Annotated in this window: 98 protein-coding genes, 3 tRNA genes and 1 pseudogene (2 of these 102 running past the window's edge); 46 read left to right on the top strand and 56 right to left on the bottom strand. The window is 69.3% G+C overall.

What is annotated here, in order from left to right; translation table 11 throughout:
• The 7 genes from H343_RS29220 to dnaK form a co-directional block, all read right to left on the bottom strand.
• Window positions 1–723, bottom strand: partial view of a cyclic nucleotide-binding domain-containing thioredoxin-disulfide reductase gene (locus H343_RS29220; protein ID WP_051264655.1) — the start only. Its footprint begins 966 nt before the window's first position; 723 of the gene's 1,689 nt are visible here — the first part of the coding sequence; it begins with the start codon at window positions 721–723; its stop codon lies beyond the left edge, outside the window.
• Window positions 724–818: 95 nt separating this feature from the next.
• On the bottom strand, window positions 819–1,295 hold the full coding sequence (trxA, locus tag H343_RS29215) for a thioredoxin (protein WP_051264653.1): 477 nt from the start codon (window positions 1,293–1,295) through the stop codon (window positions 819–821).
• Between the two features lie 5 nt (window positions 1,296–1,300).
• Window positions 1,301–3,955, bottom strand: coding sequence for an ATP-dependent chaperone ClpB (gene clpB / locus H343_RS0106685; RefSeq protein ID WP_028430515.1), 2,655 nt, complete (start codon window positions 3,953–3,955; stop codon window positions 1,301–1,303).
• Window positions 3,946–4,311: a chaperone modulator CbpM gene (locus tag H343_RS33965; RefSeq protein WP_078505100.1), complete on the bottom strand. Its 366-nt coding sequence runs from the start codon at window positions 4,309–4,311 to the stop codon at window positions 3,946–3,948. The genes clpB and H343_RS33965 overlap by 10 nt, the downstream gene beginning before the upstream one ends.
• Window positions 4,308–5,258, bottom strand: a complete 951-nt coding sequence (locus H343_RS0106675; protein ID WP_028430513.1) for a J domain-containing protein — start codon at window positions 5,256–5,258, stop codon at window positions 4,308–4,310. Before H343_RS0106675 ends, H343_RS33965 begins: the two co-directional genes overlap by 4 nt.
• 6 nt (window positions 5,259–5,264) lie before the next feature.
• Window positions 5,265–5,801, bottom strand: coding sequence for a nucleotide exchange factor GrpE (locus H343_RS0106670; RefSeq protein ID WP_486586827.1), 537 nt, complete (start codon window positions 5,799–5,801; stop codon window positions 5,265–5,267).
• A 35-nt stretch (window positions 5,802–5,836) separates the two neighbouring features.
• On the bottom strand, window positions 5,837–7,738 hold the full coding sequence (gene dnaK / locus H343_RS0106665; RefSeq protein WP_028430511.1) for a molecular chaperone DnaK: 1,902 nt from the start codon (window positions 7,736–7,738) through the stop codon (window positions 5,837–5,839).
• A 235-nt stretch (window positions 7,739–7,973) separates the two neighbouring features.
• Here dnaK and H343_RS29210 point away from each other — a divergent pair, with 235 nt between their 5' ends.
• Window positions 7,974–9,680: a helix-turn-helix domain-containing protein gene (locus H343_RS29210; protein WP_051264650.1), complete on the top strand. Its 1,707-nt coding sequence runs from the start codon at window positions 7,974–7,976 to the stop codon at window positions 9,678–9,680.
• Window positions 9,681–9,892: 212 nt separating this feature from the next.
• A complete protein-coding gene (locus H343_RS0106655; protein ID WP_028430510.1) occupies window positions 9,893–10,342 on the top strand; it encodes a DUF1931 family protein in 450 nt (149 codons plus the stop codon).
• A gap of 58 nt (window positions 10,343–10,400) precedes the next feature.
• Here the strand turns inward: H343_RS0106655 and dnaB are convergent, their stop codons facing one another.
• Window positions 10,401–13,769, bottom strand: a complete 3,369-nt coding sequence (gene dnaB / locus H343_RS33960) for a replicative DNA helicase (RefSeq protein WP_078505097.1) — start codon at window positions 13,767–13,769, stop codon at window positions 10,401–10,403.
• Between the two features lie 397 nt (window positions 13,770–14,166).
• Between dnaB and H343_RS0106645 the strand changes: the two genes are divergently transcribed.
• Window positions 14,167–15,540 (top strand): MATE family efflux transporter, encoded by a 1,374-nt coding sequence (locus H343_RS0106645; protein WP_028430509.1) that lies wholly within the window; start codon window positions 14,167–14,169, stop codon window positions 15,538–15,540.
• Window positions 15,541–15,662: 122 nt separating this feature from the next.
• Here H343_RS0106645 and rplI read toward each other — a convergent pair whose 3' ends face one another.
• The 4 genes from rplI to rpsF form a co-directional block, all read right to left on the bottom strand.
• A complete protein-coding gene (gene rplI, locus H343_RS0106640) occupies window positions 15,663–16,109 on the bottom strand; it encodes a 50S ribosomal protein L9 (RefSeq protein ID WP_028430508.1) in 447 nt (148 codons plus the stop codon).
• Between the two features lie 18 nt (window positions 16,110–16,127).
• Window positions 16,128–16,364 (bottom strand): 30S ribosomal protein S18, encoded by a 237-nt coding sequence (rpsR, locus tag H343_RS0106635; RefSeq protein WP_003978893.1) that lies wholly within the window; start codon window positions 16,362–16,364, stop codon window positions 16,128–16,130.
• 74 nt (window positions 16,365–16,438) lie between these two features.
• Window positions 16,439–17,014, bottom strand: coding sequence for a single-stranded DNA-binding protein (locus H343_RS0106630; protein ID WP_028430507.1), 576 nt, complete (start codon window positions 17,012–17,014; stop codon window positions 16,439–16,441).
• Window positions 17,015–17,113: 99 nt separating this feature from the next.
• The gene (gene rpsF / locus H343_RS0106625; protein WP_028430506.1) at window positions 17,114–17,404 is read right to left on the bottom strand and encodes a 30S ribosomal protein S6; all 291 of its coding nucleotides are present in this window, start codon (window positions 17,402–17,404) and stop codon (window positions 17,114–17,116) included.
• Window positions 17,405–17,629: 225 nt separating this feature from the next.
• Here rpsF and H343_RS0106620 point away from each other — a divergent pair, with 225 nt between their 5' ends.
• Together H343_RS0106620 and H343_RS0106615 are read left to right on the top strand one after the other, a co-directional pair.
• Window positions 17,630–17,929, top strand: coding sequence for a hypothetical protein (locus tag H343_RS0106620; RefSeq protein ID WP_028430505.1), 300 nt, complete (start codon window positions 17,630–17,632; stop codon window positions 17,927–17,929).
• Window positions 17,930–18,185: 256 nt separating this feature from the next.
• Window positions 18,186–18,545, top strand: a complete 360-nt coding sequence (locus H343_RS0106615; RefSeq protein ID WP_028430504.1) for a UBP-type zinc finger domain-containing protein — start codon at window positions 18,186–18,188, stop codon at window positions 18,543–18,545.
• 102 nt (window positions 18,546–18,647) lie between these two features.
• Here H343_RS0106615 and H343_RS0106610 read toward each other — a convergent pair whose 3' ends face one another.
• Entirely contained in the window at window positions 18,648–19,592 is a 945-nt protein-coding gene (locus tag H343_RS0106610) for a DUF5996 family protein (RefSeq protein WP_028430503.1), read from the bottom strand.
• Window positions 19,593–19,863: 271 nt separating this feature from the next.
• On the opposite strand from H343_RS0106610, the gene H343_RS0106605 reads away from it, so the two are divergent.
• The 3 genes from H343_RS0106605 to H343_RS0106595 all read left to right on the top strand — a co-directional run bounded on the left by H343_RS0106605 (window position 19,864) and on the right by H343_RS0106595 (window position 23,793).
• Window positions 19,864–21,357 (top strand): MFS transporter, encoded by a 1,494-nt coding sequence (locus H343_RS0106605; protein ID WP_037902692.1) that lies wholly within the window; start codon window positions 19,864–19,866, stop codon window positions 21,355–21,357.
• Between the two features lie 196 nt (window positions 21,358–21,553).
• Window positions 21,554–22,672 (top strand): peptidoglycan bridge formation glycyltransferase FemA/FemB family protein, encoded by a 1,119-nt coding sequence (locus tag H343_RS0106600; RefSeq protein ID WP_028430501.1) that lies wholly within the window; start codon window positions 21,554–21,556, stop codon window positions 22,670–22,672.
• A gap of 89 nt (window positions 22,673–22,761) precedes the next feature.
• Complete coding sequence (locus tag H343_RS0106595; RefSeq protein ID WP_028430500.1) at window positions 22,762–23,793, top strand: alanine racemase; 1,032 nt, start codon at window positions 22,762–22,764, stop codon at window positions 23,791–23,793.
• 214 nt (window positions 23,794–24,007) lie between these two features.
• Here H343_RS0106595 and H343_RS0106590 read toward each other — a convergent pair whose 3' ends face one another.
• A complete protein-coding gene (locus H343_RS0106590) occupies window positions 24,008–25,090 on the bottom strand; it encodes an inositol-3-phosphate synthase (protein ID WP_028430499.1) in 1,083 nt (360 codons plus the stop codon).
• A gap of 49 nt (window positions 25,091–25,139) precedes the next feature.
• On the bottom strand, window positions 25,140–25,841 hold the full coding sequence (locus tag H343_RS0106585) for a helix-turn-helix transcriptional regulator (protein WP_028430498.1): 702 nt from the start codon (window positions 25,839–25,841) through the stop codon (window positions 25,140–25,142).
• A 383-nt stretch (window positions 25,842–26,224) separates the two neighbouring features.
• Between H343_RS0106585 and H343_RS0106580 the strand changes: the two genes are divergently transcribed.
• The 3 genes from H343_RS0106580 (at window position 26,225) to H343_RS0106570 (ending at window position 32,101) form a co-directional block, all read left to right on the top strand.
• On the top strand, window positions 26,225–28,921 hold the full coding sequence (locus tag H343_RS0106580) for a transglycosylase domain-containing protein (RefSeq protein ID WP_028430497.1): 2,697 nt from the start codon (window positions 26,225–26,227) through the stop codon (window positions 28,919–28,921).
• A gap of 121 nt (window positions 28,922–29,042) precedes the next feature.
• Window positions 29,043–30,539, top strand: coding sequence for a glycosyltransferase 87 family protein (locus H343_RS29195; RefSeq protein WP_051264648.1), 1,497 nt, complete (start codon window positions 29,043–29,045; stop codon window positions 30,537–30,539).
• A gap of 200 nt (window positions 30,540–30,739) precedes the next feature.
• Window positions 30,740–32,101: an MFS transporter gene (locus H343_RS0106570; protein WP_028430496.1), complete on the top strand. Its 1,362-nt coding sequence runs from the start codon at window positions 30,740–30,742 to the stop codon at window positions 32,099–32,101.
• Here H343_RS0106570 and H343_RS29190 read toward each other — a convergent pair.
• Window positions 32,101–33,594 (bottom strand): annotated as a pseudogene (locus H343_RS29190) (CCA tRNA nucleotidyltransferase); the annotation flags it as partial. The gene H343_RS0106570 and the pseudogene H343_RS29190 sit on opposite strands and share 1 nt — an antisense overlap.
• Window positions 33,595–33,794: 200 nt before the next feature.
• Between H343_RS29190 and H343_RS0106560 the strand changes: the two are divergent.
• The 7 genes from H343_RS0106560 (at window position 33,795) to trxA (H343_RS0106530) (ending at window position 44,309) form a co-directional block, all read left to right on the top strand.
• Window positions 33,795–36,386 (top strand): DUF6049 family protein, encoded by a 2,592-nt coding sequence (locus H343_RS0106560; protein WP_028430495.1) that lies wholly within the window; start codon window positions 33,795–33,797, stop codon window positions 36,384–36,386.
• A 32-nt stretch (window positions 36,387–36,418) separates the two neighbouring features.
• Window positions 36,419–38,920 (top strand): murein biosynthesis integral membrane protein MurJ, encoded by a 2,502-nt coding sequence (gene murJ / locus H343_RS0106555; protein ID WP_028430494.1) that lies wholly within the window; start codon window positions 36,419–36,421, stop codon window positions 38,918–38,920.
• Between the two features lie 111 nt (window positions 38,921–39,031).
• Window positions 39,032–40,939 (top strand): hypothetical protein, encoded by a 1,908-nt coding sequence (locus H343_RS0106550; protein WP_028430493.1) that lies wholly within the window; start codon window positions 39,032–39,034, stop codon window positions 40,937–40,939.
• Window positions 40,940–41,085: 146 nt separating this feature from the next.
• Entirely contained in the window at window positions 41,086–41,793 is a 708-nt protein-coding gene (sigM, locus tag H343_RS0106545; RefSeq protein ID WP_486586826.1) for an RNA polymerase sigma factor SigM, read from the top strand.
• Window positions 41,790–42,803, top strand: a complete 1,014-nt coding sequence (locus tag H343_RS0106540) for a zf-HC2 domain-containing protein (RefSeq protein WP_028430491.1) — start codon at window positions 41,790–41,792, stop codon at window positions 42,801–42,803. Before sigM ends, H343_RS0106540 begins: the two co-directional genes overlap by 4 nt.
• A 121-nt stretch (window positions 42,804–42,924) precedes the next feature.
• Window positions 42,925–43,911 carry a thioredoxin-disulfide reductase gene (gene trxB, locus H343_RS0106535; protein WP_028430490.1) on the top strand — a complete coding sequence of 329 codons (987 nt, stop codon included), beginning with the start codon at window positions 42,925–42,927 and terminating at the stop codon, window positions 43,909–43,911.
• Window positions 43,912–43,943: 32 nt separating this feature from the next.
• The gene (trxA, locus tag H343_RS0106530) at window positions 43,944–44,309 is read left to right on the top strand and encodes a thioredoxin (RefSeq protein WP_486586806.1); all 366 of its coding nucleotides are present in this window, start codon (window positions 43,944–43,946) and stop codon (window positions 44,307–44,309) included.
• A 138-nt stretch (window positions 44,310–44,447) separates the two neighbouring features.
• Here trxA (H343_RS0106530) and H343_RS0106525 read toward each other — a convergent pair whose 3' ends face one another.
• The 9 genes from H343_RS0106525 to rpmH all read right to left on the bottom strand — a co-directional run bounded on the left by H343_RS0106525 (window position 44,448) and on the right by rpmH (window position 50,994).
• On the bottom strand, window positions 44,448–45,065 hold the full coding sequence (locus tag H343_RS0106525) for a GNAT family N-acetyltransferase (protein ID WP_028430488.1): 618 nt from the start codon (window positions 45,063–45,065) through the stop codon (window positions 44,448–44,450).
• A gap of 91 nt (window positions 45,066–45,156) precedes the next feature.
• Window positions 45,157–46,296 carry a ParB/RepB/Spo0J family partition protein gene (locus H343_RS29185; protein WP_078505095.1) on the bottom strand — a complete coding sequence of 380 codons (1,140 nt, stop codon included), beginning with the start codon at window positions 46,294–46,296 and terminating at the stop codon, window positions 45,157–45,159.
• A complete protein-coding gene (locus tag H343_RS0106515; protein WP_078505093.1) occupies window positions 46,293–47,369 on the bottom strand; it encodes an AAA family ATPase in 1,077 nt (358 codons plus the stop codon). Before H343_RS0106515 ends, H343_RS29185 begins: the two co-directional genes overlap by 4 nt.
• Window positions 47,370–47,661: 292 nt before the next feature.
• Window positions 47,662–48,387, bottom strand: a complete 726-nt coding sequence (gene rsmG, locus H343_RS0106510) for a 16S rRNA (guanine(527)-N(7))-methyltransferase RsmG (RefSeq protein ID WP_028430486.1) — start codon at window positions 48,385–48,387, stop codon at window positions 47,662–47,664.
• Window positions 48,388–48,446: 59 nt separating this feature from the next.
• Entirely contained in the window at window positions 48,447–48,965 is a 519-nt protein-coding gene (locus tag H343_RS0106505) for a R3H domain-containing nucleic acid-binding protein (RefSeq protein WP_028430485.1), read from the bottom strand.
• 18 nt (window positions 48,966–48,983) lie between these two features.
• A complete protein-coding gene (gene yidC / locus H343_RS0106500) occupies window positions 48,984–50,159 on the bottom strand; it encodes a membrane protein insertase YidC (RefSeq protein WP_028430484.1) in 1,176 nt (391 codons plus the stop codon).
• 8 nt (window positions 50,160–50,167) lie between these two features.
• Window positions 50,168–50,458: a membrane protein insertion efficiency factor YidD gene (gene yidD / locus H343_RS0106495; protein WP_028430483.1), complete on the bottom strand. Its 291-nt coding sequence runs from the start codon at window positions 50,456–50,458 to the stop codon at window positions 50,168–50,170.
• Window positions 50,455–50,832 carry a ribonuclease P protein component gene (gene rnpA / locus H343_RS0106490; RefSeq protein ID WP_028430482.1) on the bottom strand — a complete coding sequence of 126 codons (378 nt, stop codon included), beginning with the start codon at window positions 50,830–50,832 and terminating at the stop codon, window positions 50,455–50,457. Before rnpA ends, yidD begins: the two co-directional genes overlap by 4 nt.
• A gap of 24 nt (window positions 50,833–50,856) precedes the next feature.
• Window positions 50,857–50,994 carry a 50S ribosomal protein L34 gene (rpmH, locus tag H343_RS0106485; protein WP_027748981.1) on the bottom strand — a complete coding sequence of 46 codons (138 nt, stop codon included), beginning with the start codon at window positions 50,992–50,994 and terminating at the stop codon, window positions 50,857–50,859.
• Between the two features lie 434 nt (window positions 50,995–51,428).
• Between rpmH and dnaA the strand changes: the two genes are divergently transcribed.
• From dnaA to H343_RS0106440, 9 genes are all read left to right on the top strand, one after another.
• Window positions 51,429–53,351, top strand: a complete 1,923-nt coding sequence (gene dnaA, locus H343_RS0106480) for a chromosomal replication initiator protein DnaA (RefSeq protein WP_037902687.1) — start codon at window positions 51,429–51,431, stop codon at window positions 53,349–53,351.
• Window positions 53,352–54,150: 799 nt separating this feature from the next.
• Window positions 54,151–55,281 carry a DNA polymerase III subunit beta gene (gene dnaN / locus H343_RS0106475; RefSeq protein ID WP_028430480.1) on the top strand — a complete coding sequence of 377 codons (1,131 nt, stop codon included), beginning with the start codon at window positions 54,151–54,153 and terminating at the stop codon, window positions 55,279–55,281.
• A gap of 126 nt (window positions 55,282–55,407) precedes the next feature.
• On the top strand, window positions 55,408–56,340 hold the full coding sequence (gnd, locus tag H343_RS0106470; RefSeq protein ID WP_028430479.1) for a phosphogluconate dehydrogenase (NAD(+)-dependent, decarboxylating): 933 nt from the start codon (window positions 55,408–55,410) through the stop codon (window positions 56,338–56,340).
• Window positions 56,341–56,348: 8 nt separating this feature from the next.
• The gene (gene recF, locus H343_RS0106465) at window positions 56,349–57,479 is read left to right on the top strand and encodes a DNA replication/repair protein RecF (protein WP_028430478.1); all 1,131 of its coding nucleotides are present in this window, start codon (window positions 56,349–56,351) and stop codon (window positions 57,477–57,479) included.
• Between the two features lie 122 nt (window positions 57,480–57,601).
• Complete coding sequence (locus H343_RS0106460) at window positions 57,602–58,090, top strand: DciA family protein (protein ID WP_486586825.1); 489 nt, start codon at window positions 57,602–57,604, stop codon at window positions 58,088–58,090.
• A 245-nt stretch (window positions 58,091–58,335) separates the two neighbouring features.
• Window positions 58,336–60,438: a DNA topoisomerase (ATP-hydrolyzing) subunit B gene (gene gyrB, locus H343_RS0106455; RefSeq protein ID WP_028430476.1), complete on the top strand. Its 2,103-nt coding sequence runs from the start codon at window positions 58,336–58,338 to the stop codon at window positions 60,436–60,438.
• Window positions 60,439–60,505: 67 nt separating this feature from the next.
• Complete coding sequence (gene gyrA, locus H343_RS0106450) at window positions 60,506–63,157, top strand: DNA gyrase subunit A (RefSeq protein ID WP_028430475.1); 2,652 nt, start codon at window positions 60,506–60,508, stop codon at window positions 63,155–63,157.
• 93 nt (window positions 63,158–63,250) lie between these two features.
• Window positions 63,251–63,895 (top strand): DUF3566 domain-containing protein, encoded by a 645-nt coding sequence (locus H343_RS33955; RefSeq protein ID WP_028430474.1) that lies wholly within the window; start codon window positions 63,251–63,253, stop codon window positions 63,893–63,895.
• A gap of 69 nt (window positions 63,896–63,964) precedes the next feature.
• Window positions 63,965–64,041: transfer RNA gene (locus H343_RS0106440), tRNA-Ile, on the top strand.
• Window positions 64,042–64,109: 68 nt separating this feature from the next.
• Here H343_RS0106440 and H343_RS0106435 read toward each other — a convergent pair.
• The 11 genes from H343_RS0106435 to H343_RS0106385 all read right to left on the bottom strand — a co-directional run bounded on the left by H343_RS0106435 (window position 64,110) and on the right by H343_RS0106385 (window position 72,197).
• Window positions 64,110–65,267, bottom strand: a complete 1,158-nt coding sequence (locus tag H343_RS0106435) for a tyrosine-type recombinase/integrase (RefSeq protein ID WP_028430473.1) — start codon at window positions 65,265–65,267, stop codon at window positions 64,110–64,112.
• Window positions 65,267–65,455: a helix-turn-helix domain-containing protein gene (locus tag H343_RS0106430; RefSeq protein ID WP_028430472.1), complete on the bottom strand. Its 189-nt coding sequence runs from the start codon at window positions 65,453–65,455 to the stop codon at window positions 65,267–65,269. Before H343_RS0106430 ends, H343_RS0106435 begins: the two co-directional genes overlap by 1 nt.
• Window positions 65,452–66,843: a replication initiator protein RepSA gene (repSA, locus tag H343_RS0106425; protein ID WP_028430471.1), complete on the bottom strand. Its 1,392-nt coding sequence runs from the start codon at window positions 66,841–66,843 to the stop codon at window positions 65,452–65,454. The genes H343_RS0106430 and repSA overlap by 4 nt, the downstream gene beginning before the upstream one ends.
• Window positions 66,844–67,126: 283 nt before the next feature.
• Window positions 67,127–67,441, bottom strand: coding sequence for a hypothetical protein (locus tag H343_RS0106420; RefSeq protein ID WP_028430470.1), 315 nt, complete (start codon window positions 67,439–67,441; stop codon window positions 67,127–67,129).
• Window positions 67,442–67,458: 17 nt separating this feature from the next.
• Complete coding sequence (locus H343_RS0106415) at window positions 67,459–67,653, bottom strand: hypothetical protein (RefSeq protein WP_028430469.1); 195 nt, start codon at window positions 67,651–67,653, stop codon at window positions 67,459–67,461.
• A gap of 14 nt (window positions 67,654–67,667) precedes the next feature.
• Complete coding sequence (locus H343_RS0106410) at window positions 67,668–67,862, bottom strand: mobile element transfer protein (RefSeq protein WP_028430468.1); 195 nt, start codon at window positions 67,860–67,862, stop codon at window positions 67,668–67,670.
• A 14-nt stretch (window positions 67,863–67,876) separates the two neighbouring features.
• Window positions 67,877–68,557 carry a DUF2637 domain-containing protein gene (locus H343_RS0106405; protein ID WP_028430467.1) on the bottom strand — a complete coding sequence of 227 codons (681 nt, stop codon included), beginning with the start codon at window positions 68,555–68,557 and terminating at the stop codon, window positions 67,877–67,879.
• 82 nt (window positions 68,558–68,639) lie between these two features.
• Window positions 68,640–69,998, bottom strand: coding sequence for an FtsK/SpoIIIE domain-containing protein (locus tag H343_RS0106400; protein ID WP_037902685.1), 1,359 nt, complete (start codon window positions 69,996–69,998; stop codon window positions 68,640–68,642).
• 2 nt (window positions 69,999–70,000) lie between these two features.
• Window positions 70,001–70,354, bottom strand: a complete 354-nt coding sequence (locus H343_RS0106395) for an SCO3933 family regulatory protein (RefSeq protein WP_028430752.1) — start codon at window positions 70,352–70,354, stop codon at window positions 70,001–70,003.
• Window positions 70,355–70,668: 314 nt separating this feature from the next.
• Window positions 70,669–71,892: a helix-turn-helix domain-containing protein gene (locus H343_RS0106390; RefSeq protein WP_028430465.1), complete on the bottom strand. Its 1,224-nt coding sequence runs from the start codon at window positions 71,890–71,892 to the stop codon at window positions 70,669–70,671.
• Window positions 71,889–72,197, bottom strand: coding sequence for an antibiotic biosynthesis monooxygenase (locus H343_RS0106385; protein ID WP_028430464.1), 309 nt, complete (start codon window positions 72,195–72,197; stop codon window positions 71,889–71,891). Before H343_RS0106385 ends, H343_RS0106390 begins: the two co-directional genes overlap by 4 nt.
• Before the next feature lie 213 nt (window positions 72,198–72,410).
• On the opposite strand from H343_RS0106385, the gene H343_RS35815 reads away from it, so the two are divergent.
• From H343_RS35815 to H343_RS29165, 5 genes are all read left to right on the top strand, one after another.
• On the top strand, window positions 72,411–73,193 hold the full coding sequence (locus H343_RS35815) for an ATP-binding protein (RefSeq protein ID WP_078505086.1): 783 nt from the start codon (window positions 72,411–72,413) through the stop codon (window positions 73,191–73,193).
• 735 nt (window positions 73,194–73,928) lie between these two features.
• The gene (locus H343_RS35495; protein WP_028430463.1) at window positions 73,929–74,693 is read left to right on the top strand and encodes a hypothetical protein; all 765 of its coding nucleotides are present in this window, start codon (window positions 73,929–73,931) and stop codon (window positions 74,691–74,693) included.
• 272 nt (window positions 74,694–74,965) lie between these two features.
• The gene (locus H343_RS29170; protein ID WP_486586805.1) at window positions 74,966–76,804 is read left to right on the top strand and encodes a DNA methyltransferase; all 1,839 of its coding nucleotides are present in this window, start codon (window positions 74,966–74,968) and stop codon (window positions 76,802–76,804) included.
• A 595-nt stretch (window positions 76,805–77,399) separates the two neighbouring features.
• The gene (locus H343_RS33935; RefSeq protein ID WP_078505084.1) at window positions 77,400–78,002 is read left to right on the top strand and encodes an HNH endonuclease; all 603 of its coding nucleotides are present in this window, start codon (window positions 77,400–77,402) and stop codon (window positions 78,000–78,002) included.
• A gap of 1,639 nt (window positions 78,003–79,641) precedes the next feature.
• Window positions 79,642–79,884, top strand: a complete 243-nt coding sequence (locus tag H343_RS29165; RefSeq protein WP_037902681.1) for a DUF6332 family protein — start codon at window positions 79,642–79,644, stop codon at window positions 79,882–79,884.
• 149 nt (window positions 79,885–80,033) lie between these two features.
• On the opposite strand, the gene hemC is transcribed toward H343_RS29165, so the two are convergent.
• Entirely contained in the window at window positions 80,034–81,005 is a 972-nt protein-coding gene (gene hemC / locus H343_RS0106355) for a hydroxymethylbilane synthase (RefSeq protein WP_486586804.1), read from the bottom strand.
• Between the two features lie 189 nt (window positions 81,006–81,194).
• Here hemC and H343_RS0106350 point away from each other — a divergent pair, with 189 nt between their 5' ends.
• From H343_RS0106350 to H343_RS29160, 4 genes are all read left to right on the top strand, one after another.
• Window positions 81,195–81,407: a hypothetical protein gene (locus H343_RS0106350; RefSeq protein ID WP_028430460.1), complete on the top strand. Its 213-nt coding sequence runs from the start codon at window positions 81,195–81,197 to the stop codon at window positions 81,405–81,407.
• A gap of 168 nt (window positions 81,408–81,575) precedes the next feature.
• The gene (locus tag H343_RS33925) at window positions 81,576–81,710 is read left to right on the top strand and encodes a DLW-39 family protein (protein ID WP_209446510.1); all 135 of its coding nucleotides are present in this window, start codon (window positions 81,576–81,578) and stop codon (window positions 81,708–81,710) included.
• A 552-nt stretch (window positions 81,711–82,262) separates the two neighbouring features.
• Entirely contained in the window at window positions 82,263–82,613 is a 351-nt protein-coding gene (locus H343_RS35810) for a hypothetical protein (RefSeq protein ID WP_028430459.1), read from the top strand.
• Between the two features lie 8 nt (window positions 82,614–82,621).
• Window positions 82,622–84,124, top strand: coding sequence for a hypothetical protein (locus H343_RS29160; protein ID WP_158679515.1), 1,503 nt, complete (start codon window positions 82,622–82,624; stop codon window positions 84,122–84,124).
• A gap of 71 nt (window positions 84,125–84,195) precedes the next feature.
• On the opposite strand, the gene H343_RS0106330 is transcribed toward H343_RS29160, so the two are convergent.
• Both H343_RS0106330 and H343_RS0106325 read right to left on the bottom strand, forming a co-directional pair.
• The gene (locus H343_RS0106330) at window positions 84,196–85,467 is read right to left on the bottom strand and encodes a serine/threonine-protein kinase (protein WP_028430458.1); all 1,272 of its coding nucleotides are present in this window, start codon (window positions 85,465–85,467) and stop codon (window positions 84,196–84,198) included.
• Between the two features lie 160 nt (window positions 85,468–85,627).
• On the bottom strand, window positions 85,628–86,182 hold the full coding sequence (locus tag H343_RS0106325) for a DNA-binding protein (protein WP_028430457.1): 555 nt from the start codon (window positions 86,180–86,182) through the stop codon (window positions 85,628–85,630).
• 128 nt (window positions 86,183–86,310) lie between these two features.
• Between H343_RS0106325 and H343_RS0106320 the strand changes: the two genes are divergently transcribed.
• A tRNA-Ala gene (locus H343_RS0106320) sits at window positions 86,311–86,383 on the top strand.
• Between the two features lie 461 nt (window positions 86,384–86,844).
• Here the strand turns inward: H343_RS0106320 and H343_RS0106315 are convergent.
• The 5 genes from H343_RS0106315 to H343_RS0106295 form a co-directional block, all read right to left on the bottom strand.
• Window positions 86,845–88,224, bottom strand: coding sequence for a cryptochrome/photolyase family protein (locus H343_RS0106315; RefSeq protein WP_028430456.1), 1,380 nt, complete (start codon window positions 88,222–88,224; stop codon window positions 86,845–86,847).
• A 101-nt stretch (window positions 88,225–88,325) separates the two neighbouring features.
• On the bottom strand, window positions 88,326–90,503 hold the full coding sequence (locus tag H343_RS0106310) for an MMPL family transporter (RefSeq protein WP_028430455.1): 2,178 nt from the start codon (window positions 90,501–90,503) through the stop codon (window positions 88,326–88,328).
• 192 nt (window positions 90,504–90,695) lie between these two features.
• A complete protein-coding gene (locus tag H343_RS29155) occupies window positions 90,696–92,318 on the bottom strand; it encodes an SDR family oxidoreductase (RefSeq protein ID WP_078505078.1) in 1,623 nt (540 codons plus the stop codon).
• 130 nt (window positions 92,319–92,448) lie between these two features.
• Window positions 92,449–92,838: a hypothetical protein gene (locus H343_RS0106300; protein ID WP_028430454.1), complete on the bottom strand. Its 390-nt coding sequence runs from the start codon at window positions 92,836–92,838 to the stop codon at window positions 92,449–92,451.
• Window positions 92,839–93,198: 360 nt separating this feature from the next.
• Window positions 93,199–93,957 carry a DUF5324 family protein gene (locus H343_RS0106295; RefSeq protein WP_028430453.1) on the bottom strand — a complete coding sequence of 253 codons (759 nt, stop codon included), beginning with the start codon at window positions 93,955–93,957 and terminating at the stop codon, window positions 93,199–93,201.
• Between the two features lie 206 nt (window positions 93,958–94,163).
• On the opposite strand from H343_RS0106295, the gene H343_RS0106290 reads away from it, so the two are divergent.
• Together H343_RS0106290 and H343_RS29150 are read left to right on the top strand one after the other, a co-directional pair.
• Window positions 94,164–94,691, top strand: a complete 528-nt coding sequence (locus H343_RS0106290) for a peptidylprolyl isomerase (RefSeq protein ID WP_028430452.1) — start codon at window positions 94,164–94,166, stop codon at window positions 94,689–94,691.
• 92 nt (window positions 94,692–94,783) lie between these two features.
• Window positions 94,784–95,665, top strand: a complete 882-nt coding sequence (locus tag H343_RS29150) for a rhomboid family protein (RefSeq protein ID WP_037902677.1) — start codon at window positions 94,784–94,786, stop codon at window positions 95,663–95,665.
• 317 nt (window positions 95,666–95,982) lie between these two features.
• Here the strand turns inward: H343_RS29150 and crgA are convergent, their stop codons facing one another.
• Window positions 95,983–96,243, bottom strand: coding sequence for a cell division protein CrgA (gene crgA / locus H343_RS0106280; RefSeq protein WP_028430451.1), 261 nt, complete (start codon window positions 96,241–96,243; stop codon window positions 95,983–95,985).
• 106 nt (window positions 96,244–96,349) lie between these two features.
• On the opposite strand from crgA, the gene H343_RS0106275 reads away from it, so the two are divergent.
• The 5 genes from H343_RS0106275 to H343_RS0106255 all read left to right on the top strand — a co-directional run bounded on the left by H343_RS0106275 (window position 96,350) and on the right by H343_RS0106255 (window position 100,713).
• The gene (locus H343_RS0106275; RefSeq protein WP_037902674.1) at window positions 96,350–97,108 is read left to right on the top strand and encodes a DUF881 domain-containing protein; all 759 of its coding nucleotides are present in this window, start codon (window positions 96,350–96,352) and stop codon (window positions 97,106–97,108) included.
• A 130-nt stretch (window positions 97,109–97,238) separates the two neighbouring features.
• Window positions 97,239–97,406 (top strand): hypothetical protein, encoded by a 168-nt coding sequence (locus H343_RS35490; RefSeq protein ID WP_028430449.1) that lies wholly within the window; start codon window positions 97,239–97,241, stop codon window positions 97,404–97,406.
• Window positions 97,406–98,065, top strand: coding sequence for an aminodeoxychorismate/anthranilate synthase component II (locus H343_RS29145; RefSeq protein ID WP_051264641.1), 660 nt, complete (start codon window positions 97,406–97,408; stop codon window positions 98,063–98,065). Before H343_RS35490 ends, H343_RS29145 begins: the two co-directional genes overlap by 1 nt.
• A gap of 5 nt (window positions 98,066–98,070) precedes the next feature.
• Entirely contained in the window at window positions 98,071–99,891 is a 1,821-nt protein-coding gene (locus tag H343_RS29140; protein ID WP_051264640.1) for a class E sortase, read from the top strand.
• 30 nt (window positions 99,892–99,921) lie between these two features.
• Window positions 99,922–100,713, top strand: a complete 792-nt coding sequence (locus tag H343_RS0106255) for a class E sortase (RefSeq protein WP_028430448.1) — start codon at window positions 99,922–99,924, stop codon at window positions 100,711–100,713.
• A 237-nt stretch (window positions 100,714–100,950) separates the two neighbouring features.
• Here the strand turns inward: H343_RS0106255 and pknB are convergent, their stop codons facing one another.
• From pknB to H343_RS0106225, 6 genes are all read right to left on the bottom strand, one after another.
• Window positions 100,951–102,933 (bottom strand): Stk1 family PASTA domain-containing Ser/Thr kinase, encoded by a 1,983-nt coding sequence (pknB, locus tag H343_RS0106250; RefSeq protein WP_028430447.1) that lies wholly within the window; start codon window positions 102,931–102,933, stop codon window positions 100,951–100,953.
• A 198-nt stretch (window positions 102,934–103,131) separates the two neighbouring features.
• On the bottom strand, window positions 103,132–104,595 hold the full coding sequence (locus tag H343_RS0106245; RefSeq protein ID WP_028430446.1) for a peptidoglycan D,D-transpeptidase FtsI family protein: 1,464 nt from the start codon (window positions 104,593–104,595) through the stop codon (window positions 103,132–103,134).
• A gap of 130 nt (window positions 104,596–104,725) precedes the next feature.
• Window positions 104,726–106,120 (bottom strand): FtsW/RodA/SpoVE family cell cycle protein, encoded by a 1,395-nt coding sequence (locus tag H343_RS0106240; protein WP_028430445.1) that lies wholly within the window; start codon window positions 106,118–106,120, stop codon window positions 104,726–104,728.
• A 16-nt stretch (window positions 106,121–106,136) separates the two neighbouring features.
• A complete protein-coding gene (locus tag H343_RS0106235; protein WP_051264767.1) occupies window positions 106,137–107,699 on the bottom strand; it encodes a Stp1/IreP family PP2C-type Ser/Thr phosphatase in 1,563 nt (520 codons plus the stop codon).
• Window positions 107,700–107,766: 67 nt separating this feature from the next.
• Window positions 107,767–108,279 carry an FHA domain-containing protein FhaB/FipA gene (locus H343_RS0106230; RefSeq protein ID WP_028430443.1) on the bottom strand — a complete coding sequence of 171 codons (513 nt, stop codon included), beginning with the start codon at window positions 108,277–108,279 and terminating at the stop codon, window positions 107,767–107,769.
• 10 nt (window positions 108,280–108,289) lie between these two features.
• On the bottom strand, window positions 108,290–109,111 hold the full coding sequence (locus H343_RS0106225; protein WP_028430442.1) for an FHA domain-containing protein: 822 nt from the start codon (window positions 109,109–109,111) through the stop codon (window positions 108,290–108,292).
• 354 nt (window positions 109,112–109,465) lie between these two features.
• Between H343_RS0106225 and H343_RS0106220 the strand changes: the two genes are divergently transcribed.
• Window positions 109,466–109,549: transfer RNA gene (locus H343_RS0106220), tRNA-Leu, on the top strand.
• Between the two features lie 235 nt (window positions 109,550–109,784).
• Here H343_RS0106220 and cysD read toward each other — a convergent pair.
• The 5 genes from cysD to H343_RS0106195 all read right to left on the bottom strand — a co-directional run bounded on the left by cysD (window position 109,785) and on the right by H343_RS0106195 (window position 114,948).
• Entirely contained in the window at window positions 109,785–110,714 is a 930-nt protein-coding gene (gene cysD, locus H343_RS0106215) for a sulfate adenylyltransferase subunit CysD (protein WP_028430441.1), read from the bottom strand.
• Window positions 110,715–110,721: 7 nt separating this feature from the next.
• On the bottom strand, window positions 110,722–111,942 hold the full coding sequence (locus H343_RS0106210; protein ID WP_028430440.1) for a glycosyltransferase family 4 protein: 1,221 nt from the start codon (window positions 111,940–111,942) through the stop codon (window positions 110,722–110,724).
• Window positions 111,939–113,345, bottom strand: a complete 1,407-nt coding sequence (locus H343_RS0106205; RefSeq protein ID WP_028430439.1) for a sulfotransferase family protein — start codon at window positions 113,343–113,345, stop codon at window positions 111,939–111,941. The genes H343_RS0106210 and H343_RS0106205 overlap by 4 nt, the downstream gene beginning before the upstream one ends.
• Window positions 113,346–113,509: 164 nt before the next feature.
• The gene (gene arsB / locus H343_RS0106200; RefSeq protein WP_028430438.1) at window positions 113,510–114,637 is read right to left on the bottom strand and encodes an ACR3 family arsenite efflux transporter; all 1,128 of its coding nucleotides are present in this window, start codon (window positions 114,635–114,637) and stop codon (window positions 113,510–113,512) included.
• Window positions 114,634–114,948, bottom strand: coding sequence for a metalloregulator ArsR/SmtB family transcription factor (locus H343_RS0106195; protein ID WP_028430437.1), 315 nt, complete (start codon window positions 114,946–114,948; stop codon window positions 114,634–114,636). Before H343_RS0106195 ends, arsB begins: the two co-directional genes overlap by 4 nt.
• Window positions 114,949–115,036: 88 nt before the next feature.
• Here H343_RS0106195 and H343_RS0106190 point away from each other — a divergent pair, with 88 nt between their 5' ends.
• A protein-coding gene (locus tag H343_RS0106190) for an arsenate reductase ArsC (protein ID WP_028430436.1) crosses the window boundary here: on the top strand, window positions 115,037–115,343 show its 5' portion. It continues 107 nt past the right edge of the window; the window shows 307 of its 414 coding nt (coding positions 1–307); its start codon is at window positions 115,037–115,039; its stop codon lies beyond the right edge, outside the window.

The following is a 115,343-nucleotide window of genomic DNA, read 5'->3' as shown; positions in this document are numbered from 1 at the left end:
GGCGGCAAGTCCGGCAGGACCCGCACCCACAACGAGCAGATCATGGACGGGCCCGTCTCCGGACGGCGCCGGCAGGCCCACCAGACGCGCGAGGTCGGCCGCGTCGGGATTCCGCAGCACCCGGCGGCCATTCCAGATGACGACCGGTGTCTCCTGAGGGGTGATGGCGAAACGGCGCAGAAGTGCCTCGGCCTCGTCGTCACTGTCCAGGTCGACCAGGCGGTGCGGCAGACGGTTGCGGGCGGCGAACTCGCGCAGCCGGCGAGTCTGTGGCGAGCGGCACGATCCGATGATCCGGAAGCCGGCGCCGGCACCGATGAGTCGGGCACGGCGTCCGAGGTAGGCACGGAGTATCTGGTCCCCCAGCACGGCATCGTTCGCGACCACCTCACGGAGTCGGTCCACGGGAAGGGCGAGCACTTCGCCGGCCTCCCGGACGACGGCGGTGTAGAAGGCCCGCTGCCCCTCCAGCAGACCGATTTCACCCAGGAAGCGACCCGGACCGTGGGTGGCGACAAGCCCTTCCTCCGGCAGGCCGAAGTCGTGCACGACGTCGACCAGACCACTGAGGACCACCAGGAACTCCTGGTTCGGCTCGCCCTCGCTGAACAGCACCTCGCTCGACACGGTCGGGCGCCGATCACCGCAGGCGGCAAGCAACTCGATCTGTTCGTCCGTCAGCCGCGGATAGGCACCGTGGATGTCCGGGGTCTCGGTGGACATCGGATCAGCTCCTCTCCCCTGCCGGGGGCAGCCTGTGAGTGCGCGGCTCCGAGCAGCGCACGTGGGACTGGATGCCGATGCGGACGGTCACCGGATCACACCTCCCGGCCGTGGGATGCAGAGGCGGCCTGGTCATGACGGGCGAGCGTCTCCTCCACCCAGGAGCGCAGGCTCGCCGCGGGCAGGGCACCGGCACGGCGTCCGAGCACTTCGCCCCGGTCGAGGATGAGCAGCGTCGGAACTGCCTGCACCTCGAATCTCCGGGCCAGCTGGGGGCATTGATCCACGTCGGCCTTCACCAGTTTGATGCGGCCCGCAAGGTCGGCTGCGACCTGTTCCAGCGCCGGACTGACCGTGCGGCAGGGCCCGCACCACTGGGCCCACAGGTCGACGAGCACCGGCAGATCGGCGCGCTCCACGGTGTCGGGGAAGGAGCCGTCCGTGGTGGAGACGATCCAGGGCAGGAGAGAGCGGCAGTTGCCGCACCGGGGAACTCCGGACGCGGAAGCCGGGAGCCGGTTCCTCTTCCCACAGGAAGGGCAGGAGACCATGGCGTCGCGCTGTGCATCCATGGCTCTCACGCTGCCGGTGCGAGGTGGTCGTCGGCGGCCTTCTCCTCGGCCGCCCCGTAGTCGACGGTCAGTTCCCCGTTCCGGACGTCGACGCGTACCACGGCTCCGTCCGGGACGTCGCCTCGCAGGAGAGCGCGTCCGACGATCGTCTCGACCTCGTGCGAGATGTAGCGGCGCAGCGGGCGGGCGCCATAGACCGGATCGTAGCCTTGGCGGGCGACCAGTCGACGGGCTTCCTCGGTGAGTTCGACGGTGATCCTGCGTTCCGCAAGGCGCGAGCGCAGGTCGTTGAACTGCAGCTCGACGATCTGCTCGATCTGTTCCTGGCCGAGCGGGCTGAAGAGGACGATGTCGTCGACGCGGTTGAGGAATTCGGGCCGGAAGTGGCCGCGCAGCTCGTCCATGACCCGGCTGCGGGCGTCCGCCTTGATCTGCCCGTCGGCTGTCACACCGTCGAGCAGGTGCACCGAACCGATGTTGGACGTCAGGATGACGACCGTGTTGCGGAAGTTGACAGTACGTCCCTGGGCGTCGGTGATCCTTCCGTCGTCGAGCACCTGAAGCAGAGTGTTGAACACGTCGGCGTGTGCCTTCTCGATCTCGTCGAAGAGCACCACCGAGTACGGCTTGCGGCGCACCGCCTCCGTCAGCTGCCCGCCTTCCTCGTAGCCGATGTATCCGGGCGGTGCGCCGACCAGACGGCTGACCGTGTGCCGCTCCTGGTACTCGCTCATGTCCAGCCGCACGATGCTCTCCTCGGAGTCGAACAGAGCCTCCGCGAGGGCCTTGGCCAGCTCCGTCTTTCCGACGCCTGTCGGCCCGAGGAAGACGAACGACCCGATGGGCCGCCGCGGATCGCGGATGCCCGACCGGGACCGGATGACCGCGTCGGCGACCAGGCTCACGGCCTCGTCCTGTCCGACGACCCGCTCACGCAGGATGTCGTCGAGCCGCAGCAGCTTCTCCCGCTCGCCCTCCTGGAGCCGTGTCACGGGAATCCCGGTCCACGCGGCGACGATCTCGGCGACCTCGTCCTCGGTGACCACCTCGCGGAGCAGCCGCGACTCGCCCTGCTTGTCGGTCAGCTGATCCTCGTCCGCGGCGAGCTTGCGTTCGAGTTCGGTGATCTTTCCGTAACGCAGTTCCGCCGCCCGGTTCAGGTCGTAGGAGCGCTCGGCCTCCTCGGCCTCCTGGCGCGCCTGCTCCAGCTCCTGGCGTATCTGCTGCACCCGTCGGATCGCCTGACGCTCGGCCTCCCACTGGGCCTGTTTGGCGTCCGCCTCGGCCCGCAGGTCGGCCAGTTCCCGGCGAAGCTCCTCCAGGCGCGCGGCGCTCGCCGCGTCCGTCTCCTTCGAGAGGGCCGCCTCCTCGATCTCCAGCCGCGTGACGCGACGCGTCAACTCGTCCAGCTCCGCAGGCATCGAGTCCATCTCGGTGCGCATACGGGCGCACGCCTCGTCGACGAGGTCGATGGCCTTGTCGGGGAGGAACCGGTCGGAGATGTAGCGGTGGCTGAGTGTGGCAGCGGCGACGAGCGCGGTGTCCTGGATGCTGACGCCGTGGAAGATCTCCAGCCGCTCCCGCAGACCGCGCAGGATCGACACGGCGTCCTCAACCGAGGGCTCGTCCACCATCACCTGCTGGAACCTGCGTTCCAGTGCGGCGTCCGACTCGACGTGCTTGCGGTACTCCGTCAGCGTCGTGGCACCGATCATGTGCAGTTCACCGCGGGCGAGCATCGGTTTGAGCATGTTTCCCGCGTCCATGGCGCCCTCGGCACCGCCGCCTGCCCCGACGACGTTGTGCAGTTCGTCGACGAAGAGAAGGATGCTGCCCTCGGCGGCCTTGACCTCGCTGAGTACGGCTTGGAGGCGTTCCTCGAACTCGCCGCGGTACTTGGCTCCGGCGACGAGCGAGCTGATGTCGAGTGAGAAGACGGTCTTCTCCCTCAGCCCTTCGGGGACGTCCCCGCTGACGATGCGCTGCGCCAGACCCTCGACGATGGCGGTCTTACCGACGCCGGGGTCGCCGATCAGCACGGGGTTGTTCTTCGTCTTGCGGCTGAGGATCTGGATCACCCGGCGTATCTCGGCGTCCCGGCCGATGACCGGGTCGAGCATCCCGCTGCGTGCCTCGGCGACCAGGTCACGGCCGTACTTCTCCAGCGCCTCGTAGGCACCCTCCGGTGTGGCGGAGGTGACGCGCTGGTTGCCGCGGACGCGGGTGAGGCTCTTCAGGAAGGCGTCACGGGTGACGCCGTGCTCCTTCAGGAGGCGGCCCGCTCCGGTCGCGGAGCCTTCCTCCGTCATCGCGAGGAGCAGATGCTCCACGGAGACGTACTCGTCCTTGAGCCTGCGGGCCTCCTGATCCGCGGACTCGAGCAGCTTCGCCAGACGCTGCGTCACCCGGACCTCGCCCGAAGGTGCCCCGGCGCCGGTCTGCTTGGGCTTGCGTCCCAACTCACCCTCCACCGCCTCGCGCAGCGCCGAGGGGTCGGCTCCGGCCTGTTCGACAAGGCGCGGGATCAGGCCCTCGCTCTGGCCGAGGAGTGCGGACAGCAGGTGTTCGCCGTCCACTTCGGTGTGCCCCAGCCGCGTTGCAGTGGACTGGGCTTCCTGGAGCGCTTCCTGCGACTTCTGGGTCAGACGGTTCATGTCCATGACGAATCATCACTCCTCACGCCGCTGCGGCGCAGCGCGGCTTCGAGCACGGCGATGCGGTCGAGCAGGTCCATAACGAGTCCCAGCGACGCGTAGTTGAGGCAGAACCCGGCTCGCAGGCGCTGGATGCGGGCAAGGGTCAGGGGCGCGGAGGAGGGGAACCACAGCCTTCCCTCGGCATCGCGATGCACGTCGAGCAGGCCGAGTGTCACCAACCGCCGCACCATGTCCGGATGAAGCCCCGAACGGTCCGCGACAGCCTCCAGGCTGAGCCGGTGTACCGGTGCCAGCACGTAGGACGGGCGCACCGCACCCCTGTCTGCGATGTGGGAGGCGGGCTTCGATCGCGGGATCATCGTGGCCTCCTCGGGTCGAAGTCGGAGCTGGCCGCGAGCTCTTCGAACAGTTCGCGTTCACGGCGCGTGGGCTCGGGCGGCACCTCGATGCGCAGCCTGGCGTAGAGGTCTCCCGGGGCACCGCTGGGGTTGGGCATGCCTTGCCCGCGCAGCCTCAGCCGCCTGCCGCTGGATGAACCGGCGGGCACGGTCACCTTCGCCTGCCCATCGGGAGTCGGCACCGGAACAGTCGCCCCGAGAGCCGCCTCCCAGGGGGTGACCGGCAGTTCGACGTGGATGTCGCGGCCGTCGAGCCGGAACTGCGGATGGGGTGTGATCCGCACCCGCAGGAACAAGTCACCGGCAGGGGCGTCCTGGCTGCCCCTGCCGCCCTCACCCGCCAGCCGGATGCGCTGTCCTTCGACGACACCGCGGGGGATGTCGACCTGATAGGTGCGGGCTCCCTCCGCACCGCCGAGAGTGACGCTGCGCCGACCGCCGCGGTATGCCTCCTCGACGCTGAGCGGGATCTCCGCCTCCTGGTCCGCGCCACGGACCGGTCCGCCGGGGCCTCCGGCCCCGAACATTGAACCGAAGAGGTCCTCGAAGTTGATCCCGGCGTCCTGGAAGTCTCCGTAGCCCCCTCCGACGTCCTGCGAGACGCGCACACGCGGGCCGCCGCCCTGCCATGCCCCGGCTCGCCCGGCGCCGACGCCGGCTGCCACACGTTCGTCGTAGTCCTCCGGGATCTGCCGGAAGGCGGGACCGTAACGGTCGTAGCGCGCACGGGTCTTGGGGTCGGACAGGACGCTGTAGGCCTCGTTGAGTTCCTTGAACCGCTCCTCCGCCGCGGGTTCCGTGTTCACATCGGGGTGATACTTCCGGGCCAGCGTGCGGTAGGCCTGCTGGATCTCGTCGGCACTCGCACCCCGGTGCACTCCGAGGACCTCGTAGTAGTCCTGTGCCATGACAGGTCACTCCCGCTGAGCTGTGACGGTGACCGCCGCAGGACGCAGCTGATTTACGCCGTCGCCATAGCCCGGGCGCAGAACCTCGTGGACCATGCCGGGCCCGGCTCCCTCGTCCTCCACCGTGCCCACCGCCTCGTGACGAGTGGGGTCGAAAGGCACCCCGGTCTCCTCGTGCCGGGGGAAGCCGAGCTTCTCGAAGGTGCTCACCGCCTCGTCCCGCACCGCCCTGACGCCTTCGATGACGGAGGACTCACCGGCCTCCGCATGTTCCAGAGCCATCTCCAGGTGGTCTATGAGAGGCAGCAGGGCAGCCGCCGTACGGGCACGCTCCAGGGAACGCTCCCGTTCGAGTTCGCGGGCATGACGCTTGCGCAGGTTGTCCAGGTCGGCCAGTGCGCGCTGCCAGCGCTCCCGCAGCTCCTCCACGGCCTGCGACTGCTCCTCGGACTCGGCCACGGCGGCCTGCTGCGGGCCACCGTCGCCCTCCGTGGGGACGTCGGGCTCGTGAGCCGCGTCCCCCTCGTTCAACGGAAACTCCATCTCCGTGGGCTCGTGTCCGCTCGACATGCCGCACCTCAGCCCTTGTCGAACTCGGCGTCGACGACATCGTCGTCACCCGGACCGCCTTCTCCGGAGGTCCCGCTCGCAGAAGTCCCGTCGGCCGAGGCACCCTGCCCCGGCTCTGCTCCCCGGGCTCCCAAGGAGTGGAACAGCTGCTGCAGCTCCGAGGTGAGCGAGCGGACCCGCTCCACGCTCTCCTGTTCCTGCACGGCCTTCCGGGCATCGGCGACGAGCATCTCGGCGCGGGACTTCTCGTGCTGCGGGGCGTCCTCGCCCAGTTCTGACAGACGGCGTTCGACCTGATAGGCGACGCTGTCCAGCTCGTTCCGGGCGTCGACTGCCTGGCGCAGCGCCTGGTCCTCGGAGCGGTTGCGCTCCGCCTCGGCCACCATCTGGTCGACCTCGCCGCGGTCGAGGTTGGAGCTCTCACTGATCGTGATGCCCTGCTCCGCGCCGGTGTCCCTGTCACGGGCCGTGACGTTGAGGATGCCGTTGGCGTCGACGTCGAAGGTGACCTCGATCTGCGGTTCACCGCGGGGCGCCGGCCGGATGTCGGTGAGCTGGAACCTGCCGAGCACCCGGTTGTCGGCCGCGTTCTCCCGCTCGCCCTGGAGCACCACCACGTCCACGGCCGGCTGGTTGTCCTCCGCCGTCGAGAAGGTCTCCGAGCGGCGGACCGGAATGGTGGTGTTCCGTTCGATGATCTTCGTCATGACGCCGCCGCGGGTCTCCACGCCCAGCGAGAGCGGGGTGACGTCGAGCAGCAGGACGTCCTTGACCTCACCCTTCAGCACTCCCGCCTGGATGCCGGCGCCCACCGCGACGACCTCGTCGGGGTTGACACTCATGTTCGGGTCCATGCCGCCTGTGAGCCGGCGGACCAGGGCCTGCACCGCGGGCATCCGGGTGGAGCCACCGACGAGGATGACCTCGTCGATGTCGCTGTCGGTGATCTTCGCGTCGGCCATGGCTTGCTTGACGGGCTCCAGGCAGCGCTCCACGAGGTCGGAGGTGATCTGCTCGAACGTTGAGCGCATCACCGTCTCCGTCAGGTGTTTGGGACCGTTGGCGTCCGCGGTGATGAAGGGCAGGCTGACCTGCGTCTGGGTGACGGAACTCAGCTCCGTCTTGGCCTTCTCGGCCGATTCGAAGAGGCGCTGCAGTGCCTGCGGGTCGTTGCGCAGGTCGATGCCGTTCTCCTGCTGGAAGCTGTCCGCGAGGTGGTCGACGAGTCGGCGGTCGAAGTCGTCGCCGCCGAGGTGCCCGTCACCGGCTGTCGAGCGCACCTCCACGACGCCGTCCCCAACGTCCAGGATGCTGACGTCGAAGGTGCCGCCGCCGAGGTCGAAGACGAGCACGCTCTCGTGCTCCTTCTTGTCCATGCCGTAGGCGAGGGCCGCGGCGGTCGGTTCGTTGATGATGCGCAGAACTTCCAGCCCGGCGATGCGTCCGGCGTCCTTCGTGGCGGTGCGCTGCGAGTCGTTGAAGTACGCGGGAACAGTGATCACAGCTTCGGTCACCTTCTCGCCGAACGCCTTCCCCGCATCTTCCGCGAGCTTGCGCAGCACCTGCGCGCTGATCTCCTCCGGCGCATACTGCTTCCCCCGGACCTCGAAGCGTGCGACGCCCCCTTCTCCCTCGACCACGTCGAAGGCGACCGCCTTGGCCTCGTCCGAGATCTCGTCGTAGTTGCGGCCGATGAAACGCTTGGCGGAGTAGATCGTGCCCTTGGGGTTGAGAATCGCCTGGCGCCGGGCCAACTGGCCCACCAGGCGCTCTCCGGTATCGGTGTAGGCCACGACGGACGGCGTCGTACGGGTCCCTTCGGCGTTCGGGACGACCGTCGCTTCCCCGCCTTCCCAGAAGGCGATCACCGAATTCGTCGTCCCCAGGTCTATGCCCACTGCCCTGGCCATGAGATGCCTCCTCGTCCCTCGGTCCCTTCCCGACCGGAAGCACGCGGTGCTCGCGCGCGGTCTCCAACGGTCCTGGACGTGGAGGAGGGGTTCATGCGCCCCAGAGGTCCAAGAGAGCCCACTGCTCTCGTACCGGCGGGGCACACAGGACGGGGCCGCTGCGCGAACAGGCGGGCGGCCCCGCCCGTGACTAGCCTGAGAGAGGGGAGTGCCGTACCGAGCACGGGATCACCGCATGGGAGTCAAGCCGACAGCACAGCAGCAGGGACCCTCCGCCCTCGACGTATGGGACCAGGAAGACCCGACCGGTCTGCGGAACCTGTTCCTTCTGTCAGTCGAGATGTTCGACGGGCACGACGAGGACGACGTGCTGCGCATGGCCATGGCAGCCGTCCCCACGCTCGGCCCGTGCACGACGGAGGCCGGCTACCTCCGGGCCGACGACGCATGGGTGCGCGCGCCTGACAACCGGGACGGGGCACCCGGCCCGGATCTCGACGATCAGATCGAATCGCTCGGCGCCAAGGACGGAACCGTCAAGATCCACGGACGGCACTGGTGCCAGGCGATCGCCCTGCGCTCACCGCGCGGCGTCATCGGATACCTGGTGGTCAGCGCCGCTGCGTGCATCTCCGACGACGAGCAGTTCCGGCTCAACGCCCTCACCCATCAGACCTCGGCCGCGTTGAGCAACGCCGCGGGGCGGAGAGCGGAGCGGGAGCACGCTTCGGCGCTGCGACGTGCCCACAGTGAGCGGGGCAAGGCGATCTCTGAGCTGAAGGAGTCGGTGGCCGAACTCGAATTCCAGAGATCCGTGCATGAAGCTCTCAGCCAGGCCTCGGCGGAGAGCGAGGACGGCATCGCGGACATGGTCTGCGCCTTCACTGGTCTCCCGGTCGCCATCGAGGACCCGTTCGGGAACCTCCGGGTCTGGGCGGGTCCCGGCCGCCCCGACCCCTACCCGCGCTACGGGCTGGTGCGCCGAGAGCAGGAGTTGCAGAGCACCATGCGACGCCCCGGTGCGATGCGTGCCGGCAACCGCCTCACCCGCATCGCTCAGCATCGCGGCAAGGTGTTCGGGACCATCTCGCTGATCGACCCCGGCAGAACCGCAGGAACGCACGAGGCGTTCGTACTCCGGCACGCCTGTGTGGCACTCGCCCTGGAGATGTCTCACCAGCGCCGTCTGGCGGAAGTCGAGCTACGGCTACGCCGCGAACTCCTCGACGACCTCATCACCGGAACCGACGACGCAGGCGCCTACGCCCGGTCGGAGGCGGTCGGTCACGACCTGCACGGAGTCCACCGCGTCGTGGCGGTCCAGTGGGAGGGCAAGCCTGCCGAGACCGTCGCCGAGACTGTCAGCCGCGCGGCCACCGGCCTCGGCCTCAGGTTCTTGCTGGGCCGCCGCTCGGGAGCCACGATCCTCGCGGTATGTGGTGATGCTCCTCCCCACGCCCTGCACCGGGCCGTGTCGGATGCACTGGACTCGACCTCAGGCACGATCGGGATCGGCGGACAGGCCGACGCACCCGCGGCGTTCCCCCGCTCGTATCAGGAAGCAACGCGCGCACTGGAATTCCGGCGTCATTCACGCACCCCCACGGGTGTCACCGCATACGACGAACTGGGCTTCTACCGCATCGTCGCCGACGGAGACTCACAGCGGAAGGCCGCGACGTTCGTACAGGAGTGGCTCGGCGCGCTGCGGGACTACGACGCGACGCACCACACCGACCTCGTGAGGACGCTCGCCCTGTACTTCGACTCCGGCGGCAGGTACGACGACGCCGCCGCCGCACTCACCATCCACCGCAGCACTCTTCGCTACCGGCTCGGCCGTATCCGAGAAGTCGGCGGCCACGACCTGACGGAGGCGGACACCCGTCTCAACCTGCACATCGCGACGAGGATCTGGCAGGTCCTCGACGGATCGCTCTGACGGCCCCTGCCTCCCTGGAGGGACCGGACATCCGGGCGGTCCGGCCGTCGCCGTCGTCGCCCGGATCGACCCGGCAGGTGGAACGTACTCCCGGTTTTTGACCCCGCGTGCACAAGCCTCTCTCCTCCACCGTCTGGGACTCTGCATGTAGCTGCCCAGGCATTACTGCTGCGGGCGCGGCTGAGGTCACATTCGGCGAGGAGGTGTGCGGCATGGCCGTCATGGGCGTGTCGAGGTTCGAGAGATTCTTCCGTGCCGCAGCGAATCTCGACGTGGACAAGAACGACCTGAAGCGCTACAGCGACTTCGTCGACCACAAGCTCTACGAACTGCTGATCGTCGCCCAGGCTACGGCCGGGGCGAACGGCCGGGACACTGTCGAACCCTGGGATCTGCCGATCACCAAGGGGCTGCAGGAGAGCATCCACCGGTTCCGGAAGCTGGACGAGAGCATCGAACTCAAGCCGATCCTTGAGCAGTTGGCAACACACCCGCCGCTTGATCGGGCCGTCACCGAGGAGACCGAGGCGAGATATCCCGAGATCACCGGTGGACTGAGCGTGGCCCTGGCTGAAACCTTCAAGATCATGTATCCCGGGATCAAGAACCCCCAGACAAAGCACTGGGAGGGCGTGATCGGCATCTTCACGCTGCTTCTCTGACCCGGTCCTTCCGAGTGCGAGAAAGTGACACGGGGCCGGAGAGCTTACTGCCGCTCCGTCAGGTCTGGGCCATGTCCACGAAGCGTGAGTAGTGCCCCTGGAAGGCGACCGTGATCGTCGCCGTGGGGCCGTTGCGGTGCTTGGCCACGATCAGGTCGGCCTCTCCCGCCCGCGGCGACTCCTTCTCGTAGGCGTCCTCCCGGTGCAGCAGCACGACCATGTCGGCGTCCTGCTCGATGCTGTTGTGCGCGAGGATGCCGTCCGCGACGAAGTTGTGGGTGCCCTTGACCGTGGCGTCGAAGACCGGCTGCTCCCCGAGCGGTTCGATCTCCACCACCCGGTCCCAGAAGACATCGTCCTCGGCGACGGCTCGCGCCGTCTCCGCGTTGAGGGTGCCGGTGTGTGCTGCCCGCCCGTCGAGGCGGGTGAGGAGCCGGGGGATCTCCTCTCCGCGTCGTCCGTGAACTCCGATCTTCCGGCAGAACGTACGCAGCCCCGCTCCGTCGCCGATGGTGACGCGGTAACCGGGCTGATGACCCGGCTCGGTCACCTTCCCGATCCGCGCCACGATTCCGAACCTGGAGAGCAGGACCGCCACCCCGTCGGCCAGTGCGCGGCTGGATGCCGGGCAGGAGGCACCCGGGGCGCTCCCGCCGCCCGGTTCCGGAGACGAGACCGAACCGCCGGCGGCCCACAGGTGCCGGAGGAAGACGGCTGCCTCGTCGTCAGTGGCGCAGTACAGGGCCTCCGGGAGGTGCTTCTCCTGGGGACGCAGGTCCTCGACGCCCAACTCCCGTAGCCAGACGTGCAGAGGGTTGTGGCGGCCGTCAGTGCCTCGGTCAGGGCCCGGAAGAGGGCCGTGCCACGACAGCCCTTGTTCGAAGCGTCGTGGTTCGGCGCCGAACTCGGCGGCTGCCGCCGCTTCTACGAACGCGAGGTGCTCCTCGTCGTCCGAGATGTAGTGGACGGGCTGCCCTACCGGGCCGCAGCCGCGTGCGATGAGGTGCGCGAGCAGGGCGAGGCGCTGTTCCGGCCAGTCGAGCCCTGAGGTGACGGCCTCGGGGGTGTGCCGAGGTACGGCGATCGGGCTGCCGGCCTCGAGGTCACCCAGCGCCGTCCATCCGTCGAGGGTGAGGAACGGGTGGTTGGCGGTCGCTTTGACTTCCCGTCCCGAGGCGAGCCGGAGCCGGTGGACGGGCTTGGTGCCGGACGAGAACACGTTCGTGACCGGGGCCGGGACCAGGCGGCGCTGTTCGTCCAGGGACCACACGAGTACGCCTTCGTGCCCGTCCTCCATCAGTTCGGCGAAGGTGACGGGTGCCCCGGTGTCCGCGCGGAGGAGGGTGGTGTCTGCGGTCAGGCAGCCACTCTCGCGCAGGTCGGAGACCATCGGTTTCTTGTCCGTACGCTGCTCCGGACCACGGTTGAGCTGGGAGAGCGCGATCACCGGAACCTCGAGTTCCTTCGCGAGGAGCTTGAGATTGCGGGACATCTCCGAGACCTCCTGCTGGCGGCTCTCGGGACGGCGTGAACTGCCCGTCTGCATCAGCTGGAGATAGTCGATCACCACGAGCTTGAGGTCGTTGCGCTGTTTCAGGCGGCGGCACTTGGCCCGGATCTCCATCATCGACAGGTTGGGCGAGTCGTCGATGTACAGCGGCGCCTCCGTCACTCCCGGCATCTGCCGCGCCAGCCGCGTCCAGTCCTCGTCCGTCATCGAACCCGAACGCATGTGGTGCAACGCCACGCGGGCCTCCGCCGAGAGCAGACGCATCGCGATCTCGTTGCGTCCCATCTCCAGCGAGAAGATCACGCTCGGCATGTTGTGCCGCACGGAGCACGCCCGCGCGAAGTCCAGGGCGAGCGTGGAGTTGTGGACGACGATGTCCTCGGCGACGAAGTTGTGCGTCCCGTCCACCGTCAGGTCGTACACCTCGGTGTCGCCGTCCGGCACGACCGAATCGACTCCGTCCCACCGCACGTCCGACTCGGCGATGTCGGTGAGCCGCCGCGAGTCCAGGGCCTTGCCCAGCTCCAGCAGCCGGTGCCTGCTGACCGGCCGCCCCACGTGCCAGTCGTGACCGGCCGGCAGGCCGGCACGGGCGCCGGCTTCCGCCCAACTCAGGCCGCCTTTCTCCTTCTCGGCCAACTCCCATACCTCGCCGGGGATCAGGTCCTGCTCCGGCCCTCCCGGCGCAGCCGCCGGGCCGGACGCACCGGACACCCCGGCCACGGCGATGCTGTCGCCCGCCCGCAGTTCTTCGAGCGGCACCCAGCCCCGCAGCGTGCGGAACGGATGCCGCGGCGTCGCGGAGACCGTGCGGCCGTGCCGTGTCGTCAGCCGCAGGACCGAACGCCGCCCGTTGTGCAGGAAGTCCGACGGGCGGACGCCGCGCAGCCTCCAGTCCTCGGTGAGGGTGTGGACCTCCACGGGCTCACCCGCCCGACCCCGCCGGACGAAGTCCTCCACGCTCATGCGCTCGCCCGTACGCGCCTCGACCAGCATGGTCGTCGCCGCGATGCACTTGCCCATCGCCGGTCTCGCGGCGATGACGATCATCTGGCCCGGGTGCAGACCGTTCGTGAGCGAATCCAGATCGGTGAATCCCGTCGGCACACCCGTCATCTGGCCGCTTCGCGAGCCGATCGCCTCGATCTCGTCGAGGGCGCCTTCCATGATGTCGCCGAGCGGGAGGTAGTCCTCCGAGGTGCGCTGCTCGGTCACGGCGTAGATCTCGGCCTGCGCGGAGTTGACGATGTCGTCGACGTCGCCGTCGGCCGCGTATCCCATCTGGGTGATGCGGGTGCCCGCCTCCACGAGGCGGCGCAGCACGGCGCGTTCGTGGACGATCTCCGCGTAGTACTCGGCGTTGGCGGCGGTGGGGACCGTCTGCACGAGGGAGTGGACGTAACCGGGGCCGCCGACGCGGCCGATCTCGCCGCGCCGGGTGAGTTCGGCGGTGACCGTGATGGGGTCGGCGGGCTCGCCCTTGGCGTAGAGGTCGAGGATCGCCTGATACACGGTCTCGTGCGCCGGGCGGTAGAAGTCGTGGCCCTTGAGGACTTCGACGACGTCGGCGATGGCGTCCTTGGAGAGCAACATGCCGCCGAGGACGGACTGTTCGGCTTCGAGATCCTGCGGCGGCACCCTTTCGAAGGAGGGGACGGCTCCGGGCGGGGCGTCCGTGCCGCGATCGTGCCGCTCGGTGTGGCCGCCCTCGCCGTGGCCCGCACCACGGCGGCGGGCAGCGGGGAACCGGTCGCCGGCGCCCGGCCGTTGACCGCTGTGCGAGTCGGCGTCCGCGGCCCAGACGTCCTCGACGTGCTCGGGTTGCTGGGTCACCCCGGACACCTCCTCCCGTCCGGTGGTCGAACGCGACCGGACCTCGCCGCAGTGCCCCTCTTTCTTACGGCACGGCTCTGACATTGGGCCGCCCGTCCCGGCCATCGGCGCGTCGGTGCCCCGTTGTTGATGAGGGGTGGGCAGGGGCAGGCGCCGCTCTACGGTATGGCGAGCGGCCACACCCGCCAATCCTGTTATCCACAGGGTGATGTGGACGACGCGCAAGTTCCTGTGGAGAAGACCGCGAAAGCTGTGTACGCGTCGGGGGACAGCCCTGTGGAGAAGTCTCGGTTCCCAACGCCCAACCCGGCCTGACCTGTTGTGATGACGTCCACCGCCTGTGCGGGGAAAAAACTTCGGCACCAATGCGAGATCGTGACGCGGACGTGTGCACGGCTGCCGCGCACCTACACCCACCCTCGCTCAAGTAATAGACACTAAGCACTTGCAGCCATTACCTGTGGATGCTTGGATCGAACCCATGCCCGATCGCTCCGCCCCGTCCTCCTCCCCCTCCGGGACGCCTCCCGCCGCCCGCTCCACCGCGCGGCGCCACGACCGCGAGATCGTCGCCCTCGCACTGCCCGCCTTCGGGGCGCTCGTCGCCGAACCCCTCTTCGTCATGGTCGACAGCGCCGTCATAGGTCATCTGGGCACACCGCAGCTCGCCGGCCTCGGCGTGGCCGCCGCCCTGCTGCAGACCGGCGTGAACATCTTCGTCTTCCTCGCCTACGCCACCACCGCCGCCGTCGCCCGCCGCGTCGGCGCCGGCGATCTCCCCTCCGCCATCCGGCAGGGCATGGACGGCATCTGGCTCGCGCTGATCCTGGGCGCCGCCGTGATCGCGGTGGTGCTGCCCGGCGCTCCCGCACTGGTCGAGCTGTTCGGGGCGTCCCCCACCGCGGCCCCGCACGCCGTGACGTATCTGCGCATCAGCGCGCTCGGCATCCCCGCGATGCTCGCCGTGCTCGCCGCGACCGGCGTGCTGCGCGGGCTGCAGGACACCAGGACCCCGCTGTACGTGGCCGTGGGCGGCTTCTCCGCGAACGCCGTCCTCAGCGTGGTGCTCGTCCACGGAGTGGGTCTGGGCGTCGCGGGTTCCGCCTGGGGCACGGTGCTCGCGCAGTGCGCGATGGCCGCCGTCTATCTGTACGTCGTGGTGCGGGGTGCGCGGCGGCACGGCGCCTCGCTGCGCCCGGACCTGGCCGGTGTGCGGGCGTGCGCGCAGGCGGGCGCGCCGCTGCTGGTCCGCACGCTGTCGCTGCGGGCGGTGCTGATGATCGCGACAGCGGTCGCGGCCCGGCTCGGTGACGCCGACATCGCGGCGCACCAGATCGCGCTGACGCTCTGGTCGTTGCTGGCGTTCGCCCTGGACGCCATCGCGATCGCGGGTCAGGCGATCATCGGGCGCCTGCTGGGGGCGGGGGACGAGGCGGGTGCGCGGGCCGCGTGCCGGCGGATGGTGCAGTGGGGCGTCGTCTCCGGAGTGGTGCTGGGGATGCTGGTCGTGGCGGCGCGGCCGGTGTTCATGCCGCTGTTCACATCCGACGGCGCGGTGATCGACCGGTTGGCGGGGGCGCTGCTGGTGGTGGCGCTGACACAGCCGGTCGCGGGAGCCGTCTTCGTACTGGACGGTGTGCTGATGGGCGCGGGGGACGGCCCCTACCTCGCGTGGGCGATGCTGCTGACGCTCGCGCTGTTCGCTCCGGCGGCGCTGCTGGTACCGCGGCTGGGGGGCGGCCTGACCGAGCTGTGGTGGACCGTCGCGGGACTGATGATGGGACTCCGGCTGGTGACGCTGTGGCTGCGGGCCCGCTCCGGCCGGTGGGTGGTGACGGGGGCGGTACGGGCCTGACCCGGTGACCGCCCCGAACGCATGGAGGGCCGCACCCCGTCCTCCGGGATGCGGCCCTCCATGATGCCGTTCAGCCGCGGGCCGACCCTGCACAGGGGCCCGGCCGGCGGATCATGCTCCGGTCACGCGGCGGCGACCTCGACGTCCACCTTGGCGAGCACCTCGGCGTGCAGACGCACCGAGATCTGGTGCGAGCCAAGGGTCTTGATGGGCGAACCCACCTCGATGCGGCGCTTGTCGATCTCCGGTCCGCCCGCTTCCTTGACGGCGCCGGCGATGTCGGCCGGGGTGACGGAACCGAACAGGCGGCCCTGGTGGCCGGCCCGGACCTTCAGGCGCACCTTGACGCCCTCCAGCCGGGTCTTGACCTCGTTGGCCTGCTCGATCGTTGCGATCTCGTGGATCTTGCGCGCGCGGCGGATCTGCTCGACGTCCTTCTCGCCGCCCTTGGTCCAGCGGATGGCGACACCGCGCGGAACCAGGTAGTTGCGGGCGTAGCCGTCACGAACCTCGACGACGTCGCCCGCGGCACCGAGACCGGAGACCTCGTTGGTCAGGATGATCTTCATCTGTCGGTCACCCTTCCCTTATCGAGCGGTCGAGGTGTAGGGGAGCAGCGCCATCTCACGGCTGTTCTTCACAGCCGTGGCGACATCGCGCTGGTGCTGGGTGCAGTTGCCGGTGACCCGGCGGGCACGGATCTTGCCGCGGTCGGAGATGAACTTCCGCAGCAGGTTCGTGTCCTTGTAGTCGACGTAGGAGATCTTCTCCTTGCAGAACACGCAAACCTTCTTCTTCGGCTTGCGAGCAGGCGGCTTCGCCATGTCTCTCTCCGTTAAGTATCAAGAAGTGTGTAGCTGTCGGGCCCTTCCCCGGCCGGTACGCACGCGCGTACCGGTCAGAAGGGGGGCTCGTCCGAGTAGCCGCCACCGGAGCCGCCGCCCCAGCCTCCGCCGGAGCCGCCCTGACCGCCCTGGCCGCCACCGGCCGGAGCGCTGGTGGCCCACGGGTCGCCCGCGGGTGCGCCTCCGCCCTGCTGACCGCCCTGGCCGCCACCCCAGCCGCCGCCACCCTGACCACCGCCGAAGCCGCCGCCCTGGGCGCCTCGTCCGGTCGTCTTGGTGATCTTGGCGGTGGCGTTGCGCAGGCTGGCGCCGACCTCGTCGACGTCCAGCTCGTAGACCGTGCGCTTGATGCCCTCGCGGTCCTCGTACGAGCGCTGCTTGAGGCGCCCCTGCACGACGACACGCGTTCCCTTGGTGAGGGACTCGGCGACGTTCTCCGCCGCCTGCCGCCAGACCGAGCAGGTCAGGAACAGGCTCTCGCCGTCCTTCCACTCGTTGGTCTGCCGGTCGAAGGTGCGGGGGGTGGACGCGACACGGAACTTCGCGACCGCCGCACCGGAGGGGGTGAAGCGCAGCTCGGGGTCGTCGACCAGATTGCCGACGACCGTGATGACGGTCTCGCCTGCCATGGGGAACCTCTCGGCGGGGTGCTGCTGGCTGCTTGTGGCTTCGAATGTGGCTTGCTGCTGCCCGGTTGTCCGGTCCCTGTGCCCCTGTGGGGCGGGTGCTCAGTGAGCGGCGGGACGGAGGACCTTGGTCCGCAGGACCGACTCGTTCAGATTCATCTGACGGTCGAGTTCCTTGACGGTCGCAGGCTCGGCCTGCAGGTCGATGACCGAGTAGATACCCTCGGGCTTCTTGTTGATCTCGTAGGAGAGCCGGCGACGGCCCCAGGTGTCGACCTTCTCGACCTTGCCCTGGCCGTCGCGCACGACGGACAGGAAGTTCTCGATCAGCGGCGAGATCGCGCGCTCCTCGAGATCGGGGTCGAGGATCACCATCACCTCGTAGTGACGCATGTGGAACCCACCTCCTCTGGACTCGCGGCCACGGTCGTTCCGTGGCAGGAGGGTCGTGATGCGTACGCACCGGACGCACACAGGCGCCGGTGCAGACCGTTCAGACTACCCGGCTTGGGCCTTCCGGTTGAAATCCGGGGGCAAGTCACCGCAACCTGGACACAGCGGTGTGAGCGGCGTCACTCGGAGACGCCGCGGCCGCCCTCTGTCAGGAGGAGGTGCCGCATGGCACAGGCAGTACGGCACAACCCGCTGTCGATGCTTCTCGCCGACCGCCGCGCCCATCCCATGGAGAACAGCCTCGCGGCGGTCACGATCGTGCTGGGCGTCATCGCGTTCGCGACGGCGCTGTGGCCGGGTCTGCACGTGCTCAGCGCGTGGACGGGCCTGGCGGGCATCCTCACCGGCGCCTGGGGGCAGTTCATATCGGCGACGACGGGCGAACGCTTCGCGCTGATCATCGGTCTGGGCGGGGCGGCCTTCGGCTTCTACCTGGGCATGGCGCACGGCGGGCTGCTCGGCTAGTGCTGTGACCGGGAAGGTTTGCCGGTGAACCTGCCCGGCCACAGCAACAAGCGCTGTGACCGCGTACGTCCGGCGCACTCCGAAATGCCGCGGAACGGGATGCTTCATACGCTGACAGTTGTCCGGCGCCGGAGCGCCGGGCCGGCGATCAGCCGAACGTGTGACGTCGTCACCGCCCCGCCCGGCACCGTACTCACGCGGAGCGCGCAGTCGCGTCCCCTACGGACCGGCGGAGCCGAGGAGAGGAAGCCGGCGCATGGCACAGGAGATGAACTCGGACATCGACCCCACCGCCCCTCCGAGCGGCACAGGATGCGTGGAGTGCTCCGCGGGCGACGGCCCCGGATGGTGGTTCCATCTGCGGCGCTGCGCCGCGTGCGGCCACATCGGCTGCTGCGACTCCTCCCCCGGCCGGCACGCCACGGCGCATGCGCAGCAGAAGAGGCATCCCGTCCTGGCCAGCTTCGAGCCGGGTGAGGACTGGTTCTGGAACGCGGAGACCGAGCAGGTCCAGTCGGGGCCCGCGCTGGCACCCCCCGTCGCGCACCCGCTCTCGCAGCCGACCCCGGGTCCGGAGGGCAAGGTGCCCGCGGACTGGCAGCGGCAGCTGCGCTGACGCCGCTCCGGGCGCCCCTCGCCGCCGGCCCGCACCGCCGCTGCCCAGACCCGCCTTCGCCGCTCCGCCGCAGCGCACGACCGCCGCGCCGCCCCCTGCGTGTCAGCCGTGCGGGACCGGCAGTTGCGGATCGGTGATCCCGTCGGGGCTGGCGAACCCCTGGACGTCCCAGTCGGCACGCTTGGCCGCGCCCCTGTAGGCGCTCTCGTAGAAGTCGAGAACCGCCGTACGGGGGTCGGCCGCGGCGCGGGCGTCGTCGTAGCGCAGCACGGCGAGGTGGCTGCCGTTGTGCGCTGCCCAGCTCGCGGCCGCCGGGCTGAGGGGCTCCGCGTCGAGTCCGTCGGGTTCGGGAGCGGCGTACGCGTAGAAGGCGGGCTCGGCGAACGCGCTGTCGCCGAACCAGAAGCCGAAGCTGGTCACCTCGCGTGAGTAGGCCTCCCGGGTGACCGGGTCGGTCCGGGGCGGCTGCTCGATGTGCCGTCCGGAGAAGCGGGTGTGGGCGATGTCGAAGGTGTGCCAGAAGTGGTGGACCGCGCTGCTCTTGCCGGAGAAGCGCGCCGCGAACTCCTCCAGGACGAGCCCGACCTGGCTGAGGACCTGCCAGTAGCGGTTGGCGTGTTCGGGGTCGTACGTCGCGTGTTCGTCGTCCTCGGCGAAGGGCCTGGGGGAGTCGGGCAGGTCGAAGGGCTCGGGGTGGGGGATGTCCGCGTGGATGCCGAGTGCCTCCAGCGTCTCCATGGTGCTGTGCCGGAAGGAGGCCACGGACTGTCCGAGGAGGGGGAACGAGACGGACGTGCCGTCCAGTGTCGCGACGACGAGCTGGTGGTCGACGAAGTCGAAGTCGATGGTGAAGACCGGGTTGCCGTCGACGAGGCCCATGGGGCGGGTGGTGATGCCCCGCCCGGTCAGATGGAAGGGCACGTTCCACCAGTGGTTGCGGCGGGGGCTCGCGGCCAGCCGGATCTTGCCGGCGATCTGCTCGAAGCGGTGCAGCGTCTCCTTGGTGTCCTGCCACTCGGAGAGCGGCAGGGGCGGGAAGAGCTCCATGGCCTCTCCCTTCCTGCTCACTGTCGGTCGCTGGTCCCGGACGGGCACCAGACGGGCCGGGTACCACGCGGGAGGTCCTGCACCCGCCTGTCTTCCGCCCGCCACGTGCGCGGAGCATGTGCGGGCACGCACGGGCAGGGACGGGACGGCCGCAGAGCCCGGTGTCGCGGGCGCGGACGCGGGCAGTTCCATGATGACGAGTTCGGCGGGGTCCGGCATGTCCGCGTGTTCCCCGCACGCCGGGAGAGGGCCCGGGGCCGAGGATGGAGCCATGAACGCTGCTGGAGCGGGTCGCGCGGGTGAGGTGTCCCTGGACGGCGCCACCGGACGCTGGGTTCTGCTGACCACCGTCCTCGGCTCCAGCATGGTCCTGCTGGACGGCACCGCGGTGAACGTCGCCCTGCCGCGCATCGGCGAGGACCTGGGCGCCAGCCTGGCGGGTCTCCAGTGGGCGGTGAACGCCTATCTGCTGACGCTGGCCGGACTGATCCTGCTCGGCGGCTCCCTCGGTGACCGGTACGGGCGGCGGAGGCTCTTCGTCGTGGGTGTCGCGTGGTTCGCCGTCGCGTCCGCCCTGTGCGGGTTCGCGCCGAGCGCGGGGTTCCTCGTCTCGGCGCGTGCGCTGCAGGGCGTCGGCGGGGCTCTGCTCACACCCGGCTCGCTGGCGATCATCCAGGCGGTCTTCCGTCCTCAGGACCGTGCGGCGGCCGTCGGGGTGTGGGCCGGTCTGGGCGGGGTGGCGGGCGCGGTGGGCCCGCTGCTCGGGGGATGGCTGGTGGGCGGTCCGGGCTGGCGCTGGGTGTTCCTGATCAATCTGCCGCTGGCGGTGCTGACGGTCGCGGTCGCCCTGCGGCATGTACCGGAGAACCGTGACGAGCAGGCGAGCGGGCGCTTCGACGTCCCCGGCGCGGTGCTGGCGGCGCTGTTCCTGGGCTCGCTCACCTACGCCCTGACCGCGGCCTCCACACAGCCCGTCGTCGCTGTGGTGACGGGGGTGTCGTCGGTGGCGTTCGGTGCGGCCTTCATCAGGGCGGAGCGGCGCTCGCCCCGCCCGATGATGCCGCTGGGTCTGTTCTCCTCCCGGCTGTTCTCGTTCACGAACGTGGTGACGGTGCTCATCTACGGGGCGCTCGCGGCCGTGTCGTTCTTCCTCGTCCTCCAGTTGCAGGTCACCTCGGGCTTCTCGCCGCTGCTGGCCGGTCTCGCGCTGCTGCCGCTGACCCTGCTGATGCTGGCCTTCTCCAGCCGGGCGGCCCGGCTGGGCAGCCGCATCGGACCGCACATCCCCCTCACGGCGGGGCCTCTGGTGGCCGCCGCCGGGGTTCTGCTGATGCTCAGGATCGGTCCCGGCGCCTCGTACTTCTACGACGTGCTGCCCGCCGGCATCGCGCTCGGTGCGGGCATGACCCTGCTGGTGGCGCCGCTGACGGCCACGGTGCTGGACTCCGTGGACGTGGCACGGGCCGGCACCGCGAGCGGCGTCAACAACGCCGCGGCACGCACCGGCGGGCTGCTCTCCGTCGCCGCCGTTCCGGCCGTCGTCGGTCTCTCCGGGGACGAGTACCGCTCACCCGCCGATGTCGACGCGGCCTTCCAGGGGGCCATGGTGGCGTGCGCCGGGCTGCTCGCGGTGGCGGCCGTGACGGCGTGGACCGCGGTACGGGCCGCCGCCCCGGCGCCGGAGTCGGTGGAGGCCGTCTGCACCTCGTGCTCGCTGTCGGCTCCGCCTCCGGCGGCGGAGCCGGAGAAGCACCGGGAAGAGTGAAGCCGTGTGAAGCGGAACCGGCGGGGGCACGCGTACCGCGTCGGCGGGCGGCCCACGGACCGCCGCCAACACCCGTCGCGGAGCCGGGTGTTCCGCTGGTGCGCGCGTATCCGCGGGGGCACGGACCGTGGGGTTCCGCCGGGCGCACAGTAGGCTTCGCGGCGAGTTACTTACCTGCGCCGGAGGAGCGTCCCGCATGAGCCTGACCCTGAGGACCATCAGCCGTGAGCAACATCTGGCGTACATCCGGAGCCTGTCTTCGGCGAGTCACTGCCAGGTGCCCGCCTGGGCGGATGTGAAGGGCGAGTGGCGGTCGGAGAATCTCGGCTGGTTCGACGGCGAGGGCGAGCTGGTGGGTGCGGGTCTGGTGCTCTACCGGCAGCTCCCCAAGGTCAAGCGGTATCTCGCGTATCTGCCGGAGGGGCCGGTCATCGACTGGTACTCCCCGAACCTGGAGGAGTGGCTGCGCCCGATGCTCGCGCATCTCAAGCAGCAGGGCGCGTTCTCGGTGAAGATGGGCCCGCCGGTGGTGATCCGCCGCTGGGACGCTCCGGCGATCAAGCGCGGCATCCAGGACCCGGACGTCAAGCGGCTGCGGGACGTGCAGGCGACGCACATCGAGCCCCGTGCCTTCGAAGTCGCGGACAGGCTGCGGCGGACGGGCTGGCAGCAGGGCGAGGACGGCGGCGCCGGCTTCGGTGACGTGCAGCCGCGCTACGTCTTCCAGGTACCGCTGGAGGGGCGCTCGCTGGAGGAGGTCCACAAGGGCTTCAACCAGCTGTGGCGGCGCAACATCAAGAAGGCCGACAAGGCGGGCGTCGAGGTGGTCCAGGGTGGCCTGGAGGATCTGGACGAGTGGCAGCGGCTGTACGAGATCACGGCGGAGCGGGACAGGTTCCGGCCGCGCCCCAAGGCGTACTTCGAGCGCATGTGGCGGGTCCTGAACGCCGAGGACCCCAACCGGATGCGGCTGTACTTCGCCGAGCACGAGGGCGAGAGGATCGCCGCGGCGACGATGCTGATCGTCGGCGGTCACGTGTGGTATTCGTACGGCGCCTCGGCCAACCACAAGCGCGAGGTGCGTCCGTCGAACGCGATGCAGTGGAGAATGCTCCAGGATGCGTACGCGCTGGGGGCGAGCGTTTACGACCTGCGCGGCATCAGTGACTCCCTGGACGAGAACGATCACCTCTTCGGGCTGATCCAGTTCAAAGTGGGCACCGGGGGAGAGGCTGCCGAGTATCTCGGTGAGTGGGACTTCCCGCTCAACAAGCTGCTGCACAAGGCTCTGGACATGTACATGTCGAGGCGCTGAGGGCGCGGCCCGCAGCGCGGACGAGAAGTTTCAAGAGCGAGAGGTCTCAAGAGACCGAGACGACACTGAAGAAAGGTGCCTTACCGGCCATGGCGCTCACCCTCTACGTCGATACCGGTCGCTGGCGGGCGCACCAGCAGTCGGTCATCCAGCAGTACCCGGGCCTCGTCCCGGTCTGCAAGGGCAACGGCTACGGCTTCGGCCACGAGCGGCTGGCCGACGAGGCCACCCGTTTCGGCAGCGAGATCCTCGCCGTCGGCACGACCTACGAAGCCGCCCGCGTCAAGGACTTCTTCGGCGGCGACCTGCTGGTGCTCACCCCGTTCCGCAAGGACGAGGAACCGGTGCCGCTCCCCGACCGTGCCATCCGTTCGGTCTCCTCCGTGGAGGGCGTCGGGCTGATGCGCGGAGCGCGGGTCGTCATCGAGGTGATGAGCAGCATGAAGCGCCACGGTGTCACCGAGCAGGACCTGCCGAACCTGCACGCCGCGATCGACGAGGTGCGGCTGGAGGGCTTCGCGATCCACCTGCCCCTGGACCGTACGGACGGATCGGACGCGGTGGAGGAGGTCATCGGCTGGATGGACCGGCTGCGTGCCGCGCGGCTGCCGCTGGAGACGATGTTCGTCAGCCACCTGGGCCCGGAGGAGTTCGCCCGGCTCCAGCAGCAGTTCCCGCGTACGAACTTCAGGGCACGGATCGGGACGCGGCTGTGGCTGGGCGATCACACGGCGACGGAGTACCGGGGCTCGATCCTCGACGTGACGCGGGTGGTCAAGGGCGACCGTTTCGGCTACCGGCAGCAGAAGTCCCCCGGTGACGGATGGCTGGTGGTCGTCGCCGGCGGCACCTCGCACGGGGTGGGCCTGGAGTCGCCGAAGGCGCTGCAGGGGATGACCTCGCGCGCGAAGGGCGTGGCCCGTGCCGGGCTGGCGACCGTGAACCGGAACCTCTCGCCGTTCCTGTGGGACGACAAGCAGCGGTGGTTCGCGGAACCGCCGCACATGCAGATGTCGATCCTGTTCGTGCCGGCCGAGGCCGGGGAGCCGAAGGTCGGCGAGGAACTGACGGCGCAGCTGCGGCACACGACGACGATGGTGGACCGTACGGTCGACCGCTGAGGCGTTCGCGCGCGCGGACACCCATGCGCCCGGCCCCGTGCACCGGGCCGGGCGCCGGGCTGTGCACCGGACTGTGCACCGGGCTGTGCACCGAGCCACGGACGTGCCCGTGCAAGCGGCGAGCCCGGCGCGGTGGCACGGAGGCCACCGCGCCGGGCGTCACAGGCGAGGTTACGGACGCTCAGGGCACGCGGCCCTCAGCGGATGCGCGTCCTCAGCGCTCCACGTCGCCGTCGATGAAGGACTGGACCATCTCGCGCGCCTCGTCGTCGTAGTACTGCACGGGCGGCGACTTCATGAAGTAGGAGGAGGCCGAGAGGACCGGCCCGCCGATGCCCCGGTCCTTGGCGATCTTCGCGGCGCGCAGCGCGTCGATGATGACCCCGGCCGAGTTGGGCGAGTCCCACACCTCCAGCTTGTACTCCAGGTTCAGCGGTACGTCGCCGAAGGCGCGCCCCTCGAGCCGTACGTACGCCCACTTCCGGTCGTCGAGCCAGGCGACGTAGTCGGACGGGCCGATGTGCACGTTGTCCGCGCCCATGTCACGGTCGCGGATCTGGGAGGTCACGGCCTGCGTCTTGGAGATCTTCTTCGACTCGAGCCGGTCGCGCTCCAGCATGTTCTTGAAGTCCATGTTGCCGCCGACGTTCAGCTGCATGGTGCGGTCGAGGACGACACCGCGGTCCTCGAAGAGCTTGGCCATGACGCGGTGCGTGATCGTCGCACCCACCTGGGACTTGATGTCGTCACCCACGACGGGCACGCCGGCCTCGGTGAACTTGTCGGCCCACTCCTTGGTTCCGGCGATGAAGACCGGCAGGGCGTTGACGAAGGCGACGCCGGCGTCGATCGCGCACTGGGCGTAGAACTCCACGGCCTCCTGGGAGCCGACCGGCAGGTAGCACACCAGCACGTCCGCCTCGGCGTCCTTCAGGGCGCGTACGACGTCGACGGGGGCGGCGTCGGACTCCTCGATGGTCTCGCGGTAGTACCTGCCCAGCCCGTCGAGGGTGTGACCGCGCTGCACGGACACGCCCGAGGGCGGAACGTCGCAGAGCTTGACGGTGTTGTTCTCGCTCGCCCCGATGGCGTCGGAGAGATCGAGGCCGACCTTCTTGCCGTCCACGTCGAAAGCGGCGACGAACTCCACGTCGCGCACGTGGTATTCGCCGAACTGGACGTGCATCAGCCCCGGCACCTTGCTGCCCGCCTCGGCGTCCTTGTAGTACTCGACACCCTGCACCAGTGAGGCAGCGCAGTTGCCCACGCCAGCGATGGCTACACGAACCGAACCCATTCCGGTTGCTCCCTGTGTGTGATCGGTGAGATCCCGTTCGTACGGGACCTCATGCGGGTTCCTCGGGCGGGCTGTCCGGCGGGGGGTTCCCCCCGGCCCGCAGCCGTCCTCCCGCTTCTCCAGGACGGCGCGGCGGGATCTGGGAACCGGAGCTGTCCTCCGGGCCCTCTCCCCGGCCGCGCCCGGTCCGCTCGCTCTCTATGAGCTCGTTCAGCCAGCGGACTTCGCGCTCCACGGATTCCATGCCGTGTCGCTGCAGTTCGAGGGTGTAGTCGTCGAGCCGCTCGCGGGTACGGGCCAGGGAGGCGCGCATCTTCGCCAGCCGCTCCTCCAGCCGGCTGCGCCGGCCTTCCAGCACCCGCATCCGCACGTCGCGCGAGGTCTGCCCGAAAAAGGCAAAACGCACACCGAAGTGTTCGTCCTCCCACGCGTCCGGCCCGGTCTGTGAAAGAAGTTCCTCGAAGTGTTCTTTTCCTTCGGCCGTCAGCCGGTAGACGATTTTCGCCCGGCGTCCGGCGAGTGAGGCGGGCAGCGCCTCACGCTCTCCGCCCTCAGGCGGAGGGCTCGGTTCCTCGGTCAACCACCCGCGCTGCACAAGGGTCTTGAGGCACGGATAGAGCGAGCCGTAGCTGAACGCGCGGAAGACACCCAGCGACGTGTTGAGCCGCTTCCGCAGCTCATAGCCGTGCATGGGCGACTCACGGAGCAGTCCGAGCACGGCGAACTCGAGGATGCCGGAGCGTCTGCTCACACCGCACCACCCCCTCCGTACGTCTTCGGACCGACCACCCCGGTCACCGGCCGCCTATCGTTCTGATGTATCGAGCCGATACATCAGAACGATAGACCGAGGGGGCTCGAAGCAACAAGTGAGGGCAGGGTGAAGGGACTCACATCTGCGAATCGCCCGTGGAAACTTGCGCCGATTGATACGAATGCTGGCTAAGAGGCGTTTTGGAGCTGCGTAGTCTGTGCGCGTGCAGACCACCACCGGGAACCAGAAGACGCCCGAACGCGTCATCGTCCTGGGTGCAGTGCGGCCGGCCGACCCAGCGTCGGCAGGCTGTGCTCGGGGGGACCAGACGTCAACTGCCACCTTCAGGCGAGAGCGCCTGCCCGAGGAGTAGCTGTTCCATGAGCGAGCACCGTCGAAAGCCGCCACAGGGGCGCGGCCGGCGCGCCGCGCAGCCGCCGCCGTCCGGCAACGGCCGCCGTGCCGCGCCACCGCCGCAGGACGCCGCCTCCGGCAACTCGTACGGCGGCCGCGCCGACGCGCGCAGGGCGGCACCACGCGGAGGGCCCGGCGGTCGCAGGAGGGCACCCAACTCCGGTGCGGGGCCGGGCGCCGCCGCAGGCGCCGGAATGGGCGCCGCCGGAGTCGGCGCGGGAGGACGCGGCCGGGGTGCCGGAGCCGGCGGCGGTGTGCCGCCCGGCAGAGGCGGCCGTGGGCGCTACCAGCCACCGCCCAGCAAGCGGTTCATCGACTATCCGCGCTGGAACAAGACCGGCCTGCGCCGCTGGATCCCCTCCTGGAAGCTGATGCTGGGCTCGGCCGCGGGCTTCCTCGGGATCATCATCGGCCTCTCGGGTGTCGCGCTGGCCATGGTGGAGGTGCCCGACGCCAACAAGGCCACCAAGCAGCAGAAGAACGTCTACTACTGGGCCAGCGGCAAGCAGATGGTGGTCGCGGGAGGCGGCGACCAGAACCGGCAGATCGTGCCGCTCGCCGAGATCCCCAAGGCGATGCAGAACGCGGTGATCGCGGCCGAGAACGAGTCCTTCTACGAGGACCCCGGCGTCGACCCGGTGGGCATCGTCCGCGCGGTCGGACGGATGGCCATGGGCGGTGAGACGCAGTCGGGTTCGACGATCACCCAGCAGTACGTGAAGAACACCTACCTCGACCAGTCGCAGACTCTGACGCGCAAGGCCAAGGAGCTGTTCATCTCCATCAAGGTCGGCGCGACGGAGAAGAAGCCGGACATCCTCGAGGGGTACCTCAACACCGGCTACTACGGGCGGGGCGCGTACGGCATCCAGGCCGCCGCGCAGGCGTACTACGGCAAGGACTCCAAGGAGCTGAACCCGAGCGAGTGCGCCTTCCTCTCCTCGACGCTCAACGGACCCAACCTCTACGACCCCGCGGGCGGTATCGGTTCGGCGGCGACGCAGGAGAAGAACCTCGCACGTGCGGAGAACCGCTGGGCGTGGACGCTGGACCGCGAGGTGCAGACGGACAGGATGTCCGCGGCGCAGCGGGACAAGTGGCGGGAGCAGGAGTTCCCGATGCCCAAGAAGCCGAAGAAGTCGACCGAACTCAAGGGCCAGAAGGGCTACATGGTCGACGTCGCCAACAACTACGTCACCGCGAACAGCGACATCTCCGACCGGCAGCTCAAGCAGGGTGGTCTGCGCATCTACACCACCTTCGACGAGCGGAAGATGAAGGAGATGTCCGACGCGGTCGCCGAGGTGCGCAAGGCCAACATCGACCCGGAGAAGCGCGAGGTCGACAAGTACGTCCAGTTCGGCGGGGCTTCGGTGAAGCCCAACGACGGGGCGATCCTGGCCATGTACGGCGGCGACGACGCCACCACGCACTTCACGAACAACGCCGACTACACCGGTGTGCAGGTCGGTTCCACCTTCAAGCCGTTCGTCCTCGCCGCCGGCATGCGCGACGGGGTCCGCGACCCGGATGGCCCGGAGGTGCAGGGCGCCGACGCCCGCACTCCCGTCTCGCCCAAGAGCGTCTACGACGGCGACAACAAGATCAAGCTGCGCAACTACGACGGCACCATCTGGCGTGACAAGGAAGGCCAGGAGTGGCGCCAGCGCAACGACGGCAACGAGAGCCGCGGCAAGATCGATCTGCGTGAGGCCATGCAGTTCTCGACCAACACCCCCTTCATCCAGCTCGGCATGGACGTCGGTGTCGACAAGGTGAAGTCGGCGGCGCTCGACGCCGGCCTGAACGAGGACAGCCTGGCGCGTACGACCCCGACGTTCTCCCTGGGCACCTCGGCGCCCAGCGCCATCCGCATGGCCACCGCCTACGGCACGTTCGCCGCCAGTGGCCAGGCGTCCGAGCCGTACTCGGTCAAGCGCGTCGAGGACGACGGCGAGCCGATCTACACCCACCAGAAGCAGGTCAAGAGCGCCTTCGAGGCCAATGTGGCCGACAACGTCACCAACATGCTGGAGACGGTGGTGCAGAAGGGCACCGGCACGGCAGCCAAGGCGCTCGGACGTCCGGCCGCCGGCAAGACGGGCACGACGGACGACAACAAGTCGGCCTGGTTCGCCGGTTACACGCCGCAGCTGTCGACGTCGATCGGTATGTGGAGGGTCAACGACAAGGCCAAGGTGCAGAAGTTCCAGAAGATGTACGGGGTGGGCGGACAGGAGTCCATCCACGGTGCGTCCTTCCCCGCGGAGATCTGGACCAAGTACATGACGGGCGCGCTGAAGGGCAAGCAGGTCGCGACGTTCCCGACCCCCGAGCCCATCGGTGAGCGGGTCTTCGGCACCGGTGCGAGCCCGAGTCCGGAGCCCACGCCCAGCGAGACTCCTTCCGAGGACCCCTCGGAGCAGCCGTCGCAGTCGCCGACTCCGACGCCGTCGCTGCCGTCCCCGTCCGAGTCCTGTGACAACCCGTTCAACTGTGACGACCAGGGGCAGGTCAACGGCGGCAACGACCAGGGCCAGGACAACGGAGGAACCGACCAGGGCCAGGACAACGGAGGCGCCACGGGCGGAGACACCGGCGGAGACAGCGGAGGGAACGACGGAGGACTCTTCGGCGGACCGAGCGGGAGCCGCAGGGAGTAGCCGCACGGTCCACCGGGCCCCCGCGCCCCCCGCGCCGCCGCGGCAGGCGCACAGCAGCCCCGTCACGGGTCGTTCCGTGACGGGGCTGCTGCCGTCCGGGGGCGTACGGCAGGATGTGCCCATGACGCACGCCCAGCTGCCGGACCGGAGCGCCGCTCCCGTCCACCCGACCGAGCAGGACGAAGTCGCCGCCGCCGGCAGTGAGTTGATCGGGGGGCCCGCAGGCCGCCGGATGGATACGGGGGCGGGCGGCTGGTGGTCGCCGGTGCGGGTGGTGGTGCTGCTCGGGCTGGGGATGTTCGTACTGGGGATGGTGCAGAAGGCTCCCTGTTTCAACGGGGCCTGGTTCTCGGGGCAGACCAGCCAATACGTACATGCGTGCTATTCCGATATCCCGCACCTCTTCGCCGGACGAGGCTTCGCCGACGGGCTCGTGCCGTACTTCGACCGCATCCCCGACCGGGTCTCCGGCGGCATGGCCTACCTCGAATACCCGGTGCTCACAGGCGCGTTCATGCAGATCGCCGCATGGCTGACGCCCGGTGGCGGCATCCAGCACCGCGAGCAGCTCTACTGGATGGTCAACGCGGGCATGCTGATGGCCTGCACCGCCGTCCTCCTCGTCTGCGCCACCCACGCCCACCGGCGCCGCCCCTGGGACGGCCTCTTCGTCGCCCTCGCGCCCGCTCTCGCCCTCACGGCCACCATCAACTGGGACCTGCTGGCCGTCGCCCTGACGTCCGTCGCGATGCTGATGTGGTCCCGCAGCCGCCCACTCGCGGCGGGAGTACTGATCGGACTGGCCACAGCCGCCAAGCTCTACCCAGTGCTGCTTCTGGGTCCGCTGCTGGTGCTGTGCTGGCGGGCCGGACGCTGGCGCGAGTACGGTGCCGCCCTGGGCGGCGCGGCCCTGTCATGGCTGGTCGTCAATCTGCCGGTGATGCTGCTGGCGCCCCAGGGATGGTCGAAGTTCTACAGCTTCAGCCAGGAACGGGCCGTCGACTTCGGCTCGATCTGGCTCGTGATCTCCCAGCGGTCCGGCAACCCGCTGGACGACGCCAACCTCTACGGGACGGCGCTGATGGCGCTCGGCTGTGCCGGCATCGCCGTCCTCGCGCTGTGGGCGCCCCGGCGCCCACGCCTGGCACAGCTGGCGCTGCTGGTCATCGCGCTCTTCGTGCTGACCAACAAGGTCTACTCCCCGCAGTACGTGCTGTGGCTGATCCCCCTGGCCGCGCTGGCCCGGCCCAGGTGGCGGGACTTCCTGATCTGGCAGGCGTGCGAGGTCGTCTACTTCCTCGGCATCTGGCTCTACCTCGCCTACACCAGCAGTGGGGACAAGCACCAGGGGCTGCCCACCGAGGGCTACCAGCTGGTGATCCTCGTCCACCTGCTCGGCACGCTCTACCTGTGCGCCGTCGTGGTGCGCGACATCCTGCTGCCGGAACGGGACATCGTGCGCAGGGACGGCTCCGACGACCCCTCCGGCGGCGTACTGGACCGGGCACCGGACGTCTTCGTCAGGGGACGGCGCCGGCCGCAGCACGACCACGCCGTCGCCTTCACCCAGGCACCGGTGCGCTGGGGCACCCGAGCCACAGGCATGCGTACGAGCTGAGGGGCGCCCGGAAGCACGGCCGCCCCCGGCGGAGGCGGGCTGTTTCACGTGAAACACAAGCCGGTCCGCGAGCGGTCCGCGTCCGGACAGGCCCTCTCGTCGCGCCCCGCGCACAGGCCTGAGACCCGCCCGACTCCCCTATGGGCGCTGCCCCTTGGCAAGCGGACGCGTGTGCCGGGCCGGTGTGTGAAGCTGGGGCCATGAGCGTCGTCGGTGATCTCCGCACCCTGCTGCACTTCCCCGACTTCCGTCGACTGCTCACGGTGCGGCTGCTCTCCCAACTCGCAGACGGCGTCTATCAGGTCGCCCTCGCGGCCTACGTCGTCTTCTCCCCGGAGAGGGAGACCTCTCCGGCCGCGATCGCCTCCGCGATGGCCGTACTCCTGCTCCCGTACTCGCTGCTCGGCCCGTTCGCGGGCGTCCTGCTGGACCGGTGGCGCAGACGCCAAGTACTGCTCTACGGGAACCTGCTGCGGGCCGTCCTGGCCACCGGAACGGCCGCGCTCATCCTGGCGGCCGTCCCGTCCTGGCTGTTCTACCTCTCCGCCCTCTCCGTCACCGCCGTCAACCGCTTCATCCTCGCCGGGCTCTCCGCCGCACTCCCCCGGGTCGTCGACGACGAACGGCTCGTGATGGCCAACTCGCTCTCCCCGACTGCCGGAACGCTCGCCGCCACCGCCGGCGGCGGCATCGCCTTCGCCGTACGCCTCACCGTCCCCGACGGCGGCCGGGGAGCGGACGCGCTGGTGGTCGGCGTCGGCGCCGTGCTGTATCTGCTCGCCGGCTTCGCCGCGATGCGCATGGGCAAGAACCTGCTGGGACCCGGTGCCGCGTACGTACAGATGCGACTGCGCGAGGCACTGGCGAGCACCGCGCGCGGCCTCGTCGCCGGACTGCGCCACCTCGGCGAGCGGCGCACCGCCGCCTACGCGCTCATGGGCATGACGCTGATGCGCTTCTGCTACGGCGCCCTGACCGTGATGGTGCTGATGCTGTGCCGCTACGCATGGGGCGAGGACGGCGAGGTGGGCGAAGCCGTGGAGGCGGTGGACCGCGGCGCGGGACTGAAGCTGCTCGGTCTCGCCGTGGCCGCCTCGGGGCTCGGATACTTCACCGCCGCCGTCATCACACCGTGGGGGGTGGGGCGGACGGGCCGCTTCGGCTGGCTGGCGCTGTGCGCGGCGACCGCGGCCGTACTGGAACCGGCGCTCGGACTGACCTTCGCACCGCTCCCGATCCTCATAGCGGCCTTCGTTCTCGGTCTCGTCACGCAGGCCGCGAAGATCACCGCCGACACCGCCGTACAGTCCACGGTCGACGACGCCTACAGGGGGCGGGTCTTCTCCCTCTACGACATGCTCTTCAACGTCGCGTTCGTGGGCGCCGCCGGAGTGGCGGCTCTGATACTGCCGCTCGACGGACGCTCAGCCGTGCTGGTGGTGACCGTGGCGGTCCTGTACGCGGGCGTCGCCGTGCTCATGTTTCACGTGAAACGCTCACTGCCCCCGGGCGCCGCCGAGCCGTCCACGGCGCCGCCGCCCTCCTCGCCGGCGTCCGGCTGACTCTGCCCGGCCCACCACTCCTTGAGAGCGGCGACGGCATCGTCCCGCTCCATGGGGCCGTTCTCCAGCCGGAGTTCCAGCAGGTACTTGTACGCCTTGCCCACCACCGGACCGGGCTTCACACCGAGCACCGACATGATGCCGTTGCCGTCCAGGTCCGGGCGGATGGCGTCCAGCTCCTCCTGCTCCTGAAGCCGCGCGATCCGCTCCTCCAGACCGTCGTACGCACGCGAGAGCGCCGCCGCCTTCCGCTTGTTGCGCGTGGTGCAGTCGGAACGCGTCAGCTTGTGCAACCTGGGCAGCAGCGGACCCGCGTCCCGCACGTAGCGGCGCACCGCGGAATCGGTCCATTCGCCGGTGCCGTAGCCGTGGAAGCGCAGGTGCAGCTCCACGAGCCGGGAGACGTCCTTGACCATCTCGTTGGAGTACTTGAGAGCGGTCATCCTCTTCTTGGTCATCTTCGCCCCGACGACCTCGTGGTGGTGGAAGGAGACCCGTCCGTCCGGTTCGAACCGCCGCGTCCTCGGCTTGCCGATGTCGTGCAGCAGCGCTGCCAGCCGCAGCGTCAGATCGGGTCCGTCCTCCTCCAGGGCGACGGCCTGCTCCAGAACGGTCAAGGAGTGCTCGTAGACATCCTTGTGACGGTGGTGCTCGTCCCGCTCCAGCCGCATCGCGGGGATCTCCGGGAGCACCCGCTCCGCCAGGCCCGTCTCGACCAGCAGCCTGATGCCCTTCACGGGGTGGGCCGAGACCAGCAGCTTGTTCAGCTCGTCCCGCACGCGCTCGGCGGAGACGATGGCGATGCGGTCCGCCATGGCCCTCATCGCACCGAGGACGTCGCCGGCGACCGTGAAGTCCAGCTGTGCGGCGAACCGTGCCGCCCGCATCATCCGCAGCGGGTCGTCGGAGAAGGACGTCTCGGGCGCGGCCGGCGTACGCAGCACGTGCCGGGCCAGATCCTCGAGGCCACCGTGCGGGTCGATGAAGGTCTTCTCCGGCAGTGCCACCGCCATGGCGTTCACCGTGAAGTCACGGCGGATCAGGTCCTCCTCGACGGAGTCGCCGTAGGAGACCTCGGGCTTGCGTGAGGTGCTGTCGCCGTACGCCTCGGAGCGGTAGGTGGTGACCTCCACCTGGAAGGTGCGCGTCTCCCCGCCCTCGCGCGTCTTCTTCTGGCAGCCCACGGTCCCGAAGGCGATCCCGACCTCCCACACGGCGTCGGCCCAGGGGCGGACGATGCGCAGCACGTCCTCGGGGCGGGCGTCGGTGGTGAAGTCCAGGTCATTGCCGAGCCGTCCGAGGAGTGCGTCCCGTACGGAGCCGCCCACCAGCGCCAGGCGGAACCCGGCCTCCTGAAAGCGGCGGGCGAGGTCGTCGGCTACCGGCGAGACCCGTAGCAGTTCGCTCACCGCTCGGCGCTGCGCAGCGCTGAGCTGTTCGTGAGCCGGGGGTGCGGGCGGGGTCTGCTGGATGTCATCGTTGGCGTTCGGCACGACAGCACAGGGTACGTTGCCGCCCACACGTCCCGCCCCGCGCCTGGTCACAACCGGCGGGGGATCATGAGGGCCACACCGTGGCACTTCCGGCGCCGGGACATCGTTACCATCAGGGGTTCAGGAACCACGATCGCGGTGGCACACCGCGATCCAGCAGCGAGACGCATCCACGATGACACGACGGGACGGACGAGCGCGTGGCCGAGGCGGCTGAGAACCAGGGCACCCCGACCGCTTCCGTCCGCCGGTTGGTGCGAGGTACCGCAGTCGTGCTGCTCATCACCGGGCCCCTCGTCGGCGGGCTGCTGCCGGCCAGTGCCACGGCGGCAACGGCGGCCAAGGCGGCGGGCGCGGCAGGGGCAGACGCGGCGGGCGTGAACGCGACCGGCGGGACGGCGGCCACCACCGCCCCGGCCGGCACCCGCGGGGCCCGTACTGCCGCCTCCCACACGTCTGCCAAGTCCGCGGCCCAGGCCCCCGCACGTACCGGGACCGGCTCGCGCACCGCGGGCATCACCATCAGCACCCTCTCGCCCGCCACCCCCGAGAAGGACGACACCCTCAGCGTCACCGGCACCGTCACCAACGAAGGCCGCACAGCCATCACGGACGGCGCCATCGGCCTGCGGATCGGACCCAACGCCAAAAGCCGCAGCGCCCTCGATCAGAACGCCCGCCGCAAGGAGTACCTGCCCGGCGCCGACGGCAGCGAGGTGAAGGACAAGGACGCCACGGCGAAGGTCGGCACCATGCGCCCCGGCATCCGCCGCACCTTCAAACTGAAGCTCCCCGTCAGCGCGCTGAAGATGCGATCCTCCGGCGTGTACCAGCTCGGGGTCACACTCACCGGGCAGACACGGCAGCGCCCCTACGACCAGATCCTGGGAATCGAGCGCAGCTTCCTGCCCTGGCAGTCCTCGGAAGCGAAGAACAAGACGTCCCTCACCTACCTCTGGCCGCTGATCTCCTCCGCCCACATGACCGCGGAGACCCAGTCCGACGAAGAGCAGACGCCCGTCTTCCGCAACGACGACCTCGCCGAGGAACTCGCTCCCGGAGGACGCCTCCAGCAGCTCGTCAGGCTCGGCCGGGACCTGCCGATCACCTGGGTCGTCGACCCCGACCTGCTCGCCAGCGTCAACGCGATGACCGAGAAGTACCGCGTACGTAAGAAGGGCGGCGGTACGGTCGCGGGCAAGGGCCAGACGTACGCGAAGCAGTGGCTCATGGATCTGCAGGGGGCCGTGAAGGGTGAGGAGGTCGCCGCACTCCCCTTCGCCGACCCGGACCTTGCTTCCCTCGCGCACCGGGGGAGGAACGTGCCGGGTGCGCTCTCCGGTCTGGGCTCGGCCACGAAGCGGGCCGTCGTCACCGTCGAGTCGATCCTCCACACCACGCCCAGCACCGACTACGCCTGGCCCGTCGACGGCGCTCTGGACTCCAGGATCGTCGACGTGGCCACCTCGGCCGGCGCCCGCAACGTCATCGCACGCAGCGACAGCCTCCGCGACACCGCGCTCTCCTACACGCCGACCGCCGCACGTCCCATCGGCGGCGGCAACACCGCCCTCGTCGCGGACACCCGGCTCTCCCGGGCCTTCGAGGGGGATCTGACCAGGCCGGGAGCCACGTCCGAGGCCGTGCAGCGCTTCCTCGGCGAGACCCAGGCACTCACCGCCCAGGTGCCGAGCAAGGAACGCAGCGTCCTGGTCGCGCCGCAGCGCATGCCGACAACCGACCAGGCACAGGCGATGGCGCTGGCCCTCAGCTCCCTCCAGGACGACGGGCGCTGGATGGAGGGCAGCGACCTGTCGGAGGCGGCGAAGGCCAAGCCCGACCCCGGAGCGAACCGGCGCGTTCCCCGCGGCCGCGACTACCCGGACTCACTGCGCAAGCAGGAACTGCCCACCGAGGCGTACGAGCAGGCGCAGAGCACCAACCGCGTCGTCGACGACTTCAAACAGATCCTCACCCGCGACGATCGTCTCGTGACGCCGTTCAGCAGCGCCGTGGAGCGCGGCGAGTCGACCTCCTGGCGCGGGGACGCCGAGGGCGGGGAGAAGTACCGCGACAGGGTCCGCAGTTATCTGGTGGGGCTCACCAAGAAGGTCAGCCTGATCCAGAAGTCCCCCATCACCCTCTCCGGCCGCAGCGCGACGATCCCCGTCACGGTGCAGAACAACCTCGTCCAGGGGGTCGACGGTCTGGAGCTGCGGCTGAAGTCGAGGCGCCGCATCGGACTGGACGTCGGCGAGGCGCAGGCCGTCAGGATCGACGGCGGGCACAGCCAGTCGGTGAAGTTCTCCACGTCGGCGAAGGCCAACGGCCGCTCCTATGTGGAGGCCCAGCTCTACACGGAGGACGGCAAGGCGTACGGAAGGCCGATGGTCTTCCAGGTGAACGTCACCTCCATCACCTCGACCGTGCTGCTCGTCATCGCGGGCGGCGTGCTGCTCGTGGTCCTCGCCGGCGTGCGGATGTACACGACGCGCAAGCGGAACGGCTCGGGCACCGCTTCCGGCGGCGACGGTGACGGTGACACCAAGGACGACGCCGAAGGCCCCTCGGACACAGACGGGCCGGGGGAGGCGGAAGGCTCCCCGCAGCCGGAGGAGACTCCGGACGGGCCCGGGGAACGCGGCGGCCCCCCGGCCTCCGCAGACCCCCCGGACTCCGACGCGGTCTCCGGACGCCCCGCGAAGGGCGCAGATCCCGAAGAGCCCGGCGAGCACGACACCGGCCACGGAAGTGACAGCGCCTCCGGCACGGGTGAGAAAGTGGACCGTTGAGTCAGCTTGCGAGCAGGGGCAGGGGTTAGCAGATGAACGCGCCGCACGACGGTGACCAGGGGCGCCAGGCCCCCGGTGACGGCTCGCAGCCACCGGAGGACCCGTACGTACGGGACGCCTACGCACGCGACCCGTACCAGGACCGCGACCCGGCCGGCCAGGACCCGGTCAGTGAGGCCATCCGCGACCGGGCTGCCGACCCGCCCCCTCCGCCCGGCAGTCTCCCCGACCCGCAGGCGCTCTACGAAGCGCCGGACCCCGGCCCGCACGCGCCCGACGCACGGCGCTGGGCGCCCCCTCCGGCCCCCGAACCGGAGGGCCCCTCCCGCAGGCTCCCCCACGGTGACGACCCGGCGACCGTCCAGTACACGGGCGTGGACGGACTGCTCAGCTCTCCCGACGACGGGCGGCACGCGGAACACGCGGAACACGCGGACGGGTCGGGCCCCGCCGACCGCAAGGACCTCCCGGGCCGCCAGGACCACCGGGACCACCGGGACCACCTCGCCGGCACGGACCGGCGCCAGGACCAGCCGGATCAGGCGCGGCGGGACTCCGGGGACGCCTTCGCCCACCTCTTCCGCGACCAGGCCCGGCAGCCCTCCGCCGCCCAGCCGCACGCGGCCCGGTCGCACGCGGCCCGGTCGCACGCGGCCCCGCCGCAGCCCCGCTCCGAAAGCGCCCCGGGGCAGAGCCCCGCCTCTTCCACCTCCCCGCCGGAAGAGACCCCCCGGCGGCACCTCCCCGCGGAGGAGCCGGCTGTCGGCCCGGGGCCCGGCCCCGGTTTCGAGGCGGCGCATGCCGCACCCGCCGAAGCCACCCCGCCCCCGCCCGAGCCGGACACTCCCGAGCCCCCCGAGCCGCCTGCCGAGAAGCCCGCCCCCGCGTCGGGCGACGGCAAGTCCGGCGGGCTGCTGCGCTCCAGCGCCATCATGGCCGCCGGCACGATGGTCTCCCGCCTGACCGGCTTCATCCGTTCCGCGCTCATCGTCGCCGCGCTCGGTGCCGCCGTGCTCGGCGACACCTACCAGCTCGCCATCACCCTGCCGACGATGCTCTACGTGCTCACCGTCGGCGGCGGCCTGAACTCCGTCTTCGTCCCGCAGCTCGTCCGCGCCATGAAGGAGGACGAGGACGGAGGCGAGGCGTACGCGAACCGGCTGCTGACCCTGGTCTCCGTCATCCTCGGCGCGCTGACGGTCCTGGCCATCCTCGCGGCACCGCTGCTGGTGCGGATGATGTCCGTGAAACTCGCCGAGAACCCCGCGGCGAACGAGGTCACCGTCACCTTCGTCCGCTACTGCCTGCCCTCGATCTTCTTCATGGGCATCCACATGGTGATGGGTCAGATCCTCAACGCCCGCGGGCGGTTCGGCGCCCTGATGTGGACCCCGGTCCTCAACAACATCGTCATCATGGCCACCGTCGGCGCCTTCCTGTGGATCTACGGCACCTCCGGCGCCTCCGGCCTGTCCGTGGGCAGCATCTCGCCCGAGGCCATCCGTCTGCTGGGCGTCGGAACCCTGCTGGGTCTCGTCGTGCAGGCGCTGGCGATGATCCCCTACCTGCGGGCCTCCGGATTCCGCGTACGGCCGCGCTTCGACTGGCGCGGGCACGGCCTTGGCAAGGCCGCGAAGCTCGCCAAGTGGACGATCCTCTTCGTGCTGGCCAACCAGGCCGGCGTGCTCGTCGTCTCGCAGCTCTCGACCTGGGCGGGCGAGGCCGCCTCCGACCAGGGCAACCCGGGCACCGGCTATACCGCCTACTCCCAGGCGCAGCTGATCTGGAACATGCCGCAGGCGATCATCACCGTCTCCGTGATGGCGGCGCTTCTGCCGCGGCTCTCCCGCGCCGCCAGCGACGGTGACCCCGGCGCCGTGCGTGACGACATCTCGCAGGGGCTGCGCAACTCGGCCGTCGCCATCGTGCCCATCGCGTTCGGCTTCCTCGCCCTCGGCGTCCCGATGTGCACCCTGATCTACGGCTCCTCGGGTATCGACGCCTCCCGCTCCATGGGCTTCGCGCTGATGGCCTTCGGTGTCGGTCTGATCCCGTTCTCGGTCCAGTACGTCGTGCTGCGCGCCTTCTACGCCTACGAGGACACCCGCACACCGTTCTTCAACACCGTCATCGTCGCCGTCGTCAACGCCGCCGCATCCACCGCGTGCTTCCTGCTGCTGCCCGCACGCTGGGCCGTCGTCGGCATGGCTGCCTCCTACGGCCTCGCATACGTCGTGGGCGTGGGCATCGCCTGGCGCCGGCTGCGTCTGCGGCTGGGCGGCGATCTGGACACCGCACACGTGCTGCGTACGTACACGCGGCTCGCGGGCGCGGCAGTACCGGCCACTGTGGTCGCGGGCACCGTCGTCTACGTCCTCACGCGCGCCCTGGGAAGCGGGACTCTCGGCTCGATGGCATCTCTGGCAGCAGGAGGGATCGCATTGGGCGCGGTTTTCGTCCTAGCGGCGAAGCGGATGCGGATCGAGGAGATGACCGCCATGGTCGGTATGGTGCGTGCCCGACTGGGGCGCTGACGGTACAACCATCCGCGGCCACTGCGTGTCGTGCATATCGGTGGACTGTGGGCACAATTGTTGAGCTGTTTCACAGAGTGGCTGCACTGAATTGGGGAGGCAGGAACGACGGTGGCGGAACGGAGCACAGCTGCCGTCGGCGTGGCTGAGAGCAGCGGTGAGCCTGAGACGCTCACCGCGCGGGCGGACGAAGCCGGCGTCGACAGCGCGACGAACCGAAGCAGCGGCAGCAGCGACCGGCCCCCGGAGGAGACCAGACAGGACGCCGGAGCCCCCGGCGGCAGCCAGGACAGCGCCCACGACAGTGCCAACGGCAGCAGCAGCGAGAGCATCAGCGAGGCCGACGTGTCCTCACATGCAGCGCCCGGCGAAAGCGGAGGCGCGGACAGCACCGCGGCACAGACAGAGCCCCCCGAGCCCGCAGGAGCCGAGGCAGCCCCCGACGGCGATGCCGCGGCCTTCGCCCCGACACCCGCACCACCGGAGCTGCACAGCGGCCACAAGCTGGCCCGGCGGTACCGTCTGGAGGAGTGCGTCACCCGTCTGGACGGATTCAGCAGCTGGCGTGCTGTCGACGAGAAGCTGCGCCGTGCCGTCGGTGTGCACGTCCTCTCGTCGAGCCATCCCCGCGCCCGTTCGGTGCTCTCCGCCGCACGCTCCTCCGCCCTGCTCGGCGACCCCCGCTTCGTCCAGGTCCTCGACGCCGTCGAGGACCACGACCTCGTCTACGTCGTGCACGAGTGGCTCCCGGACGCCACCCCGCTCAGCGACCTCCTTGCGGCCGGCCCCTTCGAGCCGCACGACGCCCACCAGCTCGTCGGCCAGCTCTCCCAGGCGATGACCGCGGCGCACCGGGAGGGCCTGGCCCATCTCCAGCTGACGCCGGGCACTGTGCTGCGCACCGGCTCCGGGCAGTACCGCATCCGAGGTCTGGCCGTGAGCGCCGCCCTGCGCGGCGTGCACAGCGAGACTCCTCAGCGCGCCGACACCGAAGGCATCGGCGCCCTGCTGTACGCGGCGCTCACCCAGCGCTGGCCCTACGAGGAGGACGCCTACGGCCTCACCGGCGTCGGCTCCCTCGCCATGAACGGCCTCCTCGCGCCCGATCAGGTCCGCGCGGGGGTGCACCGCGGTCTCTCACAGCTCGCGATGCGTGCGCTCGTCAACGACGGCGCCACCGCCTCGAGCCAGGAGCGTCCCTGCGCCACTCCCGAGGAGCTGGCCAAGGCCGTTTCGGCGATGCCGCGTATCCGCCCCCCGGAGTCCTCGTTCAGCGCCCCGGGGCCCTACCAGCCCTCGTACCGGCAGCAGGGCGCGTACGGGCCCGGCACGGCGAACCGTCCCGGGCCCGGTGCCGGCCCTCCCGGTGCGGCCACCGAGCCTCCCGCGCCGCCGGCCCTTCCGGGCCGTACCGGCAAGGCGCTCAAGTGGGGCGTCTCCGCGCTCCTCATCGCAGCGCTGGGGCTGGGCAGCTGGCAGGTCGCCGACACCCTCCTCAAGAGCGACAACTCCGCGAGCGACAAGGCCGGCCAGACCAGCGGCCCCGGGGGCGAGGACGATGTCGGCAAGCCGGTGAAGATCGCCGGAGCCAAGGACTTCGACCCTCCGCCCGCCGGCAACGGCAGCGAGAATCCCGAGGGCGTCCCTGACGCCGTCGACGGCAACCCCGGTACGTACTGGCTCACGCAGAAGTACTACGGCCGGCCCGACTTCGGGAACCTCAAGCCGGGTGTCGGACTGGTCCTCGACCTCGGCGAGGCGCAACAGGTCAGCTCGGTCAAGGTCGACTTCCTCGGTGCCACGTCCGCCGACTTCCTCGCCGCTCCGAGGAGCACGAGCGCGATGCCCGGGGCGCTCGACGGTTTCAGCAAGGTGAGTGGCGGCACCGGCGAGCACCTCACGCTGAAGGCGAAGAAGCCGATCAAGACTCAGTACGTACTGGTATGGCTCACCAAGCTCCCGCGCTCGGACGACGGCAACTACCGTGGCCGGATCACGGAGATCCAGGTTCAGAGCTGACACCTCGACACTGACGCACGGCACAGCCGGCGGGCGAGGATGACAGGAGGCGTCCGACGGTGAGCGACGAGCGTGGCGGCAAGGGGATACGCCGCCCCAGGCGAGGGCGAGGCGGCCGCGCGGCCGGCAGACCGGCCAGGTCCCCTGTGCCCGCACAGGAGCGCGGTGCGGTGGCCGCGCTCGACGACCGCGAACTCCTCGCCCGGCACGTCGACGGCGACAGGGAAGCCTTCGCTGAGATCGTGCGCCGCCACAGGGACCGTCTGTGGGCCGTGGCCGTACGCACCCTGGGCGATCGGGAGGAGGCCGCCGACGCCGTGCAGGACGCGCTCATCTCCGCCTACCGAGCGGCGCACACCTTCCGCGGCCAGTCTGCGGTGACCACCTGGCTGCACCGGATCACGGTCAACGCCTGTCTGGACCGGGCCCGCAAAGCTGCCTCGCGCCGGACCTCGCTCACGGACGACACCGAGCGCCTGGACCATCTCCTGGAGCCGCACGAGTCCGCGGAGGTGCCCGCGGAGCGCCAGGACCTCCACCGGCAGGTCGTCGCAGCTCTCTCCCAGCTGCCGCCAGAGCAGCGTGCCGCCCTCGTACTCGTGGACATGCAGGGATACCCGGTGGCCGAAGCCGCCGAGATGCTCGGTGTCGCCGTCGGCACGGTGAAGAGTCGCTGTGCCCGTGGTCGTGCCCGGCTGCTGCCGCTCGTCGATCATCTGCGCCCGAACGGGGAGCAGAGGGGTGGACCAGGGCAGGACGCGGGAAGGAACCGGACCCACGGGGCATCCGTCCCACGGGCGGAAGGCATGACAGGACCACCTGGCTCCGTGAAGGGAGGAGGAGAACAGGCATGACATCCACCCCTTTCACGTCCGACGTGTACGGCGCCGACGACCATCCGGACGTCACAGAGATCTCCGCACTCATCGAAGACGCAGTGAGCCCGGAACGCTCATCGGTGCTCCGGGCTCATCTCTCCGGGTGTGAGCCGTGCACGGACGTGAGGGCATCGCTGGAGGAGATCCGCGACATGCTCGGCACGCTGCCCGGCCCGGTGCGGATGCCCGCCGACATCGCGGGCCGTATCGACGCCGCACTGGCCGCCGAGGCGCTTCTCGACGCATCGCCCGCGGACCCCGCCGCCGTTTCACGTGAAACCGGTCCCGGTGATGCCCAGCGCGGTCGGCACACGAGGGCCGGCGGTCGCGAGGGGACGGCACGCAAGCACGGTGCGCATGTTTCACGTGAAACCGCCGCCTCCCGCTCCGGTGGACCCGGTCGCCCGGCCGACCGTCCCGCCGACCGTCCTGCCGGGCATCCCGGAGGCAGCAGCGGCCCAGGGCGGCACAGGCCCGCCAAGCGCACCCGTCGCTGGCGCTCGGCGGTTCTCGCCGGCGCCGGAGCTGTCGTCGCGCTCGGCATCGGCGGGCTCGTCATGCAGTCCATGTATTCCCCGTCCTCTCCCACGAAGGCCGGCGGAGCCGAACAGGGAAAGCGGGAGACCGCCGACGGGGCCCTGGAGAAGCACGTCCAGAGCCTGCTCGCCGAGGAAGACTCCACGGGGGAGCCGACAGCTCCGCGCACACCGGACCTCAAGAGCAAGCAGAGCCCCGGCAACAGTCCCCTCGCGGGCAGCGCGTCCTCCATCCCCTCCTGCATCCGCGAGGGCATCGACCGTGCGGAGACCCCGCTCGCCGTCGATGAGAACGCCCCGTACAAGGGCAGCACCGGTTATCTCGTCGTCCTGCCGAACCGTGGTGACTCCCAGCGCGTCGACGCCTACGTCGTGGACCGCTCCTGCACCACCGGTGAAACCTCCGGTCCGGGTGAGGTACTGACCACTCGCACCTACTCGCGCCACTGACACACTCCCTCCCTGACGCCCGCCGGACTGCACCACTGGGAATGTCTGCCCCCTAGGATCCGTTGGGTGGGGTGAGAACCTCACAGACCCGGAAAGCAGTCGGCAGACAAGGAAGACTCCCGTGAGCGACGTCCGTAACGTGATCATTGTTGGTTCGGGGCCGGCCGGGTACACGGCCGCGCTCTACACGGCGCGGGCATCGCTCAAGCCGCTGGTCTTCGAGGGGTCGGTGACAGCGGGTGGCGCACTGATGAACACCACCGAGGTGGAGAACTACCCGGGCTTCACCGACGGCATCATGGGCCCGGAGCTGATGGACCAGATGCGCGGCCAGGCCGAGCGGTTCGGCGCGGAACTGATCCCCGACGACGTGACCGCCGTTGACTTCTCCGGGGAGATCAAGACCGTCACCGACTCCGTCGGCACCGTGCACCGTGCCCGCACAGTGATCGTCTCGACCGGGTCCGCCTACCGCTCACTGGGCCTGCCGCGTGAGGAGGAGCTGTCCGGACGGGGCGTGTCCTACTGCGCGACCTGTGACGGGTTCTTCTTCCGCAACCAGGACATCGTCGTCGTCGGCGGCGGCGACACCGCGATGGAAGAGGCCACCTTCCTCTCCCGCTTCGCCGACTCCGTCACCGTCGTCCACCGGCGGGACACCCTGCGCGCCTCCAAGGCCATGCAGGAACGCGCCTTCGCCGACCCCAAGATCAGTTTCGCGTGGAACAGCGAGGTGGAGTCCATCCACGAGAAGGACGGGAAGCTCGCGGGACTGACCCTGCGCGACACCAAGACCGGCGAGTCGCGCGAGCTGCCCGTCACCGGACTCTTCGTCGCCATCGGCCACGACCCCCGCGTCGAACTCTTCCGTGACGTCCTCGCCATGGACGACGAGGGCTACCTCAAGGTCGAGGCACCTTCCACCCGCACCAACATCCCCGGCGTCTTCGCCGCCGGTGACGTCGTCGACCACACCTACCGCCAAGCCATCACCGCCGCCGGCACCGGCTGCTCCGCGGCCCTGGACGCCGAGCGCTACCTCGCCGCCCAGCTCGACGGCACCCACAGCGAACACGCCCCCGAACCCGAGAAGACCGCTGCCGTCTGACGGACTGCCGCAGCGACTTCCTCGCGAAGTTCTTGCCCCACCATCACGAGAATCAGAGGAGAGCCACCATGGCCGGTGCCACCGTGACCGCTACCGACGCAGACTTCGACGAGGTCGTGCTCAAGAGCGACAAGCCCGTGCTCGTCGACTTCTGGGCTGCCTGGTGCGGTCCGTGCCGCCAGATCGCCCCCTCCCTCGAGGCGATCGCCGAGGAGAACAGCGACAAGCTCACCATCGTCAAGCTCAACATCGACGAGAACCCCGGTGTCGCCGCGAAGTACGGCATCATGTCGATCCCGACGATGAACGTCTACAAGGGCGGAGAGGTCGTCAAGACAATCGTCGGCGCCAAGCCGCGTGCCGCCATCGAGAAGGACCTCGCCGAGTTCATCGGCTGAGTGACCGGGCACCGCTTACGAAAGGTGCCACAGGAACGGCCCGGCGTGTGCGCATCGCACGCCGGGCCGTTTCACGTGAAACCAGGCACTGTCTTCCCGGCTTCGCCCAGTACTCTCGCGCGGACTCTCCAGCACCGCTCACAGCGGCCGCAGCGCCGGCTCCTTCTGTACCGCCCCCAGCAGCTGGTCCAGCGCGCGCTCCACATCCTCACGCCACGAGACCGTCGACCGCAGCTCCAGGCGCATCCGGGGATAGGTGTGATGCGGACGGACGGTCTTGAACCCGACGGAGAGCAGATGGTCCGCCGGGATCACGCACGCGGGTTCTGTCCATTCGGCAGCCCCGAATGCCTCGATCGCCTTGAAGCCCCTCCGCAGCAGATCCTTCGCCACCGACTGCACGATGACCCGGCCCAGCCCCTGGCCCTGGTATCCCGGATTGAGCCAGGCGGTCATCAGCTGCACCGCGTCCGGCGACACCGGGCTCGTCGGAAACGCGACAGAACGAGGAACGTATGCCGGGGGCGCGTAGAGGACGAACCCCACCGGCTTGTCGTCCACGTGGACGACGCGCCCACACGATCCCCACTCCAGCAGGACAGCGGAGATCCACGCTTCCTTCTCCATCTCAGGCCGCCCGGCTCGCACCGCGGCCTCACCGCTGACCGGATCGAGCTCCCAGAACACACAGGCACGGCAACGCCTCGGCAGGTCCGGAAGATTGTCCAGCGTGAGCGGAACGAGCTGTCGCCCCATGGATCCATCGTATCCATGGGGCGACATCTGCTCCCGCTGTGGCGGGCCTGAGCATTCTGCGAGCCCGGCTCCCCGGGTCTGACGGCAGGGGTCAGTCCTCGCTGTCATCCGCTTCGGACTCGGCGGCCTCGGCCGACAGCTGCTTCCCCAGTACGCGCCCCTCGCCCGGCGCGAACTGACCGAGGATGCGTTCCAGATCGTCGACCGAGGCGAACTCGACCACGATCTTGCCCTTCTTCTGCCCGAGGTCCACCTTCACCCGAGTCTCGAAGCGATCCGAGAGCCGACCGGCCAGCTCGTCCAGGGCGGGGGAGACCCGCTTTCCCGCTCTCGGCCCCTTGGACTTGGTTGTGCTCTTCGGCGACGACCCCATCATGGTGACGATCTCTTCGACCGCACGCACAGACAGCCCCTCCGCCACGATCCGGTGAGCGAGCCGGTCCTGCTCCTCCCCGTCCTCAACGGAGAGCAGCGCACGTGCATGCCCGGCGGAGAGCACCCCGGCCGCGACACGACGCTGCACCGAGGGTGAGAGCCGAAGCAACCGCAGCGTGTTGGACACCTGCGGCCGCGAGCGGCCGATCCGGTCGGCCAACTGGTCATGCGTGCAGTTGAAGTCCTTCAGCAGCTGGTCGTACGCCGCTGCCTCCTCCAGAGGGTTGAGCTGTGCCCGGTGCAGGTTCTCAAGCAGTGCGTCCAGGAGCAGCTTCTCGTCATCGGTGGCGCGTACGATCGCGGGGATGCGCTCCAGACCCGCCTCACGGCAGGCCCGCCAGCGGCGCTCACCCATGATGAGCTCATAGCGCTCCAGGCCCAGCTGCCGTACGACCACCGGCTGAAGCAGACCCACCTCCTTGATGGAGGTGACCAGTTCGGCCAGGGCGTCCTCGTCGAACACCTCACGCGGCTGACGAGGGTTGGGCGTGATCGCTTCGAGGGGCACCTCCGCGAAGTGCGCACCGACCGGCTCACCCTCAACCGTTGTGTCGTCCGCGCCCACTCCGTCGGAGGAGGCCGGCGTTTCACGTGGAACGTCCTCGCGTGCTTCGCTCTGCGGCAGTGACGTGACCTTGGCCGCCGCCACTCCACGCTCCGACATCACGGGTACGGCACTGGGAGAGGTCGCCCCGTTGTTGCCGACGGACGGGCTCGCGCTCTCCTCCCCGGACGCTGGTGCTGCCGGGATCAGCGCACCGAGACCCCGGCCCAGTCCCCTACGTCGATCGCTCACTGCGTGCCCTCCGCCATGGTGCTGTTGTGCTGTTGCTGGTGCAGTTGCTGGACCGACTGTTCGTGCTGCTGCTGCACGTTCGGATCGCGCAGGGCGATCTCACGCGCGGCCTCCAGATAGGACAGTGAGCCGCTGGATCCAGGATCGTAGGTCAGCACCGTCTGGCCGTAACTGGGAGCCTCCGAGATACGAACGGAGCGGGGAATGTTCGTCCGGAGGACCTCGGCTTGGAAGTGGCTGCGTACCTCGTCCGCCACCTGTGACGCGAGCCGGGTGCGGCCGTCGTACATGGTGAGGATGATCGTCGAGACATGGAGCTGGGTGTTGAGATGTCCCTTGACCAGATCGACGTTGCGAAGCAGCTGACCCAGCCCCTCCAGCGCGTAGTACTCACACTGGATGGGGATGAGGACCTCGGCTCCGGCCACCAACGCGTTGACGGTCAGCAGACCGAGCGACGGCGGGCAGTCGATCAGCACATAGTCCAGCGGCTGTTCGTACGCGCTCAGCGCACGCTGCAGTCGGCTCTCCCGCGCCACCAGTGACACCAACTCGATCTCCGCACCGGCGAGATCGATGGTGGCGGGCGCGCAGAAGAGTCCTTCCACATCCGGCACCGGTTTGACGACGTCGGACAGAGGCATGCTCTCGACCAACACGTCGTAGATGGACGGTACTTCGGAGTGGTGGTCGACACCCAGCGCCGTGGAGGCGTTCCCCTGCGGGTCAAGGTCGATGACCAGCACGCGTGCACCGTGCAAGGCCAGGGAGGCGGCCAGGTTCACGGTGGTGGTGGTCTTCCCGACCCCGCCCTTCTGATTGGCGACGACCATCACCCGGGTCTGCTCGGGCCTGGGAAGACCCTCGCCGGCGCGGTTCATCGCCTCAACCGCCTGCTGGGCGGCACGACCGATCGGCGTATCGTCCATCGGAGGCGGAGTTTCACGTGAAACGTCCACCGTTTCTGAACGGGGGCCGGGGACCGGATCGGCCATCGGTCCCGCGGTATTGGCGTCGGACCGCAAGGGTTCACTCTCCTCGACATCAGGCTCGTGCTGAGGAGAGCCTGCCATGCTTTCGGTGTTGTGAACCAGCGAGCCCCGCTCAGTTGTGGATGAATCCACTGCGGGACGGTGCTTCTGCGAAGGCTTCTGGCCACGCTCGTGAGCCTGAGCGCGGCCACGGCTGATGATTCCATGCAAAAGAGAGCGGCGTTTCACGTGAAACACGATGCACACTCAACGCCCGCACACACGGACGACACACCGCAGCGCATAGCTTTAAGAGCATTTATGGAGTAGTCGGACATCCCCGTTGAGGGATAGCCGCACCGCGTGTGAACCCGCAGCACACACGCGGCACGTCTCAACGCCGTCGCCGGCCGCCTCGCGCCGCCCGTCCCGAGCGGGCCTTCTGGGCCTTCGCCCTGCGGGCGGCAAAACGAACACCGCCAGGAGACTCCCCGACCTCCGCCCGTACAACGGTCGAGAGCGGGTCCACCACTCCGGTACCCACCTGCACCACGGACGTCGCCACGACCCCGAGCTTGTGCAGCGCGTCCCGTGCGCCGCGCAGCTCTTCCTCGGCGGTGTCCCCCTTGAGCGCGAGCATTTCGCCGTACGGGCGCAGCAGCGGGACGCCCCAGCCCGCCAGCCTGTCGAGTGGTGCCACGGCCCGCGCCGTCACCACATGGACCGGCTGCAGAGCGCCCAGCATCTCCTCGGCCCGGCCCCGCGCCACCGACACATGATCAAGTCCGAGCAGTTCCACGACCTCCTCCAGGAAGGTCGTCCGTCGCAGCAACGGCTCCAGCAGTGTGATCTCGAGATCCGGGCGCACCAGAGCCAGCGGAATGCCCGGCAGGCCCGCTCCGGAACCGACGTCACAGACCGTCACGCCCTCGGGCACGATCTCCGACAGCACGGCGCAGTTCAGCAGATGCCGCTCCCACAGCCGCGGCACCTCACGGGGCCCGATCAGTCCACGCCGTACTCCCGCGTCCGCGAGCAGCTCGGCGTAGCGGACGACGTCAGGCAGCCGCTCGCCGAAGAGCTTCCGTGCCGCCTCCGTCGGCGGCGCGAGCTCCGCCAGTTCACTCGAATCCGCCGGGCCTCCCTCCGGGGGCCCGGCCCTGCCCACCGACCCGTCGGTCACGGCAGCACAACCACGCAGCGCTGCGGCTCCTCGCCCTCGGACTCACTGCGCAGCCCGGCGGCCTTGACGGCGTCGTGCACGACCTTGCGCTCGAACGGCGTCATCGGCCGCAGCTTCACCGGCTCGCCGTTGCCCTTCGCTTCCTGCGCCGCTTTCGCGCCCAGCTCCGCGAGCTCCTCGCGCTTACGGGCGCGGAAGCCGGAGATGTCCAACATCAGCCTGCTGCGGTCGCCGGTCTCCCGGTGAACCGCGAGGCGGGTCAGCTCCTGAAGTGCCTCCAGGACCTCACCGTCCCTGCCGACCAGTTTCTGCAGGTCACGGGTGGACCCGTCACTGATGATCGACACGGCGGCACGATCGGCCTCGACGTCCATGTCGATGTCACCGTCGAGATCGGCGATGTCGAGGAGCCCTTCGAGGTAGTCGGCCGCGATCTCGCCCTCCTGCTCCAGGTGAGACAGCGAATCTGTCTCCTCCGCGGCGGTCTCTTCCGCGGTGTCCGTCGTCTCCGTCACGGCGTGGGCTCCTTCTGCTTACTTCTTGGAGGGGTGCTTGGGACGCTGCGGGCCGCCCTTGCGCTGCTGCCCTGACTTCTTCTGACCGGACTTGCCGCCCGACTTCTGGCCGCCCGACTTCTGGCCGCCGGACTTCTGACCGTTGGACTTCCCGCCCTGGGCTCCGGCCGGCTTGGGCTTCTGCTGCTGCCCGTCCTGGTCCGGTTCCTGAGTGCCGGCGTCCTTCTCAAGCGAAGGGGACTCATCCTGACCGGTGCCGGTACGCGCCTGCTGGCGCTGCGACTTCGACTGCCGCTTGGGCTGCTGACGGCGGGCCCGCGCTGCCTCGACGGCCTCCCGCGTCTCGACCTCCTTGGGGTCCTCCTTCAGCTTGCCCGCGGCCCGCAGCTTCTGCTGCCGCTGCTCGTACGCGATGGAGCCCGGCGTCGGGTTGCGCTTGATCACGAACATCTGCTGGCCGAGCGTCCAGACGTTGGTGGTCAGCCAGTAGACGAGGACACCCACGGGGAAGTTGATGCCGAAGACGGCGAACATGATCGGGAAGATGTACATCAGCATCTTCTGCTGCTGCATGAACGGCGTCTTCACCGTCAGGTCGACGTTCTTCGTCATCAGCTGGCGCTGCGTGTAGAACTGCGACGCCGACATCATCAGGATCATGATGACCGTGACGACGCGGACGTCCGTGAGCGAGGCGCTCAGCTCGCCGACCTTCTCCGCGCTGTCCAGGAACTTCGCGGCGATCGGTGCGCCGAAGACCGAGGCGTTACGCGCGCTGTCGACCTGGTCCGCGGTGAGTACGCCCACGGGCTGGTTGTTGGCGATGTGGTTCAGGACCTGGAAGAGCGCGATGAAGAACGGCGACTGCGCCAGGATCGGCAGACAGCTGGAGAGCGGGTTCGTGCCCGTCTCCTTGTACAGCTTCATCATCTCTTCGGACTGGCGCTGCTTGTCGCTCTTGTAGCGCTCCTGGATCGCTTTCATCCTCGGCTGGAGCGCTTGCATGTTCCGGGTCGACTTGATCTGCTTCACGAAGAGCGGGATCAAGGCGATCCGGATCACGACCACCAGGAAGAAGATGGACAGACCCCAGGCCCATCCGCTGTCCTCGTCGACGACCAGGCTGAACAGCGAGTGGAACTGGACAATGATCCAGGAGACAGCGGTATAGAGAGGACTCAGGATCGTGTCCAGGAAGTTCATCAGGCTCCTTGGGCGTTGGACTGGGTCCGGTGCTGCTGCCAGCGGTAACGCAGCCGCTGGTGCCAAACCGGATACTTCCGGGCGGGGACGTGGTCGACGCCACCGGGCGACCACGGATTGCAGCGCAGGATGCGCCAGGCCGTCAGTGCCGTCCCTTTCACCGCACCGTGCCGTCCGATGGCCGTGTAGCCATAGTGCGAGCACGACGGGTAGTAGCGGCACACCGGTCCGAGCATCGGACTGATGGTCCACTGATACAGCTTGATCAACCACAGCAGCGGGTACTTCATGAGGAAGGCCCTCCAAGCAGCCGCCGCATGGCGGCCTCCAGGTCGCGTACCAGCTCCTCGTGGCTCGCCTCGCCCGCGCCCGGCAGCGCCCGTACGACAACCAGGCTACCTGTGGGCAACTCGCTCAAGCGCTCCCGTACCAGATGCCGGAGCCGCCGCTTGACGCGGTTGCGCACAACCGCGTTGCCGACGGCCTTGCTGACAACGAAACCCGCACGCGCGGGGGGAGCCTCTCCCCCCGCGCCGTGCGGGTCCGATGAGCTGCTGTTGCTGCGGAGGTGCACGACCAGAAGCGGGCGTCCAGCCCGGCGTCCTCGGCGTACCGCGACCGCGAAGTCCTGGCGCCGCCTCAGCCGGTTCTCGGTAGGCAGCACGTCATGGACCGGTGATCAGGCCACTCAGGCCGACAGGCGGCTGCGACCCTTGCTGCGGCGATTCGCGACGATGGCGCGGCCGGCACGGGTCCGCATGCGCAGCCGGAAGCCGTGGGTCTTCGCGCGGCGGCGGTTGTTCGGCTGGAAGGTGCGCTTGCTCACTCGGGGGCTCCAGGAGTGCTTCGTGTTCCGCTGCTTCCGCGGAACGTGGGCGTGTGGGGCGTCGACAAGCTGTCACCGTGCGCCCACGAGCAGCTCGCAACGCCCGAGTGTGCACCGCTTCGTGATCCGCAGAAGAACTGCTTGGATCTTGCCCATCGGAGGCAGGCGGCAGCAGCCGTCGACAACTCGACCTCGTTACGGTACGCGCGGCCGCGCCGTTCGGTCAAACCGCCGGAGCACCCGCCGAAGGCACTGGCGGCGCACCCTGCGGCACTCGTACACAGCCTGTGGACAACGACTTGAATGCTGCACGTCGGCCTGACTACCGTGACTGAACCTCCCATCCCTCCCGACCGCCCGCAGAACCCCACATTCGTGGGTTCCGGCCGGATTCACCGAAGCATCACATCCAGCGAGTGAGAGAAGCGTGACCCGTGGCTGACCTGCCTGCCGATCTTGCCGCGGTGTGGCCGCGAGTGCTCGAGCAGCTCCTCTCGGACGGCCAGGGGGTCGAGGCCAAGGACCAGCGCTGGCTGCGCGACTGCCAGCCTCTCGTGCTCGTCTCGGGCACCGCGCTCCTCGGCGTGCCGAACGAATATGCGAAAGGTGTCCTCGAGGGACGCCTGTCGCCGATGATCAGCGATGCTCTCAGCCGCGAGTGCCAGCAGCCCATCCGGCTCGCGATCACTGTGACGGGGCCCGCATCGGAGTCGTCCGGCACGGCCTCCGCGCCCCCTCCGGCGGCGTCCGCGGGCCCCGAGCCGCAGCCGTCGGCCCCGTCGCTGCCCGCGCAGCACACCCCGGGACCGCACGACGGCGGCGGAGCCGGCACCCCGCCGGGCTATGAAGGCGCAGGCTACGACCGCCAGGGCGGATACGAGACCGGCAGGTACGACCACTACGAGGGCCGCGACGCATATGAGAGCCGCGATCTGCCCAGCCCCCGCCCGGCCTACCCCGACTATCCGCAGGCGCCCCGGCAGACCGGCGCCTGGCCGCAGCCCGGCCGGGAGCAGTACGCGCCACAGCACCAGCAGCCGCAGCATCCCCAGCGATCGCAGCAGCCGCACCAGCAGCAGACGTACGAGCAGCACTACGACCAGCGCCAGCACTCGCACCAGCAGCAGTACGAGCGCCCTCCGCACCACTACGAGCAGTACGAGCACCAGCGGCACCCGCAGCAGCAGATGCCCCAGCCGCAGGTGCCCCCGCAGGGCCAGCCTCCCGCTCCCCGCTACGACGGCCCTTCCCAGCTGCCCGCCTCCAGCGGCGCCCCCGGGCCACTCGCGGCCCAGCCCGCACCGGCGACGGGCCCGGGCGAACCGACAGCACGGCTGAACCCCAAGTACCTGTTCGACACCTTCGTCATCGGCGCTTCGAACCGCTTCGCGCACGCGGCCGCCGTCGCCGTCGCCGAGGCGCCGGCGAAGGCGTACAACCCGCTGTTCATCTACGGGGAGTCCGGGCTCGGCAAGACGCACCTGCTGCACGCGATCGGGCACTACGCCCGCAGCCTCTACCCGGGCACGCGTGTGCGGTACGTGAGCTCCGAGGAGTTCACCAACGAGTTCATCAACTCCATCCGCGACGGCAAGGCGGACGCGTTCCGCAAGCGCTACCGCGACATGGACATCCTGCTCGTGGACGACATCCAGTTCCTGGCCGACAAGGAGTCGACGCAGGAGGAGTTCTTCCACACCTTCAACACGCTGCACAACGCGAACAAGCAGATCGTGCTCTCCAGCGACCGTCCGCCCAAGGCCCTGGTCACGCTGGAGGACCGGCTCCGCAACCGCTTCGAGTGGGGCCTGATCACCGACGTCCAGCCGCCGGAGCTGGAGACGCGCATCGCGATCCTTCGCAAGAAGGCGGTGCAGGAGCAGCTCAACGCACCGCCCGAGGTGCTGGAGTTCATCGCCTCCCGGATCTCGCGCAACATCCGCGAACTGGAGGGCGCGCTCATCCGCGTCACGGCATTTGCCTCGCTCAACCGGCAGCCCGTCGACCTCGGCCTCACCGAGATCGTCCTCAAGGACCTCATCCCGGGCGGTGAGGACGCCACCCCGGAGATCACGGCGCCGGCCATCATGGCCGCCACCGCCGACTACTTCGGGCTGACGGTGGACGATCTGTGCGGCTCCTCCCGCAGCCGCGTCCTGGTGACGGCGCGGCAGATCGCCATGTACCTGTGCCGGGAGCTGACCGACCTCTCGCTGCCGAAGATCGGCGGCCAGTTCGGCGGCCGTGACCATACGACCGTGATGCACGCGGACCGCAAGATCCGCGCCCTCATGGCCGAGCGGCGCTCGATCTACAACCAGGTCACCGAACTCACCAACCGCATCAAGAACGGCTGAGCACACGGCTGAGCACACCACGGCCCTCCGGGATCAACTCCCGGAGGGCTTTTCGCTGTTCGATTCGAAGGGACCGGGAGGGCAGGGTCCACAAGGAACGGGCGAATGAGGCGTCCACACCCTGTGGGCCCCCGGAGTTGTCCCGAAAGCGTCCACAGAGGAACCCGCTGATGATCTGTTCCAGGAGGTCACGTGGCTGTGTACTTGTGCGCAACCGGCTTCCACAGCATGTGGAGGTTCGGCGGGGCCCGGTCGGGCCGGGGCGTTCTGTCCACCGCCCGCCCACAGCCGAGGTCGTCTTGTCCCCAGCTTCTCCACAGCTCTGTCCACTGTTCGGCAACTCAACGCGCCCGCTCACTGGTCCGAGTGAAAGGCGTCACACTGGGGCCCCGGTTTCGGCTGTGGGAAACATGGGGAAACCTGCCGCCACCGCTGTGGGCAAGTCGCCTGAGGCTGTGCACCGTGTGTGCAGAACTTTTCCCCGTCCACAGAAAGCCCCTCGCGCTCCACCGCTGCGCCCACAGGGGCGGTGGACAAAATCTCCGCTCCGACCTGCGAAAACGGTCTTATCCACGGTTTCCACAAGCCCTACTACTACGACCACCTCTATTAAGCGGGGAATCCGTTTCGAAGTGGGGGCTGTGCACAACTCGGAGCGAGCGACTCCTACCCGCCCCGCAACGACTTGACCCACAGCTGCGCCGACTGTCAGCGCAGTGCGTCAGACTGGTCCCCGGCAACGAGCCGACCACGACAGGCAGCACGGCGAGCAGCCAGCAACAGCAGGAGGCGGCTGAAGGTGAAGATCCGGGTAGAGCGCGACGTTCTCGCGGAGGCGGTGGCCTGGGCGGCGAAGAGCCTCCCCGCACGTCCGCCCCAACCTGTCCTTGCCGGCCTGCTGCTGAAGGCGGAGGAGGGCACTCTGAGCCTCTCCGGCTTCGACTACGAGGTCTCGGCGCGCGTCTCCGTCGAGGGCGAGGTCGAGGAGGAGGGCACGGTCCTCGTCTCCGGCCGGCTGCTCGCCGACATCTGCCGCTCGCTCCCCAACCGCCCCGTGGAGATCTCGACGGACGGCGTACGCGCCACGGTGGTCTGCGGCTCCTCCCGCTTCACCCTGCACACACTGCCTGTGGAGGAATACCCCGCACTGCCCGAGATGCCGACCGCCACCGGGGCCGTGCCCGGTGAGGTCTTCGCCTCCGCCGTCTCGCAGGTGGCCATCGCCGCCGGCCGTGACGACACCCTCCCCGTGCTGACCGGTGTGCGCATCGAGATCGAGGGCGACACCGTCACGCTGGCCTCCACCGACCGTTACCGCTTCGCGGTGCGTGAGTTCCTGTGGAAGCCGGAGACGCCTGACGCGTCGTCGGTTGCCCTGGTGCCGGCGAAGACGCTGCTGGAGACTGCCAAGTCGCTCAGTGGCGGGGACAGCGTCTCCCTGGCGCTGTCGGGTTCTGGTTCGGGCGAGGGGCTGATCGGCTTCGAGGGTGCGGGCCGGCGTACGACCACACGGCTTCTGGAAGGGGACCTGCCGAAGTACCGCACGCTGTTCCCGACCGAGTTCAACTCCGTCGCCGTGATCGAGACCGCGCCGTTCGTCGAGGCGGTGAAGCGCGTCGCCCTGGTCGCCGAGCGCAACACCCCGGTCCGGCTTAGCTTCGAGCAGGGTGTGCTGACCCTGGAGGCGGGCTCCAGCGACGACGCACAGGCTGTGGAACGTGTGGACGCGGAACTCGAGGGCGACGACGTCTCGATCGCCTTCAACCCGGGCTTCCTGCTGGAGGGCCTGAGCGCGATCGACTCCCCCGTCGCGCAGCTCTCCTTCACCACCTCGACCAAGCCGGCGCTGCTGAGCGGCAGGCCCGCCAAGGACGTCGAGGCGGACGACGCCTACAAGTACCTGATCATGCCTGTGCGGTTGTCGGGCTGAGCGTCCGGCCGTAACCGGGACGTCGTCCCTGGTCGGCAACGTCTGAGCGGTGGGAGTCCACAGGTGTGCACGAACCTGTGGGCGTAGGGTCGGGCGCAGGTACGAATCGTGAGAGAAGGGGCACTGATGGAGCTCGGCCTCATCGGTCTCGGCAAGATGGGCGGGAACATGCGCGAGCGCATCCGCCGCGCAGGCCACACCGTCGTCGGCTACGACCGTGATCCCGGCATCGCGGATGTGCACAGCGTCCAGGAGCTGGTGACGTCGCTGGAGAGCCCGCGGGTGGTGTGGGTGATGGTCCCCGCCGGCGACGCCACCCAGTCGACCGTCGACCAGCTCGCCGAACTGCTCGCCCCCGGCGACGTCGTCGTGGACGGCGGCAACTCGCGCTGGACCGAGGACGAGCGGCACGCCGGGGAACTGGCGGCCAAGGGCGTCGGTTTCGTCGACTGCGGTGTCTCCGGCGGAGTGTGGGGCCTGGAGAACGGCTACGCGCTGATGTACGGCGGCGCCGCCGAGCACGTGGCCCGCGTCCAGCCCGTCTTCGACGCGCTCAAGCCCGAGGGCGAGTTCGGGGCGGTGCACGCGGGCAGGGTCGGTGCCGGCCACTTCGCCAAGATGGTCCACAACGGCATCGAGTACGCGATGATGCAGGCCTTCGCCGAGGGCTGGGAGCTGCTGGAGGCAGCCGACGCGGTCACCGACGTGCGTGAGGTCTTCCGCTCCTGGCAGGAGGGCACCGTCATCCGTTCCTGGCTGCTGGATCTCGCGGTCAAGGCTCTCGACTCCGACGAGCACCTGGCCGAACTGCAGGGCTACGCCGCCGATTCCGGCGAGGGCCGCTGGACGGTGGACGCGGCGATCGACAACGCCGTGCCGCTGCCCGCCATCACGGCGTCGCTCTTCGCCCGTTTCTCCTCCCGGCAGAAGGACTCTCCGCAGATGAAGATGGTGGCCGCTCTGCGCAACCAGTTCGGGGGACACGCGGTGACCGCCTCGGGCGACCATGTGGACGGTGACACCCCGGGCGCGGACGTGCTTCCGCCGGTGCGTGGCTGACGGGTTCGATGCACGTCACGCATCTCTCGCTCGCCGACTTCCGTTCGTACGCCCGTGCCGAGGTCTCCCTCGAACCGGGAGTCACGACCTTCGTCGGGCCGAACGGGCAGGGCAAGACGAACCTGGTCGAGGCCGTCGGCTATCTCGCGTCGCTGGGCAGTCACCGGGTCTCCTCGGACGCTCCGTTGGTGCGGATGGGCGCCCAGCGGGCCGTCGTACGGGCGGCGGTGCGGCAGGACGACCGGCAGCAGCTGGTCGAGCTGGAGCTGAATCCGGGGCGGGCCAACAGGGCGCGGATCAACCGGTCTTCGCAGGTCAAGCCGCGTGATGTGCTGGGCATTCTGCGGACTGTGCTGTTCGCGCCGGAGGATCTGGCCCTGGTGAAGGGCGACCCGGGCGAACGCCGCCGTTTCCTGGACGAGCTGGTCACCGCCCGTTCCCCGCGGATGGCGGGAGTCCGCTCCGACTACGAGCGCGTGCTCAAGCAGCGCAACACGCTGCTGAAGTCCGCCGCGATGGCGCGGCGGCACGGCGGCCGTGAGCCGGGAATGTCCACGCTGGACGTGTGGGACGAGCATCTGGCCCGGGTGGGCGCCGAGTTGCTGGCGCAGCGGCTGGAGCTGACAGCGGCGCTGCGGCCGCTGGCGGACAAGGCCTACGAGCAGCTTGCGCCGGGCGGTGGTCCGGTGGGTCTGGAGTACAGGGGGCAGGCGGACGCGCCGGACGGCGGCGGTGTCTCCCGTGAGGAGCTGTACGGGTCGTTGCTGGAGGCGTTGCGGGGTTCGCGCCGCTCGGAGATCGAGCGGGGGGTGACGCTGGTGGGGCCGCACCGGGACGATCTGGTGCTGAAGTTGGGGGAGCTGCCGGCCAAGGGGTACGCGAGTCACGGTGAGGCGTGGTCGTTCGCGCTGTCGCTGAGGCTCGCTTCGTACGAGCTGCTCAAGAGCGAGGGCAACGAGCCCGTGCTGGTGCTGGACGACGTGTTCGCGGAGCTGGACGCGCGGCGCCGGGCGCGGCTCGCGGAGCTGGTGGCACCGGGCGAGCAGGTGCTGGTGACGGCGGCGGTGCCGGAGGACGTGCCGGAGGTGCTGGCGGGGGCGCGCTTCTCGGTCTCGGACGGGGAGGTCGTACGGGTGTGAGCGAGGAGCCGCACGAGCCGGCGCAGAGGCTGCCGGAGGGTTCAGAGGGACCGTCGGAGCCGGGCGCGGGGCCGGTCGCCGGGGACGGGGCGGAGCGTCCCCAGCCCGCGGAGCCGACGGGTGTGGACCTGGCGCGGGTCGCGCTTCGCGCTGCCAAGGAGCAGGCGCGGGCGCGTGGCGCGGCGGCGCAGCAGAAGCGCGATGTGCGCCGGGGCAGTGGTCCGCGCTCCGGCGCGGGGAGGGACGGGCGTGACCCGTTGCCGCTGGGTGCCGCGGTGCGGGGGCTGATCACCGAGCGGGGCTGGGAGGTTCCGGCCGCGGTGGGCGGTGTGATGGGTCGGTGGCCTCAGCTCGTGGGGCCGGAGGTGGCGCAGCACTGTGAGCCGGCGCGGTACGACGAGCAGGAGCGCGTACTGACGGTGCAGTGCGATTCGACGGCGTGGGCGACGCAGCTGCGGCTGCTGGCGCCGCGGCTGGTGGCGCGGCTGAACGAGGATCTGGGGCAGGGGACGGTCGCCTTGCTGAAGGTGCTGGGGCCGCAGCCGCCGGGCACGCGCGGTGGTCGTCTGCGTGCTCCGGGTAGCAAGGGTCCGGGTGACACCTACGGGTGACAGGTGACGGCGCTCACGGTGATGGAGCGTTGACAGCCCGAAGCGCTGAGCGCCCCCGTGAGCGTTCTGGCCCCCCGGTGTGCATATGGGGAGTCGGTGGACGCCAGTTCAGCTCGGCACATGCGGACTCAGGTACCGGCAAACCCCCATTCACGGTTCAGCCCCCGGTACACTGGTGGCGAACCCGCCCCGTTGCGGAACATGTCGAACGACGCAGCCGCTCCACCTTGCCCCGGAGTCGGCCTGTGCTGTGCCAGAAAGGGCGCTTCGTGGCCGATTCCGGCGATCTCAACGAGTACGAGAACAACTCCCCCGAGACGGATGCCGCGCTTGCGGACGGTGCCGGCGCCGGCGCCGAGGTGCCTCCCGTGGGTCCCGAGGTCTCCCCTTTGACGGCGGAGGCCGAGCCGTCGTACGACGCGAGCGCGATCACCGTTCTCGAGGGCCTCGAGGCGGTACGGAAGCGGCCCGGGATGTACATCGGGTCGACGGGTGAACGCGGTCTGCACCACCTGGTGTACGAGGTCGTGGACAACTCCGTCGACGAGGCGCTCGCCGGTCACGCCGACACGATCACGGTGACGCTGCTGGCCGACGGCGGTGTGCGGGTCGTGGACAACGGCCGTGGCATCCCCGTGGGCATCGTTCCCTCGGAGGGCAAGCCGGCCGTCGAGGTCGTCCTCACGGTGCTGCACGCGGGCGGCAAGTTCGGCGGCGGCGGTTACGCCGTCTCCGGTGGTCTGCACGGTGTCGGTGTCTCGGTCGTCAACGCGCTCTCCCAGCGGGTGGCGGTGGAGATCCGGACGGACGGCCACCGCTGGACGCAGGACTACAAGCTGGGTGTGCCCACGGCGCCGCTGAAGCGCAACGAGTCGGTGGACGAGACCGGCACCATGGTGACGTTCTGGGCCGACCCGGAGATCTTCGAGAGCACGGACTACTCGTTCGAGACGCTGGCCCGCCGTTTCCAGGAGATGGCCTTCCTGAACAAGGGCCTGACGATCGAGCTCACGGACGAGCGTCCCGAGCATGTGGACGAGGAGGGCAAGCAGCTCTCAGTCCGCTACCACTACGAGGGCGGCATCTCCGACTTCGTGCGCTACCTCAACTCCCGCAAGGGCGAGCTGGTACATCCCACGGTGATCGACATCGAGGCCGAGGACAAGGAGCGGATGCTCTCGGTCGAGATCGCGATGCAGTGGAACAACCAGTACAGCGAGGGTGTGTACTCCTTCGCGAACACGATCCACACGCATGAGGGCGGTGCGCACGAGGAGGGTTTCCGTGCGGCGCTGACGGGCCTGATCAACCGGTACGCGCGGGACAAGCGGCTGCTGCGGGACAAGGACGACAACCTCACCGGTGAGGACATCCGGGAGGGGCTGACGGCCATCATCTCGGTGAAGCTGGGCGAGCCGCAGTTCGAGGGCCAGACGAAGACGAAGCTGGGCAACACGGAGGCCAAGACCTTCGTGCAGAAGGTCGCCCACGAGCATCTGACCGACTGGCTGGACCGTAACCCCAACGAGGCCGCCGACATCATCCGTAAGGGTATTCAGGCGGCCACGGCGCGGGTCGCAGCCCGTAAGGCCCGTGATCTCACGCGCCGCAAGGGGCTGTTGGAGACGGCCTCGCTGCCGGGCAAGCTGAGCGACTGCCAGTCCAACGACCCGGCCAAGTGCGAGATCTTCATCGTGGAGGGCGACTCCGCCGGCGGTTCGGCCAAGTCCGGCCGCAACCCGGAGTTCCAGGCGATCCTCCCGATCCGCGGCAAGATCCTCAACGTGGAGAAGGCGCGCATCGACAAGGTGCTGCAGAACGCCGAAGTACAGGCTCTGATCTCGGCTTTCGGTACGGGCATCCACGAGGACTTCGACATCGCCAAGCTCCGCTACCAGAAGATCATTCTGATGGCCGACGCCGATGTCGACGGTCAGCACATCAACACCCTGCTGCTGACGCTGCTGTTCCGCTTCATGCGTCCGCTGGTGGAGGCGGGGCACGTCTTCCTGTCGCAGCCGCCGCTGTACAAGGTCAAGTGGGGCCGCGACGAGCATCAGTACGCCTACTCCGACCGGGAGCGTGACAGCCTCATCCAGCTCGGCCGCGAGCAGGGCAAGCGGATCAAGGACGACTCGATCCAGCGCTTCAAGGGTCTGGGCGAGATGAACGCCGAAGAGCTGCGAATCACCACCATGGACTCCGACCACCGGGTCCTGCGCCAGGTGACGCTGGACGACGCGGCAGCCGCGGACGACCTGTTCTCGATCCTCATGGGTGAGGACGTGGAGGCACGGCGCTCGTTCATCCAGCGCAACGCCAAGGACGTCCGTTTCCTCGACATCTGAGCACGTCGGCCCGTACGTGCTGATGGAGTTCGGCGCGCCGCACACACAGAAGGACTTGAGCTGAGCAATGGCCGACGAGATTTCCCCCACCCCGGACAGCCCTGAGAGCGCTCAGGGCCCCGAACCGATCGTTGCCGGTGACCCGGCGCCGGTGCAGATCGAGGGCGCGGCTTCGCGCGTCGATCCGGTGAGCCTCGAGACCGAGATGCAGCGTTCGTATCTCGACTACGCGATGAGCGTGATCGTCTCCCGTGCGCTGCCGGACATCCGTGACGGGCTGAAGCCGGTGCACCGGCGGGTGCTGTACGCGATGTACGACGGCGGTTACCGCCCGGAGAAGGGCTTCTACAAGTGCGCCCGCGTCGTCGGCGACGTGATGGGCACCTACCACCCGCACGGTGACTCCTCGATCTACGACGCGCTGGTGCGCCTCGCCCAGCACTGGTCGATGCGGATGCCGCTGGTCGACTCCAACGGCAACTTCGGTTCGCCGGGCAACGACCCTGCTGCGGCCATGCGTTACACCGAGTGCAAGATGACGCAGCTGTCGATGGAGATGCTGCGGGACATCGACGAGGGCACCGTCGACTTCCAGGACAACTACGACGGCCGCAACCAGGAACCGACGGTGCTGCCCGCGCGGTTCCCGAACCTGCTGATCAACGGCAGCGCGGGCATCGCGGTCGGCATGGCCACCAACATCCCGCCGCACAACCTGCGCGAGGTGGCGGCCGGCGCGCAGTGGTACCTGGAGCACCCCGACGCGTCCAGCGAGGAGCTGCTGGACGCGCTGCTCGAGCGGATCAAGGGGCCCGACTTCCCGACGGGCGCGCTGATCGTCGGACGCAAGGGCATCGAGGAGGCGTACCGCACCGGGCGCGGCTCGATCCCGATGCGTGCGGTGGTGGAGGTCGAGGAGCTCCAGGGCCGGCAGTGCCTGGTGGTGACCGAGCTGCCGTACCAGGTCAACCCGGACAACCTGGCGCTGAAGATCGCCGAGTTGGTGAAGGACGGCCGGGTCGGCGGCATCGCCGACGTGCGGGACGAGACCTCCTCGCGTACGGGCCAGCGCCTGGTGATCGTCCTCAAGCGGGACGCGGTGGCCAAGGTCGTCCTCAACAACCTCTACAAGCACACCGACCTGCAGACGAACTTCGGCGCGAACATGCTGGCGCTCGTCGAGGGCGTGCCCCGGACCCTGTCGCTGGACGCCTTCATCCGGCACTGGGTCAAGCACCAGGTCGACGTCGTCGTCCGCCGTACGCAGTTCCGGCTGCGCAAGGCCGAGGAGCGGGCGCACATCCTGCGCGGTCTGCTCAAGGCGCTGGACGCGATCGACGAGGTCATCGCGCTGATCCGGCGCAGCCAGACCGTCGAGGAGGCGCGCGGCGGCCTGATGAGCCTCCTCGAGATCGACGAGATCCAGGCCAACGCGATCCTGGAGATGCAGCTGCGGCGGCTGGCGGCGCTGGAGCGGCAGAAGATCACCTCCGAGCACGACGATCTTCAGGCGAAGATCGACGAGTACAAGGCGATCCTGGCCTCGCCGGCCCGGCAGCGGCAGATCATCAGCGAGGAACTGACCACGCTGGTGGAGAAGTTCGGCGACGACAGGCGCACCAAGATCGTCCCCTTCGAGGGTGACATGTCCATCGAGGACCTGATCGCCGAGGAGGACATCGTCGTCACCATCACGCGTGGCGGCTATGTGAAGCGGACGAAGACGGTCGACTACCGGGCGCAGAAGCGCGGCGGGAAGGGCGTACGCGGGACGAAGCTCAAAGAGGACGACATCGTCGACCACTTCTTCGTCTCCACCACCCACCACTGGCTGCTGTTCTTCACCAACAAGGGCCGTGTGTACCGCGCGAAGGCGTACGAACTGCCCGACGCGTCCCGCGAGGCGCGCGGGCAGCACGTGGCGAATCTGCTCGCCTTCCAGCCGGACGAGAAGATCGCCGAGATGATCGCCATCCGGGACTACGACGCGGTGCCGTACCTGGTGCTCGCCACCAAGTCCGGCCTGGTGAAGAAGACTCCGCTCAAGGACTACGACTCACCGCGCTCCGGCGGCGTCATCGCGATCAACCTCCGGCAGATGGAGGACGGACGGGACGACGAGCTGATCGGCGCGGAACTGGTCTCCTCCGAGGACGATCTGCTGCTGGTGAGCAGGAAGGCCCAGTCGATCCGGTTCACGGCGACGGACGAGGCGCTGCGGCCGATGGGTCGTGCGACCTCCGGGGTGAAGGGGATGAGTTTCCGTGAAGGTGACGAACTTCTCTCGATGAACGTCGTGCGGGCCGGTACGTTCGTGTTCACCGCCACCGACGGCGGGTATGCGAAGCGGACCGATGTCGACGACTACCGCGTGCAGGGCCGGGGCGGTCTGGGCATCAAGGCCGCCAAGATCGTGGAGGACCGCGGTTCGCTGGTCGGAGCGCTGGTGGTTGAGGAGAGCGACGAGATCCTCGCCATCACGCTCGGTGGTGGCGTGATCCGTACACGTGTGAGTGGGGTCAGGGAGACGGGCCGTGACACGATGGGCGTCCAACTGATCAACCTGGGCAAGCGTGACGCGGTCGTCGGTGTTGCCCGCAACGCCGAGGCCGGCCGTGAGGCCGAGGAAGTGGAAGCGGCTGTGGAGCCCGGCGAGGAGCCGGACCAGGAGCCTCTGGCCACGTCGAACGAGCCGGCAGACGCGGACGACGAGGAGTAAGGCGTGAGTGGTGCCCAGCCACAGCCACGTGCCCAGCAGGAGGCCGACCCACAGTCTCAGCAGCACGGGCAGGCACAGCCGCAACCCCAGCCCATGCCCCAGCCTCAGCCGCACCGTCCGCCGCAGGCGTATCCGGCTCCGCCGGTGAGCCCGCCGCCGGTGAACCGTTCCATGCAAGGGAACGCCGGCGGTGGAGCACCGGGTTCGGGTGGGCCCGCGACTGCCGCGGGTGCCGGCGGTGCCGCTTCCGGGTCTGCCGGTACGGCGGGTGTGGCCGGCAGCGGGACCGCCAGCTCCGACTGGGGCACGGACGCCGGGGCCGCCGACGCCGTGCGGCGGCCGCGCACCGGTGCCCGTACGGTCCCGCGCACGCGCAAGGCGCGGCTGCGGGTGGCCAAGGCAGACCCGTGGTCGGTGATGAAGGTCAGCTTCCTGCTGTCGATAGCGCTGGGTGTGTGCACGGTCGTGGCCGTGGCGGTGCTGTGGATGGTCATGAACGCGATGGGCGTCTTCTCCGCCATCAGCGGCACCGTCAGCCAGGCGACGCAGTCGGGCGAGTCCGGCGGCTTCGACCTGGAGGCGTTCCTGTCGCTGCCCAGGGTGCTGCTGTTCACGTCCGTCATCGCGGTGATCGACGTGGTGCTGGCGACGGCGCTGGCGACGCTCGGCGCCTTCATCTACAACCTCTCCGCGGGCTTCGTCGGCGGCGTCGAGGTCACGCTGGCCGAGGACGAGTAACGCCCGGGTGAGGCCGCCGGAACCGATTTGGGACACGCATGGAAGTGCGCTAATCTTTCGGTGCGGCACGGGGCTATAGCTCAGATGGTTAGAGCGCATCCCTGATAAGGATGAGGCCGGAGGTTCAAGTCCTCCTAGCCCCACCAGCGCGAAGGCCCCCGTTGGAATCCAACGGGGGCTTTTTGACACCCACGACTGACACCAACGGCGCCGGTCAGCCGATGAGTGGATCTTCCAGCAGCTCGGCGAGCATCGAGACGGCTTCCCGCTCGCCGTCACCGACCACGTGCGTGTAGATGTCCATGGTCATGCTGATCTGGCTGTGCCGCAGGATCGCCTGAGCGACCTTGGGGTGCACCTTCAAGAAGGCGAGCAGGGAGCCGCACGTGTGCCGGGCGAGCCGGACCGTGATGCGCCGGACGCCGGCCCGCTTCACCAAGCGGTCGAAGGTGCGGGAGAAGCCGACCGGATCGGTCAGCCCTCCGTGCTCCGACGAGAAGATCACGTCGTGGTCCGGCGGTTGGGACCAGTGATCACCGGCGATCTTGCGTTCCAGCTCTTGCAGCTCGCGCCGTTCTTCCAGGGCACGAGCACAGAACTCCGGCAGCGGCAGGGCGGCTTGCGAGGACTCCGTCTTGAGGTCCTTGAGGACCAGGCCGACGCCCTTCCTCCGGTGCACCTGCATGACCGGCGTGAACTGGCGGTTCTCGAAGTCGATGTCTTGCCAGCGCAGGCCGAGCAGTTCGCTCCGGCGGAGACCGAGGACGAGCACCAGGACGCACGCCGCATAGAAGCGGTGAGCGCGGACGGCGCGGAGGAACGTGATTGCCTCGGGCGCACTCCATGCCGAGCCCTTGTCCTTGCTGATCTTGGGCATGTCCACCAGCAGCGCGACGTTCCGCGTAAGGATCTCTTCCTTGATCGCCCTGTTCAGCGCGTTCCGCAGGGTACGAAGTACCTCGAACCGTGTCGGAGCGGGTACTTCCTCTCGCGTGAGCGCCGCCATGAAGGCCCGAACCTGCGCGGCGGACAGGCGAGCGAGCGGCTTTTTCCCCAGGTGTGGACGAAGGTAGAGCCGCACCTTGGACTCGTACTTGGCGTAGGTGTTGTCGTCCCGGTTCGGCTTCACGATTTGGTCGATCCAGTAGTCGAGCCACTCCCCGAGCGACCAGGCACGGGAAGGCACCGGGATGCCGTTGCGCTCCTGGTCCTGGAGCTTGCCGAGCTTCTCGTTGGCTTCGTCCCAGGTGGCGCCGTAGACGTACTTGCGGATCCGGTTGCCGTCCGTGTCGGTGACGTACGCGCGTCCCTGGTAACGGCCGTCCTGCCGCCGTGAAATCGAGCCCCCGCCGTTGGGCCGCCTCTTTGCCATCAGGCACCCCTCTCGATTCGGCTGCGGATGAAGGCACCGAGGGAGTCAGCAGGGATACGGCGGCATCCGTCGACCTTGATCGAGACGAGCCGGTGTGTGCGGATCAGGTCGTAGACCTTGGTCCGGCCGACCTTCAGCCGTGCCATGACCTCCGGCACGGTGAGCAGTTCAGATGTGGCGGTGGTCATGCGGCGGCTCCTTCCTGTGTGCGTAGGTCTTGCAGGGCCTCGCGCGCGGTCTCGCGGTTGAGTTGGAGGTCGCGGGCGATGGTTGCGGCGAGTACGGATTCGCCGGGGCTGTGGCCGAGGCCGGCGAACTGCCAGTCGGTGAGGACGAGCACGGTGTCCGGCTCGATGTCGTCCAGGCCGAGGGCGGCGGACTGTTCGGCGGCTCGGAAGTCGGCTCGTGTCTGACGGAGCGAGCCGAGGGTGACGGAGTAGCGGCGGGACTTGCTGGAGAAGTGGCCGCGGAAGCCGAGCATGTGGGCCCAGGCCCACAGCCGTCGGTCGGGATAGACGCGGTCGAGGTCGCGGCAGGCCCGGATGAGCCGTCGTGTGTGGTCTGGGACCTCGTGGCGGTCGAGTTCGGCGAGTTCGCCGATGCGGCGGTCCAGGGTTCCGGTGTTCTCGGCTGCCTTGGTGGCGTACTTGGCGACGTAGGAGGCGACGGCCTGTTCGGTCAGCTCGGAGCCGTCGTCGAAGGCCCGCACGGGCCGGACGTCGAGCTGGGCGCCCCAGCGCAGGGTGCGGGCCGGCTGGTCATCGGCGGCCGGGACCGTGACCGTGGTGTAGGCGTGCTCGGCTGCTTTGCGGATGGCGTCTTCCAGTAGCCCGACCCGTGCCCAGGACGGCGGGGAGTCCTCCGGGCCATCGGCGCCGTCGAGGCGCACGACAGCATGGAAGTGGATGGCGCCGCGACGCTGGAACTCGGCGACCTTGCCGTAGGAGATGCGGCAGACCTCGCGCAGTTCGCGTTGCGTGAGTCCGGCGCGGGCGGCGATCTCGCGGCGCAGGCGAACGGTGAAGCGCTGCCAGAGCTGCCCGGCGTAGTTGTTGAAGAGCACGGCCCCGGCGTAGTCGTACGAGTCGGGATCGAGCGGAGTGCCCAGAGACGGGTCATCGTCGCCGTGGCGAGCACCGCATCGGCAGCGGCCGGAGTCGGGTCGGTTGTGCACTGGGCCGAAGCTCGGTGCGGTGAGGGTGGCGAAGACGCGGGGGTGTTCGCGCACGGTGGCGGGGATGTCGCGTCGGTCGTCTCCGGCGAGTCCGGCGCGGATGAGGTGGTAGGTGTCTCCCGCGTACGTACGGGCGCAAGAGGGGCAGCGGGAGGCGCGGCGGTTGCCGCAGGCGACGCGGAGTCGGCCGCCCGGCTCCCGCTCGGTGGTGTAGTGGTGCAGCGTCTCGCCGGTCGTGCGGTCCTTCGTCAGGGTCCAGCCGGTGAGGTGGACGGGGTTGGAGCAGCCGCCGGTACGGCGGATCTGGTCTTCCCAGCGGGCGAAGTCGGCGGACCCGGCCACCCTCAGCGCGTCGCCAAGGGTGATCGGGTCCAGGCCCGCGACGGTTGCGGGCTGGGTCATGCGCGTCCCCCAGCAGCAGCGGGGACGGTTCGCCGCAGCGCGGTCTTGCCGGTGCCTCGGCAGGCAGGGCAGGCAACGCGGAGGATGGCGCGGCTGCCGTCCCGGAGTCGGGCGCCGGTGGTGACGGCGACGCGGGCGAAGCCGTAGCAGCAGCGGCAGAGCCGACCCGGTGCATTGGCCCGGTGAGTCATGATGGACGTCTCCTTTTCGATCTCGGTCGGGAAGGGGTACGGCTCTCGGGGCGGCAGATGCTTGGCGGTATCGGCGCCGCCCCGAGGGCTGGTCAGTAGCGCTTGTGCTGTGAGTCCAGAAGCGAGCGGAGCACCACGGCGCACACGGCCACGGAAGCCGCGGTGACGGCGACGGCCAGGAGCAGCGAGACGAGGACCGCGCCGACGACGAGCGCGACAGCGGCGCCTCCGCCGACGGCCGCAGCCAGTCCGCCGGGCGTGCGCTGCACGGTGCGACGGTCAGGGGCCGGCGGCGCGGGCACAGCCGAAGCAGGCTCAGAGCTTCGGTGGACAGCGGTCGGAACGAGGGCGGTCGGAGTCAGGACGCCTGTCGGCACAGGTGTTCGCGGGTACTTGGGACGGAGCACGACGGTTCTCCTTTCGATCAGTCGTTGTTGCCGTCGACGACTTCGGTCCCTGTGCGGGTGCCGGAGTCGATGGCGGGGGCGAGGAAGGTGTCTGCCAGCAGGAAGCCGCCCAGGAGCAGGGCGACGACGAGCCAGATGGGCGGCCTGAAGAGGCGTATGCCGAAGTAGCCGACGAGGGCGAGCACCAGGACGAGCGGCAGTTCGACGGTCATGGCGTGATCTCCTTTCAGCGGACGCGGCAGCGGTGCGTGCGGGCGGCGAGTTGTGCGGCGGATCGGGTGCCGTAGTCGGCGGACCAGCCGCAGCGTTCGGCGGTGCATACGGCCGCGTGCCGGTTCTGGCCGGTGCGGCGGTCGCGGTGGGTGCCGATCTGGACCGGGCCGATGCGTTGGACGGAGTGGAAGAAGTCGCGGGCGGGCATGGGTCGTTCTCCTCTCAGGTCAGGTGAGCGGCGATTGCGTCGGCCATCGGTGCGGGGACGCCGAGCTGGGCACGGAGCGCGTCTGCGTCGATGGGCGTGCCGGTACGGGCGTGGTGGGCGTCGGCGACCTTGCGCGCGTGGTCGACCAGTGCGGGAGGGACGGACGGAAGCGGAGCCGACGTCGCAGGGGCCGGCCCGCTCGATTCAGGGGCGGATTCCGGCAGCTCGGGAACGTCTCGCTCCACCGTCGTCACCGCTTCCGGTGCGTCCGCCTCGCCGGGAGCCGGGGCAGTCTCAGGGGCCTCCTCTGCTCGGGGCTCCCCGGTTGGGGAGTGCGCCAGCAGCGTCCCGCCGAAGAAGGCAAGTGCCGGCCACCCGGCGACGAGGATGCGCAGCCAGGCGGGCACCGCCTCCAGGTCGAGGAGTCCCGCGGTGGCGATGTTGGCGCCGAGCGAGGCCGCCAGTGCGATGACGAACCAGCACCAGGGCAGCCGTGCCGAATCTCCGGTCTCCTGGAGTGCGCGGATACGGCGCCAGGCGGCGACGAGGAGCAGGTCCACGCTGACGGGGTAGGCCCAGGCTTTCCATCCGTCCTGTCCGGCTGCACGCGCGATGTCATGCAGGTGTGCGAAGGACAGGGCGCCTGCGATCACAGCCTGGATCAGTACGGCGTCCACGCGCGGCAGCCGGGTCATGATCGATTCACCTCCTGTTTCGGGCATGGAAGGGGTAGGGAAGTGGCGCGGTGTCGTCACGCCGACCGATGTGGAGAGGGAGTCAGGCTGCCTTGTGAACCGGCTCAGAGCCCGGCGCGTCAGCCTTGATCAGTGTCAGGTCGGTGACCGGACGGTAAGCGGCCAGTTCGGGCAGGTCCGGGGTGCGTTCGGCTTCCGCGTTGCAGGTGTTCACGGCGTGCCGCAGCGACGTGTACGGAGTGCGGGTGAGGACCCAGCCGCCGGACGAGTCCCCGACAACGGCCGTGCCCGGCCGCTCGGTTGGGATCTGCACGGTGGCCAGCACGGCGTCCGGTGAGATATCGGCGAAGGCCATGTTCGCGGACGCTTCGTCATTGACCCGGTGCGCGACCCGGCCCGTGAGCTGGGCACGGAGCAGGGTGATGCCCTTGCCCAGCTCGGAGCCGAAGCGCTGACCGCAGACCTCCACGTAGATGCCGGCGGCCCGGCCCAACTGCACCAGCCGGACGAGAGCGGTCACGATGGCATCCCGGCGCTTCTCTTCCGCCTTGGTGGCGTACAGGGCGAGTTCGGCGACCTCGTCGACCAGCAGCACCACCGGGGTCGGCCGCAGGTGATCCGGGAGTCCCCAGATATCAGCGGTGATCTCCGCATCCGGCACGTCCGAGCTGATGCGCTGCTCACGCCGAATCACCTCGTACGTGGCGTCCATACGCTCGACCAGGGCATCAAGCAGTCCCAGGGCATCATCCGGGTTGTCCGCCAGGGCGGAGAACCGCCGTGCCAGCGGCCCGAGTTCCACCCCGTTCTTGCAGTCGATCCCTGCGAGAGCGACCGGCTGAGGAGCGAGCGCGGTGACGAGGCGGCGCTGGTAGACGGACTTGCCCGACTGCGTCGCGCCGATGTTCAGCGCGTGCGGCACCTGACGGTAGTCGCGGTAGCGGACGCTGCCGTCCTCACACAGCGACACCGGAACCCGCAGCAGGCCGGCATCCGTACGGGCGGGCATCTGCACCCGCTTGAGCACGTCGTAGCCGGTCATCCGCAGTTCGACCACGCCGGCCTTGACCTCCCGGCAGGAGACTCCCTGCATCGAGAAGGAGTGCCGCAGCCGGTCGGTCGAGGCGATGAAGTCGTATGCGTCCTGTCCGGGCCGGAGTTTGACCCGCAGCACCAGGCCGGTGCGCGTCGGCCGTATCCGCAAGATGTGCGGTATGCGGGACGACGGCGCCTCGGTCCGGGTCGCCCGAGCCAGCGCCAGCCGCATGCGGGACGGAGGAACGGTGAGCCCGCAAGCGTCCATCACCGAGCCGTAGCGGACGAGGACCCGGAAGCCGGCGACGAAGACTCCTACGCCGAGCCAGTACCAGGCGGGGCGGCGCCACCGGAGCAGCAGCGCCAGCCCACCGGCGATCAGCGAAGTGATCAGTGTGGCCGTCATGTTCAGGCCGCCTGGTTCTGTCCGGCCTCGGCGAGGGAGGTGACGGCCACGGCGCGGAAGGCGATCCCGTGCCGCTTCTGGCCGTTGAACTCGTTCTCCCAGGTACGGGCCCGGAGGTTGGTCACCGCCACGGGCGTTCCAGGGGTCAGCCCCTCGGGGATGCCGGTCTCGGGCACCGAGACGTTGTAGACCTCCGCTTCTCCCTCGTCGGTGACCATCAGGCCGACGGTCATCATCTGGGCACCGGTCTCCCGGTCCACGGCGATCTCGCCGGTCTGCCTGTTCACCAGCTTCTTGGCGGGCGGTACGGCGACGAAGACGACGGCGGTGTTTGTGTCGATCTTGAAGGACGGCACAGTGAAGCAACTCCCTTGCGCAGCGCACCACGAAGGCACGCAAAGCTGACAAATGACTACGCAACGGGAGGTTGACCGCATACGGACTGGGCGCGATACGCTGCCTGAGCGTTGACTCCAACAACGCACCCGGCCTGAGTGGGCTGCCTCCCGCTCAGGCCACATCTATGTCTGTGGCCTTGTTGCTCACGCGTCGGTGCAGGTCTGCCTACCTGTCCAGCGCGTTCGCCTGTCCGCTCAGCAACTCCGTTGGCAACGAAGGGCGTTGCGAACAGTCACCACAGTAACCCGTACTCTAAGTATTGTCTAGTACTTCAAGTACCAGTCCGTACTCCAGGTACGCCTAGCTCCGTGACCAGCGACCGAAGCTCGTCAGACGGCGGCTGACTCATCGTCGCGAGGTCCGCGACGAGCTGCTTGACGGCAGGCATGGCCCCCACGATCTCGGGCGACAGACGCTGTGCTGCCCGGATCGACGCGACCGACTCCGCGACCTGCCGCCGCTGCGCGTGAGCCCTGGCGACATCGAGATGGAACCGCGTCTGCCGCTCGGACGAGAGCCCGGACGCGTCCACACGGTCAGCGGCACGAAGCGCGACCCCGGCGTCCCCCAACTCCACGGCAACGGCGACTTCGTACAGGTCGACGTTCGCAGGCCCGAACTCGGTGTTGTAGTCGTTGCGTCCGGGCCCGACCGTGTCGGCCATCCCGCGTGCCGCCCGGATGAACTCGTACGCGTCGTCCGCCTGGTTGGCCTTGCCGGCTGCCACAGCCCTTTGCAGGGTGAGCGCACCCCGCAGCGCGATCGCTTCGACATCTCCGGTTGCCGCCAGCGACTCCATGGCATCGGCGGCACTGCCGGACGCCTGCGCGGCCTGGTCGTAGTGCCGGGCCCCGAGGAAGACGATCGACAGCCGGAACTCACCGGCCGCCATCAGCAAGGGGTCATCCGCCCGCTCAGCGGCCACGACGGAGCGGTCCACGGCGATCCACGCAGCCTCGGGCTCCCCCATGTTCGCCAGCGCCGCACTGCACGTGTGGTAGACGGTCGCCAGCAGACGGAACAGCTCAGGACGTTCCGCCTCGGGTGCGGATCGAGCCGCGGCTTCGGCCCGGGGCACGAGGTCTTCCAACAGCTCAGCCAGATCGGCGTAGTTGCCTTCATGCGTCAGCGCCCAAGCCCGTTCCACGTCATCGCGGAGCGCCGACACGTCCGGTGGCTCGTGCTTGCCGAGGATCGCCTTCAGTGAGTGGGCCGCGCTCAGCGCCAGCCGCAGTCGACTGGCCCCAGGCGGCTCAGCAACCGTCGAGGCGACAACGGGTGCCTCGGCCGCCAGCTCGGCGACGGGAAGGTCCAGAACCTCGGCGACCTTCTCCAGGACCGTCATGCGGTCGATGCGGCGAACACCCCGCTCCACCTGGGAGACCCACGCCTCGGAGCGGTCCAGGAGCGCGGCGAACTCCTTCTGAGAGAGTCCGCGCCGCTTGCGGTTGAACGCGATCTTCCGGCCCAGCGTCTTCTCGTAGTCGGGGCTCAACTTTCCACGCCCTTGCCGGACATGAAGTCCAGTCGGTCGACTTCCGTCGCGGACAGGTACTGCTCACGGGCGGCCAGGAACTCCACGACGTAGCCCTGTGACTCGTGCACGTCGAAGGCGTCCCTGTCCGCGTACAGCTCGTAGAAGATCCGCTCCAGGGGACGCCCCTCCACCCGGTGCACGGTGTAGATCAGCGTTCCTGGCTCGTTCGCCTTGATCTGTTCGCCGGTTCGCGAGACCAGCTCGTCGAATCCGGCTGCCGCTTCCTCGTCCTTGCAGGTGAAGCGGACCATCAATCCGAACATGCAGTGATCTCCTTCCTGATCGTCTCGGGCACCCCCTCCCACGTGTGAACACCTGTCCATGGATGACCCGCACCAAAAGTACGGTCTCGCATTCAAAGTACTCACACACCGAGTACGGTGCTAGTACTTATTGTACGGCTCTCCGAGGTCCCTGGTAAGCCACTTGGGACAACAGGATCGGAAAGCCGCTGGTCAGTGCCATGGAGGAAGACCATGCCCACCTACTGCCGCACCTTTCCCGGTCACATGGAACAGGTCGGCCACGCCCGCCGATGGACACGCGACATCCTCAGCGAGGGCCCTCACGCCGACGACGCCGCCTTGATCGTCACCGAGCTGGGCACCAACGCCCTCCTCCACAGCGCCAGCGGCAACCAGGGCGAAGCCTTCTACCTCACGATCACGCACACGCCGGAGACAGTATGGATCTCCGTCACCGACGCCGGCGGCACACGCACCACCCCTCACGTCGAGCACCCCGACGAGGACGACACCCACGGCCGCGGCCTCGCCCTGGTCTCGGCTCTCACCCAGGACCTCCACGTCCACGGCAACGACGAGTACGGCCACACCGTCACCGCCGAACTCCACACGGCCACAGCCACCAGTCCACTGACGCGCGGCTACTGGTGCGAATGCCTCGTCAACGGCGGCAAGCTCGGCTCGTTCGACGCCACCGATGCGGCACAGGCCCTGCGTTGGGTCCGCATCAGCCTCATGATGATCGCCACGTCACTTGACGAGGAGCCGTACCGGCAAGCCCGGCGCTGGGCCACACACGAGCAGCCGCAGGCCGTTCAGGCGCTGCGTGGCGGGAAGCCCCAGGGACTCACGCTCAAGCACCGGACCACCGAGATCACTTGGACTGCCCGACCAGTCACATTCCTGCCCCTGGCGAACCGTCAGGGAGCCAACCTCTCGGCATGCGCCGAGCAGCACCCGACGGCCCAACTCAACGGGCTCAGCCGTCAAACATCAGGTGAAGCCGACCTGTAAGCGCCTACCCACAGCGGACAAAACCCCTGGTCATCAATGCGATAAGACTTTCCCTACTTCATCAAGGGCTCGCTCCGCTCGCCGCGCGGCCCGGCTCGCCGCCGGGCCGACGCTCATGTCTCCGCCCCGCTCCGGCCCGACCGCCGGCCCGCGCGCAAAGCGATCAGCCATCAGACCTCAGAGATGGATGCCTCCGGCGGGGGCGCTCAGATTCCGGGATGGACGGGGCACCGTTCGCGGGTGCCGGACGGCGGTGGTGTACGTGAGGGCTTCCCATCCCGTCTGCCATCGACCCAGGCAGAGCCGAGCAGACGCGGGCCCTGGCGTCCAGGTCGTTCGTACAGTGGCGCGCTCCACCTGGACGCCAGGGCCCCCGCCCGCTCCATGGCGTGTGGGTCGACGGCAGACGGGATGGGTGCGGGGGTTGGGTAGTGGGTTGAGTTGAGCGGTCACGTGCGGGGCCGTCTGCGGGCCGTGGAAGGGCGCAAGAGATGACCAACTATGACAACTACTCACGGCTCAACAACAGGTCAGAGCCTTGATGGTCTTAGCTCCCGAAGTCATGAGTACGAGCTTTCCCCGGATGGAGGTCGATCCCGGCCTTTCAAGGTCATCGGCCTGCGGGCGTCGGCGAGCCGTATCCGCCGTACTCCGTCGATAGGGTGAGACCCGGAGGTGCGACCCACTCGCAACGGTGCGGCGCAGCCAAACGAATCGATCGAGCAGAGGGCGACCGTGGGTGCAGTCGAACAGGTGTTCTTGGAGTGCGAGCGGGCTCGTGCGAATGGCGATCTGATACGGAGAGTTTCTGCCAGCGACAAGGAGTACCACTTTCAGAACTGGGTTGGCGAGCGGATTTCGGCATGCCAACTGGCCTACGACGAACCAGGACGCAATACCTATCCGGACTTCCGCTTGGTCAACTACCCAGAGGGTTACGAGGTCAAAGGGCTCGAATTCCCTGGACGCGAAGCCGACTACGACTCCAACTCACAGGTGCCCACAGGCGATCACAATGGTCGCGAAGTCTTCTACGTCTTCGGGCGCTACCCGAAGGCTGAGCGAGGCGTAAGCGAGTACCCCGTCGTCGACTTGGTCGTCTGCCACGGGAGCTTTCTCAATGCGGACACCGATTACGTCCACAAGAACAGGTCGTTCCGCGGCTTCGGCTCCTACGGTGACATCCTGGTTCGGGATCGTAAGATGTACGTAGTGCCGACCCCGTTCGCACTGGCATCGGGCACCGCGGGACTGGCCACTCTCATCCTCCCGGCCACCTACCAAGTCCAGTGGTCCGACGCCCTTATCCAGGTCGGCGAAATTGACCGTGTCGAAGTGGATGAAGTACTTGTCTCGTACGAATTCAACATGCAGACCAACGAGATGATCACACACAAGGAACCGAACCCGGACGCAGGTAAGGTTCACCGTTTCCGGGCGTACCGATCGCGCGGTGCTGGCGACGCTAAGACCGTCACACTGAATGGACCACGCTCTTGAGCCCTGTCCCCTCACGCACCAGCCTTGAGTCTGCCTTCCCTTCTGGGATGCTCAGCGCCGTCGGCACCAAGGAATCTTGGCGCAAGGAAGTCCATCGCCCGGCCACCAGCACGCACAAGTGGTGGGCGAAGCGCTTGGGCACGGTATTCCGCGGAATCATTGCGTCTGCGGTTACTCCGGCCGACGGCGACGCCTCGGGGACATACAAATCTCGTTTGGACCTCGCTGGCGCCATCGTCCTGGACCCGTTCTCCGGTTCTGGAGTAACAGGCGTGGAGGTACTCAAGCTAGGTGGTCGCCCTGTCTGCTTCGACATCAATCCTGTTGCGACCCTCGTCGAGCGACAGGCAATGCAGCCCTGGGGCATGGCCGACCTGGCGAAAGCCTATGAATCCGTCGAGGCAGCGTGCCGTGAGGGGGTGGATCGCCTCCATAGGACAGAAGACGGACGAACCGTCTTGTACTACTTCTGGGTTGCCGTAGTTAACTGCCCACAGTGTTCAGACCGGGTGCCACTTTTCGACTCGCCGGTGTTCTCAAAGAACGCCTACCCAAAGCGCGTCCCCAAGGCCCAGATCGTTTGCCCGGAGTGCCTGGCAGTCAAAGAAGGTCGGTACAACTTCGAATCCGAAGAGTGTCCAAATGGGCATCCGATCGCTCAGCGTGGCGCCGTGCGGGGTCAGACGGCCACTTGTCGTAACGGGCATGTATTCAAGATCCTTTCGGCTCTGAACGGCAGCGTGCCTCAGTGCGAGATGTACGCCAAGATGGTCGCCAACCGAGGCGGCGAGAAGGTCTACGAGAGCATCACCGACTGGGATCGCGCCCTATATGCGGAGTGCGTCGAGCTTCTCGCTGATCTTCCCTCAGATGCTGTACTCCCGACCGGCGAACTTTCCCCTGGGAACAACACGAACCAGGCGCTGAAATGGAACTTCCGTCAGTGGCGGGACTTCTTCAATGCGCGCCAGTTGGTATCGCTATCGTTGATCGCTACGGCGATTCGCGATCTGTCTGCTCCCGCACCCGAACGGGAAGCCCTCGCAGCGCTCTTCTCAGGCACTCTGGAGTTCAACAACCTCTTCACATCCTTCAAGGGCGAGGGGACTGGGGCCGTTCGACACATGTTCAGCCATCACATCCTCAAGCCCGAGCGCACGCCTCTAGAGGCCCATCCATGGGGGACTCCACAGTCATCCGGATCTTTCTCGACTCTGTACAAGAGCCGCCTGCGCCGCGCCCATGAGTACAAGACGAGTCCCGCCGACCTTGTTGTCGACAGGGCTGGCGTCGAGCGTGTCAACAACCTGTCTCAACCTCTGGCTGCGACCATCGTCGACTCCTGGGCTGAGTTCGCCAACGCAGAGGGACAGGCCGCCTATGTCGCCACAAAGAACTCCGCTGACACCGACCTGCCCAACGGCTCGGTTGATCTGGTGGTCACAGATCCGCCGTATATGGACAACGTTTACTACGCTGAGCTAGCAGACTTCTTCCACGCCTGGCTCCAGGGCATCCGTCCGTACGAGGGGTACTCAGGAATGCCCACGACTCGTGCTGCTGGCGAGGTGCAGAATGCTGACCCCGCGGAGTTCGGCAAGGCGATCGAATCGGTGTGGGCTGAGTGTGCACGTGTCCTGAAGCCGGGGGGTCTCCTAGCGTTTACGTTCCACCAGGCCCGCATGAGTGGATGGATTCAGGTGATCGAGTCGTTGCGTCATGCAGGCTTCGTGGTCACGGCCGTCCAGCCCGTCAAAGGTGAGATGACGACGAGCGTCGTTAAGGCCGGTGCTCGGGAGCCCTCGAACCTCGACAGCATCGTGATTTGCCGTCGAGTGGTGGACGGGGCGATCAACCCGAACCGCTCGCTCGAAGAAGCCTTGGCAACTGCCCGCGACGAGCTCATCGGTCTCCAAGATGCGGCTGTCGATGTCGGAGCCGGGGACATCCGGTCGGTCGTCCGGGGCTCACTCTTGGCCAACCTCGCATCAGCGGGGCGTGATCTCGACGACTCGGCAGCAGCCATGATCGACGAACTGGCAACCGAGACGATCCGCCAGCTTGATGCCCGTCAGACACCTGCACCACTGGAGGAGCCTGCACTGTTCTGAGTCGGGATGAATGGCGCCGTACCGTACCGCAGCGAAGTACAGCAACCTCAGCAACCGACCCCATCCGGCAGCGACCGCGGAGGGTCGCCGCGCAACCGATACGACCGTCATCGCCCGATCCATCTAGAGCTTGTAAACAGAAGGTCCACCTCCACGCCCTGCCGTCTGTGCCTCTGGATGCTCCCAGGCGCCTGGCCCTGCGGCCTCCCTGACTATGTCGTGGTCTTAGAGCCTGGACGGGGCGAGTCACGGACGTCAGAGGCGGGAGGGACTGTGGGTGCTCAGTCGAGGTGCGGAGCGCTGACCGACAAAGGCAGACGGTGTCAGAACCTGGCCATGGTTGGTGCCTCGCGATGTCACCTTCATCGCGGGGACTGGTCGAAGTACACGATCGAGAAGCGCAAGGCGAAAGCTCGGAAGCGCCAGAAGAAGTGAGCAGCCTCGGCGTGACGCCGGCACCAGGGCGCAACTGATTCGCTGGGCCGTCTGTGGGCCGTGCGGGAACGCTCAACGGTGACAGGTGACGACAGAGGCCAACAGTCAACCCGCAGGTCAGGCTAGTGACCCTTCGTTCGTCACCGAAGCACAGGCTCCGATGTCACAGGCGGCTGACATGCTGCTGGCAGCAGCCAAAGGGGGCGCCATGTCCGTACCGAGCAAGTGGAAAATTGCGGAATATTGGAATACGAGTCCGAGAAGGACACATTTCGCACCGCACCTGCTGCTTGACGAGCCGTGTTGCTTCACCTGCGGATGGTTCTCTGAGCGGTGGAGCCAGACCACTCCCCAAGCCTCATGGCAACGCGCCAACCTCGAACGAGCTCACATCATCCCCAGGAGTCTCGGTGGACCGGGCGACGCGAGCAACCTGCTCCTACTCTGTCGGCCTTGCCATCAGGAATCACCAGATTGGATAGACCCAGAGCAGATGGCTCGCTGGGTCGCGACCAGGGAAGAGCGCCCCAGCAGAGAAGTTGAGACCTTCGTGGCCTGGCTTGCCGCCGCCGAGAAGGCTCCGGATTTCAGGGACGCTCTGGCCTCGGTCGCCGCGGAGGAGGGTGCAACCGAGCGAGTATTCGAGGTCCTCCAGGACCTCCTAGGTCGAGCAGGAACGCACTTCGGCATTGGATTCAGCCAAGGCACCCGTGTGGCCGTGCTTCAGACGGCTGCAGATGAGATCACCAAGCGTGTTCAGTAAACGGGCTGCGTGGCTGATGAACGTTGATGGTTGACAACCAAGGCCGACATCAACGACTGCGTATGGCAGGGGCCGTATGCGATCTCGCTCAGCCAAGGCGTCCACGCAGTCCTACTGCCGAGCTCAGCCTCGATCGAGCTCCTAGAACGGTACTCATTGCCGTGGGTGCAGCGCTGGCACCAGGCATCTATTGCGACTTGGGCCAGCCACCGCCGCTCACAGTTCCGAACCGAGGTGGCTTCGCTGAGTGCAAGCCCCGGGGGTACAAACACCGTGAGGGCCGCATCTCCGAGGCGCGATCTTTCATGCGCGACCAGGCGTGAAGACTGCGACGGACGGTACCTGGCCAACGCCATGCGCGGGTATGACCCAAGGCAAGTTAGACACACCGAAGGAGAGCCCGTGGCAGAGAAGGAAGCGGCTATCCGTGCCGTGGCGCACCTCGCTGACCACGTGCATTGGATGCGAGAGTGGCCCCACAAGCCGACGTGGCGCGACCGTCTCCGCCGATGCGTGTACCCCGAGCTCTACCGCGTCGCCTGGACCGCGGCCCCGCCGCGACCCTGGATCGACAGGCCGACCGGGGCCTACGAGCGGACCGGTTGGCGCATCCGAGCTGCGTATCTCGGATCTGACCTGGCTTTCGAGGTCGAGTACGTGGTCTGCGATCTGTGCACAATCGGCTGGGTGGAATCGCCTCATTCCTATGAGGGCTACACGCGCTGCGGCCTCGCCTCAGCCGCTCTCCAGTCCTTACGACGCGCCTACCATGGAGTTCACTGGCACACGGGGGGCGGGCACTTCCGTGAGTCCGAGCCCTTCTGGGATACCGTTAGCGTGGACGTTCCCGGCGGCTATACCCAGCGGGAAAGGTGTCATCACGTGGAACCGTGGCGAGCTCGGCGAACCGGAGCACCCGGCCACAGGTAGGGCTGATGACTTTGAACGAACCAGGATCCTTGGTTTCACGTTGAACACTGAGGCGACATCCTCGTGTTCGCTGGCCCCGACACCCCGCACCAGATGTGCACCAGAAGAGACGGTAAACCACGGACAACAGCCGCCATTGGAAGAGCCGTTCGACGATGAGGCGGGTCCCCTCTGTGCAGCTCAGGAGCCAACCAGCTCGATCTGCACGGTGATTCCCAAGCTCAGAACACGTGCCAGCTTGTCAAGAGCGCTTCGCTTCACTGACACCAACGGCCGACACCAACAAGGGCGAACATCAGCGGTCGGCAGCGAACGTCGACGGACCGCTCATCGAGTTCCGAAGCGGGTTGACCGAGGTTCACGACCCCACGTAGTCGACCTGATAAGGATGAGGCCAGAGGTTCAAGTCCTCTTAGCCCCACAGTGAAAAGGCCACCTACTTCCAGCAGTGGGTGGCCTTTTGCCGTCCACGGCTGACATACCGGCCGGCATCCGTTCACGGATGAGCGCAAGGCGCCGGGCGGCCACCCCCGAGCAGGCCGCAGGATCGGCGAGTTCGGTGACCTCGTCCACCAGCAGCGGTCGAGTCGCGGCAAGCTCAGGAACCCGATCTTCCTCCCACGGAACATCCGGTCGAAGTGTTTTCGCCGACCCGCTGTGCCGGGCAGACCACACTCGACAAGCGGCGGGCTTGGAGCAAGGGGGAACCATGGCGACGCGCGATCAAGCACAGCGGGACGCGACGACAGTGGAGATCGGCTATGCCCTCCTGACGGCGGCGCTCCTCGCCGGTGTGACGGGAGTTGTCTTCGCCGGCCCGATCTTGATTCTCGACCTCCACGGAACTGCCAGGGGGACCGTCACCTGTGTCTCCCTCGTCCTTGCGGGAGGCGTATTCGCATGGCGCTTGTTCAGTGTTCTACGGCACTACGACAGCAAGCGTCGGCCGTGACGCCGGCGGAGACGGATCGGGACCGTCATCGGCTAACCCCGGCGTGATCTCTGACAGCGGCAGGAGTCTGCCACCCGGAGGACCGGCAGGCTCCCCTCGTCGTGCGCTTTCCGCTCCCTCCCACCCGTGTCCGCCACGCGGCGGCGTTGTCAGCGTTGTTCGTCGATCAGGGCTCGGGCTCCCTGGCGCAGGAGTTCGTCGCAGGTCCGGGTGCCGAGGTCCGCGGGGGCCTCGCCGGGACGGGCGTCCAGGTGGGAGTGGGCGAACCGGGAGCCGTCCGGGGTGAAGACCGTGCCGTGGAGGCTGAGTCGGCCGTCGGGCCGGGTGACGCAGTGGCCTGCCACCGGCGAGTTGCAGTGCCCGCGCAGCCCGTGCAGCATCGACCGTTCGGCGCTCATCTCGGCGTGTGTGCGGGGGTCGTTCAGCAGGGCCAGCAGCCCTTTGACGTCTTCGTCGTCCTCGCGGCACTCGACGGCGAGTACGCCCGCGCCGACGGCCGGGAGCATGTGCGCGAGAGGGAAGTCGCAGCGGATGCGGTGTGTCAGGCCGAGCCGTTCGAGGCCGGCTCTCGCCAGGACCATCGCTTCGGCGGTGACGCCGTCCCGTGCTCCGTCCAGCTTCTCCAGCCGGGAGCCGACCGCGCCGCGGACCGGCACCACTCGCAGATCGGGCCGCAGGGCGAGGAGTTGTGCCCTGCGGCGTACGGAGCTGGTGGCGACGGCCGAGCCCTGGGGCAGGTCAGCGAGGCCGGTGACGGACGGGGCCCGGGGGCGCTCCGGTACGACGAGGGCGTCGCGCGCGTCGGCGCGGGGAAGCATCGCCGCGAAGGTGAGCCCGCGCGGCAGGGGCCGGTCTCCGGGGACGTCCTTGAGGCAGTGGACGGCCAGGTCGACCTCGCCGGACTGCAGTTGACGGTCGATGGCTTTGACGAAGAGGCCCTTGCCTCCCGCCGTCGTCAGGTCGCCCGGCCAGGTGTCGCCCGAAGTGGTGGTGGGCACGGTCCGGGTCCGCAGCCGCGGATGGAGGCGGCGCAGCAGGGAAGCCACGTGCTCGCTCTGGGCGAGTGCCATGGTGGAGCTGCGGGTCCCGATGAGCAGGGGGCGGTCGGGGAAGTCGGTCACGGGGCGGGCGTCCTCTCCACGGTGCGGCTCTCAAGGTATGGCCGGGGCCGGGGCATTGACGCGGACCGGGCAGCATGTCACTGCGGAAAGTGCTCGTTCGGCTACTTTCGGTTCCCATCGCGGGCGGGGCGGTGGTGAGTTGCCTTCGCCCGGGATGCGGGAGGGACGGTGACGGCGCAAGCTGTCCGTATGACTGCGTCGATCGTCGTGCATCCGCCTGCCCCGGACGGCGGGCGCCGCATCACCGCCGACAGACCCGATGGTGACGAGCTCGGCTTCGCCCGTGGCATCGCCGATCTCGTGGTGATACTGCGCCGTGCGGGGCTCGACCCGGATCAGGTGCGCCTGGATGATCCCCGGCTGATCGAATGGCGGGGCGGCAGGGCCGACGTGTGGGAGTAGTGGGAGGCGGGGCGTACCGGCGGTGTGCGGTCGCCGGTGCGCGCTCCGGTATGCGCTGGTGAGAAAGATCGTCACGCGGGAGGGCGGACCTCCTGGCGCGGAGCGCCGGTTGGGTATCATCGGGCGCCAAGATGGTCCCAACGTCTCTCAGAAGGACGAGGTAGCGCGGTGAAGAAGCTTCTCCTGGTCGCACTGGCCGCCATCGGCGGGCTCCTCGTGTACCGCCAGATCCAGGCGGACCGCGCCGAGCAGGATCTGTGGACGGAGGCGACCGACTCCGTACCTGCGGGTTCGAGTGTGTGAAACCGAAAAGTTTGCGTAGCGAGGCCCTGGCCGTCGGGCGGCCGGGGCCTTGTCGTTCTTGGGGCCGCTCCGCGTTCCGGCCGTGAAGCGGCTTTCGCGCTTGTCTGTCCGGGCACGCGCGCTGTTGCTGTTCCGTGACGGCAAAGCGCTTGTAGTGTGCTAGAGCAAAGCAATAGAGTTTCACGCAAAGGCGCCGGGCACAGTCACGTGCGAGGGGGCGGGCGGGCGTGGGACGTTTGCGGAGCAGGATCAGAGGCCCGGCCGGGAAGCCCGGTCGGAAGCGTATCGGGGGAACGGCGGCAGTGGCCGTGATGGGGCGCTGTGCGTCCTCGTCTCGGATTCACCCGCGTCGGCCGGCCCCGGTCCCGTTGCAGAAGACAACAGCTCGATGGTGATGGTCCTGGAGTCGTCCGGGTCGATGGCCGACGAGGACGGCTCCGGCAGTACGCGCATCGCATCCGCCCGCAAGGCCGTCGGCACCGTCGTCGACAGCCTGCCCGACGGTCACCCGACGGGACTGATGCCGAGGACCTTCCGGAGCTGCCCGAGGGGGTGGTCGGGCAGCTCACGATCCTGCTCGTCCCGGACGGTGAGGACAACTGCTCGGAACCCGAACCGTTCGAGGTCGCCGGGGAGTTGGCCGAGCCCGGCATCGGCCTGCGGATCGACGAGATCGGCTTCCAGGCCGGCGGCAAGGCGCGGGACGCCGGACAAGGCCGGGCGGACAGCGCCGCGGGCGACAGTGCAGGATGGAGCGGCCCCCTGGTGGCCGCGGTCGCCGGCGGTGTGGGCCTCCTGCTGATCGCGGGCCTCGCGCTGTGGTTCGTACGTGCGCGGCGTGGCGGCGGGAGCGGAGACGGCCCGGACGGCGGAGCGGATGCGATGAGGGGTGGCGTGTGGTGATACGGCGCATGAGAAGGCGGGCAGCCACGGCAGTGGTCGCCGCGACGGGCGCGCTGTGCCTGGTCGCGGCGGTGCCCGGGCAGGCCGTGGAGGGCAGCGTGAGCGGCAGGGCCGCGTCAGGCGAGGCCGGGGACGTGCCGGCGTACCGGACGGCCGAGGACGCCCAGGAGATCAAGGGAGCCGCCAGCAGCGGCGACGGGCCCGACATCGAACCCGGCATCTACACCGACTCCATCGCCAGGGGCGAGAAGAAGTTCTACAGCGTCAGCCTCGACGGGAAGTCCAGCGCCTTCCTCTCCGCCGTGGCCGCGCCCGAGCCGGGCTCCAAGGTGCAGAGCGTGGGGGAAGGGCTGAAGATCTCCCTGGAGACGGTCGGCGGAAGCGCCTGCGACGGCGGCACCCGGCCGGACTTCGGCTCCGGCGGCACCGCGTATCCCATCGCGGACCACGCCACGCGCATCATCGGCGCGGACGACGAGTGCCAGCAGGCCGGCCCCTATCTCTTCTCCGTCGAGCGGGAGGGGTCGGCGACGTCCGACCCGTCCCGCTGGCCGCTGGAGATCCGCTTCATGTCGGAGCCCGGCCTGAAGGGTTCGCTGCCTTCCGAGCCCGCCGACAACGGCGCGGAGGACGAGCCGCCGGCGCCCGTCACCGGCAGTGCGAAGAAGGACGCACACGGCGGGAGCGGGTTCAACGACGCCGGTGCCCTCTCGCGCGGCGTGTGGAAGGACCGCATCGAGCCGGGTGCGACGCGCTTCTACAGGGTGCCGGTCGAATGGGGTCAGCGGCTGATGGCCGCGGTGGAGCTGGGCAGCGCCAAGTCGCCCGGCGAGTACCCGGAGACGATCTTCAACGGGCTGGGGCTGACCGCGTACAACCCGGCGCGCGGTCAGTTCGACGACGATCAGTTCGTCCAGTACCGCCCCGACCAGTCGGCCCAGGCCGTCGCGTACACACCGGTGGTGGACTACGGCAACCGGTTCGCCGACGACGGAGAGGACGCGGCCGTCGCCGGCTGGCACTACCTCGCGGTGACGGTGTCGCCGAAGGCGGCCAAGTACTTCAAGTCCGGCGCGCCGCTCACGCTGCGCATCGACGTCGAGGGCGCGGCCGCGCCGGGGCCCGAGTACGCGGGTGACGCCGCGGCGGCGGGGTTCGGGGTCAGCGCGGAGGACAAGGAGCAGGCGGAGAAGGGCCAGACGGCGGCTGAAGCGGAGCACAGCGACAACCTCGTGCTCGTCGCCTGGGCGGGCATCGGTGCGGGAGTTGCGCTGATCCTCGCGCTTGCGCTGTGGACGCTCGTCGCGCGCCGCCGCGCGGCGGCCGGGGCGCCGGGAGGCGACGGGAACGGGGCGGGGATGCCCGGGCCGCAGCAGTCGGGGACCGTGCCACTGTGGCCGCAGCAGCAGGGGTACCAGCAGGGACAGGGGCAGAACCAGGCTCAGGGGCAGGGCCAGACCCAGACCCAGACCCAGGGCTACGGTCAGGGGCCGCCGCAGAGCTGGCGTTAGAGGCCGGGCGTCGGCGCCTCGGAGCCGCTCGAGTGCCCCCGGGCGGCGGCAGGAAGAGACTCACGCGGATGTCACGCGGCACTCAGCGCCCATATGCCGACAGCCAGACAGATCACCGCGACGACCAGCACCGGGATCGCCACCTTCGGGGGCGGTCCCGGTTTGCGCGGGCCCGCCTGCCCGTCCGTCCGGCCGCCCGGCCCCGGTCCGTAACGCGCCTGTGCGACGGGCGGTTGAGCCGGCTGCGCCGGTGCGTAGCCGTGCGCCTGCGCCTGCACGGGGGACTGCGAATGGGCGGGTGAATGGGCGGGCGCCGGCACGGGAGTCGGTGTCGGGGGCGTGCCGGGCTGCTGGGGCGCGCCGAACGAGCCCTGCGGGGGCTGCAGATGGAAACTTCCGGTGTCCGAAGGCCCGGCGGCGGACGTACGGGCGGCTGCTGCCGCGCCCGCGCTGCCGGCCGGGGCGGACGGACCGTTCGGCCCGAAGCCTTCGGGCAGTGGCCCGACATGGTCGAAGACCTCGACGGTCTCCTGCTCGGCCGTCGCGTCCGTCGCCAGCATCTCCGCCGCGCTCGCGAGTGCTTTGCGGGCGCCGGTCGCCGTGCGGAAGCGGTGCTGCGGGTCGGGCTGGAGAAGCTGGCCCAGTACCTGCCAGAGCGGTTCCGGCACTCGTTCGGGGGCGGGCGGCACTCCGTGCTCGTAGCGGGCGAGGATCTCCATGGAGTCGGGCTTGACCCCCGTCAGCAGATACAGCGCCACCAGACCCACCGCGAACAGGTCCGCCGTGAAGTCCGGTTCCGCGCCCGTCATCTGCTCCGGGGCGAAGTAGCCCGGCGTACCGACGACGTAGTCGGTCTCGGTCAGCCGCGGCTCGCCCTTGCGCATGGAGATGCCGAAGTCGGAGAGGCGAAGGTGGGGCCGGCCCCTGCCGGTGGCCTCCAGGAGGATGTTGGCGGGCTTGATGTCACGGTGCACGACGTCCTCCGCGTGCACCGCGGTCAGCCCCGCGAGCAGCTGGTCGAGCAGCGTGCACACGAAGGCCGGCGGCAGCGGCCCGTAGTCACCGATGAGATGGGCCAGCGAGCCGCCGCTGACGAGGTCCATGGTGAAGAGGACCTTGTCGTCGTCGGCGGCCCAGCTCGCGGGTGCCAGGACGTGCGGATGGTCGATGCGCAGGGCCTGTTCGCGGACGAATCGCAGCAGCGAATGAGCGTCGCTCTGTTGGAGCACCTTGGCCGCGACGTACCGCTTGCGGCGGCGGTCCCAGGCGCGCCACACCGCGCCGACCCCTCCGCGCCCGATCGGGTCGGCCAACTCGTACCGGCCGGCGAAGACCTCACCCATGACGCTGTGCCCTGGCCTTTCCCTGATGCCCTGCGGTGGCTCTGCGGTGTCCGGTGCTCTGAGGTGTCCGTGTCCCGCTGCGTCCGTGCCGGGACGGGTCCGGCCCCATGGTGCGCTCCGTGGAGGCCGTGCGGGGTCCGGGCGGGGCGGCCGTCCCGGATCAGCTCTGATGCGACTCGTAGTGCTTGACGGCGTCCGCGGTGCGGCCCGCGCCGTACACCCGGAGGAACTCTGCCAGCTCCGGGTGCGTGGAGGCGAGGGAGGAGGAGGCGTCCAGGATGTCGGCGGCGTCCGAGACGGAGCGCAGCAGCGACTGGATCTCCCGCACGACCCGCTTCACGGGTGTCTGCGATGCGCTCCCGGAAGAGGCCGTCTGCGCCGCGCTGTTGAGGACGCTGCCACCGGCCGTGCGGCGGATCTCCTCCATCCGCTGCGTGGCGTCGGCTGCGCTGACCTCCCCCCGTGCGACCTCGGCGGCCAGCTCCTGCAGGGCCTGCACCCGCTGGACGACGGCCGGGTTGCCGATCTTCGCGCGCTGGCCGCTCATCAGCTGCGACAGCATGGGCGCGGAGAGACCGAGCACAGTGGCGAGCCGGGCCTGGTTCAGTCCCAGGTCGTCGATCAGGCGGCGAAAGAGTGTCCCCAGCGGCTCCCCGTACCACTGACTCTGCAGCTCACGCGCTTTCGCGGTGGATTCCTGCTGTGCTGCGTCCATCACGTCTCCCCTGGACTCCCCTGGCGCTTCGCTGACGCGAACTTGTCGTGCATCCTACGGACGCGGGCCGACGAGGGGCGATACCCGGTCGGAATTCGCTCCGGGGAGCCGGTACCCTGGTGCGCAGCGGGGCCTTAGCTCAGTTGGTAGAGCGCTGTCTTTGCATGGCAGATGTCAGGGGTTCGACTCCCCTAGGCTCCACTCCTCCGAGGGCCTCCGACGTGCGCAAAGCACGCTCGGAGGCCCTCTTCGCATGCTGTGGCCCGCGCGGGACGGGCACCGGCGCCGCGGCACGTCGCGGCACGTCCCGGGTGCGGGGGGCCGGCGGCCCGACGCGTGCACCTCTCCGCCACGGGTCCGGTGCGGCGGGGCGCCGCTCAGCGGCCGACCACGGGGCCGCGGATGGCCGTTGGGGCCGTCGTGGCGTACGGGGCGCGCCGGATGCGCCCGGCGCGTGCCACCCGGCGCCGGTCATCGCCCTGACGCCGTACGCCCGTTGCCCCGGCGGAGGCCCGTGGAAGGGGCCGGGGGGTGTGCGTCCCGTCACAGCTGCGGCCGGGGCGTCGCGCGGGCTGCCTTCACCGGCGCGAAGTGATGCACGCGCGGCCGGGCGGCGGCCCGGCCCGGCACACCCGGGGTGCTGCCGGGGGCCGGGCACGCGATCAGCCCGTCCCGCGCCTCTCCAGGCCCCGTGCGCGCAGGAAGCGGTCCAGTCCGTCCCCGAGACCGATCAGTGGTTCCGGGTAGTCCAGCCGGGCTCGCTCCGTGGCCGGCAGCTTCCACGGCTGGTGCACGGACGCGCCCGGCAGCCCGGCGAGTTCGGGCACCCAGCGCCGTACGTAGGTGCCGTCCGGGTCGAAGCGCCGGGCCTGGGTGAGCGGGTTGAGCACGCGGTTGGGGCGGGTGTCGTTGCCGGTGCCCGCCACCCACTGCCAGTTGAGCTGGTTGTTCGCCACGTCACCGTCGACGAGCAGGTCGAGGAAGTGCCGTGCGCCGGCTCTCCAGTCCACGTACAGCGTCTTGGTGAGGAAGCTCGCCGCGAGCAGGCGTGCCCTGTTGTGCATCCAGCCCTCGTACTGCAGCTGCCGCATGGCCGCGTCGACGACGGGATAGCCGGTACGGCCCTCGCGCCATGCCTCGGTCTCCTCCTCGTCGTGCCGCCACCGGTCTCCACGGGTGCGGTACTCCTCCCACGACGCCTGCGGGCGGGCGGCGAGCACCTGGTGGTGGAAGTCGCGCCAGGCGAGCTGGCGTACGAACGCGTCCGGGCCCTCGCCGTCGATCCGCCGCGTGCGGTGGACGAGTTCGACGGGCGAGAGCGTGCCGAAGTGCAGATGCGGAGAGAGCCGGGAGGTGGCGTCCCCGGCCAGGTCGTCGTGCCGCTCCGCGTACGCCTTCACCGGCTTGCCGCACCAGGACCTGAAGCGTGCGCGGCCCTCGCGTTCGCCCCCGGCGGCGAGTCCGGGCGAGACTCCCTTCACCTCCGACCGTACGGGCAGCGCCCGCCCGGAGACCCCCTCGGGAACCCTTACGGAACGGGGAGCGCCCACTGCCGCGCGCGTTCCCGCGGCCGCCCACTGCCGCCAGTAGGGGGTGAAGACGGCGAAGTGGTCGCGGCCCTGGGGCGTCACGGCGCCCGGCGGCAGCGCGGTGACCACGGCGTCGTGGACGGACAGCCGCCGTCCGTCCGCCTCCAGGCCACGCCGCAGCGTCTCCTCGCGGCGCTGCGCGTACCCGCTGACGCCGCCCGCCACATGCACCTCGTCCGCACCGCACGCCGACGCCACCGCCCTCGTCTCCCCGGCGACGCCGCCCTCGCGGACGACGAGCCGCCCGCCGCGCTCCCGCAGCCCCGCGTCGAGGTCGGTGAGGCAGTCGGCCAGGAAGGCACGCCGGTTGGGTACGTCGAAGCCCGCGGCCCGCACCCCGGAGTCGAGGACGAACAGCGGTACGACCTCGTCCGCCGAGGCGAGCGCCGCGCGCAGTACGGGATTGTCGTGCAGGCGCAGATCGGCGGTGAACAGCGCGACGGCGACCGTCATCCGGGCTTCCTCCCTCGGCTCGGGGCGCTGAGCTTCTCCCGGGTCCGGCACGGGGCCGGCCCCGGGTCCGGTCCGGGAGAAGCTCACCACGCGCCCCGTCCTCAGCTGCGGCGCAACGCCCCCGGCCACCAGACGGCGGGACCGATGTCGCGGGCGAGCGCGGGCACCAGCAGCGAGCGCACCACCAGGGTGTCCAGCAGCACGCCGAAGGCGACGATGAAGGCGATCTGGACGAGGAAGGCCAGCGGGATGACTCCCAGCGCGGCGAACGTCGCCGCCAGCACCACTCCCGCGGAGGTGATCACTCCGCCCGTCGCGGTCAGTCCCCGTCGGATGCCCTCTCGCGTACCCAGTCGCAGGGCCTCCTCGCGTACCCGGGTCAGCAGGAAGATGTTGTAGTCCACTCCGAGAGCCACCAGGAAGACGAAGCCGTACAGCGGCACGGAGGCGTCCGTGCCCTCGAACCCGAACACGTACTTGAAGACGAGAGCCGCCACTCCCAGCGTGGCGACGAAGTTGAGCGCCACGGTGGCCACCAGCAGCACCGGGATCACCAGCGCACGCAGCAGCGCCGCGAGAATCACCAGGATGATCAGCAGCACCACGGGCACGATGAGCGACCTGTCGCGCTCCGCGGTGGTCTGGATGTCGGCCTGCTGCGCGGTGTACCCGCCGACCAGGGCGTCTCCTCCCGGTACGGCGCCCACCGACGAACGCAGCCGCTCCACCGCCTGCTTGGCCTCGTCGCTGTCGGCGCTCCCGGTGAGTGTCGCGTCGATGCGGACCTTTCCGTCCACCACGAGCGGTTCCCCCTGCCCCGGGCGCCCGGACTCCGTCACCGGCGCGGCCCGGGCGACGCCGTCCGTATGGGCCGCCGCCCCGGTGACCTCGCGGGTCCGGTCGGCGTCGGCGATGATCACGGCGGGGTTCCCGGAGCCACCGGGGAAGTGCTCGCTGAGCGCGCGCTGCGCCGCGACGGACGGCACGTCCTTGACGAAGATCTCGCTGAGCGGGACTCCCTGGGACTTCAGCATCGGTGAGAAGGCGGCGCACGCGACGAGCAGCAGCAGGGTGCCCACCCAGATCCGGCGCGGCCGGCGGTCCACGCGGTCGGCGATCTTCTCCCACAGCCCGGCCGACGCGCCCGACGTGCCCGTCCTGCCCGACGCGTTCGACGCACCCGGAGCGCCCGTCCCACCGGCCGCGTCCGCGGAGGCGGAGGAGGCGGCGGTCCCGGCCGTCTCCGCGGGCTGTGTCGTCCGCTTGGGCCGCGCGGGCCAGTACGCAGCACGTCCCGCGAGCACGAGCGCCGCGGGCAGGAAGGTGAGGACGCTGAGGACGGAGCAGATGATGCCTATGGCACCGACGGGTCCCAGCGCGCGGTTGTTCGTCAGATCGCTCAGCAGCAGGGCGAGCAGCCCCAGCGCCACAGTCGCGGCACTGGCCGTGATCGCACCGAACGAGCGGCGCAGCGCCCACCGCATCGCCGCCAGACGGTCGCTGCGCGTCGCCAGCTCCTCGCGGAACCGCGCCGAGAGCAGCAGTGCGTAGTCGGTCGCCGCCCCGATGACGAGGATCGACAGGATGCCCTGCACCTGCCCGTCGACACTCACCACACCGTCCTCGGCCAGCGCGTAGACCACGGCGCAGGCCAGGGACAGTGCGAAGACGGAGCCGAGGATGATGATGAACGGCAGCAGCACGCTGCGGTACACCAGCAGCAGGATCAGCAGGACGACGACCAGGGCGACGATGAGCAGAAGGCTGTCGATCCCGGAGAAGGCCTCCGAGAGGTCGGCCTGGGACGCGGCGGGACCGCCCAGTTCGGCCTTTGTGCCCTCGACGCCGTCCGTGCCGCTGCGGATGCGTTCGACGACGTCGGGGAGCGCGTCGCCCAGGTTCGCGCGTACCTGCACCACGCCCTGCAGGGCACGGCCGTCCTCGCTGGGGACCGCAGGCGATGCCCTGCCCTCGACACCGGGGCTGCCGTTGAGCGAGGCGAGGGCGCGGGTCGCGGCGGTGCGCTGCTGGTCACCGATCTTCCCCTCCTCGGCCGTCCAGACGACGATCGCCGGGAGGGTCTCGTCCTGGCGGAACGCCTTCTGCGCGTCGACGACCCGGGTGGACTCGGCGCTCTGGGGGAGGAACGACGCCTGGTCGTTGCTGGCGACCTCACCGAGCTTCCCGGCGTAGGGGCCGAGCAGGCCGCCCAGCAGGAGCCAGACGATGAGCAGGACGACCGGCGTGATCCACCGGGTGGTGCGCTGTAGGGACGGCATCGCTTCCTCGTCGGGACGTCGAGACGGCTGAGTGGTGCGGGAGAAGGCGCGGCAGCCGCGAGGGCGGGCCGCGGCCCCGCGCGGCGCCGGCGGGCAGGGCCGGTGGGCAGGCCGTGCCGCCCGGCCCCCGGGCTCTCGTCCTCAGCGGTGTACGAGCGGGTGCGCGCGGACCCCCTCGGAGCCCGGCCCGACTCACCGGCGTCCGCCTTCCGAGCCGGTGCCTGTGCCGGTACCCGTGCTGTCCGCGGCGGCCGTGCTGTCGGCGGCACCCGTGCTGTCCGCGGCGGCCGCGCTCTCGGCGGCCGAGGCGATGTTGCGCGCCATTCCGCCGAAGACTGCCGAGTGGAAGGGCGCCACACTCCACCAGTACGCCTCACCCGTCAGCCCGCGCGGATGGAAGAGGGCTCGCTGCCCGTACACGGTGCGGCCCGACGCGTCACGTTCGACCGTCAACTCCAACCAGGCCAGGCCGGGGAGGCGCATCTCGGCGCGCAGCCGCAGCAGCCTGCCGGGCTCGATCTCCTCCACCCGCCAGAAGTCGAGGGAGTCGCCGACGCGAAGCCGCTCCGCGTCCCGCCGTCCACGGCGCAGTCCCACACCGCCGACGAGCCGGTCCAGCCATCCCCGTACGGCCCAGGCCGCAGGAGAGGAGTACCAGCCCCTCTCCCCTCCGATGCCCTCGATGACCCGCCACAGCGCCTCGGGCGGCGCGTGCACGACCTGTTCGCGCCGGTCCAGGTGGAGGCTTCCGCCCGACCAGTCCGGGTCGGTGGGCAGCGGATCGCTGGGCGCTCCGGGGACCGACGCGGACGACCAGCGGGTCGTCACGTCGGCCTCCTTGACCCGCTGGAGGGCCAGCTTCAGCGCACTCTCGAAGGTCACCGGTCCCTCCGGCGGGTCCGGCACGTACCGCTTGATGTCGTGCTCCTGGCAGACCACCTCGTGGCGCAGCGACTCCGCCAGCGGCCGCGCGACGGACTGCGGCACGGGCGTGACCAGGCCGACCCACAGACTGGACAGCCGCGGGGTGAGCACCGGCACCGGAATGATCAGCCGCCGGGGCAGTCCGGCGACAGCCGCGTAGCGCCGCATCATCTCGCGGTACGTCACGACGTCCGGACCGCCCACGTCGAAGGTCCGGCTGACCTCCCGGGGCAGCCGCGCGCAGCCCACCAGTTGGCGCAGCACGTCCCGCACGGCGACGGGCTGGACCCGGGTGCGTACCCAGCTCGGTGTGATCATCGCGGGCAGCCGCTCGGTCAGGTGGCGCAGCATCTCGAAGGACGCCGAGCCCGAACCGATGATCACCGCCGCGCGCAGCACCGCCGTGGGCACGCCGGAGTCCAGCAGGATCCGGCCCACTTCGGAGCGCGAGCGCAGATGGGAGGAGAGCTCGCTCTCGGGTACGCCCGCGGGGGTCAGCCCGCCCAGGTAGACGATTCGGCCGACGCCCGCCCCGCGCGCCTGCTCCGCGAAGACGCGCGCCGCACGCCGGTCGGTGTCCTCGAATCCACGGGCGGAAGTCATGGCATGGACCAGGTAGTAGGCCACATCGATTCCACGCAGCGCAGCCCGCAGCGACTCCACGTCAGTCACATCGCCCTGTACGACCTCTGCCCGGCCGGCCCAGGGATGGTCGCGCAGCTTGGCGGGCGTGCGGGCGAGGCAGCGCACGGAGTGTCCCGCGTCCAGCAGTTCGGGCACGAGCCTGCCGCCGATGTAGCCGGACGCCCCGGTCACCAGGCAGCGCAGGGGGGTGCGTGCGGACTCGTCGTCCGTGGCGTGGGCGGTGGTCTTCTCGTGTGCGGCGTTCATCCGGCTCGCCGGGAGGGAGCCGGGGCGCTGTGCCTGCCTCTCCGCCGCACCGCGAGCTGTCCGGACGCACGGGTGCCGTACCGGCCGCCACGGGAGCGCAGACCGCGGTCCTCGTCAGAAGGAGTCGCGCTCACCCGGCCTCCCCGCTGCGGCTCCGTCCGCCCGCGAGCAGCCCCGCGAGGGACAGCGCGCCCCAACCGACCGAGACGGCGACGGCTTTGTGCCGCCGCGCCGGGTCGGGGAGGGTGCGGCCGAGCAGCAGCGCGTCACCGAGGTCCGCACCGATGCGCACCAGCGTCGCCGTCCTCAGTGCGGCACCGTCGGGGGCGGTGAGCTGGGCGAGGCCGCTGACCAGATCGCGCCAGGCAAGGGGCCGCAGCGATGTACGCGTGTGCTCCGCCGTGCGGCCGTTCGCGTCCACCAGACCCGACGGACGCGCCAGCAGAGCGGGCCGCGCGGTGACCGCGAGACCGTAGAGCGCCGTGGCGGCTCCCACCGTGCGCAGCAGACCGACTCGCATGGTCCGTCCCACCTTCCCTTCTTCGTTCTCGTCTTCGTCCTCGTCAACTTCGCCGTGTGACCGGCTGTCCCCTCCGGTCAACTTCCCTTGCTCACGCGTCACTCGTCCGGTCACACCTATTCGTGGCCTGTACGGCATTCGCAGCGGACCGCCCGGCGGATTGCCGTCCCGGGGAAATCTCCGCCGGGAAATCTCCGCGCGGGCCTGCCCGCCCGGTGCGCAGCCGCCCGGGTACACATGTGGGCCGGCAGACGCTGGTCTGCCGGCCCACATCGCGGCCGTTCGCGCGTACCCGGGACGTCTGCGAGCACACCGGCCGCGGAGGCAACGCGCACCCGCCCGGTGTGCTGCGAGCGCCGCCTACTGGCCGCGCTTCTTCGACTTGGCCTTCGCCTCGGCCTCCTTGGCCTCCTTGGCCTTCGCCTCGACCTCCGGGTCGAGCTGTCCGTTCCCGGCCCGGCGCTCGGACGCCTCGTCGCCCACCGACGACAGCGACGCGCGGTCGCCGACCTCGGTGGCCTCCGGCGGCTCGACGAGCCAGTCCGGGTTGGCCTGCTTGTCCCACCAGCGCCAGGCGGCGTACGCGCCTCCCGCCAGCAGTCCGAGCACGCCGAGACGCCTGGCCAGACGGCCCCTGCGGGCACGGCGGTCGCGCCGGCGCACGAGCTGCTCGATCTCCTTGGCCGACACCTGACCGCGAAGTGCGGCCAGGGCCGCGGCACTGCGTGCCGATGCCTCCTCGCGCACCGGACCCGAGGCGGTGACGGCCTCGGCGACGGCGTTCTCGATCCGCGGTGCGGCGTAGTCGGTCGCCTTGCGCGCTGCCTTGCGGGTGCGCTTGGCGGCCTTGGTGGCAGCCTTGTCCAGCTCGGGCGGCAGCTTCTTGCGGGCCTGGGCGATGCGGGGTACGACGACGTCGTCGTACCCGTCACGCGCCGAGGTACGGGCCTGCTGCGCGGCGTGCGAGACCTTGGGCCCCAGCCGCGCGCCCGCCTCGTGCGCGTAGTGCACTGCGGTGTCCCTGGCTGTCCCCGCGTAGGGTGCCACGACCTCCGCTGCGTGCCGCACGCTTTCCTTGGTGTTCCCGGTCGCGGCGCGCACGCTCTCGATGCGGGTCACGGGTTCCTCCTCCTCGGTGGCGTGTCACGGGCTCGTGGATTCCTCCCATAGACACAGTGTCGTTTTCCACCCGTTTCAAAGATCATGCCTGGCTGAGTCCACTCAAGCGCGTTCCCGCCGTCATCCGGGTCATCGGGGCGTACTCCGGTCAGTCCACGTCCGTGGGAGGATCGGGCGGGTCAGTACGGACAGATGGAAGGTAGATCGTGGCCGAGCAGCTCTACGCCACCCTGAAGACCAATCACGGCGACATCGAGGTACAGCTCTTCCCGAACCACGCGCCGAAGACGGTCAAGAACTTCGTCGAGCTCGCCGAGGGCTCGCGTGAATGGACACATCCGGAGACCGGCAAGAAGACGAACGAGAAGCTCTACGACGGCACTGTCTTCCACCGGGTCATCAGCGGTTTCATGATCCAGGGCGGGGACCCGCTGGGCAACGGCACCGGCGGCCCGGGGTACGAGTTCGGGGACGAGATCCACCCCGACCTCGCCTTCACCAAGCCGTACCTGCTGGCCATGGCCAACGCGGGCCCGGGGACGAACGGTTCGCAGTTCTTCATCACCGTCGGCGCGACCGCGTGGCTGACCGGCAAGCACACCATCTTCGGTGAGGTCACGGACGCGGCCGGCCAGAAGGTCGTCGACACCATCGCCGGCCTCCAGACCAACCCGCGCACCGACCGTCCGGTGCAGGACGTCGTCATCGAATCGGTCCAGATCGACCGTCGCTGAGGCCCGCGCCGGGAACTGTTCCGCCCCGCCTGACCGTAGGACAGACGGGGCGGAACACTTCCGCACGCGGTCGAGGCGCGGAGGGGACGGTCATGGAGAACCAGCATCAGGCGGAGCCGCGGGTGACGCACTGCTACCGGCACCCGGACCGGGAGACCGGTGTGGGCTGCGTCCGCTGCGAGCGTCCCATATGCCCCGAGTGCATGATTCCCGCGTCCGTCGGCTTCCAGTGCCCCGAGTGCGTCAAAGAGGGGTCCGGCACTGGACACTCGCCGGGGGCGAGCCGGCCGCGGACGCTCGCGGGCGGAACCGTCGCCTCCGACCCGCGGCTGATCACCAAGATCCTGCTGGGGATGAACGTCGCCGTCTTCGTCGCCGTGCTGGTGGGCGGGCACCGGCTGGTCAACGAGCTTCTGCTGTTCGGGCAGGCCGTCGCGGTGCCGTACGGGCCGGTCGAGGGCGTCGCCCAGGGGCAGTGGTACCGCCTGGTGACGTCGATGTTCCTGCACCAGGAGGTCTGGCACATCGCGGTGAACATGGCCGGCCTGTGGTTCCTCGGTGGGCCGCTGGAGGCGGCACTCGGCCGGCTGCGGTACTCCGCGCTCTATGTTCTCTCCGGACTCGGCGGCAGCGCCCTGACCTACCTCGTCTCCTCGCCGGGCCAGGCGTCGCTCGGTGCCTCCGGTGCGATCTTCGGTCTGTTCGGTGCGACCGCGGTCCTGATGCGGCGCCTGAACTACGACATGCGGCCGATCCTCATCCTGCTCGGCATCAACCTCGTCTTCACCTTCACCTGGCAGGGGATCTCGTGGGAGGCGCACACGGGGGGTCTGGTCGTCGGCGCGCTGATCGCGTACGCGCTCGTGCACGCGCCGCGCAACCGGCGGGCTCTGGTGCAGTGGGGCGCCTGTACGGCGATGGCGCTGCTGATCGTCGCGGCGTGCGTCGTACGTACGCTGCAACTGGCCCTATGAGGGCCCGGGACGGCGCCGGCGCAGGGGGCCACCCGCCGCTCCACCCGCTCTGACCGGGGAATTCCGACCTGTTGTCCACAGCGGGTGTGGGATCTTGTGCATGGCGTGGAGAACGGCTGTCCAGATTCGCTCAAGGATGCGTTTTCCCTGCACAGGTGGGGTGAACACGCAGTGGTGACGCTCGGGGCGGGGATCCGGAGCGTCAACCCGCGCAGAGTTATCCACAGATCTTGTGAAGTTTTCCAGCCCTGTGGACCGGCCTGTGGATAACTCTGCGCGCCGGGTGGACGCCGCTGCTCGGAAAGGGGGCGAAGCCCCTACTTCCACTGAGTGGAGACCACGAAGCCGGCTGCGATGAATCCGAAGCCGACGACGATGTTCCAGTTGCCGAACGCCTCGACGGGCAGCTTGCTCTCGGTCACGTAGAACACCACGATCCACGCCAGACCGATGAGGAACATCGCGAGCATGAGCGGTGCCACCCACCGGCCTCCGGTGGCCCCGAGGTTGATCTCGGTCGCCTTCTTCTCCGGAGGCGGAGTGAAGGTCTCCTTTTTGCGGATGCGTGACTTCGGCACGAGAGTCTCCCTGTTGTCGCGCTTCGTGACCGCTGCAAGGGTCCCCCCGAACATGACCGAGGGGAGTGTGCGCTGTGGTGGTCCGTTAGCGTAGTGGTTCCCCGCGGTGGAGGGAGACGAGGGTACAGTGACCAGATTGCGCATCCGGCCTGCCCGGCTGGCCACTTTGGGGGTGTTCGCCCTCGCCGGTCTCATCTTCTGGATCAGTTTCAACACCGCACATGGTACCGATCTGCGTACCGACTCCTCGATGCTGCGGCTGTCCGACCTCATCCAGGAGCGGAACCGGAAGAACGCCGAACTCGACGCCTCGTCCGCCGCCGTGCGCAGCCAGGTCGACCGCCTCGCCCGCCGGGACAGCGGCGCGGGCGCCGAGGAGAACCGGAAGCTGACGGGGCTGGAGAGGGACGCCGGCACCAGGAAGGTCTCCGGCACGGGCCTCACCGTCACCCTCGACGACGCGCCCCCCGACGCCACCGCACAGGTGCCCGGAGTGCCCGAGCCGCAGCCCAACGACCTCGTCATCCACCAGCAGGATCTGCAGGCCGTGGTCAACGCGCTGTGGAAGGGGGGCGCCGAGGGTATCAAGATCATGGACCAGCGGCTGATCTCCACGAGCGCCGTGCGCTGCGTCGGCAACACCCTGATCCTTCAGGGACGCGTCTACTCCCCGCCGTACAAGGTGACCGCCGTGGGCGACCAGGAGGCGCTGAAGAAGGCGCTGGACGACTCACCGGCGATCAAGAACTACCTCCAGTACGTGGACGCCTACGATCTCGGCTGGAAGGTCGACGACAGCAAGTCACTGACGCTGCCCGGCTTCTCCGGGACAGTCGATCTGCAGTACGCCGAACCCACCGGGTGAACGCGTGTGCGGCCCGGTCCGCACTTCCCGGAGTGACGCACCGCGCCATGCCGCCGCCCCGTACTCTGGTGGGCGCACGCGCAATGCCGGAGGCGGCGGGAAACCGGCAGGGAAAGGACGGCACGCGGAGATGTACGGCTGGATCTGGCGGCACCTGCCAGGCAACACATGGGTGCGGGCCTTCTGCGCGCTTCTGCTCGCGCTCGCGGTCGTTTTCCTGCTCTTCCAGTACGTCTTCCCGTGGGCGGAGCCGCTGCTGCCGTTCAACGACGTGACCGTCGACGGCGGGGCGGGCTGATGGGCGCACGCATCCTGGTCGTCGACAACTACGACAGCTTCGTCTTCAACCTCGTGCAGTACCTGTACCAGTTGGGCGCCGAGTGCGAGGTCGTGCGCAACGACGAGACCGAACTGCGCCACGCCGAGGAGGGCTTCGACGGCGTACTGCTCTCACCGGGGCCCGGCACCCCCGAGAAGGCAGGCGTGTGCGTGGACATGGTGCGGCACTGCGCCACCGGCGGCGTGCCGGTCTTCGGGGTATGCCTGGGGATGCAGTCGATGGCAGTGGCCTACGGCGGGGTCGTGGGAAGGGCGCCGGAGCTGCTGCACGGGAAGACCTCCGCGGTGACGCACGAGGGGGAAGGGGTCTTCGCGGGCCTGCCCTCGCCCTTCACCGCTACGCGCTACCACTCGCTGGGCGTCGACGGGGCTTCCGTACCCCGCGCGCTGCGGGTGACCGCGAGAACGCGGAACGGGCTCGTGATGGGGCTTCGGCACCGCGAACTGCCCGTCGAGGGTGTCCAGTTCCACCCCGAGTCCGTGCTGACCGAGTGGGGCCATCTCATGCTCGCCAACTGGCTGGCCGAGTGCGGCGACAGCGGCGCCGTCGAGCGGTCCGCGGGACTCTCCGGTGTCCGGGTTCCCGCGGCCGGGACCGCGGGGGCGGGGGGCAGGTGACGGGGATGCCCCCGGAACGCGGGAGTCCGTACGGGCAGCCGTACCGTGAACAGGACGGCGACGAGTACGGCAGCGACCCCTACGGCCGGCCGTACGGCCAGAGCGCCGCCCCCGGGCATGAGGACGATCCCTATGCCCGGCCCCAGGCTTTCCAGGCGGCGGTGGACGCGCTCGCCGATCCGCTGAGCGACCCGCTTCCGGGGCAGGGCACGCCGCACACGGCGGAGCGGGCGGGGCACTCGGCCGACGGCTACCCCGCGGCTGGGCGACCGGGTCAGCCGGGCCCGCGCGGGCAGGACCGGGAGGGACACCAGCCGCAGGGCTACGGCGGCCAGCAGCAGCACAGTCCGGGACACCCGGCGGGCGGGTACCCGGCGCCGGAGCAACAGGGCTCGCCCTGGTTCCGCCCGCACCGCGAGCCGGGGGCCACGTCGCCGCCCGGCCCTGTGACTCCCCCGGCCACGCACGCGCCGCGACCCGAGCAGGGCGGTCGCGCGGCTCCCGTTCCCCGGCCGCTCGGGCAGACGGTTCAGAGCCCGTACGGTGGTGCGCCGGCCGGCAGCACTCCGCCGCCCCGGCAGCAGGAGTGGCACGGCGGGGCGGGCGAGCCGGTGTCCGGTCGCCGCGCGCCCCTCCCACAGGCGCCGGGTCACCAGGCGCCGGGTCACCAGGCACCTGGGCCTCAGGGGCCGGGTCACCAGGCACCTGGGCCTCAGGGGCCGGGCCACCAGTCTCCCGGGCACCAGTCTCCCGGGCACCAGTCTCCCGGCCCACGGCCCCGACCCGCCGACGGAGCCGGCCCCGGCGGCGCGCCCCGGCCGGGCCGCGCCGCCGACCGCGAGGGACGCGACTCCCGCGTCTCCGAGACGGCGGCCCTGCCCGTCGTCGCCGACTCCGGCACCGGGACCGGCGAGCGCTCGTCCTCCCCGCGTACACCGGACACCGACGACGAACGCAACACGAGCACCGTCGGTCTGCGCCGCCCCGGCTCGGACGAACTCGCCGGGCGGGCCGCCCGGCGCCGCGCGGCCCAGCGCCGCGGCAGGGGCGGTGCGGCGCGCGACACCGGACCCCGCCCGGCGCCCGCGGGCACCCGGCTCGAAGCCAGGCGCGCGGCCCGTGCCCGCCGCGAGGGCCCGGCGATCGTCGCGAGCCGCTTCCTCGGTGAGGTCTTCATATCGGCCGGTGTGCTGATGCTGCTCTTCGTCGCGTACCAGCTGTGGTGGACGAACGTACTGGCGGGGCAGGAAGCAGGCGGCGCGGCAAAGGACCTGCAGGCACAGTGGGACGGCGGCGACGGCAAGAACGCGCTCGACCCGGAACGCAGGGCGGACAGCTTCGCGCCGGGCGAGGGTTTCGCACTGCTGTACATCCCGAAGCTGGACGTCAGGGTTCCCATCGCGCAGGGCATCTCCAAGCCGAAGGTGCTCGACAAGGGGCTCGTGGGGCACTACGACGAGGAGCCGGTCAAGACGGCGATGCCGTGGGACGAGCGGGGAAACTTCGCGCTGGCGGGGCACCGCAACACCCACGGTGAGCCGTTCCGTTACATCAACCGGCTGGTGGCGGGCGACAAGATGGTCGTGGAGACGGCGACGAAGTTCTACACCTACGAGATGGCCAACCGGCTGCCCTCCACGTCGCCGTCCAACACCAACGTGATCGAGCCCGTTCCGACGCAGTCGGGGTTCAACAAGCCTGGGCGGTACATCACGTTGACGACGTGCACCCCTGAATTCACCTCGAAGCTCCGCCTGATCGTCTGGGGCAAAATGGTCGAGGAGCGTCCGCGGAGCAAGGGGAAGCCGGACGCTCTCGTCGGGTAGTGACCAGCAAGGGGAAAGCGGGGGTACGCGGTGGCGGACATCGAGCACGACGAGGCGCAGCAGCCGGATTCGCGGGCATCGCGGCCGCCGGCTCAGCGCACGTCCGGGGCCCGGTCCCGAAGCGGCAGCCGGGGCAGGGCGGGCCGCCGCCGGTTCTCCGCCGTCGTCGGCGTCTTCGGTGAACTCCTCATCACAGCGGGCGTCGTGCTCGGGCTCTTCGTCGCCTACTCGCTGTGGTGGACGAACGTCGTCGCGGACCGCGAGTCGAAGCGCGCCGGCGAGGAGGTGCGCAAGAGCTGGCTGGAGGACCGCGGTCCGGGCAGCCTCGACACCAAGGACGGGATCGGCTTCCTGCACGTACCGGCGATGTCCGGCAGCGACACCCTGGTGATGAAGGGCACGGACCCCGAGGAACTGAACAAGGGCGCGGCGGGCTACTACACGAAGCCGGTCAAGTCGGCCATGCCGCAGGACCAGTCGGGCAACTTCTCACTGGCGGCACACCGCGACGGATACGGGGCGAAGTTCCACAAGATCGACAAGATCGAGAAGGGCGACGCGATCGTCTTCGAGACGAAGAACACCTGGTTCGTCTACAAGGTCTTCGAGATCCTCCCCCGCACGTCCAAGTACAACGTCGACGTACTGGACCCCGTCCCCGAGGAGTCGGGGAAGAAGAAGGAGGGGCGCTACATCACGCTCACCACGTGCACTCCCGTCCTGACCTCCACCTACCGGTACGTGGTGTGGGGCGAGTTGGAGCGCACGGAGGACGTCGACGCGGAGAGGACCCGGCCGGCGGAGCTGCGCGAGGACTCGTAGGGTCTCTCTCCGCCGTCTCGGGCCCGCCGGACCGTCGATTGCCCTTTCGGCACGGGCCGCCGGCACATCGCGGGGCGGCGGGGGAGCGGCTCCCGAACCGGACGCCACCGACAACCGGAGCGCCGCGCGTACCGGAGCACCCCGAACACCGGAGCGCCCCCCGCCCGTCAGCTCCGGCCACTGCTTCTGGCCGGACGCGACGGGCGGGGGGCGTTGCCCGGCGGTCACGCGTCCCCGTCAGCCCTCGCGCTGGCGGCCCTGCTCCCCGCCGGGGCCACCGATGAAGCCTCCGTTGCCGCCTCCGTTCTCGCCCGGCTTCCCGGGGACGGCGATGATCCTGACGGTGTCGCCCTTCTTGCCCTGGGTGTTGGCGGGCGGGTCGGTGGTGACCACCGTCGCGTTGTTCTCGTCCGGCGCGCCCTGGACCTGGACCTGGAAGCCAGCGTCCTCCAGCGCCTTACGGGCGTCCTTGACCAGTTGGTTGGTGACGTCCGGGACGGTGGCGGGCTGGTCGTCGGGCGCCTTGGCGACGGTCAGGGTGACCTGGTCGCCCTTCGCCCGCTCGCTGTTGGCCTCCGGGCTCTGCTTGAGGACGGTGTCGGCGGGCTTCGAGCCGTCGTCCTGCTCCGCCTTGGCGACGGTGAAGCCGAGACCCTCCAGCTGTGCCTTGGCCTCCTCGAAGCTCTTCCCGACGACGGGCGGCACGCTGATGGTCTGCTGCTTGGCCACGGTCAGTGTGACGGTGGAGCCCTTCTGGGCCTTGGAGTCGCCGCCGGGGTTCTGCGCCAGCACGGTGTTCGGCTCCTGGTCGGACTCCTGAGCGTTCCGCCTGACCTCGAACCCGGCCGTCTCAAGCTCCTCCCTGGCCTCGTCGTAGGCGTCGCCCTCGACGTCCGGGACGCTCACCGGAGCCGGCCCCTTGGACATGTTCACGGTGACGGTGTCGCCACGGTCGATGTCCTCACCCTTGCCCGGGTCGGAGTCGCAGACCGTGTTCTTCTTCTCCTCGCAGTACTTCGACTCACCCTTGGTGATCTTGAACCCTGCGTTGCCCGCGAGGTCCTGAGCCTCCTCGTAGCTCTGACCCGCCAGCACCGGAACCTGGACGGTGTCCGAAGGCCCGTCGGCGAAGATGACCTTGCCGATGAAGATGGCACCGACGAGGATGAAGATCCCCGCGATGACGAGCAGGATCGTGGAGAGGTTGCTCTTGGACTGCCGCCGCCGGCCTCGGCCCTCGTCGTAGAAGCCGCCGTCGTCGTCGCGTACGGGCGGCAGCATCGAGGTCTGGGCGCCCTGCGGACGCAGCGCCGTGGTGGGCTGGTCGTCCGGATAGCCGCCGTAGCCGACGGAGCCCAGCGCCGCCGTCGCCGCGACCGGTTGGCCGTCGAGGCACGCCTCTATGTCGGCGCGCATCTCATCGGCGCTCTGGTAGCGGTAGTCCGGGTCCTTGACCAGTGCCTTCATCACGATCGCGTCCATGTCGGCCGAGATCTCGGGGTCGAAGGCGGTCGTGGACTGCGGGTCTTCCCGTACGTGCTGGTAGGCGACCGCCACCGGTGAGTCACCGACGAACGGCGGGCGGTTCGTGAGCAGTTCGTAGATCAGGCAGCCCGTGGAGTACAGGTCGGAGCGGGAGTCGACCTGTTCGCCCTTGGCCTGCTCTGGGGAGAGGTACTGGGCGGTGCCGATGACGGCGGCGGTCTGCGTCATCGTCATGCCGGAGTCGCCCATCGCGCGGGCGATGCCGAAGTCCATGACCTTGACCTGGCCGTTGCGGGTCAGCATGACGTTGGCGGGCTTGATGTCGCGGTGGACGATGCCGTTGCGGTGCGAGTACTCCAGTGCCTGGAGGATGCCGATGCACATCTCCATCGCGCGCTCGGGCAGCAGCTTGCGTCCGGAATGCAGCAGTTCGCGAAGTGTGGACCCGTCCACGTACTCCATCACGATGTACGGGATGGAGACCCCGTCGACGTAGTCCTCACCGGTGTCGTAGACGGCGACGATCGCGGGGTGGTTGAGTGACGCGGCCGACTGGGCCTCGCGGCGGAACCGGGCCTGGAACGACGGGTCACGAGCCAGGTCGACACGGAGTGTCTTTACCGCGACCGTCCTGCCGAGCCGGGTGTCATGGGCGAGATGGACCTCGGCCATGCCACCGCGGCCGAGCACGGAGCCCAGCTCGTACCGGCCGCCGAGGCGACGCGGCTCTTCCATAGTCTCCAGCCCTCTCCGTTCGTCCGGCCCGTATCTGGTGTACGGCACGGCGGTGTGCTGCTCGGGATACGGTACCCGCCCGCCCTCGCGCTTCGGACCGGACTGAAGTGACGGGCGTCACTCCGTCCCGGTTCCGGACGTGAAGTCCCCCCGGCGTCACCGGGGGAGGCGCTGCTTGCGCGGGCACTGTGTGCGTCATCACTTGCCTTCGAGAACGGCGTTCATCACTCGCTTCGCGACCGGGGCGGCGAGCTTGCTGCCCGCGATGTCGTCGCGGAGCGTGTCGGAGCTCTCGATGACGACGGCCACCGCGACGGGCGCGGAGCCGTCCTCACCCTTCGCGTAGGAGATGAACCACGCGTAGGGATTCTTGCTGTTGTTCTCGCCGTGCTGGGCGGTTCCCGTCTTGCCCCCGACTGTGACGCCCGGGATCTGCGCGGTGGTTCCCGTCCCCTTCTCCACCACGGTCTCCATGGCCTTCTGAAGCTTCTGCGCGTTCTCGGGGGAGACCGGCTCGCTCATCTCGTCGGGCTTGTGCTGCTCGACGACGTTGAGGTTCGGGGCGACGAGCTGGTCGACCATGTAGGGCTTCATCAGCGTGCCGTTGTTCGCGACGGCGGAGGCGACCATCGCCATCTGCAGCGGGGTGGCACGGTTGCTGGCCTGGCCGATGCCGGCCATCGCGTTCTGCGGCTTGTTGTCCTCGGGGTAGACGCTCTCCGCGGCCCGTACGGGCGTGTCCAGCTCCTTGTCGTTGAAGCCGAACTTCTCCGACATCTCGATCATCTTCTCGTTGCCGAGCTTGTTGCTCATCTTCGCGAAGACGGTGTTGCAGGAGTAGCGCAGCGCGTTGTGCACCGACGCGTTCTTGCAGGGGATGTCGCCGTCGTTGCCGAGGTCGGTGCTCGAGTCCGGCAGCCGGTACGGGTCCGGGGTGTCGGTGGCACCGTCCAGGTCGTACTCGCCGCTCTCCAGTCCCGCCGCCGCGGTGACGACCTTGTAGGTGGAACCGGGCGGATAGGTCTGCCGCAGAGCCCTGTTGAGCATCGGCTCGTCCTCGTTCTCCTCACGCTGCAGCTTCGACCACGCGGAGGTGTCGGAGTCGCTGTTACCGGCGAAGGAGGAGGGGTCGTAGGAGGGCGTGCTGGCGAGGGCGAGGATCGCGCCGGTCTTCGGGTTGAGCGCCGCGACCGCGCCCTTGTTGTTGCCCAGGCCCTCGAAGGCGGCCTTCTGCGCCTTGGCGTTGAGCGTCGTGACGACGTTGCCGCCCTTCTGCTGCTTGCCGGTGAGCATGTCGATGGTGCGGTTGAAGAAGAGGCGGTCGTCGTTGCCGGTGAGTATGCCGTCGTTGAGGGCCTCGATCTGGTTGGCGCCGAAGGCCTGGGAGGCGTAGCCCGTGACCGGCGCCCACATCGGGCCGTTCTTGTACGTGCGCTTGTACCGGAAGTCGCCGCTCTTGGTGTCGGCGGAGCCGGTGATGGCCTTGCCGTCGACGATGATGTTGCCGCGCGGCTGTGCGTAGCGGGCGATGGCGACCCGGCGGTTCTTGGGGTCGGTCTTGAGTTCGTCGGCCTGGACGAGCTGAATCCAGTTGTCGCGTACCAGGAGGGCCAGGATCAGCAGGCCACAGAAGATCGCGATCCGGCGCAGGGGCTTGTTCACCGTGCTTCACCTCGTGCGGGTCGCTGGGATCGTGGGCAGGGCGGAGAGATCGGCGGGCGGCACTCCCCGGAGGGCGCCGAGGCCGCCGGCGCGGCCGCGGTCATGGTCGCGGCGACTTCTGCGGCCGCGCTCATGTCCGGACCACCTGGGTCATCTCGGCGTCGGGGGAGGGTGCGGGGGCGGGCGCCGGGCGCCGTGCCGTGTCGCTGATCTTGAGCAGGATGGCGACGAGGGCCCAGTTGGCGATGACGGACGACCCGCCCTGTGCGAGGAACGGCATCGTCATGCCCGTCAGCGGGATGAGGCCCATGACGCCGCCGGCGACGACGAAGACCTGGATGCCGAAGGCCGCGGAGAGCCCGACCGCGAGCAGCTTGCCGAAGGGGTCGCGCGCGGCGAGGGAGGTGCGGATACCCCGCTCCACGAGGAGGCCGTAGAGCAGCAGCATGGCCATGACCCCGGCCAGGCCCAGCTCTTCGCCGACGGTGGCGAAGATGTAGTCGCTCTTGGCGGCGAAGCCGATGAGCCGGGAGAAGCCCTGGCCGAGCCCGGACCCGAGCGTGCCGCCCGAACCGAAGGCCCACAGGGCCTGGGCGGGCTGTTCGGAGCCGTTCTCGAAGGCCTTCATGGGGTCGAGCCAGTCGTCGACACGGCTCTGCACGTGCGGCTCGAAGCTGGCCACGGCGACGGCGCCGACGATGGTCAGGCCCAGGCCGAAGACGATCCAGCTCGTGCGTTCCGTGGCCACGTAGAGCATCACCACGAAGAGACCGAAGAAGAGCAGCGAGGTGCCCAGGTCGGTCTCGAAGACCAGAATGAGGACCGAGAGCGCCCAGATGACGAGGATCGGGCCCAGGTCACGGCCGCGCGGCAGGTACATGCCCATGAAGCGGCGGCTGGCCAGCGCCAGGGCGTCGCGCTTGACCATGAGGTAGCCCGCGAAGAACACCGCGATGATGATCTTGGCGAACTCGCCGGGCTGCAGCGAGCCGACACCGGGAATGGTGATCCAGATACGGGCACCGAAGCGGGCCGGGAAGAAGACCGGCAGGATCAGCAGGATGAGCGCGGTCACCATCGAGATGTAGGTGTAGCGCTGCAGGACGCGGTGGTCCTTGAGGAAGACCAGCACGGCGACGAAGAGCGCGACGCCGAGCGTGGACCACATCAGCTGGGTCGGAGCGGCGGCGCCGCCGGGCAGCGGTTCGAGGTCCAGCCGGTAGATCAGGACGAGGCCCATGCCGTTGAGCAGCGTCGCGATGGGCAGCATCAGCGGGTCCGCGTACGGCGCCCAGCGGCGTACGACGATGTGGGCGACGCCCGCGAGCAGGCACAGGCCGAGTCCGTAGCCGAACATGCCTGCGGGGAGCGAACCGTCCTTGGCCAGGCCGACGTTGGCGTAGGCGAAGACGGGAATGAGCACAGCGAAGATGAGCATCGCCAGCTCGGTGTTGCGCCGGCTGGGCAGGCCACCGGGAGAGACAGTGGTGTTGCTGCCGGTGTTGCTCATGATGTTGCTGCTCATTGCTGCCGGAGCCCCCCTACGGCGCGGTGCACTGCTGCGCGAGCTGCTGCTGCTTCTCCGTGAGCTTCGGGCTCGGTGACGGGGAAGCGGCGCTGCGGTGCGTGTTGTCGTCGCCGGTGTGGCCGGCCTGCTGAGCGTCGCCACCGGAGGGGTCGGAGCCCGTGCCGGTGTCGCCCCCGCTCTTGTCCGTGTCGTTCGGCTTGTTCTGCTCGTCCTTCTTGCTGCCCTCGTCCTTGGGCGGCTCGACGCGCTGCTCGGCGATGATGCGGCAGACCTTCGCCTGCTCCTCCAACTCGTCGGCCTTGTCCCGGGCTTCGCCCGCGCTGCTGGCGGCGATGGTCTCGCGCACCTGGTTGCGCTGGTATCCCGGCAGGTACTTGAGTTCGACCTCGGGGCGGTCCTGGTAGACCTCGTTGAGGCTGATGCCGACGAGTTCCTGGCTGATTCCGCGGTACAGGGCGATGTGGTCGTCGTTCGCGCCGACGTAGTACTGGGTCTGTGTCCAGCGGTAGCCGCCGTAGAGCCCTCCGCCGACGATGATCAGGATGAGCGCCGTCCACACGGAACGCTTCAGCCATCTCTTGCCGCTGCGGGGCTTGATGAAGTCGTCGTCGCTGTAGGTGCCGAAGCTGCCGGGAGGCGGTCCGGCCGCGTTGCCGCTGCCGGGCGGGCCGAAGCCCTCGCCCGGCGCCTGGGCCGGCACCGACTGGCCCGTGCCGCGGCCGAGTTCGGCCGCGCGCGCCGCGGGTGTCCGCATCGCGCCGCCCAGATCGCCGCCGAGCGGGGTCTGGGACTCCGCGACCGCGCCGACGACCACAGGGGTGTCGTTGAGCTGGCGGCCGAGGCCGTCGTTCTCGTCGACGTCGACGACGTCCGCGACGATGCAGGTGATGTTGTCCGGGCCGCCGCCGCGCAGCGCGAGCTGGATCAGCTCCTGCACGGTCTCCTGCGGGCCCTGGTAGCTGGCGAGGGCTTCCTCGATCGTCTGCGGGCTGACGACGGCGGGCAGACCGTCGGAGCAGATCAGATAGCGGTCCCCTGCCCTGACCTCCCTGATCGACAGATCGGGTTCGACGTGGTCGCTGCTGCCCAGCGCACGCATCAGCAGGGAGCGCTGCGGATGCGTGGTGGCTTCCTCCTCGGTGATCCGTCCCTCGTCGACCAGCTTCTGCACCCAGGTGTGGTCCTGGGTGATCTGCGTGAGCTGTCCGTCGCGGAGCAGGTACGCACGGGAGTCGCCGACGTGCACGAGGCCGAGCCGCTGTCCCGTCCACAGCAGGGCGGTGAGCGTGGTGCCCATGCCCTCCAGCTGCGGGTCCTCCTCGATCATGACGCGCAGTTGCTCGTTGGCGCGCTGCACGGCGACGCCGAGGGAGGTGAGGATGTCCGAGCCGGGGATGTCCTCGTCGAGCTGGACGATGGTGGAGATCACCTCGGAACTGGCGACCTCGCCGGCGGCCTGGCCGCCCATGCCGTCGGCGACCGCGAGCAGCCGGGGCCCGGCGTAACCGGAGTCCTCGTTGTGCTCTCGGATCATGCCGTCGTGTGATCCGGCGGCGAAGCGCAGTGACAGACTCATGCGCACCTCGCCTGTCGGCTCCGGGTACATCCGCACGGTGCCCACCCTCCGGTCGTCATGATCTGTACTACTTCCGCAGCTCGATGACCGTCTTGCCGATGCGAATCGGCGATCCGGGCTGGATCGGCGTCGGTGTGGTGAGCCGGGTCCGGTCCAGGTACGTGCCGTTCGTGGACCCGAGGTCCTCGACGATCCACTGGCCGTCACGGTCCGGGTAGATCCTGGCATGCCTGCTGGAGGCGTAGTCGTCGTCGAGCACGATCGTGGAGTCGTGCGCGCGGCCGAGACTGATCGTCTGACCCTGCAGTGCCACGGTCGTACCGGTCAACGACCCCTCGGTGACCACGAGCTTGCTCGGGGCGCCGCGGCCGCGGCCCCCGCCTCCACCACGCCTGCCGCCCTGCTGCCGCGCGGGCTGCTGACGCTGCTGCGGGCGCTGTCCTTCTGCGCGGCGCGCGGCGCGCTGGGTCACGCGGGTGCCGAACAGGTCGCTCCGGATGACCTGCACGGCCACGATCACGAACAGCCACAGTACGGCGAGAAAGCCCAACCGCATGACCGTCAGGGTCAGCTCTGACATTGCCCCCGCTTCACCCTTCGGCTTGCCGGTAAATGATGGTGGTGCTGCCCACGACAATGCGTGAGCCGTCGCGGAGCGTAGCGCGCGTGGTGTGCTGTCCGTCCACCACGATGCCGTTCGTCGAGCCCAGATCCTGGACCGTGGCGGGGTCTCCCGCCCGGATCTCGCAGTGACGCCGCGAGACCCCGGGGTCGTCGACGCGTACGTCGGCCTCGGTGCTGCGGCCCAGGACGAGGGTCGGACGGGAGATCTGGTGACGGTTGCCGTTGATCTCGATCCAGCGCCGTGTCTCGGTTCTGGGCATCGGACCGCCGGAGTTGCCGGAGCCGCCGGAACCGGGGGCGTAACCCGGCGGGGGGCCGGCCGGCATCGGCGGCGCACCCGCGGGGCCGGGGCCGGGCGGGTAACCGCCTTGGCCGCCATAGGCGTTGCCGGGGGCACCGCGCTGCTGCGTGGCGCTGGAGGCGAGGGTGCGGCTGCGAACGCGGTAGAGGCCGGTGTCGAGCTCCTCGGCCTTCTCCAGGTGGACCTTCACCGAACCCATGAACGTGTAGCGCTGCTGCTTCGCGTAGTCACGCACCATGCTGCCGAGTTCGTCGCCGAGCTGCCCCGAGTAGGGACTCAGACGCTCGAAGTCGGGCGCGCTCAGTTCGACGATGAAGTCGTTGGGCACGACGGTCCGCTCGCGGTTCCAGATGGTCGCGTTGTTGTCGCATTCCCGCTGGAGGGCGCCCGCGATCTCCACAGGCTGTACCTCGGACTTGAACACCTTGGCGAAGGTGCCGTTGACGAGACCCTCGAGTCGCTGCTCGAAGCGCTTCAGAACTCCCACGTCGCACCTCCTTCCCAGATGCCCTCGGCTCCAGTGCGCGTCCCGGCGTCGCCCGGGCGTACACATGTCGCGTTCCGGTACTGCTTACTGATCGTATCCACGCACGAGGAAAACAGGTGGTTCCCCAACGAGGCTCGGTGGAGGAGTGTCACCTCTCACACACTCGCACTTGCGGTCACACCCTCGCATGGATCGTAAGGCCCTCGGTGCCAGTGTCCCGCAGGGACGGGGGCTACGGCGGGCGGATACGGATGTGAATCCACCGCTGCCAGCGTGCTAATCTTTCGGACGTCGGCAGGCACCCGAGGGAGCCCGGCCGACAGCCTTCCCCGCTCCTCGCGGGGGACACCCTATGCGCGGGTGGCGGAATAGGCAGACGCGCTGGATTCAGGTTCCAGTGTCCGAAAGGACGTGGGGGTTCAACTCCCCCCTCGCGCACAGAGAGACACCGACGGAACGGGTCTCCGCCAGTGACGAGAGTCGCAGGCGGGGGCCCGTTTCCCGTTGAGCGGGCTGCAAGGCCGGCGCAGTGTGAGCGGCCGTGGCCGATGGTTGTGGCCGATGATCTTCTGCCGCACCGGCCATGGTTGATCAACGTACGGGACGGATGCGGCGGCACCTCACCGCGAACCCGCGGCGCCTCACCGTGAACCAGCGTCGCCCCGGGAGTCACTCAGAAGTAGCCCTCCCGCTTCCGGTCTTCCATCGCGGCCTCCGAGAGGCGGTCGTCGGCGCGGGTGGCTCCGCGTTCCGTGAGGCGGGTGGCGGCGACGTCGGCGATGATCTTCTCCAGCGTGTCCGCGCCGGACTCGACTGCACCGGTGCACGACATGTCCCCGACGGTGCGATAGCGCACCAGCCGGTTCTCCACCTTCTCGCCGTTCCTCGGGCCGCCCCAGGCACCGGGCGCGAGCCACATCCCGTCCCGCCGGAACAACTCGCGTCTGTGCGCGTAGTAGATCGAGGGGAGTTCGATCTTCTCGCGGGCGATGTACTGCCAGATGTCGAGTTCGGTGAAGTTCGACAGCGGGAAGACGCGCACGTGCTCGCCCCGCATGTGCCGGCCGTTGTAGAGGTGCCACAGCTCCGGACGCTGGCGACGCGGGTCCCAGCCGCCGAACTCGTCGCGCAGGCTGAACACCCGCTCCTTCGCCCGGGCCTTCTCCTCGTCCCTGCGGCCGCCGCCGAAGACGGCGTCGAAGCGCTCGCTGCCTATGGCCCGCAGCAAGGGGAGGGTCTGCAGCGGGTTGCGTGAGCCGTCGGGCCGCTCCCGCAGCTCCCCGGAGTCGATGAGCGTCTGAACCGACGCGACGTGCAGACGCAGCGAGTGCCGGGCCACGACGCGGTCCCGATACGCGATCACCTCAGGGAAGTTGTGTCCGGTGTCGACGTGCATCAGCGCAAACGGCAGCGGAGCCGGGGCGAAAGCCTTGAGCGCCAGGTGCAGCATCACCGCGGAATCCTTGCCGCCGGAGAAGAGGAGCACCGGCCGCTCGAACTCCCCGCGGGCTTCACGGAAGACGTGCACCGCCTCCGACTCCAGTACGTCCAGGGTCGGCAGACGGAAGTCCGGGCGGCCGGCCCGCTCCTCGGAGGAAGTCATTGCCGCCTCACTCACCTCGCACGGCGAGCGGTGCGGCCGCGTCTTCGGCGGAGCCGAGTTCGGTGAACAACTGCTCCCACTGCGGTTGCACCGCTTCGGGCGAGTACGCGGCGCGGGCCGTGGCCAGGGCCGCGGCGCCCATGTCGGCCCGCATTCCTTCGTCGGCCATCAGCCGGCTCATGGCCGACGCGAACGCGTCGACGTCCGCGGGCGGCACGAGCAGGCCGTCCTTCCCGTGTGTGATGACGTCTCCAGGACCCGTCGGGCAGTCGAAGCTCACCACCGGCAGTCCGTGCGTCATCGCTTCGAGCATCACCATCGGCAGCCCCTCGAAGCGCGAGCTGAGGGCGTAGAAGGAGGCGTCGGCCAGCTCGTCGTCGAGCTTCGTGGTGTGGCCCATCAGGAAGACGTGGTTGTAGAGCTCGTGCTCGGTGATGAGGGCGCGCAGCTCGTCGTGGCGCTCGCCGGTGCCGAAGATGCGCAGCTGCCAGTCCGGGTTCTCACGCACGGCCTGCCCGAAGGCGGGGATGAGCAGGTCGAAGCCCTTCTGTGAGAAGAGCCGGCCGGCCGCTACGGCGACCTTGTTGGCGTAGGTGCTGTGCTGCTGCTGGTCCATGACGTGGACGGCGTTGGGGATCCGCACCACGTGAGTGCCGGGCAGCACCCGCTCGTACTCCTCACGGTCGCCGTGGGTGAGCACGGCGACCGCGTCGAAGCGGTGGTAGAGGCTGGTGATGGCCGCCCGGATGTCCTTCTTGTACGTCTTGAAGTTCATGTGCTCCTGGGCGACGCACATGACCTGCCGGCGCGCGTACTTGGCGACCAGGAAGTTCAGGCCCGGCCGTGTCGAGACGAGAACTCCGTCGCGCACGTCGCTGAGCCAGTCGATCACGGCCTTCTCCACGTGCCGGTTGAAGAAGTCGAAGCCGAACTCGCCGCGCGGTACGTGCACCGGCGCCTGAGCGGCCTCGCGGCCCCGCCGGGCTGCCCGCACGCGTGCGAGCGGGCCGCTTTCTGCCGCCGCGTCGCGAGAGCCGTTCCGCTCGTCGACGAGAGCGCTCAGGCGTACCCGGGCGTCGAGCGGGAAGCGGGGTGCGTCCCGGCGCCGCAGAGCGCTGACCACCTCGACGTCGTGTCCGGCTGCGGCCATGGCGTTGGCCTGGTTGAACACGGTGCGGATCGTCCCGCCGGTGCCGTATGCGTGCAGAAGGAGGTAGCGGATTCTCATGACGCCGACCCGGCCTCGTCTCTCGGCGGCAGGCACTCGACGGACAGGTTGTCCTTGACCGTGTAGTACGGCTGCACCAGTGGCGCCCCGGGGGCACTGCGCGCGGGCTGGGCGGGGAATTCGACGATGTCCTTCTTCCCCTTGACTCCGTCCAGCAGACGTCCGGCGCGCAGCCGGACCTCGCCGTCGGAGGAGTGCGACACGAGGTGGATGTCCCACCGGGCGGGCACCGGCAGTCCTTCGGCCGCCAGGTCCTCCACGGGGAAGGAGGCGTCGAACCGTGTGCCGTCCACGGTCAGGCCGTAGTCGAGTCGCCGGTCCCCGTCCCCGCGCAGGGTGAGCAGCAGGCGCCAGGTCTCGCCGGCATCCTCCGCCGGTGTCTCCGCCTCCGGCAGCCCGTGCAAGTGCCCGACCAGCCGTACGCGGCCCTCGCGGGGCCACACCTCGGCGATCTCCGCGTGCCCCTTCGTGGTGCTCTGCGTCTCCGTGCCCGTAGCCGTATAGCCCCAGGCCTTGCTGATTCCGCGCAGAGGTTCGGGGATCTCGTCCGTCTGCGGCAACTCGCGCCCGGACTGGACCTGACCGGTTCGGATCTTCTCCTTCCAGTCACCCAGCCCCTTCTTCAGGTTGCCGACCTCGCCCTCGGCCCGGGTGCCGTAGTCGAGCATCTCGGGTTCGAAGGGGACTTCGAGGAAGTCGCAGATACCCCTGAGAGTGGTCTCCGGGTCGCCGGTGAGGTCTTCGTACCGCACCGTGTGACCGGTCAGGTTCTTGCGTGCCCGCTCGACCGCCCGCATGTAGCGCAGCGCGTCCAGCGCGGCTTCCTCGGGGGTGCGCTTGTCCGGGTCGGCCTCGTGCCAGGACGTGGCGATCGAGGCGGGGTGGCGCAGCAGGAAGATGAAGCGGGCATCGGGCCAGCAGGCGGCGATGCGCTGATAGGCGAAGGCGTTGCTGGGAGTCTTCTCGACGACCGTGGGCTTTCCGGCCCTGGCCAGTTCCCGGTGCATCACCCTGTCCCACAGCAAGTGCTCGAGGTCGCCGCGCTCCAGGCCGAGCTCTGCCATGGCGCGCTCGGCGAGCCGGGTGCTGGACCGCACCTCGAGCCTGCGCACGTGCAGTTCATGCGGGGAGTGCAGCTGCGAATGCGCGTCGAGCAGCAGGCGCAGCAAGGTGGAGCCGGAGCGCACCGGGGCGATGATGAACACCGGGCGCTTCAGCAGCCGGTCCACTGCCGGGTTCTCCGGGGCGCGGTAGTCCACCTGGGGCGGCTGGGCCGCTGTTGTCGCCGCTGCTTCCGGCTGGCGTCCGGCTGCCCGCGGCGGTGCGCTTCGCCTGCCCGCGCGGCGTATTTCATAACCGGTGACGGAGCCGATCTTCCTGTTCAACTTACCGAGGAGTGGCATGCACCATCCCTAATACTCAGTGGGCGCGAGTTCAACTAAGCGTAAAGGAGATTGTGAAGCGCCCGGCCCGGCCGAGGGGGCGGCCCGGCGGCGTACGTTCCGGGCCGCCCCCTCGGCCGGGCCGGGTGAACATCGGCTGAGCCTCGGTGGGTCAGGCGTCCGCGTCAGCGCTGCCGTACCTGCTCCGTGGGAGCCTGCGGTGCGAACTTCCGGCGCCAGGCGAGGGAGACGTAGACGAGGGCGACGAGGACGGGTACTTCGATGAGGGGTCCGACGACACCGGAGAGGGCCTGGCCGCTGGTGACGCCGAAGGTGGCGATGGCCACGGCGATGGCCAGTTCGAAGTTGTTGCCCGCGGCGGTGAAGGCGAGGGTGGCGGTGCGGTCGTAGGGGATGCCGATGGCCTTGCCGAGGGCGAAGGAGCCGAACCACATGATCGCGAAGTAGACGAGCAGCGGCAGGGCGATGCGGGCGACGTCCAGCGGCTGCGAGGTGATCGTCTTCCCCTGGAGGGCGAAGAGGATCACGATGGTGAACAGCAGGCCGTAGAGGGCGAACGGCCCGATCTTCGGCAGGAATCCGTTCTCGTAGCGTTCGCGGCCCGCCTTGTTCTCGCCGATGCGGCGGGTGAGGAAGCCGGCCAGCAGCGGGATGCCGAGGAAGATGACGACGTTCCAGGCGATGCTCCACATGGAGATGTCCAGCTGTTCGCCGCCGCCGAGGCCGAGCCAGCCCGGCAGCAGGTCGAGGTAGAGCCAGCCCAGCAGGCCGAACGCGAGGACCTGGAAGACGGAGTTGAGGGCGACGAGGACGGCGGCGGCCTCGCGGTCGCCGCAGGCGAGGTCGTTCCAGATGATGACCATGGCGATGCAGCGGGCGAGTCCGACGATGATCAGTCCGGTGCGGTACTCGGGCAGGTCGGGCAGGAAGGTCCAGGCGAGGGCGAACATCACGGCCGGGCCCAGTGCCCAGTTGATGACCAGGGAGGAGGCCATCAGCTTGCGGTCGCCGGTGACGGCGTCGAGCTTGTCGTAGCGGACCTTGGCAAGCACCGGGTACATCATGATCAGCAGGCCGGCGGCGATGGGCAGGGAGATGCCGCCGATCTCCACCTTGCTGAGGGCGTCGTTCAGTCCGGGAATGACGCGGCCCAGGCCCAGTCCCAGGCCCATGGCGATGAGGATCCACACCGCCAGGAAGCGGTCGAGGACGGACAGTCCGGCGACGACCCCGGACGCGGGGTCCGGGGTCCGGGACGGGGTGGTGGATGTGGACGGTTCGGTGCGGGTCACGGACAGGCCCTCTTCTTGTCGGTCGCGTCGGTGGTGCGTGCGGCGGCGGCCAGGGCGGAGAACGATCCGGCCACCGCCTCGATGACGTCGGGCCGCAGCTTGTAGTACGTGAAGCGGCCGCACGGCTCGGTGTCCACGACTCCGGCCTCGCGCAGCACCCTCAAGTGGTTGGAGAGGTTGGTCTGACGTGCACCGGTCTCCTCCACCAAGTGCGTGGTGCACAGGGTCTCGTGGGCGAGCAGGGTCACGATCCGGAGCCTGAGCGGGTCGGCCAGGACCCGGATCAGGTCAGTGTCGACTGACGTCATCATGGGCTGATACTCTCACATCAGTGACGACTGACGCCATCGGGTGCTGATGTCGCTTCGCCCGAACCGCCGTGAGACAAGAGAGATCGTGATGCCCGACAAGCCCTCCGTGCTGTTCGTCTGCGTCCACAACGCCGGGCGGTCCCAGATGGCCGCCGCGTGGCTGGCCCACCTGGCGGGCGACCGCGTCGAGGTCCGCTCCGCCGGATCGGCGCCCGCCGATACCGTCAACCCCGCCGTCGTCGAAGCCATGAAGGAAGTGGGGATCGACCTCGCCGCCGAGTCGCCCAAGGTCCTCACCGTGGACGCCGTACGGGCCTCGGACGTCTGCGTCACCATGGGCTGCGGCGACGCCTGCCCCGTCTTCCCCGGCAAGCGCTACCTCGACTGGACGCTGG

This window comes from Streptomyces sp. TAA204 (genome assembly GCF_000424965.1).
This window is presented reverse-complemented; position numbering and strand designations above follow the sequence as displayed.

What these genes read in the sequence shown, in the direction of transcription:
- trxA (WP_051264653.1), bottom strand. Translation starts at nt 1,295, where the DNA reads ATGGATGCACAGCGCGACGCCATGGTCTCCTGCCCTTCCTGTGGGAAG.
- clpB (WP_028430515.1), bottom strand. Translation starts at nt 3,955, where the DNA reads ATGGACATGAACCGTCTGACCCAGAAGTCGCAGGAAGCGCTCCAGGAA.
- H343_RS33965 (WP_078505100.1), bottom strand. Translation starts at nt 4,311, where the DNA reads ATGATCCCGCGATCGAAGCCCGCCTCCCACATCGCAGACAGGGGTGCG.
- H343_RS0106675 (WP_028430513.1), bottom strand. Translation starts at nt 5,258, where the DNA reads ATGGCACAGGACTACTACGAGGTCCTCGGAGTGCACCGGGGTGCGAGT.
- H343_RS0106670 (WP_486586827.1), bottom strand. Translation starts at nt 5,801, where the DNA reads ATGGAGTTTCCGTTGAACGAGGGGGACGCGGCTCACGAGCCCGACGTC.
- dnaK (WP_028430511.1), bottom strand. Translation starts at nt 7,738, where the DNA reads ATGGCCAGGGCAGTGGGCATAGACCTGGGGACGACGAATTCGGTGATC.
- H343_RS29210 (WP_051264650.1), top strand. Translation starts at nt 7,974, where the DNA reads ATGGGAGTCAAGCCGACAGCACAGCAGCAGGGACCCTCCGCCCTCGAC.
- H343_RS0106655 (WP_028430510.1), top strand. Translation starts at nt 9,893, where the DNA reads ATGGCCGTCATGGGCGTGTCGAGGTTCGAGAGATTCTTCCGTGCCGCA.
- dnaB (WP_078505097.1), bottom strand. Translation starts at nt 13,769, where the DNA reads ATGTCAGAGCCGTGCCGTAAGAAAGAGGGGCACTGCGGCGAGGTCCGG.
- H343_RS0106645 (WP_028430509.1), top strand. Translation starts at nt 14,167, where the DNA reads ATGCCCGATCGCTCCGCCCCGTCCTCCTCCCCCTCCGGGACGCCTCCC.
- rplI (WP_028430508.1), bottom strand. Translation starts at nt 16,109, where the DNA reads ATGAAGATCATCCTGACCAACGAGGTCTCCGGTCTCGGTGCCGCGGGC.
- rpsR (WP_003978893.1), bottom strand. Translation starts at nt 16,364, where the DNA reads ATGGCGAAGCCGCCTGCTCGCAAGCCGAAGAAGAAGGTTTGCGTGTTC.
- H343_RS0106630 (WP_028430507.1), bottom strand. Translation starts at nt 17,014, where the DNA reads ATGGCAGGCGAGACCGTCATCACGGTCGTCGGCAATCTGGTCGACGAC.
- rpsF (WP_028430506.1), bottom strand. Translation starts at nt 17,404, where the DNA reads ATGCGTCACTACGAGGTGATGGTGATCCTCGACCCCGATCTCGAGGAG.
- H343_RS0106620 (WP_028430505.1), top strand. Translation starts at nt 17,630, where the DNA reads ATGGCACAGGCAGTACGGCACAACCCGCTGTCGATGCTTCTCGCCGAC.
- H343_RS0106615 (WP_028430504.1), top strand. Translation starts at nt 18,186, where the DNA reads ATGGCACAGGAGATGAACTCGGACATCGACCCCACCGCCCCTCCGAGC.
- H343_RS0106610 (WP_028430503.1), bottom strand. Translation starts at nt 19,592, where the DNA reads ATGGAGCTCTTCCCGCCCCTGCCGCTCTCCGAGTGGCAGGACACCAAG.
- H343_RS0106605 (WP_037902692.1), top strand. Translation starts at nt 19,864, where the DNA reads ATGAACGCTGCTGGAGCGGGTCGCGCGGGTGAGGTGTCCCTGGACGGC.
- H343_RS0106600 (WP_028430501.1), top strand. Translation starts at nt 21,554, where the DNA reads ATGAGCCTGACCCTGAGGACCATCAGCCGTGAGCAACATCTGGCGTAC.
- H343_RS0106595 (WP_028430500.1), top strand. Translation starts at nt 22,762, where the DNA reads ATGGCGCTCACCCTCTACGTCGATACCGGTCGCTGGCGGGCGCACCAG.
- H343_RS0106590 (WP_028430499.1), bottom strand. Translation starts at nt 25,090, where the DNA reads ATGGGTTCGGTTCGTGTAGCCATCGCTGGCGTGGGCAACTGCGCTGCC.
- H343_RS0106580 (WP_028430497.1), top strand. Translation starts at nt 26,225, where the DNA reads ATGAGCGAGCACCGTCGAAAGCCGCCACAGGGGCGCGGCCGGCGCGCC.
- H343_RS29195 (WP_051264648.1), top strand. Translation starts at nt 29,043, where the DNA reads ATGACGCACGCCCAGCTGCCGGACCGGAGCGCCGCTCCCGTCCACCCG.
- H343_RS0106570 (WP_028430496.1), top strand. Translation starts at nt 30,740, where the DNA reads ATGAGCGTCGTCGGTGATCTCCGCACCCTGCTGCACTTCCCCGACTTC.
- murJ (WP_028430494.1), top strand. Translation starts at nt 36,419, where the DNA reads ATGAACGCGCCGCACGACGGTGACCAGGGGCGCCAGGCCCCCGGTGAC.
- H343_RS0106540 (WP_028430491.1), top strand. Translation starts at nt 41,790, where the DNA reads ATGACATCCACCCCTTTCACGTCCGACGTGTACGGCGCCGACGACCAT.
- H343_RS0106525 (WP_028430488.1), bottom strand. Translation starts at nt 45,065, where the DNA reads ATGGGGCGACAGCTCGTTCCGCTCACGCTGGACAATCTTCCGGACCTG.
- H343_RS0106515 (WP_078505093.1), bottom strand. Translation starts at nt 47,369, where the DNA reads ATGGCAGGCTCTCCTCAGCACGAGCCTGATGTCGAGGAGAGTGAACCC.
- yidD (WP_028430483.1), bottom strand. Translation starts at nt 50,458, where the DNA reads ATGAAGTACCCGCTGCTGTGGTTGATCAAGCTGTATCAGTGGACCATC.
- gnd (WP_028430479.1), top strand. Translation starts at nt 55,408, where the DNA reads ATGGAGCTCGGCCTCATCGGTCTCGGCAAGATGGGCGGGAACATGCGC.
- recF (WP_028430478.1), top strand. Translation starts at nt 56,349, where the DNA reads ATGCACGTCACGCATCTCTCGCTCGCCGACTTCCGTTCGTACGCCCGT.
- gyrA (WP_028430475.1), top strand. Translation starts at nt 60,506, where the DNA reads ATGGCCGACGAGATTTCCCCCACCCCGGACAGCCCTGAGAGCGCTCAG.
- H343_RS33955 (WP_028430474.1), top strand. Translation starts at nt 63,251, where the DNA reads ATGCCCCAGCCTCAGCCGCACCGTCCGCCGCAGGCGTATCCGGCTCCG.
- H343_RS0106435 (WP_028430473.1), bottom strand. Translation starts at nt 65,267, where the DNA reads ATGGCAAAGAGGCGGCCCAACGGCGGGGGCTCGATTTCACGGCGGCAG.
- H343_RS0106430 (WP_028430472.1), bottom strand. Translation starts at nt 65,455, where the DNA reads ATGACCACCGCCACATCTGAACTGCTCACCGTGCCGGAGGTCATGGCA.
- repSA (WP_028430471.1), bottom strand. Translation starts at nt 66,843, where the DNA reads ATGACCCAGCCCGCAACCGTCGCGGGCCTGGACCCGATCACCCTTGGC.
- H343_RS0106415 (WP_028430469.1), bottom strand. Translation starts at nt 67,653, where the DNA reads ATGACCGTCGAACTGCCGCTCGTCCTGGTGCTCGCCCTCGTCGGCTAC.
- H343_RS0106410 (WP_028430468.1), bottom strand. Translation starts at nt 67,862, where the DNA reads ATGCCCGCCCGCGACTTCTTCCACTCCGTCCAACGCATCGGCCCGGTC.
- H343_RS0106405 (WP_028430467.1), bottom strand. Translation starts at nt 68,557, where the DNA reads ATGACCCGGCTGCCGCGCGTGGACGCCGTACTGATCCAGGCTGTGATC.
- H343_RS0106400 (WP_037902685.1), bottom strand. Translation starts at nt 69,998, where the DNA reads ATGACGGCCACACTGATCACTTCGCTGATCGCCGGTGGGCTGGCGCTG.
- H343_RS0106385 (WP_028430464.1), bottom strand. Translation starts at nt 72,197, where the DNA reads ATGTTCGGATTGATGGTCCGCTTCACCTGCAAGGACGAGGAAGCGGCA.
- H343_RS35815 (WP_078505086.1), top strand. Translation starts at nt 72,411, where the DNA reads ATGCCCACCTACTGCCGCACCTTTCCCGGTCACATGGAACAGGTCGGC.
- H343_RS33935 (WP_078505084.1), top strand. Translation starts at nt 77,400, where the DNA reads ATGTCACAGGCGGCTGACATGCTGCTGGCAGCAGCCAAAGGGGGCGCC.
- H343_RS29165 (WP_037902681.1), top strand. Translation starts at nt 79,642, where the DNA reads ATGGCGACGCGCGATCAAGCACAGCGGGACGCGACGACAGTGGAGATC.
- H343_RS0106350 (WP_028430460.1), top strand. Translation starts at nt 81,195, where the DNA reads ATGACTGCGTCGATCGTCGTGCATCCGCCTGCCCCGGACGGCGGGCGC.
- H343_RS29160 (WP_158679515.1), top strand. Translation starts at nt 82,622, where the DNA reads ATGAGAAGGCGGGCAGCCACGGCAGTGGTCGCCGCGACGGGCGCGCTG.
- H343_RS0106330 (WP_028430458.1), bottom strand. Translation starts at nt 85,467, where the DNA reads ATGGGTGAGGTCTTCGCCGGCCGGTACGAGTTGGCCGACCCGATCGGG.
- H343_RS0106325 (WP_028430457.1), bottom strand. Translation starts at nt 86,182, where the DNA reads ATGGACGCAGCACAGCAGGAATCCACCGCGAAAGCGCGTGAGCTGCAG.
- H343_RS0106315 (WP_028430456.1), bottom strand. Translation starts at nt 88,224, where the DNA reads ATGACGGTCGCCGTCGCGCTGTTCACCGCCGATCTGCGCCTGCACGAC.
- H343_RS0106310 (WP_028430455.1), bottom strand. Translation starts at nt 90,503, where the DNA reads ATGCCGTCCCTACAGCGCACCACCCGGTGGATCACGCCGGTCGTCCTG.
- H343_RS29155 (WP_078505078.1), bottom strand. Translation starts at nt 92,318, where the DNA reads ATGAACGCCGCACACGAGAAGACCACCGCCCACGCCACGGACGACGAG.
- H343_RS0106300 (WP_028430454.1), bottom strand. Translation starts at nt 92,838, where the DNA reads ATGCGAGTCGGTCTGCTGCGCACGGTGGGAGCCGCCACGGCGCTCTAC.
- H343_RS29150 (WP_037902677.1), top strand. Translation starts at nt 94,784, where the DNA reads ATGGAGAACCAGCATCAGGCGGAGCCGCGGGTGACGCACTGCTACCGG.
- H343_RS35490 (WP_028430449.1), top strand. Translation starts at nt 97,239, where the DNA reads ATGTACGGCTGGATCTGGCGGCACCTGCCAGGCAACACATGGGTGCGG.
- H343_RS29145 (WP_051264641.1), top strand. Translation starts at nt 97,406, where the DNA reads ATGGGCGCACGCATCCTGGTCGTCGACAACTACGACAGCTTCGTCTTC.
- H343_RS29140 (WP_051264640.1), top strand. Translation starts at nt 98,071, where the DNA reads ATGCCCCCGGAACGCGGGAGTCCGTACGGGCAGCCGTACCGTGAACAG.
- pknB (WP_028430447.1), bottom strand. Translation starts at nt 102,933, where the DNA reads ATGGAAGAGCCGCGTCGCCTCGGCGGCCGGTACGAGCTGGGCTCCGTG.
- H343_RS0106240 (WP_028430445.1), bottom strand. Translation starts at nt 106,120, where the DNA reads ATGAGCAGCAACATCATGAGCAACACCGGCAGCAACACCACTGTCTCT.
- H343_RS0106235 (WP_051264767.1), bottom strand. Translation starts at nt 107,699, where the DNA reads ATGAGTCTGTCACTGCGCTTCGCCGCCGGATCACACGACGGCATGATC.
- H343_RS0106230 (WP_028430443.1), bottom strand. Translation starts at nt 108,279, where the DNA reads ATGTCAGAGCTGACCCTGACGGTCATGCGGTTGGGCTTTCTCGCCGTA.
- cysD (WP_028430441.1), bottom strand. Translation starts at nt 110,714, where the DNA reads ATGACTTCCTCCGAGGAGCGGGCCGGCCGCCCGGACTTCCGTCTGCCG.
- H343_RS0106210 (WP_028430440.1), bottom strand. Translation starts at nt 111,942, where the DNA reads ATGAGAATCCGCTACCTCCTTCTGCACGCATACGGCACCGGCGGGACG.
- H343_RS0106205 (WP_028430439.1), bottom strand. Translation starts at nt 113,345, where the DNA reads ATGCCACTCCTCGGTAAGTTGAACAGGAAGATCGGCTCCGTCACCGGT.
- H343_RS0106195 (WP_028430437.1), bottom strand. Translation starts at nt 114,948, where the DNA reads ATGATGACGTCAGTCGACACTGACCTGATCCGGGTCCTGGCCGACCCG.